General features: G+C 56.5%; 102 protein-coding genes, 7 tRNA genes and 3 pseudogenes (2 of these 112 only partly in view). 62 read left to right on the top strand and 50 right to left on the bottom strand.

What is annotated here, in order from left to right; all coding sequences use genetic code 11:
- The 7 genes in view from DFO52_RS06540 to iolB are tightly spaced (at most 48 nt apart) and all read left to right on the top strand, a layout consistent with a single transcriptional unit that may run on beyond the window.
- Window positions 1-686, top strand: partial view of a sugar ABC transporter substrate-binding protein gene (locus DFO52_RS06540; protein WP_023333011.1) — the 3' portion only. The gene continues 244 nt to the left of window position 1, outside the view; the window shows 686 of its 930 coding nt (coding positions 245-930); its start codon lies beyond the left edge, outside the window; the stop codon is at window positions 684-686.
- A 48-nt stretch (window positions 687-734) separates the two neighbouring features.
- Window positions 735-2282, top strand: coding sequence for a sugar ABC transporter ATP-binding protein (locus DFO52_RS06535; protein WP_047060733.1), 1548 nt, complete (start codon window positions 735-737; stop codon window positions 2280-2282).
- 11 nt (window positions 2283-2293) lie between these two features.
- Window positions 2294-3322 (top strand): ABC transporter permease, encoded by a 1029-nt coding sequence (locus tag DFO52_RS06530; RefSeq protein ID WP_028014045.1) that lies wholly within the window; start codon window positions 2294-2296, stop codon window positions 3320-3322.
- Between the two features lie 8 nt (window positions 3323-3330).
- Window positions 3331-4464 (top strand): Gfo/Idh/MocA family oxidoreductase, encoded by a 1134-nt coding sequence (locus tag DFO52_RS06525; RefSeq protein ID WP_133549768.1) that lies wholly within the window; start codon window positions 3331-3333, stop codon window positions 4462-4464.
- A gap of 12 nt (window positions 4465-4476) precedes the next feature.
- A complete protein-coding gene (gene iolC, locus DFO52_RS06520) occupies window positions 4477-6381 on the top strand; it encodes a 5-dehydro-2-deoxygluconokinase (protein WP_133549766.1) in 1905 nt (634 codons plus the stop codon).
- Window positions 6382-6392: 11 nt separating this feature from the next.
- The gene (gene iolE, locus DFO52_RS06515; RefSeq protein ID WP_047647087.1) at window positions 6393-7283 is read left to right on the top strand and encodes a myo-inosose-2 dehydratase; all 891 of its coding nucleotides are present in this window, start codon (window positions 6393-6395) and stop codon (window positions 7281-7283) included.
- Window positions 7284-7292: 9 nt separating this feature from the next.
- Window positions 7293-8117 carry a 5-deoxy-glucuronate isomerase gene (iolB, locus tag DFO52_RS06510; protein ID WP_133549764.1) on the top strand — a complete coding sequence of 275 codons (825 nt, stop codon included), beginning with the start codon at window positions 7293-7295 and terminating at the stop codon, window positions 8115-8117.
- Here iolB and DFO52_RS06505 read toward each other — a convergent pair.
- Window positions 8083-9297, bottom strand: a complete 1215-nt coding sequence (locus tag DFO52_RS06505; protein WP_133549762.1) for an MFS transporter — start codon at window positions 9295-9297, stop codon at window positions 8083-8085. The two genes, iolB and DFO52_RS06505, sit on opposite strands and share 35 nt — an antisense overlap.
- A gap of 112 nt (window positions 9298-9409) precedes the next feature.
- Between DFO52_RS06505 and DFO52_RS06500 the strand changes: the two genes are divergently transcribed.
- Complete coding sequence (locus DFO52_RS06500) at window positions 9410-9856, top strand: helix-turn-helix domain-containing protein (protein WP_208110468.1); 447 nt, start codon at window positions 9410-9412, stop codon at window positions 9854-9856.
- A 10-nt stretch (window positions 9857-9866) separates the two neighbouring features.
- Here DFO52_RS06500 and DFO52_RS06495 read toward each other — a convergent pair whose 3' ends face one another.
- From DFO52_RS06495 to DFO52_RS06485, 3 genes are read right to left on the bottom strand one after another with little or no spacing between them, the layout of a single operon-like run.
- A complete protein-coding gene (locus DFO52_RS06495; RefSeq protein WP_133549760.1) occupies window positions 9867-10610 on the bottom strand; it encodes an alpha/beta hydrolase in 744 nt (247 codons plus the stop codon).
- Between the two features lie 11 nt (window positions 10611-10621).
- Entirely contained in the window at window positions 10622-11089 is a 468-nt protein-coding gene (locus DFO52_RS06490) for a DUF6130 family protein (RefSeq protein WP_029739955.1), read from the bottom strand.
- A 50-nt stretch (window positions 11090-11139) separates the two neighbouring features.
- Window positions 11140-12369, bottom strand: a complete 1230-nt coding sequence (locus DFO52_RS06485) for an MFS transporter (RefSeq protein ID WP_133549758.1) — start codon at window positions 12367-12369, stop codon at window positions 11140-11142.
- A gap of 97 nt (window positions 12370-12466) precedes the next feature.
- Here DFO52_RS06485 and DFO52_RS06480 point away from each other — a divergent pair, with 97 nt between their 5' ends.
- Complete coding sequence (locus DFO52_RS06480) at window positions 12467-13357, top strand: LysR family transcriptional regulator (RefSeq protein ID WP_133549756.1); 891 nt, start codon at window positions 12467-12469, stop codon at window positions 13355-13357.
- Here DFO52_RS06480 and DFO52_RS06475 read toward each other — a convergent pair.
- Complete coding sequence (locus tag DFO52_RS06475; protein ID WP_023333002.1) at window positions 13354-13524, bottom strand: YfgG family protein; 171 nt, start codon at window positions 13522-13524, stop codon at window positions 13354-13356. The two genes, DFO52_RS06480 and DFO52_RS06475, sit on opposite strands and share 4 nt — an antisense overlap.
- 370 nt (window positions 13525-13894) lie before the next feature.
- Here DFO52_RS06475 and DFO52_RS06470 point away from each other — a divergent pair, with 370 nt between their 5' ends.
- Entirely contained in the window at window positions 13895-16135 is a 2241-nt protein-coding gene (locus DFO52_RS06470; protein ID WP_133549754.1) for an EAL domain-containing protein, read from the top strand.
- A gap of 4 nt (window positions 16136-16139) precedes the next feature.
- Here the strand turns inward: DFO52_RS06470 and ppx are convergent, their stop codons facing one another.
- From ppx to purM, 4 genes are all read right to left on the bottom strand, one after another.
- Entirely contained in the window at window positions 16140-17678 is a 1539-nt protein-coding gene (gene ppx, locus DFO52_RS06465; RefSeq protein WP_023308773.1) for an exopolyphosphatase, read from the bottom strand.
- Between the two features lie 3 nt (window positions 17679-17681).
- Window positions 17682-19742 carry a polyphosphate kinase 1 gene (gene ppk1 / locus DFO52_RS06460; protein ID WP_029739960.1) on the bottom strand — a complete coding sequence of 687 codons (2061 nt, stop codon included), beginning with the start codon at window positions 19740-19742 and terminating at the stop codon, window positions 17682-17684.
- 207 nt (window positions 19743-19949) lie between these two features.
- The gene (gene purN / locus DFO52_RS06455; protein ID WP_023308771.1) at window positions 19950-20591 is read right to left on the bottom strand and encodes a phosphoribosylglycinamide formyltransferase; all 642 of its coding nucleotides are present in this window, start codon (window positions 20589-20591) and stop codon (window positions 19950-19952) included.
- The gene (purM, locus tag DFO52_RS06450; protein ID WP_133549752.1) at window positions 20588-21625 is read right to left on the bottom strand and encodes a phosphoribosylformylglycinamidine cyclo-ligase; all 1038 of its coding nucleotides are present in this window, start codon (window positions 21623-21625) and stop codon (window positions 20588-20590) included. Before purM ends, purN begins: the two co-directional genes overlap by 4 nt.
- A 266-nt stretch (window positions 21626-21891) precedes the next feature.
- Here purM and DFO52_RS06445 point away from each other — a divergent pair, with 266 nt between their 5' ends.
- From DFO52_RS06445 to DFO52_RS06430, 4 genes are all read left to right on the top strand, one after another.
- Window positions 21892-23322 carry a 6-phospho-beta-glucosidase gene (locus tag DFO52_RS06445; RefSeq protein ID WP_126797078.1) on the top strand — a complete coding sequence of 477 codons (1431 nt, stop codon included), beginning with the start codon at window positions 21892-21894 and terminating at the stop codon, window positions 23320-23322.
- A 227-nt stretch (window positions 23323-23549) separates the two neighbouring features.
- Window positions 23550-24176, top strand: coding sequence for a uracil phosphoribosyltransferase (gene upp / locus DFO52_RS06440; RefSeq protein WP_023308769.1), 627 nt, complete (start codon window positions 23550-23552; stop codon window positions 24174-24176).
- Between the two features lie 83 nt (window positions 24177-24259).
- Window positions 24260-25549 (top strand): uracil permease, encoded by a 1290-nt coding sequence (gene uraA, locus DFO52_RS06435; protein WP_029739962.1) that lies wholly within the window; start codon window positions 24260-24262, stop codon window positions 25547-25549.
- Window positions 25550-25645: 96 nt separating this feature from the next.
- Window positions 25646-26347: a DnaA inactivator Hda gene (locus DFO52_RS06430; protein ID WP_211438414.1), complete on the top strand. Its 702-nt coding sequence runs from the start codon at window positions 25646-25648 to the stop codon at window positions 26345-26347.
- Between the two features lie 41 nt (window positions 26348-26388).
- Here the strand turns inward: DFO52_RS06430 and DFO52_RS06425 are convergent, their stop codons facing one another.
- The 3 genes from DFO52_RS06425 to celB are packed head-to-tail and all read right to left on the bottom strand — an operon-like array spanning window position 26389 to window position 30086.
- On the bottom strand, window positions 26389-27807 hold the full coding sequence (locus tag DFO52_RS06425) for a leucyl aminopeptidase family protein (protein WP_133549863.1): 1419 nt from the start codon (window positions 27805-27807) through the stop codon (window positions 26389-26391).
- Window positions 27807-28763, bottom strand: coding sequence for a N(4)-(beta-N-acetylglucosaminyl)-L-asparaginase (locus DFO52_RS06420; protein ID WP_133549750.1), 957 nt, complete (start codon window positions 28761-28763; stop codon window positions 27807-27809). The genes DFO52_RS06425 and DFO52_RS06420 overlap by 1 nt, the downstream gene beginning before the upstream one ends.
- Window positions 28764-28766: 3 nt before the next feature.
- A complete protein-coding gene (gene celB / locus DFO52_RS06415; protein WP_029739964.1) occupies window positions 28767-30086 on the bottom strand; it encodes a PTS cellobiose transporter subunit IIC in 1320 nt (439 codons plus the stop codon).
- 146 nt (window positions 30087-30232) lie between these two features.
- On the opposite strand from celB, the gene DFO52_RS06410 reads away from it, so the two are divergent.
- A complete protein-coding gene (locus tag DFO52_RS06410; protein WP_133549748.1) occupies window positions 30233-31057 on the top strand; it encodes a helix-turn-helix domain-containing protein in 825 nt (274 codons plus the stop codon).
- On the opposite strand, the gene arsC is transcribed toward DFO52_RS06410, so the two are convergent.
- On the bottom strand, window positions 31054-31410 hold the full coding sequence (gene arsC / locus DFO52_RS06405; protein WP_047647110.1) for an arsenate reductase (glutaredoxin): 357 nt from the start codon (window positions 31408-31410) through the stop codon (window positions 31054-31056). The two genes, DFO52_RS06410 and arsC, sit on opposite strands and share 4 nt — an antisense overlap.
- 18 nt (window positions 31411-31428) lie before the next feature.
- Window positions 31429-32892 (bottom strand): beta-barrel assembly-enhancing protease, encoded by a 1464-nt coding sequence (bepA, locus tag DFO52_RS06400; protein WP_029739967.1) that lies wholly within the window; start codon window positions 32890-32892, stop codon window positions 31429-31431.
- A gap of 221 nt (window positions 32893-33113) precedes the next feature.
- Here bepA and DFO52_RS06395 point away from each other — a divergent pair, with 221 nt between their 5' ends.
- Window positions 33114-34178 carry an AI-2E family transporter gene (locus DFO52_RS06395; protein ID WP_023308760.1) on the top strand — a complete coding sequence of 355 codons (1065 nt, stop codon included), beginning with the start codon at window positions 33114-33116 and terminating at the stop codon, window positions 34176-34178.
- Between the two features lie 96 nt (window positions 34179-34274).
- On the opposite strand, the gene bcp is transcribed toward DFO52_RS06395, so the two are convergent.
- Window positions 34275-34745, bottom strand: coding sequence for a thioredoxin-dependent thiol peroxidase (gene bcp / locus DFO52_RS06390; RefSeq protein ID WP_029739968.1), 471 nt, complete (start codon window positions 34743-34745; stop codon window positions 34275-34277).
- Window positions 34745-35314, bottom strand: a complete 570-nt coding sequence (locus DFO52_RS06385) for a glycine cleavage system transcriptional repressor (RefSeq protein ID WP_029739969.1) — start codon at window positions 35312-35314, stop codon at window positions 34745-34747. The genes bcp and DFO52_RS06385 overlap by 1 nt, the downstream gene beginning before the upstream one ends.
- Window positions 35315-35459: 145 nt before the next feature.
- On the opposite strand from DFO52_RS06385, the gene dapA reads away from it, so the two are divergent.
- From dapA to ypfH, 6 genes are all read left to right on the top strand, one after another.
- Window positions 35460-36338: a 4-hydroxy-tetrahydrodipicolinate synthase gene (gene dapA / locus DFO52_RS06380; RefSeq protein WP_023308757.1), complete on the top strand. Its 879-nt coding sequence runs from the start codon at window positions 35460-35462 to the stop codon at window positions 36336-36338.
- 16 nt (window positions 36339-36354) lie between these two features.
- The gene (gene bamC, locus DFO52_RS06375) at window positions 36355-37389 is read left to right on the top strand and encodes an outer membrane protein assembly factor BamC (protein ID WP_029739970.1); all 1035 of its coding nucleotides are present in this window, start codon (window positions 36355-36357) and stop codon (window positions 37387-37389) included.
- A gap of 109 nt (window positions 37390-37498) precedes the next feature.
- Window positions 37499-38212 carry a phosphoribosylaminoimidazolesuccinocarboxamide synthase gene (gene purC, locus DFO52_RS06370; protein WP_023332985.1) on the top strand — a complete coding sequence of 238 codons (714 nt, stop codon included), beginning with the start codon at window positions 37499-37501 and terminating at the stop codon, window positions 38210-38212.
- Between the two features lie 120 nt (window positions 38213-38332).
- Window positions 38333-39202, top strand: coding sequence for a neutral zinc metallopeptidase (locus tag DFO52_RS06365; RefSeq protein WP_032659348.1), 870 nt, complete (start codon window positions 38333-38335; stop codon window positions 39200-39202).
- Window positions 39202-41148, top strand: coding sequence for a GNAT family N-acetyltransferase (locus DFO52_RS06360; RefSeq protein WP_133549746.1), 1947 nt, complete (start codon window positions 39202-39204; stop codon window positions 41146-41148). The genes DFO52_RS06365 and DFO52_RS06360 overlap by 1 nt, the downstream gene beginning before the upstream one ends.
- A 73-nt stretch (window positions 41149-41221) precedes the next feature.
- Window positions 41222-41917 (top strand): esterase, encoded by a 696-nt coding sequence (ypfH, locus tag DFO52_RS06355; protein WP_047647114.1) that lies wholly within the window; start codon window positions 41222-41224, stop codon window positions 41915-41917.
- A gap of 38 nt (window positions 41918-41955) precedes the next feature.
- On the opposite strand, the gene DFO52_RS06350 is transcribed toward ypfH, so the two are convergent.
- From DFO52_RS06350 to DFO52_RS06340, 3 genes are read right to left on the bottom strand one after another with little or no spacing between them, the layout of a single operon-like run.
- Window positions 41956-42153 (bottom strand): hypothetical protein, encoded by a 198-nt coding sequence (locus tag DFO52_RS06350; RefSeq protein WP_023308751.1) that lies wholly within the window; start codon window positions 42151-42153, stop codon window positions 41956-41958.
- 24 nt (window positions 42154-42177) lie between these two features.
- A complete protein-coding gene (dapE, locus tag DFO52_RS06345; protein WP_029739974.1) occupies window positions 42178-43305 on the bottom strand; it encodes a succinyl-diaminopimelate desuccinylase in 1128 nt (375 codons plus the stop codon).
- Between the two features lie 10 nt (window positions 43306-43315).
- Window positions 43316-43666, bottom strand: coding sequence for an ArsC family reductase (locus DFO52_RS06340; protein ID WP_029739975.1), 351 nt, complete (start codon window positions 43664-43666; stop codon window positions 43316-43318).
- 387 nt (window positions 43667-44053) lie between these two features.
- Here DFO52_RS06340 and ypfM point away from each other — a divergent pair, with 387 nt between their 5' ends.
- The gene (ypfM, locus tag DFO52_RS06335) at window positions 44054-44113 is read left to right on the top strand and encodes a protein YpfM (protein ID WP_015572204.1); all 60 of its coding nucleotides are present in this window, start codon (window positions 44054-44056) and stop codon (window positions 44111-44113) included.
- A gap of 109 nt (window positions 44114-44222) precedes the next feature.
- Here ypfM and acrD read toward each other — a convergent pair whose 3' ends face one another.
- Complete coding sequence (acrD, locus tag DFO52_RS06330; protein ID WP_047647115.1) at window positions 44223-47336, bottom strand: multidrug efflux RND transporter permease AcrD; 3114 nt, start codon at window positions 47334-47336, stop codon at window positions 44223-44225.
- A gap of 142 nt (window positions 47337-47478) precedes the next feature.
- On the bottom strand, window positions 47479-49173 hold the full coding sequence (gene narQ / locus DFO52_RS06325; RefSeq protein ID WP_133549861.1) for a nitrate/nitrite two-component system sensor histidine kinase NarQ: 1695 nt from the start codon (window positions 49171-49173) through the stop codon (window positions 47479-47481).
- A 152-nt stretch (window positions 49174-49325) separates the two neighbouring features.
- On the opposite strand from narQ, the gene aegA reads away from it, so the two are divergent.
- The 3 genes from aegA (at window position 49326) to DFO52_RS06310 (ending at window position 53107) form a co-directional block, all read left to right on the top strand.
- The gene (gene aegA / locus DFO52_RS06320; RefSeq protein WP_133549744.1) at window positions 49326-51302 is read left to right on the top strand and encodes a formate-dependent uric acid utilization protein AegA; all 1977 of its coding nucleotides are present in this window, start codon (window positions 49326-49328) and stop codon (window positions 51300-51302) included.
- A gap of 66 nt (window positions 51303-51368) precedes the next feature.
- Window positions 51369-51962 carry a GDP-mannose pyrophosphatase NudK gene (gene nudK, locus DFO52_RS06315; RefSeq protein ID WP_029739979.1) on the top strand — a complete coding sequence of 198 codons (594 nt, stop codon included), beginning with the start codon at window positions 51369-51371 and terminating at the stop codon, window positions 51960-51962.
- 101 nt (window positions 51963-52063) lie between these two features.
- Window positions 52064-53107, top strand: coding sequence for a DUF1176 domain-containing protein (locus tag DFO52_RS06310; protein ID WP_133549742.1), 1044 nt, complete (start codon window positions 52064-52066; stop codon window positions 53105-53107).
- A 96-nt stretch (window positions 53108-53203) separates the two neighbouring features.
- Here the strand turns inward: DFO52_RS06310 and tkt are convergent, their stop codons facing one another.
- Window positions 53204-55192 carry a transketolase gene (gene tkt / locus DFO52_RS06305; RefSeq protein WP_032659325.1) on the bottom strand — a complete coding sequence of 663 codons (1989 nt, stop codon included), beginning with the start codon at window positions 55190-55192 and terminating at the stop codon, window positions 53204-53206.
- Between the two features lie 19 nt (window positions 55193-55211).
- The gene (tal, locus tag DFO52_RS06300; RefSeq protein WP_133549740.1) at window positions 55212-56162 is read right to left on the bottom strand and encodes a transaldolase; all 951 of its coding nucleotides are present in this window, start codon (window positions 56160-56162) and stop codon (window positions 55212-55214) included.
- A 289-nt stretch (window positions 56163-56451) separates the two neighbouring features.
- On the opposite strand from tal, the gene maeB reads away from it, so the two are divergent.
- Window positions 56452-58731 (top strand): NADP-dependent oxaloacetate-decarboxylating malate dehydrogenase, encoded by a 2280-nt coding sequence (gene maeB, locus DFO52_RS06295; protein ID WP_029739983.1) that lies wholly within the window; start codon window positions 56452-56454, stop codon window positions 58729-58731.
- Window positions 58732-58816: 85 nt separating this feature from the next.
- Here the strand turns inward: maeB and hemF are convergent, their stop codons facing one another.
- Entirely contained in the window at window positions 58817-59716 is a 900-nt protein-coding gene (hemF, locus tag DFO52_RS06290; RefSeq protein WP_029739984.1) for an oxygen-dependent coproporphyrinogen oxidase, read from the bottom strand.
- Window positions 59716-60591: an N-acetylmuramoyl-L-alanine amidase AmiA gene (gene amiA, locus DFO52_RS06285; RefSeq protein WP_023308739.1), complete on the bottom strand. Its 876-nt coding sequence runs from the start codon at window positions 60589-60591 to the stop codon at window positions 59716-59718. Before amiA ends, hemF begins: the two co-directional genes overlap by 1 nt.
- A 212-nt stretch (window positions 60592-60803) precedes the next feature.
- Between amiA and DFO52_RS06275 the strand changes: the two genes are divergently transcribed.
- From DFO52_RS06275 to pdxK, 10 genes are all read left to right on the top strand, one after another.
- Complete coding sequence (locus DFO52_RS06275; RefSeq protein WP_023308738.1) at window positions 60804-61229, top strand: GNAT family acetyltransferase; 426 nt, start codon at window positions 60804-60806, stop codon at window positions 61227-61229.
- Window positions 61216-61665 carry a DUF2919 domain-containing protein gene (locus tag DFO52_RS06270; protein WP_029739985.1) on the top strand — a complete coding sequence of 150 codons (450 nt, stop codon included), beginning with the start codon at window positions 61216-61218 and terminating at the stop codon, window positions 61663-61665. Before DFO52_RS06275 ends, DFO52_RS06270 begins: the two co-directional genes overlap by 14 nt.
- Before the next feature lie 63 nt (window positions 61666-61728).
- A complete protein-coding gene (locus DFO52_RS06265; protein ID WP_029739986.1) occupies window positions 61729-62304 on the top strand; it encodes an RpoE-regulated lipoprotein in 576 nt (191 codons plus the stop codon).
- A gap of 92 nt (window positions 62305-62396) precedes the next feature.
- Entirely contained in the window at window positions 62397-63296 is a 900-nt protein-coding gene (locus DFO52_RS06260) for a Dyp-type peroxidase (RefSeq protein WP_029739987.1), read from the top strand.
- A gap of 172 nt (window positions 63297-63468) precedes the next feature.
- Window positions 63469-64482 carry a sulfate ABC transporter substrate-binding protein gene (locus DFO52_RS06255; RefSeq protein WP_023308734.1) on the top strand — a complete coding sequence of 338 codons (1014 nt, stop codon included), beginning with the start codon at window positions 63469-63471 and terminating at the stop codon, window positions 64480-64482.
- Window positions 64482-65315 carry a sulfate/thiosulfate ABC transporter permease CysT gene (gene cysT, locus DFO52_RS06250; RefSeq protein ID WP_004123378.1) on the top strand — a complete coding sequence of 278 codons (834 nt, stop codon included), beginning with the start codon at window positions 64482-64484 and terminating at the stop codon, window positions 65313-65315. Before DFO52_RS06255 ends, cysT begins: the two co-directional genes overlap by 1 nt.
- On the top strand, window positions 65315-66190 hold the full coding sequence (cysW, locus tag DFO52_RS06245; RefSeq protein ID WP_023308733.1) for a sulfate/thiosulfate ABC transporter permease CysW: 876 nt from the start codon (window positions 65315-65317) through the stop codon (window positions 66188-66190). Before cysT ends, cysW begins: the two co-directional genes overlap by 1 nt.
- Complete coding sequence (gene cysA / locus DFO52_RS06240; protein ID WP_008501607.1) at window positions 66180-67274, top strand: sulfate/thiosulfate ABC transporter ATP-binding protein CysA; 1095 nt, start codon at window positions 66180-66182, stop codon at window positions 67272-67274. The genes cysW and cysA overlap by 11 nt, the downstream gene beginning before the upstream one ends.
- 118 nt (window positions 67275-67392) lie before the next feature.
- Window positions 67393-68304: a cysteine synthase CysM gene (gene cysM, locus DFO52_RS06235; RefSeq protein ID WP_029739989.1), complete on the top strand. Its 912-nt coding sequence runs from the start codon at window positions 67393-67395 to the stop codon at window positions 68302-68304.
- A 5-nt stretch (window positions 68305-68309) separates the two neighbouring features.
- The gene (gene pdxK, locus DFO52_RS06230) at window positions 68310-69146 is read left to right on the top strand and encodes a pyridoxine/pyridoxal/pyridoxamine kinase (protein ID WP_133549738.1); all 837 of its coding nucleotides are present in this window, start codon (window positions 68310-68312) and stop codon (window positions 69144-69146) included.
- 44 nt (window positions 69147-69190) lie between these two features.
- Here pdxK and crr read toward each other — a convergent pair whose 3' ends face one another.
- The 5 genes from crr to cysZ form a co-directional block, all read right to left on the bottom strand.
- A complete protein-coding gene (crr, locus tag DFO52_RS06225) occupies window positions 69191-69700 on the bottom strand; it encodes a PTS glucose transporter subunit IIA (protein ID WP_003861316.1) in 510 nt (169 codons plus the stop codon).
- A gap of 40 nt (window positions 69701-69740) precedes the next feature.
- Entirely contained in the window at window positions 69741-71468 is a 1728-nt protein-coding gene (gene ptsI / locus DFO52_RS06220) for a phosphoenolpyruvate-protein phosphotransferase PtsI (RefSeq protein ID WP_023332954.1), read from the bottom strand.
- Window positions 71469-71512: 44 nt separating this feature from the next.
- A complete protein-coding gene (gene ptsH, locus DFO52_RS06215) occupies window positions 71513-71770 on the bottom strand; it encodes a phosphocarrier protein Hpr (RefSeq protein WP_000487600.1) in 258 nt (85 codons plus the stop codon).
- A 317-nt stretch (window positions 71771-72087) separates the two neighbouring features.
- Complete coding sequence (gene cysK / locus DFO52_RS06200; protein ID WP_014884739.1) at window positions 72088-73059, bottom strand: cysteine synthase A; 972 nt, start codon at window positions 73057-73059, stop codon at window positions 72088-72090.
- A gap of 163 nt (window positions 73060-73222) precedes the next feature.
- Window positions 73223-73984, bottom strand: a complete 762-nt coding sequence (gene cysZ / locus DFO52_RS06195) for a sulfate transporter CysZ (protein WP_023308728.1) — start codon at window positions 73982-73984, stop codon at window positions 73223-73225.
- A 230-nt stretch (window positions 73985-74214) separates the two neighbouring features.
- Between cysZ and zipA the strand changes: the two genes are divergently transcribed.
- The 3 genes from zipA to DFO52_RS06180 all read left to right on the top strand — a co-directional run bounded on the left by zipA (window position 74215) and on the right by DFO52_RS06180 (window position 77500).
- Window positions 74215-75198 carry a cell division protein ZipA gene (gene zipA, locus DFO52_RS06190; protein WP_133549736.1) on the top strand — a complete coding sequence of 328 codons (984 nt, stop codon included), beginning with the start codon at window positions 74215-74217 and terminating at the stop codon, window positions 75196-75198.
- A gap of 69 nt (window positions 75199-75267) precedes the next feature.
- Window positions 75268-77283 (top strand): NAD-dependent DNA ligase LigA, encoded by a 2016-nt coding sequence (gene ligA, locus DFO52_RS06185; RefSeq protein ID WP_059347115.1) that lies wholly within the window; start codon window positions 75268-75270, stop codon window positions 77281-77283.
- A 1-nt stretch (window position 77284) separates the two neighbouring features.
- Window positions 77285-77500, top strand: coding sequence for a DUF3820 family protein (locus tag DFO52_RS06180; protein WP_003861328.1), 216 nt, complete (start codon window positions 77285-77287; stop codon window positions 77498-77500).
- Here the strand turns inward: DFO52_RS06180 and DFO52_RS06175 are convergent.
- A complete protein-coding gene (locus DFO52_RS06175; RefSeq protein ID WP_047647131.1) occupies window positions 77497-78492 on the bottom strand; it encodes a bile acid:sodium symporter family protein in 996 nt (331 codons plus the stop codon). The genes DFO52_RS06180 and DFO52_RS06175 overlap by 4 nt on opposite strands.
- 89 nt (window positions 78493-78581) lie before the next feature.
- On the opposite strand from DFO52_RS06175, the gene DFO52_RS06170 reads away from it, so the two are divergent.
- Entirely contained in the window at window positions 78582-79517 is a 936-nt protein-coding gene (locus tag DFO52_RS06170) for a LysR family transcriptional regulator (RefSeq protein ID WP_133549734.1), read from the top strand.
- On the opposite strand, the gene DFO52_RS06165 is transcribed toward DFO52_RS06170, so the two are convergent.
- The 5 genes from DFO52_RS06165 to DFO52_RS06145 all read right to left on the bottom strand — a co-directional run bounded on the left by DFO52_RS06165 (window position 79514) and on the right by DFO52_RS06145 (window position 80416).
- Window positions 79514-79852, bottom strand: a complete 339-nt coding sequence (locus DFO52_RS06165) for a FlxA-like family protein (protein ID WP_029740388.1) — start codon at window positions 79850-79852, stop codon at window positions 79514-79516. The genes DFO52_RS06170 and DFO52_RS06165 overlap by 4 nt on opposite strands.
- 186 nt (window positions 79853-80038) lie before the next feature.
- Window positions 80039-80114: transfer RNA gene (locus DFO52_RS06160), tRNA-Lys, on the bottom strand.
- 4 nt (window positions 80115-80118) lie between these two features.
- Window positions 80119-80194 (bottom strand) — tRNA-Val (locus DFO52_RS06155).
- A gap of 29 nt (window positions 80195-80223) precedes the next feature.
- Window positions 80224-80299 (bottom strand) — tRNA-Val (locus DFO52_RS06150).
- Between the two features lie 41 nt (window positions 80300-80340).
- A tRNA-Val gene (locus DFO52_RS06145) sits at window positions 80341-80416 on the bottom strand.
- Window positions 80417-80674: 258 nt separating this feature from the next.
- Between DFO52_RS06145 and gltX the strand changes: the two genes are divergently transcribed.
- Window positions 80675-82090: a glutamate--tRNA ligase gene (gene gltX / locus DFO52_RS06140; protein WP_029742100.1), complete on the top strand. Its 1416-nt coding sequence runs from the start codon at window positions 80675-80677 to the stop codon at window positions 82088-82090.
- A gap of 42 nt (window positions 82091-82132) precedes the next feature.
- On the opposite strand, the gene DFO52_RS06135 is transcribed toward gltX, so the two are convergent.
- Entirely contained in the window at window positions 82133-82525 is a 393-nt protein-coding gene (locus tag DFO52_RS06135) for a YfeC-like transcriptional regulator (RefSeq protein WP_133549732.1), read from the bottom strand.
- Window position 82526: 1 nt separating this feature from the next.
- Window positions 82527-82889 (bottom strand): YfeC-like transcriptional regulator, encoded by a 363-nt coding sequence (locus DFO52_RS06130; RefSeq protein WP_029742102.1) that lies wholly within the window; start codon window positions 82887-82889, stop codon window positions 82527-82529.
- Window positions 82890-83106: 217 nt separating this feature from the next.
- On the opposite strand from DFO52_RS06130, the gene DFO52_RS06125 reads away from it, so the two are divergent.
- From DFO52_RS06125 to DFO52_RS06115, 3 genes are all read left to right on the top strand, one after another.
- Window positions 83107-83182 (top strand) — tRNA-Ala (locus DFO52_RS06125).
- 41 nt (window positions 83183-83223) lie between these two features.
- Window positions 83224-83299 (top strand) — tRNA-Ala (locus DFO52_RS06120).
- Window positions 83300-83512: 213 nt separating this feature from the next.
- Entirely contained in the window at window positions 83513-85705 is a 2193-nt protein-coding gene (locus DFO52_RS06115) for an EAL domain-containing protein (protein WP_133549730.1), read from the top strand.
- A 43-nt stretch (window positions 85706-85748) separates the two neighbouring features.
- On the opposite strand, the gene DFO52_RS06110 is transcribed toward DFO52_RS06115, so the two are convergent.
- Complete coding sequence (locus tag DFO52_RS06110) at window positions 85749-86936, bottom strand: NupC/NupG family nucleoside CNT transporter (protein WP_008501591.1); 1188 nt, start codon at window positions 86934-86936, stop codon at window positions 85749-85751.
- A 348-nt stretch (window positions 86937-87284) separates the two neighbouring features.
- On the opposite strand from DFO52_RS06110, the gene DFO52_RS06105 reads away from it, so the two are divergent.
- Window positions 87285-88523: an Nramp family divalent metal transporter gene (locus DFO52_RS06105; RefSeq protein ID WP_133549728.1), complete on the top strand. Its 1239-nt coding sequence runs from the start codon at window positions 87285-87287 to the stop codon at window positions 88521-88523.
- A gap of 32 nt (window positions 88524-88555) precedes the next feature.
- Here the strand turns inward: DFO52_RS06105 and DFO52_RS06100 are convergent, their stop codons facing one another.
- Together DFO52_RS06100 and mgrA are read right to left on the bottom strand one after the other, a co-directional pair.
- Entirely contained in the window at window positions 88556-88912 is a 357-nt protein-coding gene (locus DFO52_RS06100) for a DUF2502 domain-containing protein (protein WP_121931865.1), read from the bottom strand.
- Between the two features lie 127 nt (window positions 88913-89039).
- Window positions 89040-90038, bottom strand: coding sequence for an L-glyceraldehyde 3-phosphate reductase (gene mgrA / locus DFO52_RS06095; protein ID WP_133549726.1), 999 nt, complete (start codon window positions 90036-90038; stop codon window positions 89040-89042).
- A gap of 185 nt (window positions 90039-90223) precedes the next feature.
- Here mgrA and ipdC point away from each other — a divergent pair, with 185 nt between their 5' ends.
- Window positions 90224-91882: an indolepyruvate decarboxylase gene (ipdC, locus tag DFO52_RS06090; RefSeq protein ID WP_059347113.1), complete on the top strand. Its 1659-nt coding sequence runs from the start codon at window positions 90224-90226 to the stop codon at window positions 91880-91882.
- Here the strand turns inward: ipdC and DFO52_RS06085 are convergent, their stop codons facing one another.
- The gene (locus tag DFO52_RS06085; RefSeq protein WP_029741361.1) at window positions 91883-93118 is read right to left on the bottom strand and encodes an ion channel protein; all 1236 of its coding nucleotides are present in this window, start codon (window positions 93116-93118) and stop codon (window positions 91883-91885) included.
- Window positions 93119-93323: 205 nt separating this feature from the next.
- Here DFO52_RS06085 and glk point away from each other — a divergent pair, with 205 nt between their 5' ends.
- Complete coding sequence (gene glk, locus DFO52_RS06080) at window positions 93324-94289, top strand: glucokinase (protein WP_023308713.1); 966 nt, start codon at window positions 93324-93326, stop codon at window positions 94287-94289.
- A gap of 35 nt (window positions 94290-94324) precedes the next feature.
- Here glk and DFO52_RS06075 read toward each other — a convergent pair whose 3' ends face one another.
- Together DFO52_RS06075 and DFO52_RS06070 are read right to left on the bottom strand one after the other, a co-directional pair.
- Window positions 94325-95050, bottom strand: coding sequence for a LytTR family DNA-binding domain-containing protein (locus tag DFO52_RS06075; protein WP_023308712.1), 726 nt, complete (start codon window positions 95048-95050; stop codon window positions 94325-94327).
- Between the two features lie 3 nt (window positions 95051-95053).
- Window positions 95054-96760 (bottom strand): annotated as a pseudogene (locus DFO52_RS06070) (sensor histidine kinase).
- A gap of 387 nt (window positions 96761-97147) precedes the next feature.
- On the opposite strand from DFO52_RS06070, the gene alaC reads away from it, so the two are divergent.
- The gene (gene alaC / locus DFO52_RS06065) at window positions 97148-98386 is read left to right on the top strand and encodes an alanine transaminase (protein ID WP_023308710.1); all 1239 of its coding nucleotides are present in this window, start codon (window positions 97148-97150) and stop codon (window positions 98384-98386) included.
- Window positions 98387-98438: 52 nt separating this feature from the next.
- On the opposite strand, the gene ypdK is transcribed toward alaC, so the two are convergent.
- On the bottom strand, window positions 98439-98510 hold the full coding sequence (ypdK, locus tag DFO52_RS06060) for a membrane protein YpdK (protein ID WP_099458937.1): 72 nt from the start codon (window positions 98508-98510) through the stop codon (window positions 98439-98441).
- A 358-nt stretch (window positions 98511-98868) separates the two neighbouring features.
- On the bottom strand, window positions 98869-99789 hold the full coding sequence (gene lpxP, locus DFO52_RS06055; RefSeq protein ID WP_029741363.1) for a kdo(2)-lipid IV(A) palmitoleoyltransferase: 921 nt from the start codon (window positions 99787-99789) through the stop codon (window positions 98869-98871).
- A 12-nt stretch (window positions 99790-99801) separates the two neighbouring features.
- Here lpxP and DFO52_RS23090 point away from each other — a divergent pair, with 12 nt between their 5' ends.
- The 7 genes and pseudogenes from DFO52_RS23090 to DFO52_RS06030 all read left to right on the top strand — a co-directional run bounded on the left by DFO52_RS23090 (window position 99802) and on the right by DFO52_RS06030 (window position 105424).
- The gene (locus DFO52_RS23090; RefSeq protein ID WP_162791110.1) at window positions 99802-99939 is read left to right on the top strand and encodes a hypothetical protein; all 138 of its coding nucleotides are present in this window, start codon (window positions 99802-99804) and stop codon (window positions 99937-99939) included.
- 632 nt (window positions 99940-100571) lie between these two features.
- Window positions 100572-100850: pseudogene (locus DFO52_RS23265) on the top strand (type VI secretion system contractile sheath small subunit); the annotation flags it as partial.
- A gap of 48 nt (window positions 100851-100898) precedes the next feature.
- A pseudogene (locus tag DFO52_RS06050) lies at window positions 100899-102338 on the top strand (AAA family ATPase); the annotation flags it as partial.
- A 184-nt stretch (window positions 102339-102522) separates the two neighbouring features.
- A complete protein-coding gene (gene tssJ / locus DFO52_RS06045; RefSeq protein ID WP_208110466.1) occupies window positions 102523-103059 on the top strand; it encodes a type VI secretion system lipoprotein TssJ in 537 nt (178 codons plus the stop codon).
- The gene (gene tssE / locus DFO52_RS06040) at window positions 103052-103504 is read left to right on the top strand and encodes a type VI secretion system baseplate subunit TssE (RefSeq protein ID WP_133549722.1); all 453 of its coding nucleotides are present in this window, start codon (window positions 103052-103054) and stop codon (window positions 103502-103504) included. Before tssJ ends, tssE begins: the two co-directional genes overlap by 8 nt.
- A 14-nt stretch (window positions 103505-103518) precedes the next feature.
- Window positions 103519-103989: a hypothetical protein gene (locus DFO52_RS06035; protein ID WP_133549720.1), complete on the top strand. Its 471-nt coding sequence runs from the start codon at window positions 103519-103521 to the stop codon at window positions 103987-103989.
- Window positions 103990-104092: 103 nt separating this feature from the next.
- Window positions 104093-105424 (top strand): VasL domain-containing protein, encoded by a 1332-nt coding sequence (locus DFO52_RS06030; RefSeq protein WP_133549718.1) that lies wholly within the window; start codon window positions 104093-104095, stop codon window positions 105422-105424.
- Between the two features lie 49 nt (window positions 105425-105473).
- On the opposite strand, the gene DFO52_RS06025 is transcribed toward DFO52_RS06030, so the two are convergent.
- Window positions 105474-105545 (bottom strand) — tRNA-Arg (locus DFO52_RS06025).
- Between the two features lie 75 nt (window positions 105546-105620).
- Window positions 105621-106550: a formate/nitrite transporter family protein gene (locus tag DFO52_RS06020; RefSeq protein WP_133549716.1), complete on the bottom strand. Its 930-nt coding sequence runs from the start codon at window positions 106548-106550 to the stop codon at window positions 105621-105623.
- A gap of 315 nt (window positions 106551-106865) precedes the next feature.
- On the opposite strand from DFO52_RS06020, the gene mlaA reads away from it, so the two are divergent.
- Window positions 106866-107618, top strand: a complete 753-nt coding sequence (gene mlaA, locus DFO52_RS06015) for a phospholipid-binding lipoprotein MlaA (RefSeq protein ID WP_133549714.1) — start codon at window positions 106866-106868, stop codon at window positions 107616-107618.
- A gap of 44 nt (window positions 107619-107662) precedes the next feature.
- Here mlaA and fadL read toward each other — a convergent pair whose 3' ends face one another.
- The gene (fadL, locus tag DFO52_RS06010; RefSeq protein ID WP_032659239.1) at window positions 107663-108985 is read right to left on the bottom strand and encodes a long-chain fatty acid transporter FadL; all 1323 of its coding nucleotides are present in this window, start codon (window positions 108983-108985) and stop codon (window positions 107663-107665) included.
- Window positions 108986-109357: 372 nt separating this feature from the next.
- Between fadL and DFO52_RS06005 the strand changes: the two genes are divergently transcribed.
- The 4 genes from DFO52_RS06005 to sixA all read left to right on the top strand — a co-directional run bounded on the left by DFO52_RS06005 (window position 109358) and on the right by sixA (window position 114072).
- The gene (locus DFO52_RS06005) at window positions 109358-109642 is read left to right on the top strand and encodes a YfcZ/YiiS family protein (protein WP_024907659.1); all 285 of its coding nucleotides are present in this window, start codon (window positions 109358-109360) and stop codon (window positions 109640-109642) included.
- 277 nt (window positions 109643-109919) lie between these two features.
- Complete coding sequence (gene fadI, locus DFO52_RS06000; RefSeq protein ID WP_087823068.1) at window positions 109920-111230, top strand: acetyl-CoA C-acyltransferase FadI; 1311 nt, start codon at window positions 109920-109922, stop codon at window positions 111228-111230.
- Window positions 111230-113377: a fatty acid oxidation complex subunit alpha FadJ gene (fadJ, locus tag DFO52_RS05995; RefSeq protein ID WP_133549712.1), complete on the top strand. Its 2148-nt coding sequence runs from the start codon at window positions 111230-111232 to the stop codon at window positions 113375-113377. Before fadI ends, fadJ begins: the two co-directional genes overlap by 1 nt.
- A 209-nt stretch (window positions 113378-113586) precedes the next feature.
- Complete coding sequence (sixA, locus tag DFO52_RS05990; protein WP_032659231.1) at window positions 113587-114072, top strand: phosphohistidine phosphatase SixA; 486 nt, start codon at window positions 113587-113589, stop codon at window positions 114070-114072.
- Window positions 114073-114118: 46 nt separating this feature from the next.
- On the opposite strand, the gene smrB is transcribed toward sixA, so the two are convergent.
- Entirely contained in the window at window positions 114119-114670 is a 552-nt protein-coding gene (gene smrB, locus DFO52_RS05985; protein ID WP_033146105.1) for an endonuclease SmrB, read from the bottom strand.
- A gap of 145 nt (window positions 114671-114815) precedes the next feature.
- Between smrB and prmB the strand changes: the two genes are divergently transcribed.
- Window positions 114816-115343, top strand: the 5' portion of a protein-coding gene (gene prmB / locus DFO52_RS05980; protein WP_008502612.1) for a 50S ribosomal protein L3 N(5)-glutamine methyltransferase. 405 nt of this gene lie beyond the right edge of the window; only the first 528 of its 933 coding nucleotides appear in the window; it begins with the start codon at window positions 114816-114818; its stop codon lies beyond the right edge, outside the window.

Raw genomic sequence — 115343 nt, 5'->3', positions numbered from 1 at the left:
TCGTCTCCCCGAACGACGTCAACGCGGTCTCCAGCGCGGTGGATGAAATTCAGGATGCGAAGCTGCCGATCGTCACTCTTGACCGCTCCGTCGACAGCCAGAAGAAAGTGCCGCACTTTGGCGCCAACAACTACAAGGGCGGCCAGGCGGTTGGCGACTTCGTTAAAACCAAATTCCCCAACGGCGCGGACATCATTCTCCTCACCGGTCAGCCGGGCTCCTCTTCCAATATTGAACGCACCAAAGGGATCCGCGACAGCCTGAAGGCGGGCGGGGATAAATACAAGATCGTCGCCGATCAGACCGGCAACTGGATGCGTTCTGAAGGGATGCGCATTGTTGAAAGCGTTCTGCCTTCGCTGCCGAAACGTCCGCAGGTGATCCTCTCCGCCAACGACGATATGGCGCTGGGCGCGATTGAAGCGCTGCAGAGCCAGGGCGTGAAGCCGGGCGAAATCCTCGTGACCGGGTTTGATGCGGTGCCGGAAGCGCTGGCCCGCGTGCGCGACGGCTGGCTGGCGGTAACGGCGGATCAGCGCCCGGGCTTTGCGGTGCAGACGGCGATGAGCCAGCTTGTTGCCAACGTGCGCGAGAAGAAAGCCATTACCGGGGCCGACTATCCGCCGACGCTGATCACCAAAGAGAACCTGCAGCAGGCTGAGCGTATCGGTGAGGCCGGTAACTAATATGTCCCGAGCCGCCTCTGGCGGCTCATCATGAGGAGGAGCAGACTGATGTCGCAACCCTTACTGAAAGTGACCGACCTGGCAAAAAGCTTTTCCGGCGTCTGGGCGCTGAGCAGCGCTCAGCTGACCGTCGGCAGCGGAGAAATTCACGCCCTGCTGGGGGAAAACGGGGCGGGAAAATCCACGTTGCTGAAGGCGCTCGCGGGCGCGCAGCCGCAAACGCGCGGGGATATCTGGTTCAACGGCGAAACGCTGCCGGTGGACGACTCCCCGGTGGCGCGCCAGAACAAGGGCATTATCACCATCTATCAGGAATTCAACCTGCTGCCCAACATGACCGTCGCGGAAAATATGTTTCTCGGCCGCGAGCCGCGCAGGCGTAACCTGATCGTCGACGAAAGGGCGGTCAACCAGGAGGCGCAGGTCATTCTCGATTACCTCCAGCTGAACGTTGCGCCGACCACGCCTGTCGCCCGCCTGAGCGTCGCCCAGCAGCAGATGGTGGAGATCGCACGGGCGCTGACCCTCAACGCCAGGTTAATCATTATGGACGAACCTTCCGCCGCGCTGAGCGACAGCGAGGTGGAAAGCCTGCACCGCGTGGTGCGGGAGCTTAAAAACCGCGGCGTGAGCATTATTTACGTTACCCATCGTTTGCACGAAGTTTTCCAGCTCTGCGATCGTTTTACCGTTTTCCAGGACGGCCGCTTCACCGGCACCGGCGCGGTGGCGGAGACCAACGTCGAACAGCTGATCCGCCTGATGGTCGGACGCGACGTGGCCTTTAACCGTCGCCCTGCCAGCGAAACGCATCATGAAGACAAACCCGTCCGCCTGGCGGTGAAGGGGCTGAGCCGCGAAAAGCCGCCGCTGGATCCGCACGGCATCGCCCTGCACGACATCAGCTTCCACGTCCACGCCGGGGAAGTCTTAGGCATTGCCGGCCTGGTGGGCGCGGGACGTACCGAAGTGGCCCGCTGCCTGTTTGGCGCAGATGCGTTTACCTCCGGGAGCTTTGAGCTGGACGGCGTGCCGTACCAGCCGCGCGACCCGCTATATGCCCTCGATCAGGGCGTGGCGCTGGTGCCGGAAGACCGCAAAAAAGAGGGGGCGGTGCTGGGGCTGTCGATTCGCGACAACCTGTCGCTCTCCTGCCTCTCCTCGCTGCTGCAGTGGCGCTGGTTCGTAAACACCCGAAAAGAGGACGATCTGATTGAGTCCTACCGCAAGGCGCTGCAGATCAAAATGGTCAACAGCGCGCAGGAGGTGCGCAAGCTCTCCGGCGGCAACCAGCAAAAGGTGATCCTCGCGCGCTGCATGGCGCTCAACCCGCGGGTGCTGATCGTCGATGAGCCGACGCGCGGCATCGACGTGGGGACCAAATCGGAAGTGCACCAGGTGCTGTTTGACATGGCGAAAAAGGGCGTGGCGGTGATCGTGATCTCCTCCGATCTCCCTGAAGTGATGGCGGTGTCTGACCGGATCATCACCCTCAGCGAAGGCCGGGTGACCGGCGAGATCCACGGTGACGACGCTAACGAAGAACGGCTGATGACGATGATGGCCATCAACCACAACGCCCTGAACGCGGCATAACGGAGTTTCTCATGACGCAGATGATTTCTAAAACGCAGGCCCCGGTAAAACGCGCCGGACGCATCGATCCCATCGCCTTCTTCGAGCGCTTCGGGGTGCTGATTTTCATGATCCTGCTGCTGATCTTCTTCCAGTCGCAGAACAGCAACTTTTTCTCTGAACGCAATATTTTCAACATCCTGACCGAAGTGTCCATCTACGGGATCATGGCCGTGGGGATGACCTTCGTCATTCTGACCGCCGGGATCGACCTCTCCGTGGGCTCCATTCTGGCGGTGTGCGCCATGACCGCGGCGTACGTGATCAAAGGTGACAACTTCACCACCGTCGACCCGAACGCCTGGGGCGGCATGAGCTGGCTGATCGGGCTGGGGATTTGTCTGGCCATGGGCACGGCGATTGGCTTCCTGCACGGCCTGGGCGTCACCCGCCTGCGCCTGCCGCCGTTCATCGTTACCCTCGGCGGCATGACCATCTGGCGCGGCCTGACGCTGGTGATTAACGACGGCGCGCCGATTGCCGGTTTCGACCCTGGCTACCGCTGGTGGGGACGCGGGGAGCTGCTCGGCATCTCCATTCCTATCTGGATCTTCGCCATCGTCGCCGTCGGCGGCTATCTGGCGCTGCATAAAACCCGCTGGGGCCGCTTCGTCTACGCCATCGGCGGCAACCCGGAGGCGGCGCGCCTGGCGGGGGTGAACGTCAAGCGCGTGCTGGTCAGCGTCTACGTGCTGATCGGCTGTTTGGCGGGGCTGGCGGGCTTCATCCTGAGCGCGCGTCTGGGGAGCGCCGAGGCGGTGGCCGGGATCTCATTTGAGCTGCGCGTCATCGCCTCGGTGGTGATCGGCGGCACCTCGCTGATGGGCGGCTACGGGCGCATCGGCGGCACCATTATCGGCTCCATCATCATGGGCATTCTGATTAACGGCCTGGTGCTGATGAACGTCTCGGCCTACTACCAGCAGATTATCACCGGATTAATTATCGTTCTGGCGGTGGCATTCGATACCTATGCCAAAAGCCGTCGCGGCGCACTGTGAGGATCACGATGAAAGAGGTTCGTATTGGATTAATTGGCACCGGGTATATCGGCAAGGCGCACGCTATCGCCTATGCCCAGGCCCCGACGGTGTTCAACCTGCGCGGCAGGCTGGTGCGCGAGATGGTGGCGGAAGTCACGCCGGAGCTGGCGGCAGAGCGCGCGCAGGCGTTTGGCTTCAACCGCTCAACCGGGGACTGGCGGGCGCTGGTGGCCGACCCGGCCATTGACGTGGTGGATATTTGCTCACCCAACCACCTGCATAAGGAGATGGCGCTGGAGGCGATCCGCCACGGCAAGCACGTCTACTCGGAGAAGCCGCTGGCGCTTAACGCCCACGACGCGCGCGAGATGGTCGACGCCGCGAAGCGGGCCGGGGTGAAAACGCTGGTGGGGTTCAACTACATGAAGAACCCGACGGCGCAACTGGCGAAGGAGATTATCGCCCGCGGCGAGATTGGCGAGGTGATCCACTTCTACGGCACCCACAACGAAGACTATATGGCCGACCCGCTGTCGCCCATTCACTGGCACTGCTTTAAAGAGACCGCCGGGCTGGGGGCGCTGGGCGACCTCGCGGCGCATATCGTCAATATGGCCCAGTACCTGGTGGGGGATATCGAGCAGGTCTGCGGCGACCTGAAGATCGTGGTCCCTGAACGCCCGGCGAAGGCCGGATCGTCAGAGATGATTGCCGTCGAAAACGAGGATCAGGCCCACGCGATGGTGCGTTTTGCGGGCGGGGCGCAGGGCGTGATTGAAACCTCCCGCGTTGCCTGCGGCCGCAAGATGGGACTCTCGTACGTCATCACCGGGACGAAAGGCGCCATCAGCTTCACCCAGGAGCGCATGGCTGAGCTGAAGCTTTATCTGCATGACGATCCGGTGAACCGTCAGGGGTTCCGCACGCTGCTCGTCGGCCCGGCGCACCCGGACTACGCCGCGTTCTGCATGGGCGCGGGCCACGGGATTGGCTTTAACGATCAAAAAACGGTGGAGGTGCGCGACCTGGTGGACGGGATTGCCGCCGACGCGCCGATGTGGCCGGACTTCGAAGAGGGCTGGAAGGTGTCGCGCGTACTGGACGCGATTGCGCTCTCGCACCGGGAAGGCCGCTGGCTGAACGTGAACGACATTGTCTGATGAGGTATCAACGTGGAAAAGCAGTTTGATGTGATATGCATGGGCCGCGTGGCGGTAGACCTCTACAGCCAGCAGATTGGTGCCCGTCTGGAGGACGCGTCGAGCTTCGCCAAATACCTCGGCGGGTCATCGGGTAACGTGGCGTACGGCACCGCGCGTCAGGGTTTACGCTCGTCGATGCTGGCGCGCGTCGGCGATGAACATATGGGCCGCTTCCTGAGGGAAGAACTCAACCAGGTGGGCTGCGATACCAGCCATCTGATTACCGATAAACAACGCCTTACGGCGCTGGTGCTGCTCGGCATTAAAGACCGGGACACCTTTCCACTGATTTTTTATCGCGATAACTGCGCGGATATGGCGATTACCGCCAGCGATGTGGACGAAAGCTACATTGCCTCCGCACGTTGTCTTGCCATCACCGGGACCCACCTTTCTCATCCGCAGACCCGCGAGGCGGTGCTGACGGCGCTGGGCTATGCCCGCCGTCACGGCGTACGCACGGTACTGGACATCGACTACCGTCCGGTGCTGTGGGGGCTGACCGCCTTAGGCGACGGCGAAACGCGCTTTATCGCCGCCGATAAGGTCACCCGCGAGCTGCAGGAGGTTCTGCACCTCTTCGACGTCATTGTCGGCACCGAGGAGGAGTTTCACATTGCGGGCGGCAGCACGGATACCCTCCAGGCGCTGGAGCAGGTGCGCGCCGTCAGTGACGCTGCGCTGGTCTGCAAACGCGGCGCGCTCGGCTGCTCGGTCTATATCGACGCCATTCCGTCCCGGCTGGACGACGGCCTGACGGTGACCGGCGTGCGCGTGGAGGTGCTGAACGTCCTCGGGGCGGGGGACGCGTTTATGTCCGGCCTGCTGCGCGGCTACCTGAACGACGAGGGCTGGGAGCAGGCGTGCCGCTACGCCAACGCCTGCGGCGCGCTGGTGGTCTCGCGCCACGGCTGCGCCCCGGCGATGCCGAGCAAAATCGAGCTGGATGACTATCTTTCCCGCGCTGCGAACGTGCCGCGCCCGGATCTCGACCCGCGTCTTAACCATCTCCACCGGGTGACCACGCGTCGCCGCGAATGGCCGGAGCTGTGCGTGATGGCCTTCGACCACCGCAGCCAGCTTGAGGATATGGCGATGCAGTGCGGAGCGTCGCTTAAGCGCATTCCGGCGCTGAAACAGCTGATCCTGCAGGCCAGCCGCGAGGCGGCGAGCCGCGCCGGGCTGGAGGGCAAAGCCGGTCTGCTGTGCGACGGCACCTTTGGTCAGGACGCGCTGAACGCGATCACCGGGGAAGGGTGGTGGATTGGCCGTCCCATCGAGCTGCCGGGCTCCCGGCCGCTGGAGATGGAGCACGGCAACATCGGCACCCAGCTTATCAGCTGGCCGCAGGAGCACGTGGTGAAGTGCCTGGTCTTCTTCCACCCTGAAGATGCCCACGGCCTGCGCCTGGAGCAGGAGCAGAAAATCGCCGAGGTGTACCACGCCTGCTGCCGGTCCGGGCACGAGCTGCTGCTGGAGGTGATCCTGCCCGCGACCATGCCGCGCAGCGACGAGCTCTACCTGCGCGCTATCTCCCGCTTCTACAACCTGGGTATTTACCCGGACTGGTGGAAGCTGCCGCCGCTCTCGGCCGACGGCTGGACGGCGCTGAGCGAGATTATCGAACGTCGGGACCCGCACTGCCGCGGGGTGGTGATCCTCGGCCTGGACGCTCCGGCGGAACAGCTGCGCGCCGACTTCAAAGCCGCAGCGGGGCAGGCGGTAGTAAAAGGCTTCGCCGTGGGGCGCACGCTGTTTGGCGATGCCTCCCGCGCGTGGCTGAAGCACGATATTGACGATGCGCAGCTGGTGGCGCGCATCCGGGACAACTACCTGCAGCTTATCGCCTGGTGGCGCGAGCGCGGACACGCATAATGGAGACGACAATGAGTGTGCAATTAGGCATTAACCCGCTGACGTGGACGAACGACGATCTGCCTTCTCTCGGCGCGGAGACGTCGCTGGAGACCTGTCTGAGCGAAGGGAAAGAGGCCGGTTTTGCCGGCTTCGAGCTGGGCAATAAATTCCCGCGCGAAGCGCGCCTGCTTGGCCCTATCCTGCAGCGCCACGACCTGCAGCTGGTCTCCGGCTGGTACTCCGGCCGCCTGCTGGAGCGCAGCGTGGAGGAGGAGATCGCCGCCGTGCAGTCGCATCTGACGCTGCTGCGCGAGCTGGGGGCGAAGGTGCTGGTCTTTGCGGAAGTGAGCGGCTGCATTCACGGCGAGCAGCAGACTCCGGTGCATCTGCGCCCGCGCTTCCCGCAGGAACGCTGGAAGGAGTACGGCGAGAAGCTCACCGAATTTGCCCGCTATACGCAGCAGCAGGGCGTGCAGATTGCCTACCATCACCATATGGGCACGGTCATTGAGTCCGCCGAGGACGTGGACAACCTGATGATCCACACCGGGGAGGCGGTCGGATTGCTGCTGGATACCGGCCATCTCACCTTTGCCGGGGCCGATCCGCTGGCGGTGGCGCAGCGCTGGGCGTCGCGCATCAACCACGTTCACTGTAAAGACGTGCGTGCCGACGTGCTGGCGGACGTGAAAAACCGCAAAACCAGCTTCCTCGATGCGGTGCTGAGCGGCGTGTTTACCGTGCCGGGCGACGGCTGCGTCGATTACCCGCCGATTATGCGGCTGCTGAAGGCCCAGGATTATCACGGCTGGCTGGTGGTCGAGGCGGAGCAGGATCCGGCGATTGCCCATCCCCTGACCTACGCCCGTCTGGGGTATAACAACCTGAGCCGCCTGGCGCGCGACGCCGGACTGATTTAAGGAGGGAACATGTCACGTCTGTTATCACGCTGGCAGCAGCCAAACGCGGAGGGGCGCACCCAGTCCGTCACGCCGGAAAGCGCGGGGTGGGGCTACGTCGGCTTTGAGGCGTATGAGCTGCAGGAGGGGCAGACGCTGACGCTGCCCGCCGTCAGCGAAGAGCGCTGCCTGGTGCTGGTGGCCGGGCGGGCCTCCATCCGCACGCCTTCCGCGCAGTTTAACGACATCGGCGAGCGGATGAGCCCGTTCGAGCGCATCAAGTCGTGGGCGGTTTACGTCGCCCCGCAGGAGACGGTGCAGGTGAAGGCGCTGACGAAGCTGGAGCTGGCGGTCTGCGCCGCGCCGGGCAAGGGCACGTATCCGACGCGGCTGATTGCGCCGCAGGATATCGACGGCGAGGCGCGCGGCAAAGGCAACAACCAGCGCTACGTGCACAACATTCTGCCGGAAGACAGGCCCGCCGACAGCCTGCTGGTGGTGGAGGTGTGGACCAGTGAGGGCTGCACCAGCTCGTACCCGAGCCACAAGCACGACACGGATAACCCGCCGCAGGAAACCTATCTGGAGGAGACTTACTACCATCGCCTGAACCCGGAGCAGGGGTTCTGCATGCAGCGCGTTTACACCGACGACAGAACGCTGGATGAGTGTATGGCGGTCTATAACCGTGACGTGGTGATGGTGCCGAAGGGCTACCACCCGGTCGCGACGATGGCCGGATATGACAGCTACTACCTCAACGTGATGGCGGGGCCGGTGCGCAAATGGATGTTCACCTGGGAAGAGGACCACGCGTGGATTAATCGGGATTATCCCGCGGACAGCGGTGGCTAGCGCGGGTTAGCCACCAGAACACCAGCGCCAGCAGGCTGACCGAGGCGCCAAGCAGGCAGACGCCCGGCCAGCCGGCACAGGCATACGTCATCGTTGTGCCGAGCGCGCCGAGCCCGCTGCCGACGGCATAAAACAGCATGTAAAGCCCGACCAGCCGGCTGTGCGCCTCGGGACGGGTGCGGAAAATCATGCTCTGATTAGTGACGTGCAGCGCCTGACCGCCCAAATCGAGCAGTATGATGCCGATAAGCAAGATCCCGAGTGAACGGTCCATCAGCGACAAGGGCCACCAGGCTAACAGTAAGATACTCAGCGCCGCCGCGCTGGTACGTTGGGCATATCCCCGATCGGCCCAGCGTCCTGCCCGGCCAGCCGCCAGCGCGCCCACCGCGCCAGCCAGTCCAAACGCGCCAATCGCTGTATGCGAAAAGTTAAACGGCGGTGCGCTCAGCGGCAGCACCAGCGCGCTCCAGAAAATGTTGAACGATGCAAACATCAGCAGCGCCAGCACGCCGCGTATCTGCAGCACTTTTTCCTGCCGCAGCAGCGTGAGCATTGAGCCAATCAGGCGCGGATAGCTCATCGTGGCAGTGACGGCTGGCAGGGCGGGGAGTCGCCACCACAGAGGTAACGCAATCATGAGCATGAGCGCGGCAGCACAAAGATAAACCCCGCGCCAGCCAGCGATATCGCTGATGCCACCGGCAAAGACGCGAGCGAGCAGCAAACCTATAAACACGCCGCCCTGTGCCGCGCCGACAACGCGTCCCTGTTCATGGGGCGACGCGGCGCTGGCTGCGTAGGCGATCAGCCCCTGCGTCATGGCCGTGCCCAACATACCGGTCGCAAGCATACCGATCAGCAGCGCTGAAGAGGACTGTGCCATGCTGACGGAAACCAGCGCCACCACCAGAGCAATCAGCTGTACTGCCATGAGTCGTCGACGATCCACTTTGTCACCCAGAGGAACGACAAGCAAAAGAGCCAGCGCGCAGCCAATTTGTGTCGCGGTCACCACGCCACCCACGGCCGCATGGCTGATGCCGAAATCGTTCGCCAGCGCGTCAAGCAAAGGCTGGGCGTAATAGACGTTTGCCACGCTTAGGCCGCTGGCGGTGGCGAACAGCCAGACCATGCTGCGCGGCATGTCGGCTGAAGGAAGAGCTGACGTCAGTGACATATTCAAAATCCTCGCCTGTGATAACCTGGTTTTAAAATGAAACTGGTTGAATGCTAGGCTAAGCAGTTTTAAAATGCAACTAGTTATAGGGTGGCCTTTGCGAGGAAAACAGGTGATGTCCCGAAATACGGTAAAAGAGGAATATTGTCCCGTTGCCCGCAGCGTTGACCTGCTCGGGGATCGCTGGTCGCTTCTTATTGTGCGTAATGCGTTTGACGGCATGACGCGCTTCGGGGATTTTCAGCGCAGCCTTGGGGTGGCGCGCAACATCCTTTCTGACCGGCTTCGCAAGCTGGTTGAGGCAGAAATCCTGACGTTACAGGGGGCATCGGACGGCACGGCTTATCAGGAATATGTTCTGACCGACAAAGGCGAACGTCTTTTCCCCGTGATCGTGGCGCTGCGTCAGTGGGGAGAGCAAAATCTGTTTGCGCAGGGCGAGCGTCACTCGCTGCTGGTTGACAGGCGGACGGGCAGGCCGGTTCCCTTTATGGCGCCAGCAGCGCATGACGGCACTGCGCTGCTGCCGGTGGATACGGAAGTGAAGAAGATCGAATGAGTCGCTCCGGTTAATTACTGCTTATCGCCTGCTCAATCGTCCGGGCAACGATCTGCGGCTGGCTCACCATCGACACGTGGCCTGCCGCCACCTCGGCGGTTTTCGCATGGATCGTCTTCGCCATCGCCCGTTCAAGATCGGGGTTGATCATTCGGTCATTTCTGCTGACCACATACCAGCTCGGTTTGTCATGCCACGCCGCGTGGGCGACCTTTTCACCAAACGCCTCGGCCTTAATCGGCCCCTGCGTGGCGGCAATCGTATCTTGAATGTCTGGCTTCACGTCAGGCGCGAAGTCCTTTCTGACGGCTCCTGTCGGCAGGTATAAATAGCCGTCCGCCGTTTTAGCAATGTCCGCGCTGCCCGGCGGGGCAGGGAAGCTTCCTGCCAGATCCGCCGTCGACTGACCGGAATCCGGCGCGAACGCCGCCACGTACACCAGCGATTTTACCCGCGCATCGTTGCCCGCCTCGCTAATTACGGTGCCGCCCCAGGAGTGGCCCACCAGCACCACGTCACCCTTGGCGCGGGCGATGGCCCGCCGCGTGGCCGCAACGTCATCCTTAAGCGAGGTGAGCGGGAGCTGGACGGCAATGACCTCGGCGTGCTGCTTCTGCAACAGGGTAATCACCTTATTCCAGCTGCTGCCGTCGGCAAACGCGCCGTGCACCAGCACGACGCTGGTTTTACTCTGCGCAAAGGCGCTGGCGGAAAGCGCCAGCAGGCCTGCCGTCACTACAGACAGTGCTTTCATCTTCAGACTCCTTAAAAATGGTGGACCGCCGCGTGGGGCGGGACGGTGAATTCAACGGTTTTGTGGTCGAGCGGCTTATGCGTCGGGTCGGCCAGAATAATGGTCACCTTGTGTTTACCGGCGGGCAGCCCCACCAGGATAACCGGCTCTCCGCTGGCGTCAGCCCAGTGCCACGGCGCGTCATCCACCACCACGTGAATGTGCCCGATGCGCGGCGTGACCTTGAGCGCTTCGGGGCCGAATACCGGCTCGATGCGAAGGTTTTCGGCACGGTACTGGATAAACACCGCGCCTTTGCTTAGCGGCCCGGCAAGCGGCGGATCGACTATCAGCCTGGCAGGCGGCTGCGGCTGCGCCAGCGGCGCAACGGCGGCGGGGCCGTTAACGTCCCCGGCGCTCAGGTTGTCCAGCGGTGTGGCCCGGGCATGGGCTACAGATGCCAGGACAAGCAGGGGGATAAGTGCATAACGACGGATCATGGGTTCTCTCCTCATCGGTTCTGAATGGCGACAGGGAAAGAAAACCATTTTTATGTATCGGAGATATTTGCCGGAGGCGGCGTTTTGTACCCCTTTGTCAGCGCAGGGGTCTGGATACAGTGCGATACACTTTGCCTGCCGGGACGGCGCACCATCGCTATCGCCAGCCCGGCAATCACCAGCGTCAGCCCGGTTGAAACCCACATTGCACCCGCGATCCCCAGCGTTTTATTCAGCCACGCATAGGCAAACGGTGAGGCTGCCGCCATCAGCTGGCCGGGGATCAGCAGCATGCCCGTGCGGCGGGCATAGCTTTCGGTGCTAAACAGTTCCAGCGGCAGGGTGGCTTTCACGATGGTGACCAGCCCGTTGATGGCGCCGTAGCCCAGCACAAACCCTGCTGCACACCACATAAACAGGGCGCTGCTCGTCCCCAGAAGAAAGCAGAGCGGCATGGCGAGCGCGGTAAAAAGGGTGAGTTTGAAGGGGGTTAAGCAGGCACCCGCGAGCACTTCCAGCGAGCGAGCGCCCGTCTGGCCGACTCCCCACAGCATGCCGATGGCGACCGGCAGGCCGAAGTGGGCAATAAACTCCGGCAGATGGGTGGACGTACCGTTAGAGACAAAGGTGATGAGGGCAATGAAGGCGGCATAAAGCCAGCCGTTACGCCGCTCGTTGTTCAGCGGCGGCGCGATGACCTTTGTCGTCACCGTCAGCCGCTGCCGGGGAAGCGTTCTTATCAGCGCCGCGCTCAGCAGGCCGAAGAGAGCATAGACGCGCAGCGCCTCCTGCCAGCTCATCACCTGAAGCAGGGCATCGCCCAGCGGCCAGAAGACAGCGGAGGCCAGCCCACCCGCCAGCGTGACGCGTGAGATTGTTCTTCGCGCCTGCTGCCCGTAGAGGTTCACCAGCGCGGCGAACAGCGCGTCGTACAGCGACAGGCGCATCCCGACGCCGGTGACCAGCCAGGCGCAGTACCAGCCAAAAAGCGTCTGGGTATAGGCCATCCCTGCGCAGCTTGCGGCGATCAGCAACGTTCCGCTCATCACCACCGTCTTACCGCCAAAGCGTGCCAGCAGGCGGGCGACAAACGGGGAAACCGCCGCCATGACCAGCATCGCCAGCGTCAGGCCGAGGTAAATCTGCGGTGATGACCATCCCCGGTCGGTTGAAATCGCCAGCGCAAAGGTGCCGGGCATATAAAACGAGATCCCCCAGTTGATGAGCTGATTACATCCCGCCGTGAGGGCGAGGCGGCGTGGCAGGGCGGGTGTTTCCATTGTTTTTCATTCCGTTATGCAGTTGTCCTGAGCATAACTCGCGCGCTATTGTGCTGGCAGGGCAGCAACCTTATGCGCGGTATAAGAGAAACTTTGAATGACATCGCTTAATCTGGGCTATCTCGCCACCTTCCGTCTGGTGATCCAGCGCGGCAGCTTTTCAGCGGCAGCGGATGTGCTGGGCATTTCCCAGCCCGCCGTCAGCCTGCAAATACGTCAGCTGGAGCAGTTTCTGCAAACGCGGCTGGTGGAGCGTACCGGACGAGGGATTAAGGCTACGGCTGCCGGTCAGGCGTTGCTGGCGCACGGGGAGCGTATTCAGCAGGCGGTGGATGACGCTATCCGGTCCGTGAGCGCATTCAGCCACGATGTGAGCGGCACTATTACGCTTGGCACGGGGGCAACGGCCTGCATCCATCTTCTGCCACCGCTGCTGGAGAAGCTGCGCCAGGACTATCCGCTCCTGAGCGTGGGGGTGACGACGGGCAACACCCTCGACATCGTAAGGGCCATCGAAGAGAACCGGCTCGATATGGGGCTGGTGACGCTGCCGGTGAGCGGCAGAGCGCTGGACGTCATGCCGGTGATGGACGAAGAGTTTGTTTTTATCGCGTCGCGGGAGCAGCAGGATGCTTTCAGGACGCTCACCCCGGAGGCGCTGCACGCTCAGCCGCTGATTGCCTTTGAATCAGGCAGCGGTACCCGGGCGCTGATCGATGGCTGGTTTGCGGCTAATGGATTAGCGATCGCACCGGTGATGCAGCTTGGCAGCATCGAGGCGATCAAACGCATGGTTCGCGCGGGGCTGGGCTACAGTATTGTGCCGCGAATGGCGGTCGAACAGGATGCCGATCGCGAAGGGCTATGCGTGATGTCGCTTACGCCCATGCTGCAGCGGCAGCTGGCGGTGGTAATGCGGCAGGATAAAATCCTCAGCAAAGGGATCGCGGCCATTATTCGGCTCGTGCAACATCCTGCGGCTGTTTAGCGATCGGCGGTGTCGACGGTCAGGCTGGATTGCTGCGACTGGGTTTTGTCCTGATGGTGGTACCAGGCGCCAATTGAAGAGTAAACGAAGCGGCCAAAGAAAAACAGGAAGCTGATGAGCAGTATGATGCGGGTCATTCGGGTATTAAATTGATGTCGTTTTCGCATACGCGTGACCTGACTCACTCTGTTTTTCCTGGATAAGCCCTTTTGGGCGACAAGGATATTAAGGCACAGCGGGAAGATGGGGTCAATTCTGATGTGTGTAAATAACCGTCAATGTTTACATTGATTAATGTTATTGAAATTAATTAATGCATTTACCATATTGATAATATGAAGAAAATAATTTCAAAAAAACGCCGCAAAAAGTTATTTGCGTAAAGTAGTTTGATTTAAGTCAACGGCTTCCCGGCCCTGATATTTAAAATCCTTCCTCCATACTGTTCGCCCCGCATGCCGCCGGGCGGCGCGTACGTCAGGTTGGATGCCTGTCTTTATTTTCCCTCTGGAGCGAAAGGGGTTTAACCGGGCATCTATGAACATTCTGGCTTTCCTGAAAAAAAATGAAAACCGCTGGTGGGCATTACCGCTTATTTTGCCTGTGGTTTTACTTCCCGTGCTGAGCGTCGCGAATACATTCACGCAGCTGGGCGACGGCATTGCGGCACTCTATTATTTACCCCTCTCATTTTTGCTTTCGCTGATGATGTTCTTTGGCCTGGAAGCGCTGCCCGGGATCGTATTGTCGCTGTTTATCCGCTATTACCCGTCGGTCGGGATGTTTGAAACCGTCGCGGGGATCCTCCATTTTGTCGTCCCTTTAGTGCTCAGCTGGGGAGGCTACCGGGTGTTTGCGCCCAGACGGAATATGACCGCGTACGGCGACGTGCGACTGATGGCGCAGCGCATCTTCTGGCAAGTCTTCTGCCCCGCGACGCTGTTTCTGGTGCTGTTTCAGTTTGCGGTGTATTTAGGCGTGTATGAGAGCCGTCAGAGCCTTGCAGGATTAAATCCCCTCAACATTCGCACGCTCATCAACTATCAGACGCTGCTGGTCAGCGGGCTGACGGGCGTACCGCTGAGCTATCTGCTGATCCGCCTGCTTCGACATCCGCGCTATATCAAAAGCCTTCTCTCGCAGATCCGTTCCGAGATAGACAAAAAGGTGACGATCGTTGAGTTGTTGCTGTGGGCTATCACGCTCGGCGGGCTGCTTTCGCTGCTGCTGATTCCGATGAATGAGAACAGCTCCATTTTCACCACCAACTACACTCTTTCCCTGCTGATGCCGGTGATGCTCTGGGGCGCGATGCGTTTTGGCTATAAGCTGATTTCGCTTATCTGGACGCCGATACTGCTGGTGTCTATTCACTATTTTTACCGCTATATCCCGGTAAATCCGGGGTATGACATTCAGCTGGCGATCACCTCTTCCAGTTACCTGGTCTTCTCCTTCGTGGTGATTTATATGTCGATGCTGGCAACACGGCAGCGCGCGGCGAACAAACGCTCCCGCAGGCTGGCGCTGCTCGACCCGGTCGTCCATATGCCTAACCTGCGGGCGCTGTCGCGCGATCTGGCGAAAAACCCGTGGTCGGCGCTCTGCCTGCTGCGCATTCCGGAGCTGGAAATTCTGGGCCGAAATTACGGCGTGTTGCTGAGGATTCAGTACAAGCAGCAGCTGGCGCAGTGGGTGAATGGCATTCTCCAGCCCAATGAGCTGGTGTATCACCTGACCGGGTATGACCTGGCGGTACGACTTAACGCGGAATCGCACCAGCAGCGGATTGAAGCCCTGGACGAGCATATCAAGCAGTTCCGCTTTGTCTGGGACGGCATGCCGCTGCAGCCGCAGGTGGGCGTGAGCTATTGCTATGTCCGGTCCCCGGTTAACCATCTTTATCTGGTGCTGGGCGAGCTGGGCGTGGTTGCCGACCTGTCGCTCTCCTCTAACCATCCGGAAAATCTTCAGCAGCGTGGGGCCGTCCATTTGCAGCGCAACCTGAAGGATAAAGTCGCGATGATGAGCCGCCTGCAAAAGGCGCTTGATAACGACGAATTCACCCTGCTGGTTCAACCCGTTCGCGGCCTGCGTGGCGATTGCTATCACGAAGTCCTGCTCCGGATGCCGGATGTAAACGGGCTATTGATCTCCCCCGACCAGTTCCTGCCCGTCGCGCAGGAGTTTGGTCTGTCTTCGCGGGTAGATTTGTGGGTGCTGGAGCACACCCTGCGCTTCCTCGCCGCGCATCGCGAAAGACTGCCCGGCCAGCGCTTTGCCATTAATCTGGCCCCGTCGACCGTGTGTCGGGTGCAGTTTCCGCTTGAGGTGAGTCGCCTGCTGGCGAAATACGCCATTGAGCCGTGGCAGCTGATCTTTGAAGTGACGGAGTGCAGCACCTTTTGCAATGCGGAGCAGGCGCTACACATCCTCCGGCAGCTGCAGAAAATGGGGGTACGTATTGCGATTGATGATTTTGGCACCGGCTATGCGAGCTATGCGCGGCTGAAAAGCGTGGACGCGGATATTCTCAAGATTGACGGCAGCTTTATTCGCAATATCGTCAACAACAGCCTGGATTATCAGATTGTGGCGTCTATCTGCCATCTGGCGCGCATGAAGAAAATGCTGGTGGTGGCGGAGTATGTCGAAAGCGAAGAGATACGTAGCGCGGTTCACGCGCTAGGCATCGATTATGTGCAGGGTTATCTGATTGGCAGACCGGCACCGCTTGAGTCACTGCTGGAGGCAGAGGCGTCCACCGCGGACGCCTGAGCCGTTACGCGGCGACGTCGGCGCTCTCTTCTTCAATTTTGAGCAGCCAGCCGGTGACCGCTTCCCAGTACTGCTGCTCTTTTTCCAGATCCAGCAGGACCAGCGCGTTCTGGCTAAACCAGTCGTGCGGGAAGCTCAGCGTCCAGTGATGGTCGTCTGTTTTCAGTTTTAACGTTGGGGGCGTCGTTGTCGCCTGACGCTGGTTATTGAGCAGCACGCCCAGACGCAGCAGCTGAATAAGCGGCAGGAACTGTTTTTTCTTGAACAGCGTAAAGCGCGGCAGGTCGTCGAGCTTGATGGCTTTGCGGTGATAACGCACCAGGGTCGCCATCATGGTTTGCTGCTCCTGGTTGAAGCCAGGCAGATCGCTGTTTTGCAGAATATAGGCCGAATGGCGGTGCATCCCGCTGTGGTTGATGTTCAGCCCCACCTCGTGCAGCATCGCGGCCCATTTCAACAGCGCGGCAAGCTGCGGGTGCGCGAGCTTCGGATTCTGCTCCTGCCACTGTTCGTACATCTGCACCGTGGTGTCCAGCACGCGCTTCGCCTGTTCACGGTCAATGTTGTACTGGTTGGCCAGGCTTTGCGCGGTGCGGCTGCGAATATCCTGATGGCGGAAACGGCCTTCCATCTCATACAGCACGCCTTCACGCAGCGCGCCGTCCGACAGACGCAGCTCTTTTATGGCGAGGGCATCAAACACGCCGCAGAGAATAGCCAGCCCCGGCACGAATACCGCTTTACGCTCGTCGGAAAGACCCGGCAGGCTTAAGGCGTCAAAACTTTTATGCTTCAGCACTTCTTCGGTCAGCAACGTCAGGCGTTCGGGCGTGATGAACCCGTCTTTTTCACCCATCGCCAGCAGCACTTCATGCGCCGCCTTGATGGTGCCCGACGCGCCCAGCGCCACGTTCCAGCCCTGAATACGGTACTGCCAGGCCAAATTTTCCAGCTTCTGGACAGCCGCCATACGCGCGCGCTGGAAGTTCTCGCGGGTGATGGTGCCGCCCGGGAAATACATCTGCGCGAAGCTGACGCAGCCCATACGGCGGCTTTCCACCAGGCGCGGCTCAAAGTCTTCGCCGATTACCAGCTCCGTTGAGCCACCGCCGATATCGATAACCAGCTTGCGCCCTTTTTCTGGCTGGGTGTGCTCAACGCCCATGAAAATCAGACGCGCTTCCTCGTTGCCGGAGATGATCTCAATCGGGTAGGGGATCACCTTTTCGGCCCGCTTGAGAAACTCCGGGGCGTTCAGGGCCTGGCGCAGTGTGTGGGTGCCCACGATGCACACGCTGGAGGGCGAGAAGCCCTGCAGGCGTTCAGCAAACAGCGACAGGCAGTTTAACCCGCGCTCCATCGCCTCTTCGCTGAGCATGCTGCGTTCATCAAGACCATCCGCCAGGTGTACGCGCTGCTTCAGACGACCGATGATCTGCAGCGCGCCATCCACCTCACGGGCGATGACCATGTGGAAACTGTTAGAGCCAAGGTCGACCGCGGCGAATTCCTGCGGGCGTGGGGTCTTATCATTTATCGGCATAGGTTAATCGGGTTGCTCGAGTGATTTGATATAGTCGTAAATCGCCAGTTGCGACCGCACTTTGCGGCGGTTGCCGCGCGGCACATAGCGGTTACTGAGTTCTTTGTCGATATAGCGTGCTTTCACGGTATCGCTGAACAGAATCTCGATGATGTCGAGGATCTGCTGCTTCAGACGCGGATCCAGCAGCGGTGCCGCGACTTCAATACGGTAGTCAATATTGCGCGTCATCCAGTCTGCCGAAGAGAGATAGACCTGTTTATCACCCGCATTATCAAAAATATAGATCCGATCGTGTTCCAGGTAACGGTCAACAATGCTGATTACGCGAATATTGTCGCTGATGCCTTCCAGTTCCGGGATCAGCGAGCACATGCCGCGGATTAGCAGGTTAACCGGCACGCCGGAGCTGGATGCCGCGTACAGCCTGTCCACCAGCCCTTTGTCGACCAGGTTGTTAAGCTTCAGCGTGATGCCGGACGACAGCCCTTTCTGGGCATTGGCGATCTCTTTATCGATCATATCGTACAGCAGGCGGCGCGAGTTCTGCGGTGAGACCAGCAGATAGTCAAAGCTCACCGGACGGTACGGGTTTTCGATAAAGTTAAAGACCCGGCGCACTTCGTTAGTGATGCGGGCGTCGGCGGTTAAGAGCGAGTAGTCGGTATAAATTCGCGCCGTTTTCTCGTTAAAGTTCCCGGTACCGATGTGGGCATAACGCACCACATCGTCGCCCTCTTTGCGGGAGATGAGGAACAGCTTGGCGTGAATTTTTAGCCCCGGCGCGGAGAAGATGACGTGCACACCGGCTTCCGTCAGACGGCGCGCCCAGTGAATGTTGGCCTCTTCGTCGAAGCGCGCCTGCAGCTCAACCACCACGGTGACTTTTTTGGCGTTGTGCGCCGCATGGATCATCGCGTCGATGATGCGGGAATCTTTTGCCACGCGGTAGATGTTGATTTTGATCGCCAGCACGCTCGGATCGAACGAGGCCTGACGCAGCAGTTCGAGCACGTGCTCAAACGTGTGATACGGATAGTAAAGCAGCACGTCGCGTTCGCGAATGGCGTCGAATCCGTTGCGGAATTTATCGAACCACAGATGGCGCAGGCGCGGCAGCGGCTTGTTCACCAGATTGGCTTTGCCGACGTTCGGGAAGCCAATAAAGTCTTTAAAGTTGTGGTAACGACCGCCCGGCACGATGGAGTCATAGCGCGAAATGGTCAGTTTATCGCGCAGCATCTCCACCATGGCGTCCGGCATATCGCGCTGATAGACAAAGCGCACCGGCTCGGCCGTCAGGCGCTGTTTTAGGCTGGAGGACATCAGTTCCATCAGGCTGGCTTCCATCTCGTGCACCAGGTCATATTCGGCGTCACGGGTCATCTTCATCGAATAGGCATTTAACGCATCGTAATCGAAGAAGCCTTTGAAGATGTCGTCCAGACAGTAGCGCAGGATGTTATCCAGCAGGATCATCGGCTTGCGTCTGCGCGGGGTTTCCGGCGGCAGGTTCACAAAGCGCGGCACCTTGTCGGACGGGATCTCCAGCAGCGCGTAACGGATGGAATCACCGCGAATAATTTCCACCGCCAGGTAGGTGTAGTCATCTTTCAGGAACTGTACCAGATCGGTTTCGCGGTTGATCAGAATCGGGGTAATGTGCTGGCGCAGGTAGTGTTTGAAGTAGTGGCGCAGCCAGTTTTGTTGGTTAACGGAAAGCTGGCGTTCGTTAATCAGGAAGATTTGATTGCGCGCCATCTCCAGCAGCAGTTCGTTATACAGGCCGTCAAATTCCTGATCGGCTTTCAGCACGCGGGACTGGATTTTGCCCAGCAGATGCCGCGAGTGCGAGTTTAAGCCCTGTTCTTCGCTGATGATGATGCGTCTTTTCAGCTCGGCAAAGCGAACCTTGTAGAACTCATCCAGGTTGTTGGAATAAATGCCCAAAAAACGCATGCGCTCGATCAGCGGGTTACTTTTGTCTGCCGCTTCCTGGAGTACACGTTCGTTAAATGCTAACCAGCTTAGCTCTTTCTCGATATATAACTTTTCCTGACCCATTACAGCTCACACTCCAGTTCAATCACAGGACGTGGTAAATCCGTCTCGTCCTTATTATGGCGAGCATTTCCACGATATGTCCAACAGTGCCAGAAAAGTATGACAGTTATTTTTTTTGTTGGGGATTTTAGAAGGTTGGAGAAGGGGATATCGGGTAATGCAATGTACAGGTCGGGTAAGCGCAGCAGCGCCACCCGACATAACAAACTACTCTTCCGCCGCATAACCCTGCGGGGGGAGCTTCACGCCGTCCAGCCAGGCTGCGCCGTCGCGCATCTCGAGACGCCCGTCGACAAACCAGCTGACCACCAGCGGGTAAATGGCGTGTTCCTGGGTCTGCACGCGTTCGGTCACGTCTTCTTCGCTGTCGCCGTCAAAGACCGGAACTTTCGCCTGCAGGATCACCGGGCCGCCGTCCAGCTCGTCGGTAACGAAATGCACGGAGGTACCGTGCTCCTCATCGCCGTTTTCCAGAACCTGACGATGGGTATGCAGGCCGGGATATTTTGGCAGCAGGGAAGGGTGGATATTCAGCAGACGACCAGCAAAGTGTTCGACGAAGGCCGGGCTCAGAATACGCATATAACCCGCCAGCACGACCACGTCCGGCGCGTAGGCATCAATCTCATGCACCAGCTCGCGGTCAAAGGCTTCACGCCCGGCGAACTGGCTGGCTTCCAGCGCGTGCGCGGGAATGTTCGCTTCCCGCGCGCGCTCAAGGCCGAACGCGTCGGCCTTGTTGCTGAAAACTGCCCGAATGGTGCCATTGATTTTCTTCTGTTTGCAGGCGTCTATGATGGCCTGCAAATTGCTTCCGTTGCCGGAAATGAGCACCACGATGTTTTTCATTCAATGACCACACGCTGTTCGGAATCGGAGGCTTTAATCGTACCGATTTTCCACGCGTTTTCACCTTTTTCAGTCAGCAGCTTAACCGCTTTATCCGCTTCGCTTGCCGGCAGGGCGATAACCATGCCCACGCCGCAGTTAAAGGTGCGGTACATTTCGTGAGAGCTCACGTTGCCCGCGGTCCGCAGCCAGTTAAACACGGCTGGCCACTGCCATGACGATTCGTCGATCACCGCCTGGGTGTTATCCGGCAGGACGCGCGGGATGTTTTCCCAGAAGCCGCCGCCGGTCAGGTGAGCGATAGCGTGAACGTCGACGTTCTCGATAAGCTCAAGCACGTTTTTCACGTAGATGCGGGTCGGCGCCAGCAGATGGTCAGCCAGCGGTTTACCGTCAAGCTCGGTCGTCAGCGGGTCACAGCCGCTCACTTCGAGGATTTTACGCACCAGGGAGTAGCCGTTGGAGTGCGGTCCGCTGGAAGCCAGCGCGATCAGCACATCGCCATCGGCCACTTTGCTGCCGTCGATAATTTCTGATTTTTCTACTACGCCGACGCAGAAGCCCGCGACGTCATAATCTTCGCCGTGATACATGCCCGGCATTTCCGCGGTTTCACCACCGACCAGCGCACAGCCGGACTGCAGGCAGCCTTCGGCGATACCGTTAATCACGCTGGCTGCGGTATCCACGTCCAGTTTGCCGGTCGCGTAGTAATCGAGGAAGAACAGCGGCTCTGCGCCCTGTACCACCAGGTCATTCACGCACATAGCGACCAGATCGATACCGATCGTGTCGTGACGTTTTAAATCCATCGCCAGGCGCAGTTTAGTGCCTACACCGTCGGTACCCGAGACCAGAACAGGTTCACGATATTTTTGCGGCAGCGCGCACAGTGCGCCGAATCCACCCAGACCACCCATCACTTCCGGGCGGCGGGTTTTTTTCACCACACCTTTGATTCGGTCAACCAGCGCATTACCTGCGTCAATATCAACACCGGCATCTTTGTAGCTGAGAGAAGTTTTGTTGGTCACGGCTTAAATCCCCACGCGATTGCATAGCTAGTAAGAAAAATCGGCGCAATTCTAACAGTCCAGGCAAACGTTTGCGAGCCTATTCTGGGCGTGGGGATCTTTTTTTCTGTGTGCCTCGTGAATGCAGCCAAACTTGACTCTGTTCACGAAAATGAAACCGGTTTCTGAGAACTGCTTGCAACAGCTATGCCCTTTGCACATCATCGAACTGAAACCGGTTTCTGTAATTGTTTTTGCAGAAAATAACGCAGAATGAGGGAAAGCGAATGTCAGGATTTAAAGCAGATTTTCTGTGGGGCGGGGCCGTTGCGGCGCACCAGCTGGAAGGCGGCTGGAAAGAGGGCGGCAAGGGCGTGAGCGTGGCCGATGTCATGACCGCGGGGGCGCACGGCGTGCCGCGTGAAATCACCAACGGCGTGCTGGAGGGGAAAAATTATCCTAACCATGAAGCCATTGATTTCTACCACCGCTATAAAGAAGACATCAAACTCTTTGCAGAGATGGGGTTCAAATGCTTCCGCACCTCTATTGCCTGGACGCGGATCTTCCCGAAAGGCGACGAGCTTGAGCCTAACGAGGCTGGCCTGAAATTCTATGACGATCTGTTCGACGAATGCCTGAAGTACGGTATCGAACCGGTTATCACTCTTTCTCACTTCGAGATGCCTTTCCATCTGGTCACCGAATACGGCGGCTGGCGCAACCGTAAGCTGATCGACTTCTTCGTTCGTTTTGCAAAAGTGGTGTTCCAGCGCTACCAGCATAAAGTGAAGTACTGGATGACCTTCAACGAGATCAACAACCAGGCTAACTTCCACGAAGACTTTGCGCCGTTCACGAACTCCGGGCTGAAGTACGCGCCGGGTGAAGACCGCGAGCCGGTGATGTTCCAGGCGGCGCACTATGAGCTGGTGGCCAGCGCCCTGGCGGTGAAGGCGGGGCGCGAGATTAACCCGTCGCTGCAGATTGGCTGCATGATTGCCATGTGTCCTATCTACCCGCTGACCTGCGCGCCGGACGATATGATGATGGCGATGAACGCCATGCATCGCCGCTACTGGTTCACCGACGTGCACGTGCGCGGCAGGTACCCGCAGCACCTGCTCAACTACTTCGAACGTCGTGGCTTCGCGCTGGATATAACCGAAGAGGATAAAGCCGCGCTGACGCAGGGCTGCGTGGACTACATCGGGTTCAGCTACTACATGTCCTTCGCCACCAAGGCGACGGCGGACAACCCGCAGCTGGACTACGACGAGAGCAAGAGCCTGGTCTCTAACCCGTACGTACAAAAATCCGACTGGGGCTGGCAGATTGACCCGGTGGGGCTTCGCTACTCCCTCAACTGGTTCTGGGATCACTACCAGCTGCCGCTGTTTATCGTTGAGAACGGCTTTGGCGCGATCGACGTGCAGGAGAGCGACGGCACGGTGAACGACCAGTACCGAATTGACTACCTGGCCGCCCACATTCGCGAGATGAAAAAAGCGGTAGTGGAGGATGGCGTAGACCTGATGGGCTACACCCCGTGGGGCTGTATCGACCTGGTGTCTGCCGGAACGGGCGAAATGAAAAAACGCTACGGCTTTATCTTTGTGGATAAAGACAATGAAGGGAACGGCACGCTGAACCGCAGTAAGAAGAAATCGTTCGACTGGTATAAGCAGGTGATTGCGAGCAACGGCGATAACCTGTAATTGTCGGGTGGCGCTAACGCTTACCCGACCTACAATACACGTAGGCCCGCCTAAGCGTAGCGCCACCGGGCAGAACCCCGCCCCCAAGCCGGAGTCTCACCTCCGGTTTTTTTGTCTCTAAATCACTTTGCTTGATATACGTCAAGCAACATGGGTATGGCCTAATCCGAAAAAAGCGGTATAATCCCGCGATTTTTTTGCGGACGCCACCTCAGAGGAGAAAGAGAATGAAGATTGTGGAAGTGAAACACCCACTCGTTAAACACAAGTTGGGCCTGATGCGTGAGCATGACATCAGCACGAAGCGTTTTCGCGAACTGGCATCTGAAGTCGGCAGCCTGCTGACCTACGAAGCGACCTCTGATCTGGAAACAGAAAAAGTCACCATCGAAGGCTGGAACGGCCCGGTGCAGGTTGAGCAGATCAAAGGTAAGAAAATTACCGTGGTGCCAATCCTGCGTGCTGGTCTCGGCATGATGGAAGGCGTGCTGGAGCACGTGCCAAGCGCGCGTATCAGCGTGGTGGGTATCTACCGTAACGAAGAAACCCTTGAGCCGGTTCCTTATTTCCAGAAGCTGGTCTCTAACATCGACGAGCGCATGGCGCTGGTGGTTGACCCAATGCTCGCGACCGGTGGCTCTATGATCGCTACCATCGACCTGCTGAAAAACGCGGGCTGTAACAGCATTAAGGTGCTGGTACTGGTAGCCGCTCCGGAAGGGATCGCGGCGCTGGAAAAAGCGCACCCGGATGTTGAGCTGTATACCGCCTCTATCGACCAGGGCCTGAACGAGCACGGGTACATCATCCCGGGGCTCGGCGATGCCGGCGATAAGATCTTTGGTACGAAATAATCGAATAACGATAAATAAGCCGACTTTGATAGTCGGCTTTTTTTTGAATAAAACACCAACAATACTACACAGAGGAAAACACTATGACGCGCCGTGCTATCGGGGTGAGTGAAAGACCGCCGCTTTTACAGACTATCCCGCTTAGTTTGCAGCACCTGTTCGCCATGTTTGGCGCAACCGTGCTGGTGCCAATCCTGTTCCACATTAACCCGGCCACCGTGCTGCTGTTCAACGGCATCGGTACGCTGCTGTACCTCTTTATCTGTAAAGGCAAAATCCCGGCGTATCTCGGTTCGAGCTTCGCCTTTATTTCGCCGGTGTTACTGCTGCTGCCGCTGGGTTATGAAGTCGCGCTGGGCGGCTTTATCATGTGTGGCGTCCTGTTCTGCGTGGTGTCCTTCATTGTGAAAAAAGCCGGTACCGGCTGGCTGGACGTGATGTTCCCGCCTGCGGCGATGGGCGCAATCGTTGCGGTCATCGGTCTGGAGCTGGCGGGCGTCGCGGCGAATATGGCCGGTCTGCTGCCTGCTGACGGCCAGTCACCGGATTCCAAAACCATTATCATCTCGCTGGTGACGCTGGGCGTAACGGTGTTTGGCTCCGTGCTGTTCCGCGGCTTCATGGCGATTATCCCGATCCTGATCGGCGTGCTGGCGGGCTATGCGCTCTCCTTCGCGATGGGCGTGGTGGACACCACCCCGATCGCTCAGGCGCACTGGTTCGCCCTGCCAACCTTCTATACGCCACGCTTTGAATGGTTTGCTATTTTCACCATTCTGCCTGCGGCGCTGGTGGTGATTGCGGAGCACGTCGGCCACCTGGTGGTGACGGCGAACATCGTTAAGCGCGATTTAATCCGCGACCCGGGCCTGCACCGCTCCATGTTTGCGAACGGTTTCTCCACCATCATCTCCGGTTTCTTTGGCTCCACGCCAAACACCACCTACGGTGAGAACATCGGCGTGATGGCAATTACCCGCGTCTACAGTACCTGGGTTATCGGCGGCGCGGCGATCATCGCCATTCTGCTCTCCTGCGTCGGCAAGCTGGCGGCAGCGATTCAGATCATTCCTGTACCGGTGATGGGCGGCGTTTCTCTGCTGCTGTACGGCGTGATCGGCGCTTCCGGTATTCGCGTGCTGATTGAATCCAAAGTGGATTACAGCAAGGCGCAGAACCTGATCCTGACCTCGGTGATCCTGATTATCGGCGTGAGCGGCGCGAAGGTGCACATCGGTGCGGCCGAGCTGAAGGGCATGGCGCTGGCGACCATCGTCGGCGTGGGCCTGAGCCTGATTTTCAAACTGATCTCAGTCATCCGCCCGGAAGAAGAAATTCTCGACGCGGACGACAGCGAAAAAGCGCCACATTGATCGAAAAGTCGGGCGAGGGATCGCCCGGTTCTCTCCTTGCAGGTTCCGTGTTAAACTCCATTCCGATTTTACGTAGGATCTCTGGTTGAGGTATTTCTGAACGGACCGGCACAGCTCTCTCTGCCACTCTATCTCCCTGACGACGAAACTTTCGCGAGTTTCTGGCCGGGTGATAACCCCTCTTTACTGGCTGCACTGCAAAACGTGCTGCGTCAGGATCACAGCGGATACATCTATATCTGGTCACGCGAAGGCGCGGGGCGCAGCCACCTGCTGCATGCCGCCTGCGCGGAGCTTTCGGCGCGCGGAGATGCGGTAGGCTATGTGCCGCTGGATAAACGTACCTGGTTCGTGCCTGAGGTGCTGGAGGGAATGGAACATCTCTCGCTGGTCTGCATCGATAATATCGAATGCGTGGCGGGGGATGAGCCGTGGGAAATGGCGATCTTTAACCTCTACAACCGCATTCTGGAATCAGGTAAAACCCGGCTGCTGATCACCGGCGATCGTCCTCCTCGCCAGCTCAATCTGGGGCTGCCGGATCTGGCGTCTCGTCTGGACTGGGGACAAATCTACAAGCTCCAGCCGCTGTCGGATGAAGATAAGCTTCAGGCGTTACAGCTGCGCGCAAAGCAGCGCGGGTTTGAGCTGCCGGAGGACGTGGGGCGCTTCCTGCTCAAGCGCCTGGACAGGGAAATGCGCACGCTGTTTGACACGCTCGATCAGCTCGATCGCGCCTCTATTACCGCCCAGCGCAAGCTGACCATTCCGTTTGTGAAAGATATTCTCAAGCTGTAGTTGTGCCGGGTGGCGGCTGCGCCTTACCCGGCCTACGAAAACTAGACATCCCCCAGCAAGTGCTCAACCAAAAGTGGAATCGGTCTTCCCGACGCCACGCTACGTCCGTTTTCTCGCCACAGCGCCGTACCGCTAATGTCCAGATGCGCCCACGGAATAGCTGGCGGGCAGAAGTGGTGCAGCAGCCACGCCGCCGAGGCGCTGATCGCCGCATTGTTGGTCGGCGTGTTGCACAAATCGGCGATAGCGCTGTCGGTCTGCTTTTTCAGCCGCGCGTCCAGCGGCAGGGACCACACTTCATCACCGCTCTGCTTACCCGCCAGCGTCAGCGCCGCGCGCAGCGGTTCATCCTGCGTCATTAATCCGCTCAATTCATATCCCAGCGCCTTCACGACCGCACCGGTTAAGGTCGCCATATCAATAATATAGCGCGCCTGCGGATGGCGCTGGCTGGCCCAGGCGATGGCGTCCGCCAGCACCAGTCGGCCTTCGGCATCGGTGTTGTTGATTTCAACCGTGGTGCCGTTGCAGGCCGTTGCTACCGTGCCGGGCTGCATGGCGTCCGGACCGATGGCATTTTCCGCCAGCGCCAGCACGCCCATGATGCGAACGGGAAGCCCCAGCTCTGCGACGGTCAGCATCAGGCCCAGCACGTTAGCCGCGCCGCACATGTCGTACTTCATGGTGTACATGCCCGCGCCTTCCTTCAGCCACAGGCCGCCGGTATCAAAGGTAATGCCTTTACCCACATAGCAGCGCACCGGGCCGTCGCTGGCACCATCATAATGGATCGCCAGCAGGCGCGGCGGACAGGTCGCCCCTTTGCCGACGGCGTGCAGCAGCCCCAGACCGTGCTCAACGATCTGCTTTTCATCCAGTGCTTCACACCGCAGGGCAGGAAAGGCGGCACACAGTTTTTGCGCCTCTTCCACTACAAACTCCGGCGTGCAGCGGTCGGACGGGGTATCCGCCAGACGTCGCGCCGCGACCATGCCGCGGGCGATGGCCTGCTGCTGGCGGAAAATAACCGCCAGTCGGTCCTGCTGTTCGGGAAAACAGAGCGCGGTGATGCGTTCAAGACGGACGCTGTCACAGGTTTTCTTTAACTGCAAATCGCTCAGCCTGTGCGCCTGATTAAAGAGAAAGCGCAGCACCTGCGCCAGCACCACATCGTCGATAACAGTAACGTCCAGTATCAGCTCGGGACTGACGGGCGAGGCCAGCAGCGGGCGCAGCGCCGTCAGTAATCCTTCGGTCAGGCTATCCTGCCAGAGCGCATCGGGCAGCAGGGTGATCCGGGCAAACGGGGCGCAGCCAAAGCGGGTGTCAGCGATGCTGGCAGACTCGCGCATTTCCGCGACCAGCGCCGTTTCGGGCAAATGCGTACAGGAGGCGGAGGCAATCAAATGGCTCTGCGGAGCCGCGTCAGAAAGCGCGGTGATAAACTGATACGTAATCATCATGACTCCTCAATCGGCGCGCGGATCCGCGCGGCGTAGGCCTGCATCCACTCATCGTCTACCGCGTGATAATGCGTTTTCTCCCGCAGGCGTTCGGTACGATAAACGGCGAGGGGCTGGCGAGCCGTCGCCACCACGAACGAGAAGGTTTTGATGTTGGTGGCGGCACCGAATTCGCCCCTGTTGTTCATGCACACTACGGAGAGATCGCCCGCGCGGCCAAAGCGCGACATCAGCTTGTCCTCCAGTTCGAATACCACCGAATCCGCCGCCTGCTGCGGGGTCATACCCTGCGCCATGCGGCGGACGATTTCGTAGCTGGTGCAGCCTTTCATCAGATCTTCACCGACGCCCGTGGCGGTGGCGGCACCGGTTTCGCTGTCGCAGTAAAAGCCGGAGCCAATAATGGGCGAATCCCCGAGTCGACCGCGCTTTTTCATGAACAGGCCGCTGGTGGAGGTGGCGACGCTCATCGAGCCCTGCTTATCGAGGCCGATAATGCCGACGGTGTCATGCCCGTCGTAAGGGCTTAAGCCCTTATCCAGCGTTTCGCGGCAGCGTTTGCGGTAGTGCTGCATGGCGCGGTCGGTGAGCATGGTTTTGTCGGCAAAGCCCTGGCTCAGCGCCCATTCCCGCGCGCCCTGGCCGACCAGCAGGCTGTTGTAGCGCTGGCGGCTTAACGCATGCGCCACGCGCACCGGGTTGGCGATATCCACCAGGTTGCCCACGGCGCCAAACGCCAGCGTATCGCCGTCCATGTAGGCGGCGTCCAGCTCCACCTCGCCATTTTCGGTGGGCAGCCCGCCGTAGCCGACGGATTTATAAAACGGAAAGTCTTCGACGGCGGCGACGGCATCAACTACTGCCGCGGAGACCGGTTTCCCCGCAGCCAGCGCCGACGCAGACTCCGTAACGCCTTCAAGCGCCATTCTCCAGGTCGCGATAATTCCCCACATGCTTTACTCCTGTTTTGCAAGGGTGGTGTCGGTTCGCGTAACGGTGGCCATTTCCGCCGCGCGGTACTGTTTGTCCACGATACGCATAAAAGGCAGATACAGCATGGCGCCAATCAGCAGGTTGATAAGCTGCATCACGCTGCCGCTCAGGTGCCCGGTGACGATAAAGCCGCTAATCACCGGCGGCAGCGTCCAGGGAATAAACACCCCGGTGGTGACGGCAACCGCGCCAATCTTCATCGCCGCATACTGCACGGTGACCAGCACCAGCGGTACCAGGTTGAACGGGATGAGCATGATCGGGTTCATGATCACCGGCAGGCCAAACAGGATCGGTTCGTTGATGTTAAACACCGACGCCCCGGCGCCGAGGCGCGCCACTTCACGCATGTTTTTGCTGCGGGCGAAAATCAGCATTGCAATGACCAGCGACAGCGTGGCCCCCGCGCCGCCCATCCAGATCATGTCAAAAAACTGTTCAGTAATAATGTGCGGCGGCGTCGTGCCTGCCTGAATCGCGGCGATGTTGTCGGTCTGGTTCTCCATCCACAGCGGGCGAATGATGCCGTTGATCATCGAGCCGGAGTTAATGCCCACTGACCACAGAATGGTGATGCTGAACACCGTCATCAGCGCGCCAAAGTAAGAGGTGCCGTAGTGGCGCACCGGCGTGGCAACCACTTCGTAAATAAACTGGTGGATGGTGTTGTAGTGGGTGTTTTCAAAAACGATGCGGATACCCAGCACCAGAATCATCACCAGCAGGGCCGGGATCAGCGCGGCGAACGACTCCTGCACCGCCGGAGGCACGCCGTCCGGCATTTTGATCACCAGTTTTTTGCGCTTGAGCCAGCAGAACAGCTCCGTCCACAGCAGGGAACCAATCATCGCCACGAATAGCCCTTTGCTGCCAATCCACTCCACCGGAATGACGGTGATACCGCCGTTTTCCGCCACTTTGATAAAGGGCGTCAGGATGAGAAAGGCAACCAGCGCCAGGATGCCGCAGGAGATGCGGTCTTCACCGTAGTGTTCCGCCAGGCGGAAGGCGACCAGGAAGCTGATGAACAGCGACATGGTGGAGAACACCGCGTTGAACGGGATTTCGATAATGGCGCTCCAGCTTTCACCAAAGGCCTGAGACATAAACTGCTGATAGGCTTGATTCGGGAACGACGAGATCACCAGCAGAATAGAGCCGACGATGATAAACGGCATGAATGACACGTAGGCGCCGCGAATGGCCCCAAGATGACGCTGCTGGGCCGTTTTGGCCGCCAGCGGCATCAGTTTTGCTTCAAGAAATCCCAGAACATTGTTCATTGTGAACTCCGTACAAGATTGAGGGGTGTTGTTTGTGTTATGTCTGGGGATTATCAGTGAAGCACGGCGAGCGAAAGGTGAAATCGGTCACAAAGCAATCGCTGGCGTAGTATAAATCTCATAAGATTGGTTCTAAGGATCCTGCGATGGAAATTAAACTGCATGCTAATGCCACCACGACGCCGCGCATCCGTCGCTATCTTCAGCAGTCAGACAAAAGCGACAGGGATCTGGCCGCTGAGCTGGGCATTTCGGTCACTACCGTCAGGCGCTGGCGCAACCGCGAGCAGGTTTCGGATAACCACACGACGCCAAAAGTGATACACAAAGCATTGAGACAGGAGCAGGTTACGCTGGTCAATGCCCTGCGGGATATCACGGGTGCCCCGCTGGACGAACTGCTGCAGATGGTCAATAACGGACTCGGGATCGCCGTCTCCCGCGCGACCCTGAACCGCTACCTCAAACCGGCTTCGGCTAAGCAGAAGGGCGCGACGTTGCAGGGGAAAAAGGCGCTGAAGGCAGGCATCGTGCCGCAAAAACTCCTGTTACATCATCAGCCTTTGTCGCTGCATATGGACGATGGCGGGGAACAGCATCTGCTCTGGGCGCGTGAACCCGTGAGCGGCTGGTGCTACGCCCGGCTGTACGCGGGCATTTCTCCGCAGCTGCTGGCCCACTGGGCGAACGACGCGCTGGAAGCCTGTCCGGCTGATATTCAATCTGTTGAGACTTTTGGTTTCGAGGTGAAGCTAAAGGAGCGCAATACCACCGTAACGGCGCATCCACGGCAATACCGCGCCGTTCAGGTTGATCTGCCGCTATGTGAAATCATCCCACGTATGAACAGTGAACCGGCAGGCGAGCTGTTGATCCAGCTGTGTGAATTTTACAACCGCGGAAAAGCGCAGAAAAAGCTGGGAGAGAGTACGCCGCAGGCCTTTCTGGAAGCGCTGCGGCATAAGGACTAGAGGATCTCGAGCACGTCTTCCGGCGGGCGACCAATGCGCGCCTGGCCGTTCGCCACCACAATCGGGCGCTCAATCAGCTTTGGATTTTCAACCATCGCCTGGAGCAGCTCAGCCTCGGTGAGGCGGCTGTCATCCAGGTTAAGCGACTTATAGAGATCTTCTTTCTGACGCATCAGCTCTCTTGCACTGCCCATTCCCAGCATGTGCAGCAGCTGGCGAAGGGTTTGCGCGTCAGGTGGGGTGTCAAGGTACAGCACCACCTCCGGCTCAACGCCGTTAGACTTTAGCAGGCTCAGGGTATCGCGGCTCTTGGAGCAGCGAGGGTTGTGATAGATTTTTACGGCGTCGGTCATGACGTGAATTCTCCTTTATTACATCTTCTCGTAAGGCTTAAAGCGCTGCTGCAGGGCGCGCAGCTGATCGATACGCGCGTCGTAACGGGCCTGCTGGAGGCTGCCGAGCTTGACCTGCGAGCTGGCGCTGCTGAGCGTGGAAATCGCCTGATCGAGGCGGCCCACCAGGGCAAAACCTTCGGCACGCGCCGCCAGTTCCTGATCGCGGTTGCCGAGCTGGGCTTCCGCCTGAGCGAGCAGATCCCAGCCGTTTTGATCGTCTTTATTGTTGAAGGTGTAGCGGTTCAGAATGGTTGCCGCTTCGCCAGGCTGACCGCCCTGTAAGTAAGCGTTCGCCAGGTTAAGCTGCAGCACCGGGTTGGTACGGACGTCTTTCGCCCCTTTCAGACGGTTGATCGCATCGGCCGTTTTCTTCTGCCCCAGATCGATATCCGTCGACAGATCGAGGTACCACGGGTTGTTCGGGTCGGCTGCCAGAAGCGGCTGCAGCGCTTTACGCGCCTCGTCGTATTTGCTGGCTTCCATCGCCTGGAGCGCCTGACCATACTGCGCGGCGTTTTTCTCACGCACGTTGCCTTTCGCCAGGGAATCCAGCAGGTCGCTGGTGAGCTGGTTACGCCCGGAGTTGTACATCCCAAGCGTTCTCACTTTCGCCATGTAGAAATCCTGTGATGACTGGACCACGACCGGACGCATCTGGTTGGCACGGTTACGCGCGTCCGACAGTCGGCTTTCAGGTAATGGGTGCGTCAGCAGAATTTCAGGCGGACGGGAAGAGTAACGCGCCTGATCGAGCAGTTTTTCCAGGAAGCTCGGCATGGCCTGCGGGTCAAAGCCCGAACGCTGCAGCACCTGAATCCCGATGCGGTCCGCTTCCTGTTCGTTTTGCTGGGTAAAGCTGATCATTCCCTGGCGCGTTCCCGCCAGCGTACCGGTCAGGGCCGCCATCCCGGCCTGCGGGCTGGCCATCGCCAGCAGAATAGAGCCCAGCGCGCCCACCCAGGTGAGGGGGGCGTTACGTTTCTGGTCTTCCATGGCGCGCGCCAGGTGGCGCTGGGTGACGTGCGAAATTTCGTGCGCCATTACCGAGGCCAGCTGGCTTTCGTTGTCAGAGTAACGGAATAACGCCGAATGCAGCACCACGTTACCGCCAAAGAAGGCGAAGGCGTTGATTTCGTCGTTATTAATTAAATAGAAGTGGAAGGGCGTTTTTACCGAGTCGGCGTGCGAAACCAGACGCATCCCCAGCCCGTTAATGTACTGTACCAGCAAAGGGTCGTTGATCAGCGGGGCGCTGCCGCGCAGCTGGCGAACATAGTAATCCCCCATTTGCATCTCTTGCCCAATAGAGAGCGTGCTTCCTGCTGTGGTGCCCATGTCCGGCAATGAATCGGACGAGTCAGCAAAAGCGGGCAACACCTGACCGACCGTCACCGCGGCAATCAGTGTTGCAACCAGTGTTTTTCTCAACTGCCTGAACATAACCACTGTCCTGTATGTTGGATGTGCTAATTTGACCGATGAACCGGCATAACGTTCATCTCTGCTGCTCTGCGAGTGTAGCCGTGTTACAGCATGAAGAAAATCCCATTCATCAGGCTTTTGCGGATTGCGATCGGGATACAAAAAGCGAAAGTCTTTTTTGTGACAGTTAGATACAATTCACCGTCTCACTCCCGCCATTCGATTCAGGGAAGGGTTGTATGCTCGAAATGTTAATGCAGTGGTACCGGCGTCGGTTCAGCGATCCGGAAGCCATTGCTTTGTTGGTTATTCTGGTTGCCGGGTTCGGCATTCTGTTCTTTTTCAGCGGTCTGCTCGCTCCCCTGCTGGTGGCGATTGTGCTGGCGTACCTGCTGGAGTGGCCAACGGTGCGCCTGGAACACATCGGCTGTTCCCGTCGCTGGGCGACCAGCATCGTACTGGTGCTGTTTGTCGGCATCCTGCTGTTGATGGCTTTTGTGGTGATGCCGGTCGCCTGGCAGCAGGGAATTAACCTGATCCGCGACATGCCCGGCATGTTGAACAAGCTGTCTGATTTCGCCGCCACGCTGCCGCGCCGTTACCCGGCCCTGATGGATGCCGGGATTATCGACGCGATGGCCGAAAATATGCGCGCCCGCATCATGACGATGGGCGATTCGGTGGTGAAGTACTCTCTGGCCTCGCTGGTAGGGCTGCTGACGCTGGCGGTTTACCTTGTGCTCGTGCCGCTGATGGTCTTCTTCCTGGTGAAAGATAAAGATCAGATGCTCAACGCCGTGCGCCGTATTCTGCCGCGCAACCGCGGGCTGGCAGGCCAGGTCTGGGAAGAGATGAACCAGCAGATCACCAACTACATTCGCGGCAAGGTGCTGGAGATGATTGTCGTGGGGGTAGCCACCTGGATTGGCTTCCTGATTTTCGGCCTGAACTATTCGCTGCTGCTGGCGGTGCTGGTGGGGCTGTCGGTCCTGATTCCGTACATCGGCGCGTTTGTGGTGACCATTCCGGTTGTTGGGGTCGCGCTGTTCCAGTTTGGGCTGGGGACAGAGTTCTGGAGCTGCTTTGCGGTGTACCTGATTATTCAGGGCCTGGACGGTAACCTGCTGGTGCCGGTGCTGTTCTCCGAAGCGGTGAACCTGCATCCGCTGGTGATTATCTTATCCGTGGTGATTTTCGGCGGGCTGTGGGGATTCTGGGGCGTGTTCTTTGCGATTCCGCTGGCGACGCTGATTAAAGCCGTGGTCCACGCGTGGCCGGATGTGCCGGCGGTGGAAGAGAAGTAGTTTTTGTGCGGCCTGATGCCCTCACTCCGACCCTCTCCCACGGGGAGAGGGGGAAAACATTAAAAACGGCAACCTGGGTTGCCGTTTTGCTGTTTATCAGGCGCTTGCTTTCAGCCAGTTCAACACCACGTCGTGGTGGTTGCTGGTTTTGAAGTCGTCAAACACATGTTCAACTTTACCGTCAGCGTCAATCAGGAAGCTGATGCGGTGAATACCGTCGTAGGTTTTACCCATAAACGTCTTCTCGCCCCAGACGCCGAACTGCTCGCATACCTGATGATCTTCATCAGAAAGCAGCGTGAAGTTCAGCAGCTCTTTTTCAGCAAATCGTGACAGCTTTTCTGGTTTATCCGTGCTGATACCCAGCACTTCCACGCCGACTTTTTTCAAGTCGTCCATGTTGTCGCGTAAGCCGCAGGCCTGTACGGTGCAGCCGGGGGTCATGGCTTTCGGGTAGAAATAGACCAGAACACGCTGTCCCTGGAAGTCGGTCAAATTTACTTGCTCGCCGTCTTGATCCGGTAAGCTAAATTTCGGTGCGATGTCACCGGCTTTCAGTGGGTTCATTACTCAACTCCATCCTGTTCGTGCTGCGAATAATTGACGACGCTTATACTGCCCTGCGCGTTTAATTCTGTACAGAGGGCTTTGAACGCTTGCTCGATATTTGACGCATCCTGTGAGGCAGGGCTGTGCGCGGTAATTTGAATAAACAGCACCGGAAGACCCTGGTCATCGCTTGTCTGCGTACGGGAAACCAGTTCGGCAATATTCATCTGGTGACTGTCAAAAAGCGCCGTGAAACGCTCAATCAGATGCGGAGAATCAGGCACTTCAACCTGTACCCAGACGGTAGAAGGCAGTGCCGGACGCGGACGCGCGGTGGTGCGCTTCATGACAATCAGCAAATCCAGTTCGGCCCCTTTCAGCGGCAGGGTCGATTCAATCAACGTAATGGCGTTCCATGTCCCGGAAAGCAACATAATAAATGTGAACTCTTCGCCAAGCATCGCCAGACGGCTGTCTTCGATATTACAGCCGCAGCTGCTTACGTGACGGGTGATGGTGTTCACGATACCCGGCCTGTCGGCACCCAGCGCAGTGATAACCAGGTAATGTTGTGATGAGGTTGTCAAACCTGTTCTTCCTTTGCATGGTTAAGTCTTCCTAAGGAAAGCATAAAAAAAACATGCATACAACCGCCTGAGAGCCTCAGGTCGCTTGCTTTTATTACAGTTCCAAACGTAACATTGAGGCTCTTGTTCGCACAGAGGATGGCTCATGTTCACGGGAAGTATTGTCGCGCTTGTTACACCGATGGATGAAAAAGGTAATGTCTGCCGGTCAAGCATGAAGAAGCTCATTGATTACCATGTCGCCAACGGAACCTCGGCGATCGTTTCGGTAGGGACTACCGGTGAATCCGCAACGCTGAGCCACGACGAGCACGGCGATGTGGTAATGCTGACCCTGGAACTGGCTGACGGACGTATTCCGGTCATCGCGGGGACAGGGGCTAATGCAACCGCAGAAGCTATCAGCCTGACCAAGCGTTTTAACGACAGCGGCATCGTTGGCTGTCTGACGGTGACCCCTTATTACAACCGTCCTACTCAGGAAGGTTTGTTCCAGCACTTCAAAGCCATCGCTGAACATACTGACTTGCCACAAATTCTGTATAATGTGCCGTCCCGTACCGGTTGCGATATGCTGCCGGAAACCGTTGGTCGTCTCTCGGAAGTAAAAAATATTATCGGTATTAAAGAGGCGACAGGGAACTTAAGCCGCGTTCATCAGATCAAAGAGCTGGTTTCAGACGACTTTATCCTGTTGAGTGGTGATGATGCGACCGCGCTGGACTTTATGCAGCTCGGTGGTCATGGCGTGATCTCCGTAACGGCAAACGTTGCGGCGCGCGATATGGCAGAAATGTGCAAACTGGCCGCAGCCGGTCACTTTGATGAAGCGCGTGTCATTAATCAGCGTCTGATGCCGCTGCACAATAAATTATTTGTCGAACCCAATCCGATCCCAGTGAAATGGGCATGTAAGGAGTTGGGACTTGTAGCATCCGACACGCTGCGTCTGCCAATGACACCGATTACCGACCACGGTCGTGACATCGTCAGGGCGGCGCTGAAGCATGCCGGTTTGCTGTAGAGTTTAGGGAGATTTGATGGCTTATTCAGTACAGAAGTCGCGCCTGGCGAAGGTTGCGAGTGTTTCGCTTGTTATGCTGCTCGCTGCCTGTAGTTCAGATTCGCGCTACAAGCGCCAGGTGAGCGGTGATGAATCCTATCTGGATGCGACCCCGCTTGCTGAACTTCACGCACCGGCTGGCATGATCCTGCCGATTCAGAACGGCGATTATAATATTCCCGTGACCAACGGCAGCGGCCTGGTCGGTAAAGCGCTTGATATTCGTCCGCCAGCACAGCCTCTGGCGCTGGTCAGCGGGGCGCGTACCCAGTTCACCGGTGATACGGCGTCTCTGATGGTTGAGAGCGCGCGCGGTAGCACGCTGTGGCCGCAGGTTGTCAGCGTCATTCAGTCGAAGAACTACACCATCGATAAACGCGATGACGCCAGCCAGACGTTAACCACCGACTGGGTCGAATGGAACCGTCTGGATGAAGACCAGCAGTACCGCGGTCGCTATCAAGTCTCCGTAAAACCACAGGGTTATCAGCAGGCGGTTAACGTTAAGCTGTTGAACCTGGAGCAGGCGGGTAAACCGGTTGCGGATGCCGCGTCCCTGCAGCGTTACAGCACCGAAATGCTGAACGTGATTGCCGCGGGTCTGGATAAGACCGCTACCGATGCTGCCAACGCCGCGCAGAGCCGCAACGGCGCGACTTTCGATGTACAAAGCGGTGCGGATGATACCGGCCTGCCAATGCTGGTGGTGCGTGCACCGTTTAACCAGACCTGGCTGCGTCTGCCAGCGGCGCTTGAAAAAGTGGGCATGAAAGTGACCGACAGCACGCGTTCAACCGGCAGCATGACGGCAACGTATAAGCCGCTCTCCGACAGCGCATGGCAGGAACTGGGCGCGAAAGATCCTCAGCTTGCCTCCGGTGACTACAAGATTCAGGTAGGCGACCTTGATAACCGCAGCAGTCTGCAGTTTATCGATCCTAAAGGTCACACGCTGACCCAGTCGCAGAACGATGCGCTGGTCGCTGTCTTCCAGGCAGCATTGAGCAAATAAATACGAGGGCTGGTGAATCCAGCCCTTTTTATTTTAGTGCTACGCAAACGTGTGCGTGGCATAATATCCCCAGTTTTGAACACAAATCATCACACCAGGAGTAATGAAGATGCAGAAGCAAGCTGAGTTGTATCGTGGCAAAGCGAAGACCGTATACAGCACGGAAAACCCGGATCTGTTGGTGCTCGAGTTCCGCAATGATACGTCAGCAGGGGATGGCGCACGCATTGAGCAGTTCGATCGTAAAGGCATGGTGAACAACAAGTTCAACCACTTCATTATGACCAAACTGGCCGAAGCGGGTATCCCGACCCAGATGGAAGCGTTGCTGTCCGATACGGAATGTCTGGTGAAAAAACTGGATATGGTTCCGGTTGAGTGCGTTATTCGTAACCGTGCGGCGGGCTCCCTGGTGAAGCGTCTCGGCATTGAAGAAGGTATCGAACTGAATCCACCGCTGTTCGACCTGTTCCTGAAAAACGATGCCATGCACGACCCGATGGTCAACGAATCCTACTGCGAAACCTTCGGCTGGGTGAGCAAAGAGAACCTGGCTCGTATGCAGGAGCTGACCTACAAAGCCAACGACGTGCTGAAAAAACTGTTTGATGACGCGGGCCTGATCCTCGTCGACTTCAAGCTGGAGTTTGGTCTGTTCAAAGGCGAAGTGGTGCTGGGCGATGAGTTCTCACCGGACGGTAGCCGCCTGTGGGATAAAGAAACCCTGGATAAAATGGACAAAGACCGTTTCCGTCAGAGCCTGGGTGGCCTGATTGAAGCGTACGAAGCGGTTGCTCACCGTTTAGGCGTTAAGCTCGACTAACTCCCTCACTTGCCAAAGGATGTTCCCATCCTTTGGCGTCTTACCCTTGTTTCCTATGGTAATCTTGCCGTTAACCGCCTACGATCATAGCTATTATAAATGGAATAGTTCGAGGTGGTTATGCGCTGGCAAGGGCGTCGTGAAAGTGACAATGTAGAAGACAGACGCAGTGATGGTGGCGGCGGTCCTTCAATGGGTGGGCCAGGCTTCCGGTTACCCAGCGGCAAGGGCGGTATCATCCTGCTGATTGTTGTTTTAGTCGCGGGTTACTACGGCGTTGACCTCACCGGGTTGATGACCGGTCAGCCGCTGCAGCAGCAGGAGCATTCTCAGCGCTCCATCAGCCCGAATGAAGATGAAGCGGCCAAATTTACCTCCGTTATTCTCGCTACAACAGAAGACACCTGGGGTCAGCTGTTCGAGAAGATGGGGCGTACCTACCAGCAGCCGAAGCTGGTTATGTACCGGGGGGCAACCCGCACCGGATGCGGCACCGGGCAATCTGTGATGGGGCCGTTCTACTGCCCGGCAGACGGCACCGTCTATATCGATCTCTCTTTTTACGATGACATGAAACGCAAGCTTGGCGCTGACGGTGATTTTGCCCAGGGCTATGTGATCGCGCATGAAGTCGGCCATCACGTGCAAAAGCTGCTGGGGATTGAGCCAAAAGTGCGCCAGCTCCAGCAAAATGCGTCTCAGGCGGAAGTGAACCGCCTTTCCGTTAAAATGGAGCTGCAGGCGGACTGCTTCGCGGGCGTCTGGGGCCACAGCATGCAGCAGCAGGGCGTCCTGGAATCCGGCGATCTTGAGGAGGCGTTAAATGCCGCTCAGGCTATCGGTGACGACCGTCTTCAGCAGCAGAGCCAGGGGCGCGTCGTGCCCGACAGCTTCACTCACGGTACCTCACAGCAGCGCTATAGCTGGTTTAAACGCGGCTTCGACAGCGGCGATCCGGCGCAGTGTAATACCTTCGGCAAAGCGATGTAATGCTGGAGTTTGAACAGCTGATAAGCGAGCTTGAGCGCACCGGCCATCGGCGGCTGGTGGTGCTCAGCGGCGAGGCGCAGTGGACGTTAACCCAAGCGCTTGCCCTGCGTGACGCCTTGCCCGGAGACTGGGTAAGGCTTGACGAACATCCTTCAAAAGCCATCAGCGGCCTGCTGGGACGCGAGTTCCGGCATGCCGTTTTTGACGCCAGCGCCGGGTTTGATGTCGCCGCGTTTGCCGCCCTGAGCGGAACGCTGAGCGCCGGAAGCCTTCTGGTGCTGCGGGTTCCGCCGCTCGACGCGTGGTCCGGGTTGCCAGACAGCGATTCACTGCGCTGGAGCGACGGCGCCGAAGCGATAGCCACGCCGCATTTTGTACACCATTTCTGCCGGACGATTGACGCCGATCCCGACGCGATTGTCTGGCATCAGGGCCGCGCGTTATCCCTTCCGCCTTTACCCGACGCGCCTGACTGGCAGCCTGCCAGCGGCGCACCGCAGCGCGAGCAGGCTGAGATCCTGGATGTGCTGCAGGGGATGGCGGAGGGCATCGCGGCCGTCACCGCCGCGCGCGGGCGCGGAAAATCAGCCCTGGCGGGCATGCTGCTGAACCGCATTGCGGGCAGCGCCGTGGTTACCGCGCCGTCGAAGGGGGCGACGGATATCATCGCCCGCTTCGCCGGAGAGCGTTTTCATTTTATGGCCCCGGACGCGCTGCTTGCGTCTTCACACCGGGCTGACTGGCTGATTGTCGATGAAGCCGCTGCGATCCCTGGTCCGCTGCTGGAAAAGCTAGTTGCCCGTTTCCCTCGCGTGCTGTTGACCACCACTGTGCAGGGATATGAAGGAACGGGCCGGGGATTCTTGCTTAAATTCTGCGGTCGGTTTGCCGGGCTGCAGCGCTACAGCCTATCTACACCGGTGCGCTGGGCGGCGGGCTGCCCGCTTGAGCGGGTTGTTGCCAGCGCGCTGCTGTTTGACGATACGCTGATTGACCGCCGCCCGGAGGGAGAGGTGCGTTTAACCTCCCTGACCCCGGAGGCCTGGGAACGCAGTCCGGCGCTTGCAGCGAGCGTATACGAGCTCCTCTGCGCGGCGCACTATCGTACCTCGCCGCTCGATTTACGCCGCATGATGGACGCGCCCGGGCAGCAGTTTGCCGTTGCCGAAACGGACCCGGATATCGCCGGGGCGCTCTGGCTGGTGGAGGAAGGCGGGCTCTCCCCTGAGCTTAGCCGCGCCGTATGGGCAGGGTACCGGCGTCCGCGCGGTAACCTGGTGGCGCAGTCTCTGGCGGCGCACGGCGGCTCTCCGCTGGCGGCGACGCTCAGAGGACGACGGGTGACCCGCATTGCCGTACATCCTCACCGTCAGCGGGAAGGGATTGGCCAGGCGCTTGTTCGCAGCGCCAGCGGCGAAGATTATCTGTCGGTGAGCTTTGGCTATACCGATGAGCTTTGGCGTTTCTGGCAGCAGTGTGGGTTTGTGCTGGTGCGGATGGGCAGCCATCGTGAAGCCAGCAGCGGCTGCTACACCGCGATGGCCTTGCTGCCGCAGAGTCAGGCAGGGCGTCAGCTGTGCGAGCAGGCGCAGCGGCGTCTGAAGCGCGATGCGCGGGTGTTATCAGCCTGGAACGGTGAAAAGATCCCCGTGGAAGACGGCTGGGAAGCTACCCTTAATCATGACGACTGGCTGGAGCTGGCGGGCTTTGCTTTTGCGCATCGGGCGTTTTCAACCTCGGTTGCCGCACTGACGCGGCTGTTGTTAACCGTGGACATGTCGCTTCCGGCCCTGCGTGGGAAAATGGAAGGGAAAGTGGAAGACGTCGGGCGAAAAGCGTTGCTGGCAACGTTGCGGAGTGAGACCGCGCAAGCGATTGAAAGTCTTGACTATCCGCGCTGCCAGCAGCTGAAAGAAGATATTTTGCAATGGCAATTTTTTCAATGACTTCTTCAGTAAAGTGGCATGGTCATTCACGTCCGGAGGCGTAGAATCCAGGTCATCTATTAAGGAGAACACCATGAAACACGACCATTTTGTTGTTCAAAGTCCTGACAAACCGGCTAAGCAGTTACTGCTTCTGTTTCATGGCGTAGGCGATAATGCCGTCAATATGGGTCAGATTGGCAGCTGGTTTGCGCCCGTTTTTCCGGAAGCATTGATTGTCAGCATCGGTGGCGTAGAGCCATGTGGTCCGAACGGACGCCAGTGGTTCTCTGTTCAGGGCGTGACGGAAGAGAATCGTCAGGCTCGCATCGACGCCATCATGCCCACCTTTATCGATATCGTCCGCTACTGGCAGCAGCAGAGCGGCGTGGGTGCAGACGCGACCGCGCTGATTGGTTTCTCGCAGGGGTCAATCATGTCTCTGGAAAGCGTTAAAGCGCAGCCGGCTCTGGTTTCACGCGTCATCGCGTTTAACGGCCGCTTTGCGACGTTACCGACCAGTGCGACCACGCAGACCACGATCCACCTGATCCACGGTGGTGAAGACCGCGTGATTGAGCTCTCGCATGCGGTTGCCGCCCAGGAAGCGCTGATTCGCGAAGGTGGGGATGTGACGCTGGATATCGTTGACGATCTGGGCCATGCGATTGACGACCGTAGCATGCAGTTCGCGCTCGATCGTTTGCGCTATACCGTACCGAAGCACTACTTTGATGAAGCGCTCAGCGGCGGTAAGCCGGATGATGATGATATTGTTGAGTTTATGTGAGGTTTCCCCCTCTCCCAGGGAGAGGGGAAACTTAACGATTACTTCTTCTGGTCCTTGTTCGGCCAGTCGTCGTCATCGTCCCACTTGTCGTTAAAATCACGGTGCGGGGGAAGATCCGGTTTGTTGGCGAGAAATTTTTTATGGTCAACGCGCTTAAGATCTTTAATCACGTTAAGCAATACGCCAACCAGAAAAACTAATACCAGAATCCACCAGTACTTTGAAAGCCAATCCATTCGCTATTCCTCTCAGAGCGTTCGTCAGGCGACGAGTTGCTCCATAATACGTTGATACATACGGGCCAGCAGTTGCAAATCTGCCGCATTGACACACTCATTGATTTTATGAATGGTTGCGTTCACTGGACCCAGTTCGACAACCTGGGCGCCCATACGGGCGATAAAGCGTCCGTCTGAGGTGCCACCCGTTGTCAGCAGCTGTGGCTTAATTTCATTATAGTGCTCGATGGCGTTCACTACCGCATCCACCAGCTTACCGCGCTGCGTCAGGAACGGCTGGCCGGAAAGCCACCACTCCACGGTGTAGCGCAGCTGATATTTTTCCAGCAGGGCGACGACGCGCGCCTTGATCATCTCGTCGGTCAGTTCGGTGCTGAAGCGGAAGTTAAACTGCACGAAGTAATCGCCCGGGATCACGTTGTTGCTGCCGGTCCCGGCCTTGACGTTCGCGATCTGCATGCTGGTCGGCGGGAAGAATTCGTTGCCTTTATCCCACTCGATGCCCACCAGCTCGCTCAGCATTGGCGCAGCGCGATGGACCGGATTATCGGCCAGATGCGGGTATGCAACGTGCCCCTGAACGCCGTGAATGGTCAGGTTACAGGTCAGCGAGCCACGGCGCCCGTTTTTGACCACATCACCCACCACTTCAGTACTGGACGGCTCACCGACCAGACAGTAGTCGAGACGCTCGTTACGCGCCATCAGCGCTTCAACGACCTTCACGGTGCCGTTATGGGCGCTGGCTTCTTCGTCGGAGGTGATTAAAAACGCCAGACGGTTTTTGTGGTTCGGATGCTGAGCCACAAAGCGCTCTGCCGCCACGACCATCGCCGCCAGAGAGCCTTTCATGTCTGCCGCGCCGCGACCAAACAGCATGCCGTCGCGGATGGTCGGTTCAAACGGCGGGTTAATCCAGCGATCCGCGTCACCGGCGGGAACGACGTCAGTATGCCCGGCAAAGGCCAGCGTTTCACCCTGGCCACGCCACGCCCAGAAGTTCTGGGTATCGCCAAAATCCATGCGTTCAACGGTGAAACCGATGGCACGCAGGCGCTCAATCATAAGTGCCTGACAACCTGCGTCGTCCGGGCTAAGGGAAGGACGGCGAATAAGCTGCTGAGTCAGCTCAATGACCGGGCATGACATAAACTACACCTCAACGAAAAAAGTCGGAATAAAGGGTTTCACTGAAACCCAGCAGCATAGGCTGCCCTGGCGCGCAGAGCAATGGGCGTTTGATAATTGCCGGCATCTCGAGCATCAGTTTTGCTGCGCTGTCGGCGTCGTTGATGCTGGCACGCAGAGATTCGTCCAGCTTACGCCAGGTGGTGCCGCGGGTGTTCAGCAGGGCTTCCCACCCCAGTTCGCCGATCGCGCTATGCAGAAATTCTGCATCAAGCCCGTCGGCACGGTAATCGTGGAAGCGGTACTCCACGCCGTTTGCTTCCAGCCAGCGGCGGGCTTTTTTGATGGTGTCGCAATTTTTAATGCCGTACATCACAACCATGGTGAATCCTTTTGACCTAATGATGATTAAATGTTCAGTAAATTCGAAGATATATCCTTAAGTGGAATATAACACATTCAGGAATCGTCTGGATTTACACTTCTTCTTAATTCAACTCACATCTGTACGCTGAATATTCTTTCACCCTTTAAGCATAGATGTCCATAAAGTTTAAATTTCGAATAAACTCAGCGGGTAAAATAAAATTCACCCGTTCGGAGGGTTATTTCAAAATATTGCTAGCCGTCACAAAAAATTGAGGCCTCTCCGTTCATATTTATCATAAATCCCCGCAGGACGTGGGGTACAATCACAGCAATTGGTTAAATAGTCTTCACAATGATGGTCCGTTTTTGTAGAATGCGCATAATAATAAGAGAGGTTGTTATGATTGAACGTGAACTGGGGAACTGGAAAGATTTTATCGAAGGCATGCTTCGTAAATGACATTCAGTAAGAATTGCAAGAGCACTAAAATAAGTAAAATAACCATAGTGTGAATTAATCACACAATAAAAAGGCGGCCGATAAAGCCGCCTTTTTTTATTTCAATCACTTACTCAGCGCGTTCCTTTAACGGGAAGCGGCGACGCACCAGCACAAAGAACAACGGCACGAAGTAAATGGCCAGTACGGTGGCCGAAATCATGCCGCCCATCACCCCCGTCCCGACGGCATGCTGGCTGCTGGAGCCTGCGCCCGTACTGGTTGCCATCGGCAGTACGCCAAAGACAAACGCCAGCGACGTCATCAGTATGGGACGTAAGCGCTGACGGCAGGCGTGCAGCGTGGCGGCCATCAGCTCGTGGCCTTTGGCATTCATCTCGTTGGCAAATTCAACGATCAGAATGGCGTTTTTCGCCGATAGGCCAATCACGGTGAGCAGACCCACCTGGAAGTAAACATCGTTCTCGAGGCCGCGCATCCAGGTCGCCAGCAGCGCACCGATAACCCCAAGCGGCACGACCAGCATGACGGAGAACGGGACTGACCAGCTTTCATACAGTGCGGCAAGGCAGAGGAAGACCACCAGCAGAGAGAGCGCGTAAAGTGCGGGAGCCTGTGCCCCGGAGAGACGCTCCTGGTAGGACATGGCCGTCCACTCCAGACCAAAACCGGCGGGCAGCTGCTGCACCAGTTTTTCCATGGTATCCATGGCGGTACCGGTACTGACGCCCGGCGCGGCTTCCCCGACGATTTCAACCGCAGAGTAGCCGTTATAGCGCTCCAGACGCGGCGAGCCGCTCTCCCAGTGCGAGGTGGCAAACGCGGAGAACGGCACCATGCCGCCAGCGTTATTCCTGACAAACCAGCGGTTAATATCATCCGGCAGCATGCGGAACGGCGCGGCGGACTGGACATACACTTTTTTCACGCGGCCGCGATCCATAAAGTCATTCACATAGCTCGAGCCCCACGCCGTTTGCAGGGTGTCGTTGATATCATTAATCGAGACGCCCAGCGCCTGCGCCTTACGCTGATCGATATCCACCTGCAGCTGCGGGCTGTCGTCAAGACCGTTATGGCGAACGCGGGTCAGGCCTGGATCGTTGCCCGCCAGCGCTAGCAGCTTATCGCGTGCCGCCATCAGCGCCGTGTGGCCCGCCCCGGCGTGATCCTGCAGCTCCATGTCAAACCCGGCGGAACTGCCCAGGCCGCTTATCGCCGGCGGGCTGCTGGCGAAGACGCGCGCCTCTTTAATATGCGCAAAGGCTTTGGTCGCGCGTTCAATGATGGCGAATGACGTTCCGGTTTTGGTATCGCGCTCGTCCCAGTCCTTCAGGCGGACGAACATGCGGGCGACGTTCTGCCCGTTTCCGCCCGGGCCAGAGCCCACGGTGGAGAAGACCGACACAACGTTATCTTTCTCTTTGGTGAAGAAGTACTGCTCCACTTTCTGGACCACTTTCAGCGTCTGCTGCTGCGTTGCGCCGCTCGGGAGCTGCACCGAGGTGGTGAACATTCCCCGGTCTTCCATAGGCAGGAACGAGGTGGGGAGATGCATAAACAGCCAGACCATGCCGCCCAGCAGCACAACGTAAATCATCATCCAGCGCAGGCTGCGATGGAGCACGCCACCAACGGCAGATTCATATCGCGCGGCATTGCGGTTGAACATCCGGTTAAACCAGCCGAAGAACCCTTTTTGCCCGTGCTGCTCCCCTTTGTGCAGCGGTTTCAGAATGGTGGCGCACAGCGCAGGGGTGAGGATCAGCGCCACCAGCACGGAGAGCACCATCGCCGAGACGATGGTTATTGAGAACTGACGGTAAATCGCGCCGGTGGTGCCGCCAAAGAAGGCCATCGGGATAAAGACGGCCGACAGCACCATCGCAATACCGACTAACGCCCCCTGAATTTGCCCCATGGATTTGCGCGTCGCCTGGCGCGGGGAGAGTCCTTCTTCGCTCATGATGCGCTCGACGTTTTCGACCACCACGATGGCATCATCCACCAGAAGGCCAATCGCCAGCACCATCGCAAACATCGTCAGGGTGTTAATGCTGTACCCGAACGCGTAAAGCACCGCAAAGGTCCCCAGCAGCACCACCGGCACGGCAATGGTTGGGATCAGCGTCGCGCGGAAGTTTTGCAGGAACAGGTACATCACCAGGAACACCAGCGCGATGGCTTCCAGCAGGGTTTTCACCACGTCCTCGATCGACGCTTTAACGAAGGAGGTCGTTTCATAGGCGACTTTGTACTCCAGCCCGTGCGGGAAATACTGGGAAAGCTCGTCCAGGCGGTCCAGCACCAGTTTCGCCGTGGCCATTTCGTTTGCGCCGGAGGCAAGCTTTATCCCCAGACCGGAGGCCTGATTGCCGTTAAAGCGGCTCAGGTAGTCGTATTTTTCCGCCCCCATTTCCACCGTGGCGACATCGCCCAGACGCACTTCCGACCCATCCTGATTCACGCGCAGGGTGATGTTGCGGAACTGGTCCGGCGTCTGCAGCAGGGATTGTGAATTGATGGTGGCGTTCAGGGCCTGCTTATCGACGGACGGCGTTCCCCCCAGCTGTCCCACCGCAATCTGGGCGTTCTGGGCCTTGATGGCATTCGTCACGTCGGTTGCCGTCATCTGGACGCTGTTCAGCTTGTTAGGATCGAGCCAGATGCGCATTGAGTATTGTGAGCCGTAGGCGTCGATATCGCCGACGCCGTTAATACGGCTGATGGGATCCTGAATATTACTGGCGACGTAGTCGGCAATGTCCTGCTTATCCATCGAGCCATCTGTCGAGACAAACGCGATGGTCAAAATGTTGGTATCACCGGTTTTACGCACGGTCACGCCCTGATTCTGCACCGCCTGGGGCAGCTTGCGCATGGCCGACTGCAGCTGGTTTTGCACCTGCTGCACCGCTTCGTCCGGGTCGGTGCCCGCCTTAAAGCTCAGGGTAACCGTCGCCTGACCCGTGGCGCTACTTTGCGAGGACATGTACATCAGGTTATCCAGACCCGTCATGTTCTGCTCGATAACCTGCGTCACGGTGTTTTCCAGCGTTTGTGCGGAAGCGCCGGGGTAGTTTGCTGTTACGCGCACGTTAGGCGGTGCCAGATCGGGGTATTGCTCAACAGGAAGTGAAGTAATCGCCAGGACACCTGTCAGACACAACAGGATGGCAAGCACCCAGGCAAAAATGGGGCGATCGATGAAAAAATTCGCCATGAAAGAGTGACCTCGTTTTGCTGCACGTCATTATTGTTTATTGCCCGCATAACTTTAGCGGTAAGGCCCAGGTCAAACGTGGAGAAATAAAGGAGATAATGTAAATTATCATGCGCTTTTTCCTGCGCGTCCTCCTTTACCGTTATTTACCCGTTAACGGCGCGGGCACCGGGAACGTCACGCTGACCAGCGTGCCGCCGTTTTGCGGCTGCGAGAAGTGCAGCATCCCGCCGAGCCGTTGCGCGCGTTCGCGCATAATGTTCAGGCCGTAATGTCCCGGCGGCTCGCTGGCTTCGCCAATCCCGATGCCGTTGTCACGAATGCTGACGCTGTGCGTACCGTCCGGTGCGGTCACGCAGCTTACGGTGATCTCGCTGGCCTGCGCATGCTTAATGGCGTTCAGCACGGCCTCACGCACGATCTGCAGCAAATGCACCTGCTTTTGCGCGTCCAGCGCCAGCGAGGAAAGACGGCAGTCGAGATGCAGCTTCGCCTGCGTCTGGCTCTGCAGGACGTCGAGGGACTCCTGCAGCGCTGCGGGTAAGTTCGCGTGGTTCAGCGTCAGGCGGAAGGTGGTGAGCAGCTCGCGAAGCTGCTGCCAGGCATTGTTCAGCTCGCGGGAGAAGTCGGTGATGATGGTCTGCGCCGGGATATTTTCCTCGGGCACGGCGCGTTTAAGCAGCGCAAGCTGAATGCGCAGATACGACAGCACCTGCGCCAGCGAATCGTGCAGCTCGCGGGCAATGGTGGCGCGCTCTTCCATCAGCAGCAGCTGCTGGTAATGTTTTTGCGCCTGGTTAAAGTACAGCCCGCGCCCGAGCATGGTTGCCACGCTTCTCATCAGCGGAAGGGGAACGCTGTCCGTCTCGCTTTGCCAGCGCAGCTCGCCATAAAGGGTGTCCTGCATCAGTACCGGCAGGTGCTGCAGAGGAATGCCATGTGACTCCGTCCCTTCAGACAGCCGCCAGTCGTCGCTGGTGCGCAGTTCGAGATAATTCATCTGCGTATAGTCATGGACAATCTGCAGGATATGCCGAAAGCAGTGGCTGTCTATCTGGCCGGTATTCAGAGCCTGAGAGCATTTGAACAGCATGTCGAGCTGCTGGTGGGCTTCATGCAAATGCCGCGTCTTTTCCGCGACCGAGGCTTCGAGCGAACGGTAGAGCGTAGCCAGCTCGGCGGACATGTGGTTGAAGGCGCGGGAGAGTTGGCCTAGCTCGTTCGGCAGGGCGGTATCCGGCGCCGGGGTTGTAAATTCGCCACGCTCAACCCGTTCGCTGGCCGCCACCAGATTGTTAAGTGGCAATACCACCTGGCGACGGATGCGTCGCAGGGTAAACAGCGTCAGCAGCAGGATCCCGAGAGCACCCGCCAGCGAGAGCAGGGTCACCGTCTGAATTTTATGTTCGGTGTAGTGCTGAAGGGCGAGCACAAAGGCATCAATGCGGCCGACAAAATCCTCAATGTGGGTTTGATACCACGCGCTGTCGCCACGGGCGATGTGCGCATCCATTTCCAGCCAGGCCACGTGGAGCTGCTGGTAGCGCGCTTTTACATCGTCCGGGACGTACCAGCGGTTTAGCTTCTGCAGGGCAGGCGCGTTCAGCGTCTGTTGCCAGCTGTCGCGATGCGCGGCAAGGGAAGGGCTGTTGCGCTGCATCTCGTAGCCCAGACGATAGCTCTGCATGCGCAGCGAACCCGCGATATTAATAGCTTCGGCGTCACGCTGGCTGCTGGCAAGCGTCAGCAGCGCGACGGTGCTGGTCAGCACCGATAAGGCAATTATCGAAAAGAAAGCCCAGGCAAGGCTTCCGGAAACGGGTCGTTTGACGGTCACAGAACGGCTCTCTGAATAAAATTGATCTGCTACAGGTTCACTGTAAATAATTCGGCATTCCGGGCATTTGAACATTGCCCGATCGCGCCGTGATGCGTAAATACCATATTCATACAAAGAATAAGGTTATTGAACCAAAAACAGGTGTGGTTATGAATCGTTTTATTATGGCTAACAGCCAGCAGTGCATCGGGTGTCGCGCCTGCGAAGTGGCCTGCGTGATGGCGCACAACGATGAGCAGCACGTCCTGAGCGAGCGCCATTTTCATCCCCGTATTACGGTCCTGCGAGCCGGCGAGAAGAGTAGCCCCGTCACCTGCCATCACTGTGAAAACGCGCCCTGCGCGCAAAGCTGCCCGAATGGCGCCATCAGCAAATGCGATGACAGCGTACAGGTGAATCAACAAAAATGCATCGGCTGTAAGGCCTGCGTGGTGGCCTGCCCGTTTGGCACGATGGAGATTATCGTCACCCCGCTCGACAGCGGCGGCGTGAAGGCCTCGGCGAATAAATGCGATCTCTGTCTGACGCGACCACACGGCCCGGCCTGTATCGAGAATTGCCCGGCAGGTGTTCTGTCACTGGCGACGCCTGCTGTCCTTGATACTCTGGCGAAATCGCGCCGACAGCGCACGGCCTGCCTGGAGGCGCAGCCCTGGCACGCGGAAGCCGTCAGAGAAGACGCTTCGCGCACCAAACTGCAGCAGATGCAAACAACCCCGCCGCGCGGCGAGCCCGATAAACTCGCTGCCGCAGAGCGCGTGAGCCATTTTAATGAAATTTACCTGCCGTTCCGGGACGGGCAGGCCGCCCGCGAGGCGTCGCGCTGCCTGAAATGCGGCGAGCACAGCATTTGCGAATGGACCTGCCCGCTGCATAACCACATCCCGCAGTGGATCGAGCGCCTCAACGCGGGGGACATCGTCGGCGCGGTCGAGCTTTCTCATCAGACCAACTGTTTACCTGAAATTACCGGCCGCGTCTGTCCGCAGGACCGATTATGCGAGGGAGCCTGCACAATACGTGAAGAGGCGGGATCCGTGACCATCGGTAACATCGAGCGCTATATCTCCGATCGGGCGCTGGCGATGGGCTGGCGGCCGGATATGTCCGCCGTCACGCCGACAGGTAAGCGTGTTGCGATCGTCGGCGCGGGGCCCGCCGGGCTGGCGTGCGCCGACGTGCTGGCGCGCAGCGGCGCGAGTGTGACGGTCTATGACCGGCATCCGGAAATTGGCGGATTGCTGACCTTTGGCATCCCGGCATTCAAGCTGGACAAATCGCTGCTCGCGCGGCGCAGAGAGATATTTACCGCGATGGGGATCCGCTTCGAGCTGAACTGCGAGGTGGGCCAGGACGTGTCGATGTCGCAGTTAAAGCACGATTACGACGCCCTGTTTATTGGCGTGGGAACCTACCGCTCGATGAAGGCAGGCATACCGCATGAAGACGCGCCGGGGGTCTATGACGCGCTGCCTTTCCTGGTGGGCAACACGCGGCACGTAATGGGGCTGGAGGCGACGGCCAGCGAGCCGTTCATCGACACCCAGGGTTTAAACGTGGTGGTGCTTGGCGGGGGGGATACCGCGATGGACTGCGTCCGCACCGCGTTACGCCACGGCGCGGCGAAGGTGACCTGCGCCTATCGTCGGGATGAGGCCAATATGCCGGGCTCGAAGAAAGAGGTGAAGAACGCCCGAGAAGAGGGCGCGGCGTTTGAATTTAACGTACAGCCGGTTGAGTTGACGCTGGATCCTGACGGAAAGGTCAACGGTATCCGGATGCTGCGTACCGAGCTCGGTGAACCGGACGCGCAGGGACGGCGTCGGCCCGTTCCGGTAGCGGGCAGCGAGTTCGTGATGGCGGCAGATGCGGTCATCATGGCGTTTGGTTTTAACCCGCACGCGATGCCGTGGCTGCAGGCGCAGGGTGTCGAAACGGATGACCGGGGGCGGATCGTTGCTTCGGTCGAGAGCCGCTACCGTTATCAGACGACTAACCCACAGATCTTCGCCGGGGGCGATGCGGTACGCGGTGCGGATCTGGTGGCGACCGCCATGGCGGAAGGGCGTCATGCGGCGCAGGGGATACTCGACTGGCTTGGGGTTAACGCGCCAAATCATCATTAAACCGGCGGGCGACAAAGCGGGATTCACGGCGTAGTATAGGACGACTCATTGTGTTGTGGAGCCCGTATGACCCTGAAAATTGACGTTATCAAAGACAAAATTCTCTCTGAAAACTACTTTGTCCTGCGTAACATCACCTATGACCTTACGCGTAACAACGGTGAGGTTATCCGCCACAAACGCGAGGTCTACGACCGCGGCAACGGGGCAACCATTCTGCTCTATAACCGTGAAAAGCAGAGCGTGGTGCTGATCCGTCAGTTCAGGGTGGCGACATGGGTTAATGGCAACCCTGACGGACGTTTGATTGAAACCTGCGCGGGCCTGCTCGATGATGATGAGCCGGAAGTTTGTATCCGCAAAGAGGCCGTGGAAGAAACCGGCTTCGAAGTGGGCGAGGTCAAAAAGGTCTTCGAGCTGTTTATGTCGCCGGGCGGCGTAACGGAAATTGTGCATTTCTTCATCGCGGAATACAGCGACGCGCAGCGCACTCACCGCGGCGGTGGCGTGGAGGATGAAGATATCGAAGTGCTGGAGCTTCCTTTTGCCCGGGCGCTGGAGATGATGCGTTCAGGCGAAATCAGGGATGGTAAAGCGGTGATATTACTGCAGTATTTACAGACAACCGGGCTGATGAACGCTGATTTCGAACGGAAGTAGCGTGTTTTTCGGGTATATCTGATAAATCCGATTGAGCAACCCCGGCGGGAACACGAAGATACTGCCCAGTTAAGCGTTTTCGTTCCGGGATTGTGTCATTCATGCGCTACAGCGTCTTTTTGTTTTACCTGTTTTGTGTGCTCCTCGCGCCGCAGGTGCGGGCAGCACCTGCCCAGCAAGCCTTCTCCGACTGGCAGGTAACCTGCAATAACCAGAATTTTTGCCTCGCACGCAATACCGGTGAACACCGTGGTCTGGTCATGACGCTCACCCGTAGTGCCGGGGCGAAAACGGACGCCACGCTGCGTATCGATCTCGGCGGTCTTGATGCGCCTTCGGTCAAAGAGCCAGAGATTGTCCCCCGGCTGCTGCTGGATAACGTTCCCCTGAAGCTGGACAAACAGCGCTGGCAGCTCACGTCCTGGCATCTTAAAACGGACGATGCGGCCACCATCACCGCCTTTCTGAAAAACATCCAGGAAGGGAAGGCCCTGACCCTGCGCGACGGTAAGCAGGTTATTTCACTGAGCGGTCTGAAAGCCGCGCTGCTGTTCATTGATGCGCAGCAAAAGCGCGTCGGCAGCGAAACCGCATGGATCAAGAAAGGTGACGATCCGCCGTTAAGCGTTCCGCCTGCTCCTGCCCTTAAAAAGGTGGCGGTCGTCAACCCGACCCCGACGCCGCTCTCTCACGCCGAACTGAACGACCTGCTGGACTATGGTACCGGGCGGATGAACGCAAGCCAGTGCTCGCTGGATCCTAACCGCCGGGAAGTGCGCGTCACCGCGTTAACCGATGACAAAGCGCTGCTGATCGTCAGCTGCGAGGCGGGGGCCTATAACACGGTCGATCTGGCGTGGCTGGTATCGCGTAAAAAACCGTTCACCGCACGCAGCGTCAGGCTGCGTCTGCCGTTTACGCCGTCAGGCGACGGGAGCGAAATGGAGTTGATGAACGCCAGCTTCGATGAAAAGACGCGCGAGCTGACAACGCTCGCGCTGGGGCGCGGTTTGGGTGATTGCGGGATCCAGACGCGCTGGCGTTTTGACGGCCAGCGTTTCCGCCTGGTGCGCTACGCTGAGGAGCCCAGCTGCGACAACTGGAACGGGCCAGATGCCTGGCCCACGCTGTGGATCACGCGGTAGTTTTAAGCCGGGTGGCGCTGTTGCTTACCCGGGCTACGGTTTGGCGGTTTTGTAGGCCGGGTAAGGCGTAGCCGCCACCCGGCAACGCAGACCGCACTAGATCACGCTCAGCGCCTTCTCCACCACGTTCTCAACGGTAAAGCCGAAGTACGGGAACAGCTTATCGGCAGGGGCGGATTCACCGTAGCCCCTCATGCCGACAATCGCCCCTTTGAGCCCGACATATTTGTACCAGTAGTCGGCAATACCGGCCTCCACCGCCACGCGAGCCGCGACGCTGGACGGCAGGACCGATTCCCGGTACGCCTCGTCCTGGGCGTCGAAAATGTCCGTTGAGGGCAGGGACACCACGCGCACCGCGTGGCCTTCGGCGGTCAGTTTCTCCGCCGCTTTCACCGTGATTTCCACCTCGGAACCGGTCGCAATCAGGATCACGTCCGGCTTGCCGCCGCTGTCCTTCAGGATGTAGCCGCCGCGGGCGATGTTTTTCACCTGCTCCGGGGTTCGCTCAATCTGCGCCAGGTTCTGGCGTGACAGAATCAGTGCCGTTGGTCCGTTGTGGCGTTCCACCGCCAGCTTCCAGCCCACCGCCGCTTCGACCTGATCGCACGGACGCCAGGTGCTGAAGTTGGGCGTCAGACGCAGGCTCGCCAGCTGTTCAACCGCCTGGTGCGTAGGCCCGTCTTCCCCGAGTCCGATGGAGTCATGGGTATAGACCATAATCTGCCGCGCCTTCATCAGCGCCGCCATGCGCGCCGCGTTGCGGGCGTATTCGACGAACATCAGGAAGGTAGCGGTGTACGGCACAAACCCGCCGTGATGGGCGATGCCGTTGGCAATGGCGGTCATACCAAACTCGCGCACGCCGTAGTGGATGTAGTTCCCGGCAATGTCCTCTTTCAGCGATTTTGAGCCCGACCAGATGGTCAGGTTGCTGGGCGCCAGATCCGCCGAGCCGCCGAGCAGTTCGGGCAGGAGAGGGCCGATTGCGTTCAGGGTATTTTGCGACGCCTTGCGGGTGGCGATCTTCGCCGGGTTGGACTGCAGGTTTTCAATCAGCGCCTGGGTTTTATCGTCCCAGTCCTCCGGCAGGCCGCCGCTCATGCGGCGGGAAAACTCGGCGGCGAGATCCGGGTGCGCTTTTTTGTAGGCGGCAAACTTCTCGTTCCAGGACTGCTGGGCCTTTTCACCCGCCTCACGGGCATCCCAGGCTCTGTAGATCTCTTTCGGGATCTCAAACGGTGGATGTTTCCACCCCAGCTTTTGCCGGGTCAGCGCGACTTCCTCCTCGCCCAGCGCCGCGCCGTGCGCCTCCTCTTTGCCCGCCTTGTTCGGCGAGCCGAAGCCGATGACCGTGCGGCAGATAATCAGGGACGGTTTATCCTTCACGCTCTGCGCTTCCTGAATCGCTTTTTTCACCGCTTCAGGGTCGTGGCCGTCGATCTCGTGCACCACGTGCCAGTGATAGGCTTCAAAGCGTTTTGCCGTGTCGTCGGTAAACCAGCCCTCGGTCTCCCCGTCGATGGAGATGCCGTTGTGATCGTAGAAGCCAATCAGCTTGCCGAGCCCCAGCGTGCCCGCCAGGGAGCAGACCTCATGGGAAATCCCCTCCATCAGGCAGCCGTCACCCATAAACACGTAGGTATAGTGGTCGACAATCTCGTGGTCCGGCTGGTTAAACTGCGCCGCCAGCGTGCGTTCGGCAATTGCCAGCCCAACCGCATTGGCCAGCCCCTGACCGAGTGGCCCGGTCGTCGTTTCCACGCCCGGCGTATAGCCAATCTCAGGGTGCCCCGGCGTTTTGGAGTGCAGCTGGCGGAAGTTTTTCAGCTCCTCAAGCGGCAGATCGTAGCCGGAAAGGTGCAGCAGGCTGTAGAGCAGCATTGAGGCGTGACCGTTGGAGAGAATAAAGCGGTCGCGATCGTACCAGGTGGGGTCATTGGGGTTGTGCTTCAGAAAGTCGTTCCACAGCACTTCGGCAATATCAGCCATGCCCATCGGCGCGCCGGGGTGGCCGGAATTGGCTTTTTGCACGGCATCCATGCTGAGGGCGCGAATGGCATTGGCTAGCTCTTTACGGGACATAGTTCACTCCGTGGCAAGGTTAAAGTTTGGCGGCGAGAAGATCTTCAAGTTTGCGCTGGTCGACGGCGAACTGGCGGATGCCGTCCGCCAGTTTTTCCACGGCCATGGCGTCCTGATTGTGCTCCCAGCGGAACTCCGCTTCGGTCATGGCTTTCGGTTTTGGCAGAACGGTGGAGGTCGGCACCAGCTTGCGGATCACCGTTTCTTCTTTGTCCTGTAGCTCCTGGAGCAGGTTAGGGGAGATGGTCAGACGGTCGCAGCCTGCCAGGGCGAGGATCTGCTGGGTACGGCGGAAGCTGGCCCCCATCACGATGGTTTCGTAGCGGTGCTGTTTGTAGTAGTCGTAGATATTACGGACCGATTTCACGCCCGGATCCTCATCCACTACGTACGGATCCATTGGCTGTTTCGCCTGATACCAATCGTAGATGCGCCCGACAAACGGCGAGACGAGGAACACGCCCGCTTCAGCGCAGGCGCGCGCCTGGGCAAACGAGAACAGTAGGGTCAGGTTGCAGTGGATGCCCTCTTTCTCCAGCACCTCTGCCGCGCGGATGCCTTCCCAGGTGGACGCCAGCTTGATCAGAATGCGTGATTTATCGATCCCCTGCTCCTCGTACAGTTCCACCAGGCGACGCGCCTTATTAATGCTCTTTTCTTTATCGAACGAGAGGCGGGCGTCGACTTCGGTCGAGACGCGGCCCGGGATGCTTTTAAGAATTTCCGCACCAAAATTAACCGCCAGCTTGTCGCTGGCTTCGGCGACCTGCTGCTCCTGCGTTTTTCCGCGCTGTTTACCGTAGGCAATGGCGTCATCAATCAGATGGCTAAAATGGGCAAGCCCTGCAGCTTTGAGCAGTAGCGAAGGGTTAGTGGTCGCGTCCTCCGGCTGATAGTGGCGAATCGACTCGATATCGCCGCTGTCTGCAACCACGGTGGTGAATTTTTTGATGCCGTCTAGCTGGTTCATAAATGATTACTCCTTGGAAATAAAAGAGTTAGATGAGTGCGTTAGTTCACACTTCTGGAAAAATCATGATGGACTTAACAAAAAAGCATAGCAGACGGGGGAGGCATTGCTTTTGAGACGGGTAACATGGCTGTTATAAATTGATAACAATTTTTAATGTGTGATGGTGAGAGTTTGGCTGCCTTCAAAGTTTAGGAGGCGGCCTGAGGCGATACTAGGCGGCACACCAGGGTGTGCATCAGGATCGCTTACGTCACCCTTTTGACTGATACGTGAAAGGAAAAATAAGATGGATGAGCAGTTGAAACAGAGTGCCCTCGATTTTCACGAGTTTCCTGTCCCGGGGAAAATCCAGGTCTCCCCAACCAAGCCGCTGGCAACCCAGCGCGATCTGGCGCTGGCCTATTCGCCGGGGGTGGCTGCACCGTGTCTGGAAATCGAAAAAGACCCGCTGGCGGCCTACAAATACACCGCGCGCGGCAACCTTGTCGCCGTGATCTCTAACGGCACGGCGGTGCTGGGGCTGGGCAACATCGGCGCGCTGGCCGGTAAGCCGGTGATGGAAGGGAAGGGGGTACTGTTCAAGAAATTCGCCGGTATCGACGTGTTCGACATCGAGGTGGATGAACTCGATCCAGACAAATTCATCAACGTGGTGGCCGCGCTGGAGCCGACCTTCGGCGGGATCAACCTGGAAGACATCAAAGCGCCGGAATGTTTCTATATCGAGCAGAAGCTGCGCGAGCGTATGAACATTCCCGTGTTCCACGATGACCAGCACGGCACCGCGATTATCAGCACCGCCGCGATTCTCAACGGCCTGCGCGTGGTAGAGAAAAATCTCTCCGACGTGCGCATGGTGGTCTCTGGCGCAGGCGCCGCGGCCATCGCCTGTATGAACCTGCTGGTGGCGCTGGGTATGCAGAAACACAACATTGTGGTCTGCGACTCCAAAGGCGTTATCTATAAAGACCGCGAGCCGAACATGGCGGAAACCAAAGCGGCGTACGCGGTCGACGACGACGGTAAACGCACCCTGGACGACGTGATTGACGGCGCGGATATCTTCCTCGGCTGCTCGGGTCCGAAAGTGCTGACCCAGGAGATGGTGAAGAAGATGGCGCGTGCGCCAATGATCCTGGCCCTGGCGAACCCTGAGCCCGAAATCCTGCCGCCGCTGGCGAAAGCGGTGCGTGAAGACGCCATCATCTGTACCGGCCGTTCGGACTACCCGAACCAGGTCAACAACGTGCTCTGCTTCCCGTTCATCTTCCGCGGCGCGCTGGACGTCGGCGCAACGGCGATCAACGAAGAGATGAAGCTTGCCGCCGTTCACGCCATCGCGGAGCTGGCGCACGCCGAGCAGAGCGAAGTGGTCGCGTCTGCGTACGGCGATCAGGATCTGAGCTTCGGACCGGACTACATCATTCCAAAACCGTTCGACCCGCGTCTGATTGTCAAAATTGCCCCAGCGGTGGCCAAAGCGGCGATGGACTCCGGCGTGGCGACGCGTCCGATCCAGGATTTCGACGCGTACGTCGATAAGCTCACCGAGTTTGTCTATAAAACGAACCTGTTCATGAAGCCGATCTTCTCCCAGGCGCGCGCCGACGCGAAGCGCGTGGTGCTGGCGGAAGGGGAAGAAGCGCGCGTGCTGCACGCTACCCAGGAGCTGATCACCTTAGGCCTGGCGAAACCGATCCTGATTGGTCGTCCGAGCGTGATTGAAATGCGTATCCAGAAGCTGGGCCTGCAGATTAAGCCGGGCGTCGACTTCGAGATCGTTAACAACGAATCCGATCCGCGCTTCAAAGAGTACTGGAGCGAATACTACGCGATCATGAAGCGCCGGGGGATCACCCAGGAGCAGGCGCAGAAAGCCGTCATCAGCAACACGACGGTGATCGGCGCGATCATGGTGCATCGCGGCGAGGCGGATGCGCTGATCTGCGGCACCATCGGCGATTACCACGAGCACTTTAGCGTGGTGCAGGAGATCTTCGGCTATCGCGACGGCGTCCATACCGCCGGGGCGATGAACGCGCTGCTGCTGCCAAGCGGCAACACCTTTATTGCGGATACCTACGTTAACGACGATCCGACCCCGGACGAGCTGGCGGAAATCACCGTGATGGCCGCCGAGACCGTGCGTCGCTTTGGCATCGAGCCGAAGGTGGCGCTGCTGTCGCACTCTAACTTTGGTTCGTCTAAATCCGCGGCGGCCTGCAAAATGCGTCAGACGCTGGAGCTGGTGCGCGAGCGTGCGCCGGAGCTGATGATTGACGGGGAAATGCACGGCGATGCCGCGCTGGTAGAGAGCATCCGTAACGAACGTATGCCGGACAGCCCGCTGAAGGGATCGGCGAATATACTGATTATGCCGAACGTGGAAGCGGCGCGTATCAGCTATAACCTGCTGCGCGTCTCCAGCTCTGAAGGGGTGACCGTAGGACCGGTACTGATGGGCGTGGCGAAACCGGTGCATGTGTTAACGCCGATTGCCTCCGTGCGTCGTATCGTGAACATGGTGGCGCTGGCGGTGGTTGAGGCGCAGACGCAGCCGCTGTAATTTTTACCCTCACCCTAACCCTCTCCCAAAGGGAGAGGGTTAATGCTCCCTTTCCCTTTGGGAGAGGGCCGGGGTGAGGGGAGGGTTACACCCAGTCCCGAACCTGAATAAACTCACGCAAGGCAGCCTCCGGGCTGCCTTCTTTTGGTTCGTAGCAGTACTCCCAGCGCACCAGCGGCGGCATCGACATCAGAATCGACTCCGTGCGCCCGCCGGTCTGCAGGCCGAACAGCGTCCCGCGATCCCACACCAGGTTGAACTCCACGTAGCGCCCGCGGCGGTAGAGCTGGAACTCACGCTCGCGTACGCCGTAGTCGGTATTTTTACGGCGCTCGACAATCGGCAGATAGGCGTCGGTATAGCCTTCGCCTACCGCACGCATAAAGCTGAACGCGGTATCAAAATCAGGCGTGTTGAGATCGTCAAAGAACAGCCCGCCGATGCCGCGCTGCTCGTCGCGGTGCTTCAGGTAAAAGTAGTCATCGCACCACTTTTTAAATTTCGGGTAGACGTCTTCGCCAAACGGCAGACAAAGGTCCCGTGCGGTGGTGTGCCAGTGCACGGCATCCTCTTCGAAGCCGTAGTAGGGCGTTAAATCGAAACCGCCGCCGAACCACCAGACCGGGTCGGCGCCCGGTTTTTCCGCAATGAAAAAGCGCACGTTGGCGTGGCTGGTGGGCACAAACGGGTTATGCGGGTGCACTACCAGCGAAACGCCCATCGCCTCGAAGCTGCGGCCCGCGAGTTCAGGACGATGTGCCGTCGCAGACGCGGGCATGGCGTCGCCGTGAACGTGGGAAAAATTCACGCCCGCCTGTTCGAAGATGCCGCCGTTTCGCAGCACCCGGCTGCGCCCGCCGCCCCCGGCCTCGCGCTGCCAGTTATCTTCCTGAAATTCACCGCCGTCTGCGGCAGCCAGTTTCTGGCAGATTTCATCCTGCAGCTGCAGCAGGAAGGTTTTGACCAGTTGAGCATCGGGTTTCATCAACGTTTCCTGGAGTGCGCTTTCTGGTTATCGAACCAGTTGAAGTAACTGATAATGCCGGAGGCGATGGCGTTGGCGATCTTCTGGCGAAACGCCGTGGTGCCGAGGAGCCGCTCTTCTTCCGGGTTGGTAATGAAGGACGTTTCCACCAGCACGGACGGGATGGACGGTGACTTCAGCACCACGAACGCCGCCTGCTCGGTGCCTTTGCTGTGCAGACGATGCACCGGCTTAATCTTCTTCAGAATATGCGAGCCGAGCGTCAGGCTGTTTTTGATCGTATCCGTCTGCACGAGGTCGAACAGCACCTGCTGTAGCAGGTGGTCTTTGTCAGTGGCTTTCTTCCCGGCGACTTCATCCGCCCGGTTTTCGCGGTCGGAGAGGTATTTTGCCATGGCGCTACTGGCGCCACGGTTGGAAAGCGCAAACACCGAGGCGCCGGCTGCGGAAGGGTTGGTAAAACCGTCGGCGTGAATCGACATAAACAGATCCGCACCGTGCTGGTGGGCGATCTCAACGCGGTCATACAGCGGAATAAAGGTGTCGCCAGAGCGCGTCAGACGGGCGTCAATGCCGTTGCTGCGTAAAATTGCGCGCACGTTTTTTGCAATTGCCAGCACGACGTGTTTTTCTTTCGACCCGTTTTTGCCGATAGCGCCGGTATCAATACCGCCGTGGCCCGGATCGAGCATCACCAGACGCTTCGCGCCCGGCTTTTTGGTTTTCGGTTTGCTGTGTCCGTTACTGGTTTTGAGCGTGCTCTCGTCTTTCGCCTGAGCCTGCTTTGCGATGCCCGTTAACGTTAAGGCCGCCAGCCCCGCTTTGAGAACCTGACGACGCGATGTGAGTGCTTTTAATGGTTTGAATGTGCTCATGCGGCCTGAATACTAAAAAATGGGGTCCTGGTGTTATATCGTATCGTGTTTCCCGTTACGACAGTCCATATTGAGAATTGTTTTACTTTTCATTTCAATACGTGACAAAGTGACATTATGCCAAATTTTGGCGAGATTTTCCCCGGTTATTGGCGAAAGGCGAGCTTCGCGCCATAATCACTGTTTTTAAACCCGAAAAGGCGGTTAATACCATGGAGATACGCGTTTTTCGCCAGGAAGATTTCGAAGAGGTGATCACCCTTTGGGAGCGCTGCGATCTGCTGCGTCCGTGGAACGATCCGGAAATGGATATCGAACGTAAGGTGAATCACGACGTCAGTCTGTTTCTGGTCGCGGAAGTCAACGGTGAGGTTGTGGGGACGGTAATGGGCGGTTACGACGGCCACCGCGGCTCGGCCTATTATCTGGGCGTCCACCCGGAATACCGTGGCCGCGGCATCGCCAATGCGCTGCTGAACCGGCTCGAGAAGAAGCTGATCGCCCGCGGCTGCCCGAAAATCCAGATCATGGTGCGGGAAGATAACGACGTGGTGCTGGGCATGTATGAGCGTCTGGGCTACGAGCATTCCGACGTGCTGAGTTTAGGAAAGCGTCTGATCGAAGATGAAGAGTACTGAGATCCACCCGGCAGACTATGACGCGCAGGGCCGCGTCAGGCTGCCCTTTTTATTCTGGTGCGTTCTGCTGCTCCAGGCCCGCACCTGGGTGCTGTTTGTAATGGCCGGAGCGTCGCGCGGGCAGGGCGATACGCTGCTGAATCTCTTCTATCCCGATCACGATGCATTCTGGATCGGATTACTGCCGGGCATTCCGGCCGTACTGGCTTTTTTGGTCAGCGGACGGCGGCATTTGATACCACGCTTTTGGCGCGCGCTTCGCTGGCTGCTGATCCTCGCCCAGGTTGCGCTGCTCTTCTGGCAGCCGGTACTCTGGTGGTACGGTGAACCGCTGACGGGCACCGGCGTTGCGCTGGTGGTTGCCGATATTGTGGCCCTGCTGTGGCTGCTGACCAACCCGCGTCTTCGCGCCTGTTTTGCGCATCAGGATGATTAATCCGGCACTTTTTGCCGATGTCGCACTCCAACAAGCGTTGATTTAACAAGAAAGGACGTTTCAATGAAATCGCTGCGTTTACTTTTATGCGCTCTCCCGCTGGCGTTGACCGGCTGTTCGACGCTCTCCTCCATTAACTGGTCCGCCGCGTATCCGTGGAACTGGTTTGGCTCATCAACGGAAGTGACCGAGCAGGGCGTGGGGAAAATTACCGCCGCGACGGCGCTGGATCAGAATGCTATTCAGGATGCGCTCAGCGGCGATTACCGCCTGCGCAGCGGCATGAAAACGGAGAATGGCAATATTGTTCGCTATTACGAAGCGCTGAAGGGCGACAAGCTGGCGCTGGTGATCAACGGTGACAAAGGCACGGTAAACCGAATTGCCGTTATGGATGAAGATATCCCGACGGCGAGCGGTGTAAAGGTGGGAACGCCGTTTAGCGAGCTTTATAAGCAGGCCTTTGGCAACTGCACCAGCGTGCCGTCTGACGACAAGGTCGCGGTGGAATGTAAGGCTGAAGGCAGCCAGCACATCAGCTATGTCTTCACCGGAACCTGGAGCGGTCCGGAAGGTCTGATGCCGTCTGACGACACGCTTAAGAGCTGGAAAGTGAGCAAAATACTCTGGAAGCAGTAATTTGCGCCTGAACAAACCGCCTCGCTGAAATCCGGGTATAATAGCCGCCATCAATGCCACGCTGACGTGGCATCTTTATTTCAGGAGGAGCGATGTCTCAGGTTCAGAGTGGCATTTTGCCAGAACATTGCCGCGCGGCGATTTGGATTGAAGCCAATGTTAAAGGGGACGTGGATGCCCTGCGTGCGGCCAGTAAAGCGTTTGTTGATAAGCTGGCGACCTTCCAGGCCAAATTCCCGGAAGCCCACCTCGGCGCCGTTGTTGCCTTTGGCAATAACGTCTGGCGTCAGCTGAGCGGTGGCGAAGGGGCGGAAGAGCTGAAAGACTTCATCCCTTACGGCAAAGGTCTGGCTCCGGCAACCCAGTACGACGTGCTGATCCACATTCTCTCCCTGCGTCACGACGTGAATTTCTCCGTTGCCCAGGCGGCAGTAGCGGCCTTTGGCGACAGCATTGAGGTACAGGAAGAGGTTCACGGCTTCCGCTGGGTGGAAGAGCGCGATCTGAGCGGCTTCGTCGACGGCACCGAAAACCCGGCGGGTGAAGAGACGCGTCGCGACGTGGCGGTGATTAAAGACGGCGTGGACGCGGGCGGCAGCTACGTGTTCGTGCAGCGCTGGGAGCACAACCTCAAGCAGCTTAACCGCATGAGCGTGCACGACCAGGAGATGATGATTGGTCGTACTAAAGAAGCCAACGAAGAGATCGACGGCGACGACCGCCCTGTGACCTCTCACCTGACCCGCGTTGACCTGAAAGAAGACGGTAAAGGGCTGAAGATTGTCCGCCAGAGCCTGCCGTACGGCACGGCAAGCGGCACGCACGGCCTTTACTTCTGCGCCTACTGCGCGCGCCTGCATAACATTGAGCAGCAGCTGCTGAGCATGTTCGGCGATACCGACGGCAAGCGCGACGCCATGCTGCGCTTCACCAAACCGGTGACCGGCGGCTACTACTTTGCGCCGTCCGTTGAGCGTCTGCTGGCGCTGTAATGTCCTTTCTCCCTCTCCCTGCGGGAGAGGGCTGGGGTGAGGGCATCAGGCCTCACCCTTATTCCCTTTTCTGCTTCTAAATCACCAAACGGTATATAAAACCGTTACTCCTTTCATCCCCGTTATAAATATTATGACTATAAGATAGTCATCACATTTATAAGGGTGCGCAATGGCCGTTACTGTACTGAAAAAAGGAACTCTGGCGCTGGCAGGTTTACTGCTGGTGGCACAGGCGCAGGCGACTGAACTGTTAAACAGTTCGTATGACGTCTCCCGCGAGCTGTTTGCCGCCCTTAATCCACCGTTCGAACAGCAGTGGGCAAAAGACAATAACGGCGACAAGCTGACCATCAAGCAGTCCCACGCCGGGTCGTCCAAGCAGGCGCTGGCGATTTTGCAGGGCCTGAAGGCGGATGTGGTGACCTACAACCAGGTGACTGACGTGCAGATCCTGCACGACAAAGGCAAGCTGATCCCAGCGGACTGGCAGAGCCGACTGCCGAACAATAGCTCACCGTTCTATTCCACCATGGGCTTCCTGGTGCGTAAGGGCAACCCGAAGAATATCCATGACTGGAGCGACCTGGTGCGTTCCGACGTGAAGCTGATTTTCCCGAACCCAAAAACCTCCGGTAACGCGCGTTATACCTATTTAGCGGCGTGGGGCGCGGCGGACAAGGCTGACGGTAACGATAAAGCCAAAACCGAGCAGTTCATGACCCAGTTCCTGAAAAACGTCGAAGTGTTTGATACCGGCGGCCGCGGGGCGACCACGACCTTCGCAGAACGCGGTCTCGGCGATGTGCTCATCAGCTTCGAATCGGAAGTGAATAACATCCGTAAACAGTACGAAGCGCAGGGCTTCGAGGTCGTTATCCCGAAAACCAACATCCTGGCCGAATTCCCGGTGGCGTGGGTGGATAAAAACGTGCAGGCAAACGGTACCGAGAAAGCGGCAAAAGCCTATCTCAACTACCTGTACAGCCCGCAGGCGCAGACCATCATTACCGATTACTACTACCGCGTGAACAACCCGGACGTAATGAACAAGCTGAAAGATAAGTTCCCGCAGACCGATTTGTTCCGCGTGGAAGATCATTTCGGCTCCTGGCCTGATGTGATGAAAACGCATTTTGCCAGCGGCGGTGAGTTAGACAAACTACTGGCGGCGGGGCATAAGTAATGTTTGCAGTTTCGACAAAACGCGTGCTGCCGGGCTTTACCTTAAGCCTCGGGACCAGCCTGCTGTTCGTCTGCCTGATCCTGCTGTTGCCGCTAAGCGCGCTGGTGATGCAGCTTGCTCAGATGAGCTGGGCGCAGTACTGGGACGTGGTCACCAACCCGCAGGTGGTGGCGGCCTATAAGGTGACGCTGCTGTCGGCGTTTGTCGCCTCCATTTTTAACGGCGTGTTTGGCCTGCTGATGGCGTGGATCTTAACCCGCTATCGCTTCCCGGGCCGCACGCTGCTTGACGCCCTGATGGATCTGCCGTTTGCGCTGCCGACGGCGGTGGCGGGCTTAACCCTCGCGTCGCTCTTCTCCGTGAACGGGCTGTACGGCGAGTGGCTGGCGAAATTTGACATTAAAGTGACCTACACCTGGCTCGGTATCGCGGTGGCGATGGCCTTTACCAGCATCCCGTTTGTGGTCCGTACCGTGCAGCCGGTGCTGGAAGAGTTGGGTCCGGAATACGAAGAAGCAGCGGAAACGCTGGGCGCCACGCGCTGGCAGAGCTTCCGCAAGGTGGTCCTGCCGGAGCTCTCTCCGGCGCTGATGGCGGGTGTTGCGCTGTCGTTTACCCGCAGCCTCGGTGAGTTCGGCGCGGTGATTTTTATCGCCGGGAACATCGCCTGGAAAACAGAAGTCACCTCGCTGATGATTTTCATCCGTTTGCAGGAGTTTGATTATCCGGCGGCGAGCGCAATTGCCTCGGTGATCCTGGCGGCCTCGCTGCTGCTGCTGTACTCGATTAACACTCTGCAAAGTCGCTTTGGTCGACGTGTGGTAGGTCACTGATGGCGGAAGTTACGCAATTGAAGCGATACGATGCACCCCGTATTAACTGGGGCAAATGGTTTCTGATTGGGGCGGGCGTGCTGGTTTCCGCCCTCATTCTCGTCGTGCCGACGGTATATATCTTCGTTCAGGCGTTCAGCAAGGGGCTGATGCCTGCGCTGGAAAACCTGGCGAACCCGGATATGCTGCATGCCATCTGGCTGACCGTGCTGATTGCGTTGATCACCGTGCCGGTGAACCTCGTGTTCGGGACCCTGTTGGCCTGGCTGGTGACCCGCTTTAACTTCCCGGGACGTCAGCTGCTGCTGACCCTTCTGGACATTCCTTTCGCCGTATCGCCGGTGGTGGCGGGTCTGGTGTACCTGCTCTTTTACGGCTCCAACGGTCCGTTGGGCGGCTGGCTGGATGAGCATAACCTGCAAATCATGTTCGCCTGGCCGGGCATGGTGCTGGTCACCATCTTCGTGACCTGTCCGTTTGTGGTGCGTGAGCTGGTGCCGGTGATGTTAAGCCAGGGGAGCAACGAAGACGAAGCGGCGGTGCTGCTGGGCGCGTCGGGCTGGCAGATGTTCCGTCGCGTGACGCTGCCGAATATCCGCTGGGCGCTGCTTTACGGCGTGGTGCTGACCAACGCCCGCGCGATCGGTGAGTTCGGTGCCGTTTCCGTCGTCTCCGGCTCCATCCGGGGTGAAACCCTGTCGCTGCCGCTACAGATTGAACTGCTGCAGCAGGACTACAACACCATCGGCTCGTTTACTGCCGCAGCGTTGCTGACGCTGATGGCCATTTTGACCCTGTTTTTGAAGAGTGTGGTGCAGTGGCGTTTAGAAAATCAGGAAAAACGTCAGCATCAGGAGGGAAATCATGAGCATTGAGATTGCCAATATTAAGAAGTCTTTTGGTCGCACCCAGGTGCTGAATGATATCTCGCTGGATATCCCTTCCGGACAAATGGTGGCGCTGCTGGGGCCGTCTGGCTCGGGTAAAACCACGCTGCTGCGTATCATCGCCGGGCTTGAGCATCAGACCAGCGGGCACATCCGCTTTCACGGCACCGACGTCAGCCGCCTGCACGCCCGCGATCGTAAAGTAGGATTTGTATTCCAGCATTACGCACTGTTCCGCCACATGACCGTGTTCGACAACATCGCGTTTGGCCTGACCGTGCTGCCGCGTCGCGAGCGCCCGGATGCGGCAACCATTAAGGCGAAAGTGACCAAACTGCTGGAGATGGTGCAGCTGGCTCACCTGGCGGACCGTTTCCCTGCCCAGCTGTCCGGCGGGCAGAAACAGCGCGTGGCGCTGGCGCGCGCGCTGGCCGTTGAGCCGCAAATTCTGCTGCTGGATGAACCCTTCGGCGCGCTGGATGCGCAGGTGCGTAAAGAGCTGCGCCGCTGGCTGCGCCAGCTGCATGAAGAGCTGAAATTCACCAGCGTCTTCGTGACCCACGATCAGGAAGAGGCGATGGAAGTTGCGGATCGCGTGGTGGTCATGAGCCAGGGCAACATTGAGCAGGTTGACGAGCCGGAGCAGCTCTGGCGTGAACCCGCGACCCGCTTCGTGCTGGAGTTTATGGGCGAGGTAAACCGTCTGCAGGGTACCATTCGCGGCGGTCAGTTCCACGTCGGCGCGCACCGCTGGCCGCTGGGCTATACCTCCGCGCATCAGGGGCCGGTCGATCTTTTCCTGCGTCCGTGGGAAGTGGACGTGAGCCGCCGAACCAGCCTGGATTCACCGCTGCCGGTGCAGGTGCTGGAAGCTAGCCCTAAAGGTCACTACACCCAATTGGTGGTACAGCCGCTGGGCTGGTATACCGAGCCGCTGACCGTTGTCATGCGCGACGACGTGCCGCCGCACCGGGGCGAGCGCCTGTTTGTTGGGCTGCAGCATGCCCGGATTTATCACGGGAAGGAGCGCATCGAGACGCGCGAGGATATTGCTCTGGCGGAGTCAGCCTGATAGGTTATTAGGATGTTTATCGCCCGGTGGCGCTGCGCTGACCGGGCCTACAGTTATCACTGCGTCTTGTAGGCCGGGATCGCTGCGCGCGCCCCGGCTTTTTTATTGAGTAAAAATCGTGAATACACTCGAACACACCATCGGCAACACTCCTCTGGTCAAGCTTCAGCGCATGGGGCCGAACAACGGCAGCGAAATCTGGGTCAAACTCGAAGGCAATAACCCGGCGGGGTCGGTGAAAGACCGCGCGGCGCTGTCGATGATTGTCCAGGCCGAAAAACGCGGAGAAATTAAGCCAGGCGACGTGCTGATTGAGGCCACCAGCGGCAACACCGGTATCGCCCTGGCGATGATTGCGGCTCTGAAAGGCTACCGCATGAAGCTGCTGATGCCGGACAACATGAGCCAGGAGCGCCGCGCCGCGATGCGTGCCTACGGAGCCGAGCTGATTCTGGTGACCAAAGAGCAGGGAATGGAAGGCGCGCGCGACCTGGCGTTAGAAATGGCCGAGCGCGGTGAGGGTAAACTGCTGGATCAGTTCAACAACCCGGACAACCCGTACGCGCACTACACCACCACCGGCCCGGAAATCTGGCAGCAAACCGACGGGCGTATCACCCATTTTGTCTCCAGCATGGGCACCACCGGCACCATTACCGGGGTATCGCGTTTTCTGCGCGAGCAGGAAAAAGCCGTCACCATCGTTGGCCTCCAGCCGGAAGAGGGGAGCAGCATTCCGGGCATTCGCCGCTGGCCGGCGGAGTATATGCCCGGCATCTTTAATGCGCAGCTGGTGGACCAGGTGCTGGATCTTCACCAGCGCGAGGCGGAAAATACCATGCGTGAGCTGGCCGTGCGCGAAGGTATCTTCTGCGGCGTCAGCTCGGGCGGCGCGGTAGCGGGTGCGATTCGGGTAGCGCAGGCAAACCCGGGTGCCGTAGTGGTGGCGATTATTTGCGATCGCGGCGATCGCTATCTGTCTACCGGTGTCTTTGGTGAAGAGAGTTATTCGCAGGGGGCGGGGATTTAAGCGTCATGGAGATGATTCTATTCCGGGATAACACCCGGGCGCAGCAAACCGATATTGTCGCCGTGCAGTCACAGGTGGTTTACGGCAGCGTGGGGAACAGCATTGCGGTACCGAATATTCGTACCCACAGGCTGAACGTTACCGCCGTGCCGACGGTACTGTTTAGCAACACGCCGCACTACGACACGTTTTATGGTGGAGTGATCCCCGACGAGTGGTTCAGCGGCTATCTTAAGGCGCTGGAAGAGCGCGAGATCCTGCGCGAGCTTAAAGCGGTCACCACCGGCTATATGGGCAGCGCCAGCCAGATCGTCCTGCTGGCTCAATGGCTGAAGGCGGTCAAAGCGCAGCATCCTGACCTGCTGGTGTTGGTCGACCCGGTTATCGGCGATATCGACAGCGGTATGTACGTTAAGCCTGAGATCCCGCAGGCGTATCGGGAACACCTGCTGCCGCTGGCGCAGGGGATTACGCCGAACGTCTATGAGCTGGAAGTGTTAAGCGGCAAACCGTGCCGTACGCCGGAAAGCGCCATCGCGGCGGCGCAGGGACTGCTCTCCGAGAGCCTGAAATGGGTGGCGATCACCAGCGCGCCGGTGGCCGATGACCCGGAAAACATCCACGTAGTGCTGGTGACGAATGAAGGCGTGACCGTCAGCGCACATCCGCGCGTAGAAACCGATCTGAAAGGGACGGGCGATCTGTTCTGTTCAGAGCTGGTGAGCGGAATTGTAGAGGGGAAAACCATTGCCGATGCTATTCGCATGGCCGGCGATCGGGTGACTGATGTGATGCTTTATACCCAGTCGAAAGGCTACGACGAGCTTATCCTCCCCGCATAAACAAAAATGGCGCCCGAAGGCGCCATTTTTCTGTGCGGCAAGAATTACTTCTTGATGCGGATAACCGGGGTTTCACCCACGGTGACGCTGCCAGACAGTTTGATCAGTTCTTTGATTTCGTCCATGTTGGAGATAACAACCGGCGTCAGGGTAGACTTGGCTTTTTCTTCCAGCAGTGGCAGATCGAATTCAATTACCGGGTCGCCAACTTTAACACGCTGGCCTTCTTCCGCGATACGTTTGAAGCCTTCGCCTTTCAGTTCAACGGTGTCGATACCGAAGTGAACGAACAGTTCGATACCGCTATCAGATTCGATAGAGAACGCATGGTTGGTTTCAAAAATTTTACCGATGGTGCCGTCAACTGGAGCAACCATTTTGTTGCCAGTTGGTTTGATAGCAATGCCATCACCAACGATTTTCTCAGCAAACACTACATCCGGCACGTCTTCGATGTTGACGATCTCGCCGGAGAGCGGAGCAACAATCTCAATAGTTCCGGAGTCTTTTTTATCATCAGAAACCAGAGATTTCAGTTTATCGAACAAACCCATGATCTTCTCCTAAGCAGTAAATTGGGCCGCATCTCGTGGATTAGCAGATTGTTTTTTCTTCAATGAACTTGTTAACCAGCGTCATTAACTCGTCCGTTGTCGGTTGAGCAAGAGCCTGCTCTGCTAATACCTTCGCATCTTCGAAGTTCGTGTTACGGATAATCTTCTTAATGCGCGGGATGGAAATGGCGCTCATAGAGAATTCGTCCAGACCCATACCCAGCAACAGAAGTGTAGCACGTTCGTCGCCTGCAAGCTCACCACACATGCCAGTCCATTTACCTTCTGCATGAGAAGCATCAATAACTTGCTTGATCAAGTTCAGTACGGACGGTGACATTGGCTGGTAGAGATGTGAAATCATATCATTACCACGGTCAACTGCCAGGGTGTACTGCGTTAAATCATTGGTGCCGATACTAAAGAAATCAACTTCTTTGGCTAAATGACGCGCAATGGTCGCCGCCGCAGGTGTTTCCACCATCACGCCGATCTCGATTGACTCGTCAAACGCTTTACCTTCGTCGCGCAGTTCCTGTTTGTAGATTTCGATCTCTTTCTTCAGTGCACGCACTTCTTCAACAGAGATGATCATCGGGAACATGATGCGCAGTTTACCGAAAGCAGAGGCACGCAGGATCGCGCGAACCTGGTCACGCAGGATCTCTTTACGATCCATCGCGATACGGATTGCACGCCAGCCCAGGAACGGGTTCTCTTCTTTCGGGAAGTTCATGTACGGCAGCTCTTTGTCGCCGCCGATGTCCATGGTACGGACGATAACCGCCTGAGAGCCACACGCTTCAGCCACGGCTTTATAAGCAGCAAACTGCTCTTCTTCCGTTGGCAGCGCGTCGCGGTCCATGAACAGGAATTCTGTACGATAGAGACCGACGCCTTCCGCACCGTTGCGCTCTGCGCCATCAACGTCGCGGACGGTACCGATGTTTGCGCACACTTCTACCTGATGACCGTCCAGGGTGATGGCTGGCAGGTCTTTCAGCTTAGCGAGTTCCGCTTTTTCAGTCGCAACCTGCTCCTGAACCGCGCGCAGTTTATCGATCTCTTCATTGGTTGGGTTGACGTAAACCAGATTGTTTACGGCATCCAGAATCAGATAGTCGCCGTTTTTCACCTGAGAGGTGACGCTACCGGTACCCACGATGGCAGGGAGTTCCAGAGAGCGCGCCATGATAGAGGTGTGGGAAGTACGGCCACCCGCGTCGGTGATGAAACCGAGGACCTTTTTCAGGTTCAGCTGTGCGGTTTCAGACGGGGTGAGGTCAGCGGCAACCAGGATAACTTCATCCTGAATCGCGCTCAGGTCGATGATGGCCAGACCCAGGATGTTGCGCAGCAGGCGCTTACCGATGTCACGTACGTCAGCCGCACGCTCTTTCAGGTATTCATCATCCAGTTCTTCCAGGGCAGTTGCCTGACCTTCGATAACTTCATGCGCAGCCGCGTCGGCCGTCATGCCTTTATCTTTAATCAGGGCTATGATTTCCTGCTCCAGCTCCTCATCTTCGAGCAGCATGATGTGCCCTTCGAAGATGGCTTCTTTTTCTTCACCGAAAGTTTCGCCAGCTTTAGTTTTGATTGCTTCCAGTTGCGCAGATGCCTTGGCACGACCGCTCAGAAAACGTTCAACTTCCTGATCAACCTTGTCGGCAGAAATTTTTTTCCGGTCGATGACGATCTCGTCTTCTTTCAGCAGCAGTGCTTTGCCGAAAGCGATACCCGGGGATGCTAAAATGCCTGAAATCATAACCCTACCTTACTTGTGACTGATATTTAAAAGAACCCGGAAACTTACTCGAGCTCAGCCATCAGTTTTACCAGATGCTCAACTGCTTTCTGCTCGTCTTCACCTTCTGCAGAGATGGTGACAACGGTGCCCTGAGTCAGGCCCAGAGTCTGCAGTTTGAACAGGCTTTTTGCGCTCGCGCTTTTGCCGTTGGAAGTCACAGTGATTTCAGAAGTGAAGCCTTTTGCTTCTTTAACAAACTGAGCAGCAGGGCGGGTGTGCAGACCGTTCGGAGCGGTAATGGTAACTTCTTGCTGGAACATTGTATTTCCCCAACTTATAGGTTTAGTGTTGTGGAACTAAAGTCTAGCCTGGCGACTGAACTTTAGCCTGTATTGTTAGCGCTGACGTTTCGATCGTCATTAAACATTATGCAGCGAAAGCAAGACTTGAACCAAATCATAAAATCGATTCAGCAAGGCTATTTCATTCACCGATTAATTTCACGCATCAAAATAATTGCTGGTTTAAATACCAGACCCAACGGGGTGAAGCAATGCCAGGAGGGGCAAAAGTTTGAAGCAGGCCACAAAAAAGCACCTGAAAAGGTGCTTTTTTACGCGTTATTAACATGCTGGCACTACTGTTGCAGTTCTTTTTCGGTAAACAGATCGGCAAACAGTGCGGTGCTCAAGTAACGCTCGCCCGAAGAAGGAAGGATAACCACAATATTCTTGTTGGTAAAGGCTTCATCTTCCTGAAGCTTGAGAGCTGCCGCAACGGCTGCACCGGAAGAGATACCCGCCAGAATGCCTTCTTCATCCATCAGGCGACGCGCGGTAGAAATGGCTTCTTCGTTAGTGATGGTCACCACTTTATCGATCAGCTTCAGATCCAGGTTGCCCGGAATGAAGCCTGCGCCAATACCCTGAATTTTATGCGGACCTGGTTTAAGCTCTTCGCCCGCCAGTGCCTGGGTGATAACCGGTGAGTCAGTTGGCTCAACGGCAACGGTGATCAGGTCTTTTTTACCCTTTGTGCCTTTAATATAGCGTGACACACCGGTCAGCGTACCGCCGGTACCTACGCCGGAGATAAAGACGTCAACCTGGCCGTCGGTATCTTCCCAGATTTCCGGACCGGTGGTCTTCTCGTGAATTTCCGGGTTAGCCGGGTTGCTGAACTGCTGCAGCAGCAGATATTTCGCCGGATCGCTGGCCACAATCTCTTCAGCTTTCTGAATGGCGCCCTTCATGCCCTTCGCGCCTTCGGTCAGCACCAGGTTCGCGCCCAGCGCTTTGAGCAGCTTACGACGCTCGATGCTCATGGTTTCTGGCATGGTCAGCGTCAGCTTGTAGCCACGCGCGGCAGCCACATAGGCCAGAGCGATACCGGTGTTCCCGCTGGTCGGTTCCACCAGCTCAACGCCAGGCTTCAGCACGCCACGTTTTTCAGCATCCCAAATCATGTTTGCACCGATACGGCATTTTACGCTGAAGCTCGGGTTACGTGATTCGACCTTCGCCAGAATGCGTCCATTACCGATACGGTTCAGTCGAACCAGGGGCGTATGACCGATAGTCAGCGAGTTGTCTTCATAAATCTTACTCATGGCCTGTCCTTAACTGTATGAAATTGGGATACCGACCCAGCATACCTGTTGAGCAGGTAGGGGGAAGTAAGGAATTCGCATATCTATATACTGCAAGGAAATAATGGGGATCAGTATGGAATAAGGGGCGGCATAAGCCACCCCTGCTTTACACATTTTTGCATTATTTCCATAACGCGTGCTTAGCACGGTAGCAGTCGACCCACATCGCCGTCGCGCCGCAGACGGCGACGGGCATGATGAACAGATTCAGGAAGGGAATCATGGTGAACAGGCTGGTCAGCGCGCCAAACTGCATATTGGCGACCTTCTGGCTGCGCAGGGCGGTGCGCATCTCTTTAAACGGCACCTTGTGATTATCGAACGGATAGTCGCAGTACTGGATGGCCAGCATCCAGGCGCTGAACAGGAACCACAGCACCGGCGCTACCGTCTGGCCAATGCCTGGCACAAAGTATAGGATAAGCAGCACAATCGCGCGGGGCAGGTACCAGGCAAACTTCTGCCACTCGCGCTTCATGATGCGTGGCAGGTCTTTCATGATCCCCAGCACGCCCGTGTCCGGAGGCGTCGCGCCGGTAAGCCGCGCTTCAAGCTGTTCCGCCAGCAGACCGTTAAACGGTGCGGCGATCCAGTTCGCAATCGTCGAGAAAAAATACCCAAATACCAGCAGCACGGAGATTACCGCCACCGGCCAGAGCAGGTAGTTAAGCCACTGCAGCCAGTCCGGCACGTAACTCATCAGCGACGGGATCCAGCTCTCCAGCTTTGTGAATAACCACCAGAACGCGCCGCCCATCAGAATAATGTTGATCAATAGCGGCAGAATGACGAAGCGTCGAATCCCCGGCAGGGAGACCAGTTTCCAGCCCTGAGAAAAATACCAGACGCCGCTGCGCGGGGGAGAAGAAGATGTTGAAACCATAGCCAGGCTGTACTCCTTTTTACACAACCAGTGGAATTGCCCGCCTATATTATCCACTTACGGAGCAATGACCAGTTCGGAAATGTTCGAAAAACCAGCAAAAAGCACGATTTCCTTCATCTTTATGCTGTGAATGCTCTGCACACACTTGCACTTGACGTAAACGGCAAATACTCTTAGTGAGTAAATGTTTGCCGTGGTGGCAAGGTGTTAGAACAACAGAGAATATAATGATGCAGGATTTGCGTCTGATATTAATCATTGTTGGCGCGATCGCCATAATCGCTTTACTGGTACATGGTTTCTGGACCAGCCGTAAAGAGCGTTCCTCGATGTTTCGCGATCGCCCACTGAAGCGCATGAAGTCCAGTCGTGACGACGATGACAGTGAAGATGACATCGACGGCAGCGATGACGACGGCGTGGGTGAAGTTCGTGTTCATCGGGTCAATACTGCGCCCGGCGCAGGCCATGGGGAGCATGAAGCGCCTCGTCCTTCGCAGCACCAGTATCAACCGCCGTATGCTTCTGCACAGCCGCGCCAGCCAGCGCCGCAGCCTGTGGAAGAGCCGGTGCGCCAGCCGCCGCAACAGCCTGTCTATCAGCAGCCTGCTGCGCCACAGCCGGTTCAACAGCAGCCGGTGCAGCAGCCCGTGCAGCAACAGCCTGCTCAGCCGGTACAACAACCGCAGCAGCCTGTTCACGCACAGCCTGCGCCTCAGCCTGCTCCGGCCCCGCACGTTGAGCCTGAGCCCGTTGTAGAGCCAGAGCTGGTTGTTGAAAAACCACAGCGTAAAGAAGCGGTGATCATCATGAACGTGGCCGCGCATCACGGCAGCCATCTCAACGGTGACGTGCTGCTCAACAGTATTCAACAGGCAGGATTCAAGTTTGGCGATATGAACATTTTCCATCGCCATCTGAGCCCTGACGGTAGCGGTCCGTCGCTGTTCAGCCTGGCCAACATGGTTAACCCTGGCACCTTTGATCCGGAAATGACCGGTGATTTCGTGACCCCGGGCGTCACTATCTTTATGCAGGTGCCTTCTTACGGCGACGAACTGCAAAACTTTAAGCTGATGCTGCAGTCCGCTCAGCACATCGCTGACGAAGTCGGCGGCGTGGTGCTCGACGATCAGCGTCGAATGATGACCCCGCAGAAGCTGCGCGAGTATCAGGACCGCATCCGCGAAGTTAAGGAAGCTAACGCGTAATCGTCGCGTTTACTTCAACTCCTCCTCAACCCCCGCCTGTCGGGGGTTTTTTCTCATTGATGGTGCGATATGGACTCAATCGAACAACAACTCACTGAACTGCGAACCACGCTTCGCCATCATGAATATCTCTATCATGTTATGGACGCGCCGGAAGTCCCGGATGCCGAATATGACCGCCTGATGCGCGAGCTGCGCGAATTAGAGGCGCAGCATCCGGAGCTTATCACGCCGGATTCACCCACCCAGCGCGTCGGCGCTGAGCCGCTGGGCGCTTTCAGCCAGGTGCGCCATGAGGTGCCGATGCTGTCGCTGGATAACGTCTTCGATGAAGAGAGCTTCCTCGCGTTTAACAAGCGCGTGCAGGATCGCCTGAAAAGCAGCGACTCCCTCACCTGGTGCTGCGAGCTCAAGCTGGATGGCCTGGCGGTCAGTCTTCTCTACGAAAACGGCGTGCTGGTGCGCGCCGCGACGCGTGGCGACGGCACGACGGGCGAAGACATCACCACCAACGTGCGTACCATCCGCGCGATCCCGCTGAAGTTGCAGGGTGACAACATTCCCGCGCGTCTGGAAGTGCGCGGCGAGGTGTTCCTGCCCCAGGCGGGCTTCGAGAAAATTAACGAAGAGGCGCGTCGCACCGGCGGGAAGGTGTTTGCTAACCCGCGTAACGCGGCGGCGGGCTCTCTGCGCCAGCTTGACCCGCGTATTACCGCGAAGCGACCGCTTACTTTCTTCTGCTACGGCGTCGGTATTCTTGAGGGCGGCGAGCTGCCGGACACGCACCTCGGGCGTCTGCTGCAGTTTAAAGCGTGGGGCCTGCCGGTGAGCAACCGCGTTCAGCTCTGCGACTCGCCGGAAGCGGTGCTGGCGTTCTATCACAAGGTGGAAGAGGACCGTCCGACGCTCGGGTTTGATATTGATGGCGTCGTCATCAAGGTGAATTCACTGGCGCTGCAGGAGCAGCTGGGCTTTGTGGCGCGCGCGCCGCGCTGGGCGGTGGCGTTTAAGTTCCCTGCTCAGGAGCAGATGACCTTCGTTCGCGACGTGGAGTTCCAGGTCGGCCGTACGGGGGCCATTACCCCGGTTGCCCGTCTCGAGCCCGTGCAGGTTGCGGGCGTGCTGGTAAGTAATGCCACGCTGCATAACGCCGATGAAATCGAACGTCTGGGCCTGCGTATTGGTGACAAAGTGGTGATTCGCCGCGCGGGCGACGTTATCCCGCAGGTGGTTAACGTTGTGGAGTCAGAGCGTCCTGCCGATACGCGCGAGATCGTCTTCCCGACCCATTGCCCGGTGTGCGGCTCCGACGTTGAGCGTGTGGAAGGTGAAGCGGTGGCGCGCTGTACGGGTGGCTTAATCTGTGGCGCGCAGCGTAAAGAGTCGCTGAAGCACTTCGTCTCCCGTCGGGCGATGGACGTCGACGGCATGGGCGACAAGATTATCGATCAGCTGGTTGAGAAAGAGTATGTCCATACGCCAGCGGATCTCTTCAGGCTGACGGCAGGTAAACTGACCGGTCTGGATCGCATGGGGCCAAAGTCAGCCCAGAATGTGGTTAACGCGCTGGAAGCCGCAAAAGAGACGACCTTTGCCCGCTTCCTGTACGCGCTGGGCATCCGTGAAGTGGGTGAGGCGACGGCGGCGGGCCTGGCGGCGTACTTTGGTACGCTGGAGGCGCTGGAAAAGGCTAGCATCGACGAGCTGCAGAAAGTCCCTGACGTTGGCATTGTGGTCGCCACGCACGTATTTAACTTCTTCGCCGAAGAGAGCAACCGTGAAGTCATCGGCAAGCTGCTGGAAGAGGGCATTAAGTGGCCCGCGCCGGTAGTGGTTAACGCCGAAGAGATCGACAGCCCGTTCGCCGGTAAAACGGTAGTCCTGACCGGCAGCCTGAGCCAGCTTTCACGCGACGATGCGAAAGCGCGCCTGGTGGCGCTGGGGGCCAAAGTGGCGGGCAGCGTGTCGAAGAAAACCGACCTGGTGATCGCCGGGGAAGCGGCGGGCTCGAAGCTGGCAAAAGCCCAGGAGCTCGGCATTGCTGTTATCGACGAAGCGGAAATGATGCGTCTGTTAGGAGAGTAACGTGGAGAAAGAACAGCTCGTTGAGATCGCCAATACGGAGATGCCGTTCGGTAAATACAAGGGCCGCAGGCTGATTGATTTGCCGGAGGAGTATCTGCTGTGGTTTGCCCGCAAGGATGAATTCCCGGCAGGGCGGCTGGGCGAGCTGATGGCTATCACGTTACTGATCAAAACCGAGGGGCTGACCCAGCTGGTTCAGCCCCTTAAACGTCCTTAAGCCTTCGCGGCGCGGGTCTCTTCCTGCGCCAGCTTTTCGGTCTGGCGCTTGTAGCGACGCGCCAGCACCGCGCAGACCATCAGCTGGATCTGGTGGAAAATCATCAGCGGAAGCACCATCATCCCAATCACCGAGGTCGGGAACAGAATGTTGGCCATCGGGATACCGTTCGCCAGGCTCTTTTTGGAACCGCAGAAGACAATGGTGATTTCATCCGCTTTGCTGAAGCCGCACCTGCGTGCCACAAAGACGTTTACCGCAATCACAATCGCCAGCAGTACGAGGCTGACCACCACGATAAATAGCAGCGAGCCTGCGCCTACCTTATGCCAGATCCCGTTCACGACCGCTTCGCTGAAGGCGGAATAGACCACCAGCAGAATCGACGACTGGTCGGTTTTTGAGATCCATTTCTTGTGCTTTGCCACGAACGCCCCGGTCCATGGACGGGATAAATGCCCCAGGACAAACGGGAGCAGCAGCTGCAGGCAGATTTTTCCAACCTGCTCAAGGTTACCTTCCGCACCGTGCATGTTCATCAGCAGGCCCACCAGCAGTGGGGAAACGAAAATCCCTAACAGGCTGGATGCCGATGCCGAGCAAACCGCGGCCGCAACGTTTCCTCCCGCGAGAGAGGTAAAGGCAATGGCGGACTGCACGGTAGCCGGAAGAATACAGAGATACAGGAAACCGGTGTAGAGCGCCGGGTCGACGTTAACCGGCGCCCACCAGGCAAACAGCACCCCGAGGATTGGGAACAGAATGAACGTGCTGCACATTACCCAGAGATGCAGCCGCCAGTGGCTACCGCCGGCAATAATGGCTTCGCGGGAGAGTTTTGCACCGTGCATAAAGAACAGCAGTGCGATGGCGGCCGTCGTCAGCCCTTCAAAGAACGGGACGAAAGCGCCACGGGCCGGGAAAAACGAGGCCAGTAAAACGGTAACCACCAGGGTAAGCGTGAACGGATCAAGAATACGAAATAGTTTCATAATGACTCCTGAAATCAGATGTCGCTATTGTGCTTTTTTCTATTTGAGAAATAAAATTGATTTATTGCATCCATTCATGAATGAAACAGATGAATTATTCCTTACGTCAGCTTCGTATTTTCGTCACCGTCGCTCACGCCCGCAGCTTTAGCCGGGCAGGGGAGACGATCGGCCTGAGCCAGTCGGCGGTCAGCCACAGCGTGAAAGAGCTGGAGAATCAGACCGGGGTGAAGTTGCTTGACCGCACCACGCGCGAAGTGGTGCTTACCGAAGCGGGGCAGCAGCTCGCCCTGCGTCTTGAACGATTGCTGGATGAGCTAAACAGCACGCTCAGAGACGTGGGGAGGCTGGGGCAGCAGCTTTCGGGGACCGTGCGCGTCGCGGCCAGTCAGACAATCTCTGCGCACCTTATCCCGCAGTGTATTGCCGAGGGCAGTCATCGCTACCCGGACATTGATTTTGTCCTGCATGACAGGCCGCAGCAGTGGGTGCTGGAGAGCATCCGCCAGGGCGATGTGGATTTTGGTATTGTTATCGATCCCGGTCAGGTGAGCGATCTGGCGTGCGAAAGCGTACTTTCTGAGCCCTTTTTGCTGCTCTGCCGTGACGACGACCCGCTGGCCAGGTTGCCGGAGGTCAGCTGGCAATCCCTGCAGGGCGCGAACCTGGTTTTACAGGATTATGCCTCGGGCAGCCGTCCGCTGATTGATTCCGCGCTGGTGAATCAGGGAGTAAAGGCAACTATCGTGCAGGAGATTGGCCACCCGGCGACGCTGTTTCCGATGGTAGAAGCCGGCATTGGCATCAGCGTCTTGCCCGCCCTGGCGCTTCCCCTGCCGCAGGGAAGCCGGCTGGCCGTCAGGCGATTAACGCCCGTTGTCGAGCGAAAGCTGATGCTGGTGCGGCGAAAAAATCGCTCACTCTCGGGGGCGGCGCAGGCTATCTGGGAAGTGGTGCGTATCCAGGCACAACGATTAACCGAAGCCCGCATACGCGACCCACTGTTTAACGCATCAGGAGATTAGATGTAGATATCAATCTGATTAGTGTCTGACGGGCTATTTACCCCTTCCACTTTGCCCAGCTTTTGATCCTGCTTCTTCTGGGCCTCTTCGGCCTGCTGGCGCTGCAGCGCGGCGAGCTGCGCCTGCAGCACTTTGATCTGGGTCTGAATAAGTTCCTGCTGCTTCTTCTTCTCATCGGTGCTGACAGGGCTGTTCGCCAGCTCTTTTAACTGTTGAGTCAGCTTTTTGATCTTGTCGAGAATGCGGGTGATTTGCGCAGAGATATCGTTACTGCTCGAAGTTCCACTCGCGCCGCTGGTTTGAATCTGTTGGGTTGAAGCCTGAATGGTCGTCATACTTTTTCCTCGCGTTATAAAACAGAGGTATCGGCACCGACGGGATTAGCTTGAGCAAAACTGCCATATCTGGCAGGGAGTTGCATCGATACACAATCAGTATTGATGGTGCGGTAAAGTTACTGGAAGCCGGAAGTAGACAAACTGCAGATAGCAAAAAGGCGCCTTTAGGGCGCCTTTCTACATTGGTGGGTCGTGCAGGATTCGAACCTGCGACCAATTGATTAAAAGTCAACTGCTCTACCAACTGAGCTAACGACCCGAAATGGTGGGCGATGACGGGCTCGAACCGCCGACCCCCTCCGTGTAAAGGAGATGCTCTACCAACTGAGCTAATCGCCCATTTCGGAACTGCTGCGATAAGGTGAGAATGGTGGGCGATGACGGGCTCGAACCGCCGACCCCCTCCGTGTAAAGGAGATGCTCTACCAACTGAGCTAATCGCCCAATCTCAATTCTTATCTACACTGCGAGTCTACCGAAGTAGATGGTGGGTGATGACGGGCTCGAACCGCCGACCCCCTCCGTGTAAAGGAGATGCTCTACCAACTGAGCTAATCACCCCCGCTGTGTGGAGTCGCATTATAGGGAGAGTTGAAAATGAGTCAACGCATTTTCTAAAGTTTTTATTCGTTCGTCGTAAAATTAAACAAAACGATCGCGAAACGGGCTGTGGCGCATGATTTCTAAACAAAAATCGCAAACTCGGTCACGATAAAGGGATCAACATTGAGGATTCCCCCCACAGTGATAGAATATTGCCCATCGTTTTTTCCCCAGAATTTGCCGATTGCCGGCATCTTTATAACGTAAGGCCATTTCATGAAAATCAAAACTCGCTTCGCGCCGAGCCCGACAGGCTATCTGCACGTCGGTGGTGCACGTACCGCTCTCTATTCCTGGCTTTTCGCACGCCACAACAAAGGTGAGTTCGTGCTGCGTATTGAAGACACCGATCTTGAGCGCTCCACGCCAGAAGCAATTGAAGCCATTATGGATGGGATGAACTGGCTGAATCTGGAATGGGATGAAGGTCCTTACTTCCAGACCAAACGCTTTGACCGCTATAACGCCGTCATTGATGAGATGCTGGTCGCGGGCACGGCGTATAAATGCTACTGCTCTAAAGAGCGTCTGGATGAACTGCGTGAAGCGCAGATGGCTAACGGTGAAAAGCCGCGTTATGACGGCCGCTGCCGCCACGACCATAGCGAGCATGCTGCTGATGAACCTTGCGTGGTGCGTTTTGCTAACCCGCAAGAGGGATCGGTGATCTTTGACGACCAGATCCGTGGCCCAATTGAATTCAGCAACCAGGAGCTGGACGATCTGATCATCCGTCGTACCGACGGTTCTCCAACCTACAACTTCTGCGTTGTGGTTGACGACTGGGATATGGAAATTACCCACGTTGTCCGTGGTGAAGACCATATCAACAATACGCCACGCCAGATTAACATCCTGAAAGCGCTGAACGCCCCTGTGCCTGTCTATGCGCACGTCTCCATGATCAACGGTGACGACGGGAAAAAACTGTCTAAACGTCACGGTGCGGTAAGCGTTATGCAGTATCGCGACGACGGCTATCTGCCGGAAGCGCTGCTGAACTATCTGGTGCGTCTGGGCTGGGCCCACGGTGACCAGGAGATCTTTAGCCGCGAAGAGATGATCGAACTGTTCTCTCTGAGCTCTGTAAGCAAATCAGCGAGCGCATTTAATACCGACAAGCTCCTGTGGCTGAACCATCACTATATCAATACCATGCAGCCTGAATATGTAGCGACGTATCTGCAGTGGCACATTGAGCAGGCAAAGATTGATACCCGCACTGGCCCTGAGCTGGCGGACCTGGTGAAACTCCTCGGCGAGCGCTGCAAAACGCTGAAAGAGATTGCCGAAAGCTGCCGCTACTTCTATGAAGAGTTTGATGAGTTCGACGCGGACGCCGCGAAGAAGCACCTCCGTCCGGTTGCGCGTCAGCCGCTGGAAGTGGTGCGTGACAAGCTGGCGGCCCTTACCGAGTGGACCGCTGAGAATGTGCATCACGCCATTCAGGCGACGGCAGACGAACTGGAAGTCGGTATGGGTAAAGTCGGCATGCCACTGCGCGTTGCGGTGACCGGGGCGGGTCAGTCTCCGGCGCTGGATGTGACGGTTCACGCGATCGGCAAGTCACGCAGCGTGGCGCGCATTAACAAGGCGCTGGACTTTATCGCTGAACGTGAAAATCAGCAGTAATTAGGCCTCAGATAAAAAACGGCAGGGTAACCTGCCGTTTTTTTATGCCTCTTTTTCCGTGAGACCGAGCCGCGTAAGAAAGCCGTGTATGCCTTCGCGTTTCAATAAGGCGTCCAGACGCCTCTGCTCTGGCTGAGTCATACTCTCCAGCGTCTCAATAATGCCCGGAGACAGGTTTGAAGAGGGTTCACTGTATGAAGCGGTGACCTCAGCGAGATGGTAAACCGCCTGACGGTTACGGATCGCCGGGAGGCTCATAATATGTTCCTTCACGCGCGCATCAATATGAATGAGCCGCGCGCGACCACCCTTCACGCCGTTCAGGGCTTCGGTTTTCCATCCCTGCTGACGTATCCAGCGATTAACCGTTTGTCTGGCAACGCCCAAACTCTCCGCCAGCTCTTCCGTGGTCATTTTACTGCGTAGTTTTTTCATATCAGTTCTGATCGCGAATCCCTAAACGTTGCAACAAGCCGGTAATCCCTTCCCGCATTAACAGCGATGTCATCTGCTTCTGCTCTTCCGGCGTCATTTCATTGGCCAGCGTCAGGAGCAGCGTGTGAAGCGAACTATCATGACTGACGCCTTCTGGCAGTTCGGACGTTTCACTTGCCCGACGTGCGCTGCGGATAAAGTCACGGACTTTTTCGTTCACATGTACCAGGCGAGCTTTCCCGCCCTGGACGCCTGGTTTTGGTGATGTAATCCAACCCTCTTTGCGTACCCATTTATTGATGGTCTGGCGGCTATAGCCAGTGAGGAGGGCTAACTCTTCTGGCGTCATTCGTTCCTTGATCATGCAATTTCCTGAATATCAGTGGGGTTAATTAACGGCTCATTTTATAGCACCGTTTTACGTGAAAACGTGACAGGCTTAACTCCTGGCTGCGAGCAGGCTCGCAAAGTGATTCATTTGCATGATTTTTCGGCGATTGAATGGCTGGGATTGATTTTGCCGTTGACACTCCGCGGCGGAATTCATATTATGCCGCCCGTCAACATGACAGCTTTACGATGGGGCTATAGCTCAGCTGGGAGAGCGCTTGCATGGCATGCAAGAGGTCAGCGGTTCGATCCCGCTTAGCTCCACCAAACTCTGAAGCCAACAGAGTGCGGTCAGTAAAGTAACATGTGGGGCTATAGCTCAGCTGGGAGAGCGCTTGCATGGCATGCAAGAGGTCAGCGGTTCGATCCCGCTTAGCTCCACCAAAATTGTAAACCCTCGTCAAAAGACGAGGGTTTTTTTTATGTGTTTGTAACACCCGCCACCCTATTTTGTTATCAAAAAGAAGGTATTTCTGTACCTCACCTCAATCGGCATCAATAAACCAGTCTAAAAATAGACTTGAACTTGATTCGCGCAATTAATAAACATATTATCCATCCGGTCAATAATTCTCTCGGAAAATAACGCCCTGGTTAATGAATAGAAAAACTTACAATAATGTAAAGATATTTATGATTGCCCTGGCTCTGTGCCTGATTTCGGTACCTGTCTCCCGTTATCTCTCTCCCCGCGCAATTGTTAATGGTCACGACGTTTATTTAGCATGGTTACCTTTAAGCGTAATGCTGGCGGTGATTCTGCTATTTGGGCGCAGGGCTATTCTTCCTATTTTGTTAGGTTTTACTGTCACTAATTTATTCTATGTGAATTTAGCACCGCTACAATATTCAGTATTACTGTTCTGTCAGACCTTTGCGTTGTTCGCGGCGTGCGGCCTTCTGCGTATCATGCTGGGTAAGCGTTGGCGTTACTGCATCCCTAACAAGCACATCGGATTACGGATATTCTGGCTCGGTTTTATGGTGCCGATAGGTATTAAGCTGTCGATGTATTTGGCCGGCTATTTGTTTGATTTTCCGGTGACAATTTCGACCTTTTTCGGCGAAGGGACGGTTATTTATAACGTTGTGGATATACAAAGCCTGATATGTGCGGCATTGATTTTTACCATGATGTTCTATTACCCGTTAAGAATGATAATTAATCCTCGTTATGCAATAAATTTCTGGCGACGAAGCGTGAAGTCCGTGTTTTTTCACAAGAATTCATTATATATTTTTGTCTGGCTGATGCTTTTAAGTTTCATTCTCGTCATTTTATGTGGTCCTTTTGAATCTCCCGTCATTGCGGGCTATTTGATGCCGCTGATTTTTATTCTTTTTACCTTAGCGATAAGCCGACTGACCTATGCGTTAATTTCTCTGCTGTGGGCTGTATCTGCACTCCTGCTGTTGACCTACAACTACAACTTCCTTAACGGGGTGGAATCGGGCCATTCGCTCTCTTTTATTCTGTCCGTGCTTATCTCGTTCGCGATCTGTCTGCTTTACATGTCGCGCATTTATCAGCGCAGCGAGTGGCTTAAGCGGGGCTGGCAGGGGAGGGCACTCACCGATCCGCTGACCGGATTGCCCAATATTCGTGCGCTGGAGGATTATCTTGAGATTCACCCTGATGCAAAAGTTAGCATTCTGCGTATGGATAACCTGGAATTTTTGAGCCGCCATTATGGGATCCTCATGCGGGTCCATTGCAAACGTACGATCGCAACGTCGCTGCAGCCTCTCCTGCAAAAAGATGAGACGCTCTTCCAGCTTCCCGGAAGCGAGCTTGTGCTGGTATTACTGGGCCCGGGAACCGCTGAGCGCCTCCAGCATATGGTTGATCGACTGAACAGCCGTAAGATTTTCTGGAACAACACCGGGCTGGATATTGAATTTGGCGCGTCCTGGGGAATGGTGGAAAACGGCGAAAAGTTGCACCACACGCTGGGGCAACTGAGCTGGCTGGCTGAGCAATCCTGCGGAACAACAAACAACGTGCTTGCGCTCACGAATAGCCTTGAGGCGGCATCAGGGCAGACGACAGAGCGAGTCCTGATGCTGGCGCGGATTAAGCATGCGCTGGAGGTGGGCCAGTTCCATTTATACGCGCAACCGATCCAGAAGGCGGACGGGAGCGGCTACTACGAAATTCTGGCGCGTATGGAGAGCGAGGGCGAGATCTTCACTCCTGACCGCTTTATTCCGTTGATTGCCCAGTTCAACCTCAGCCACCGGTTTGATATGTGCGTCATGGAGAAATTACTGCTGTGGCTGCGCGATCACCCTTCAACGCAGGCTGGCGCCCGTTTCTCCGTTAATCTGATGCCGCTCACGCTGATGCAAAAAGAGGTGGCGTCCGAGATTTGTGCGCTCTTTGAACGGTATGGCGTTGCGCCTCAGTCCGTCGTGATTGAGATTACCGAAGAGCAGGCCTTCTCAAATTCAGGCTGCAGCATCCACAATATTCAGCAGCTGCGGGATTACGGTTTCCGGATTGCCATAGATGATTTTGGTACCGGCTACGCCAACTACGAGCGCCTCAGACGCCTGCAGGCAGACATCATTAAAATTGACGGCTGCTTTATTAAAGACATTTGTACTGATGATATGGATGCGATGATCGTGCAGTCGATGTGTAATCTGGCGAAGACGAAATCGCTGTGCGTCGTAGCGGAATACGTCGAAACACCGGCGCAGCGGGAGATGCTGCTTCGTTTCGGCGTGGATTACCTGCAGGGCTACCTGATAGGCAAACCCAAACCGCTGGAAGAATTGCGGGCATAAAAAAACCGGGAGCCAGGCTCCCGGTTTTGTTTAACGCTAAACGTCAGAGTACCAGTGCTGCGATAGAAGCAGACAGAACGCTCACCAGCGTAGAGCCGTAAACCAGCTTCAGGCCAAAGCGAGAAACCACGTTGCCCTGTTCTTCGTTCAGACCTTTAATTGCGCCCGCGATAATCCCGATGGACGAGAAGTTCGCGAAGGAAACCAGGAACACGGACAGAATGCCTTCCGCGCGCGGAGAGAGCGTGCTGGCAATTTTCTGCAGATCCATCATCGCAACGAATTCGTTAGAAACCAGTTTGGTTGCCATGATACTGCCCACCTGCAGCGCTTCGTGAGCAGGAACACCCATCACCCATGCAACAGGGTAGAAGATGTAGCCCAGAATACCCTGGAAGGAGATACCCAGCACCGCAGCGAACAGAGCGTTCAGCGCAGAAATCAGCGCAATGAAGCCGATCAGCATGGCGGCAACGATAATCGCCACTTTGAAGCCCGCCAGAATGTACTCACCCAGCATTTCGAAGAAGCTTTGGCCTTCGTGCAGGTTTGACATCTGAATGTTCTCTTCGCTTGCGTCAACGCGGTACGGGTTGATCAGCGACAGAACGATAAAGGTGCTGAACATGTTCAGAACCAGCGCCGCAACAACATACTTTGGCTCCAGCATGGTCATATACGCGCCCACGATAGACATGGACACGGTAGACATTGCGGTTGCCGCCATGGTGTACATGCGGTTGCGGGACATTTTGCCGAGAATATCTTTATACGCGATGAAGTTCTCAGACTGACCGAGGATCAGGGAACTGACGGCGTTGAAGGATTCCAGCTTGCCCATGCCGTTCACTTTGGATAACAGGAAACCAATTCCACGAATAACGAACGGCAGAACGCGGATGTGCTGCAGAATACCGATCAGCGCGGAGATGAAGACGATAGGGCAGAGCACCTTCAGGAAGAAGAACGCCAGACCTTCGTCGTTCATTTTACCGAAGACAAAGTTGGTCCCTTCATTGGCGAATCCGAGCAGTTTTTCGAACATTTCGGAGAAGCCTTTTACGAAGCCGAGGCCTACGTTGGAGTTCAGGAAGAACCACGCAAGTAAAACTTCAATGACCAGCAGCTGGACAACATAACGGATACGAATTTTTTTGCGGTCTGTGCTGACCAGCAATGCAAGTGCAGTAACGACAACAAGTGCCAGGACAAAATGAAGGACGCGGTCCATATTTGCTCCAAATATGAGGCAGGTTTAATTTTCGTGCACATTCTATGTAACAAGCGAAAAGAAAACGAGATCGAGGACACACTATAGTTACATCCTGTGACGAGTCTCAAAAATAGTGATCCACAATACATTTTTGTTATGTTAGGTAAATGAGTGAAAAGTTAAGTTTGTGTGCTAGTCTTCACAAAAGCGCGCGCGATTTGAGTTTCTGTTAGATCGCCCCACTTACCCGCCCGTCTATCGTTCAAAACTATCAGAGAAATCACTGTAAACATCACAAATGATCTTGATAATCATTCTCATTTTGATAGCATTAAACATAGCAAAGGCTATATTTCAGAGGCAGAAATGACAAACAGTCGCGTAGAGGGTAGCAGTGGCAGAGCCGCGCGCAAGTTGCGGTTCGCATTAATGGGACCTGCGTTCATCGCTGCCATTGGCTATATCGATCCAGGTAACTTTGCGACCAATATTCAGGCCGGGGCCAGCTTCGGCTATAAGCTGCTGTGGGTGGTCGTCTGGGCTAACCTGATGGCGATGCTGATTCAGATGCTCTCCGCAAAGCTGGGGATTGCCACAGGTAAAAACCTGGCAGAGCAAATTCGCGACCATTATCCGCGTCCGGCCGTCTGGCTCTACTGGGTTCAGGCGGAAATCATCGCCATGGCCACTGATCTCGCTGAATTTATCGGCGCAGCGATCGGCTTTAAGCTGATTCTGGGCGTGTCGCTGTTGCAGGGGGCGGTACTGACCGGGATTGCCACTTTCCTGATCCTGATGCTGCAGCGTCGGGGTCAAAAGCCGCTGGAGAAGGTTATCGGCGGTCTGCTGCTGTTTGTCGCGGCGGCCTATATCGTCGAGCTGATTTTCTCACAGCCGAATCTGGTGCAGCTCGGGAAAGGAATGGCAATCCCAAGCCTGCCAACCTCGGAAGCGGTGTTCCTGGCCGCCGGGGTGTTGGGGGCGACCATCATGCCGCATGTGATTTACCTGCACTCCTCGCTGACTCAGCATCTGCACGGCGGGACGCGCAAAGAGCGTTACTCCGCCACCAAATGGGACGTGGCGATTGCCATGACCATCGCGGGGTTTGTAAATCTGGCGATGATGGCTACCGCTGCTGCCGCTTTCCACTTTAACGGCCACACCGGTATTGCCGATCTCGACCAGGCTTATCTTACGCTGGAGCCCTTACTGAGCCATGCTGCCGCCACGATATTTGGTCTCAGCCTGGTGGCTGCCGGTCTTTCTTCTACGGTGGTGGGCACGCTGGCAGGCCAGGTGGTGATGCAGGGGTTTGTCCGCTTCCATATTCCGCTGTGGGTTCGTCGCTCCGTCACCATGCTCCCGTCATTTATCGTGATCCTGATGGGGCTCGATCCTACGCGAATTCTGGTCATGAGCCAGGTGCTGCTGAGCTTTGGTATCGCGCTGGCGCTGGTGCCGCTGCTGATTTTTACCAGCAACAAAAACCTGATGGGCGAACTGGTCAACTCAACGCTGGTGAAACGGGCCGGATGGGCCATCGTGGTAGTGGTAGTGGCGCTGAACCTGTGGCTGCTGGTTGGCACCGCGTTGGGACTCTAAAAGAAAAAGGAGCCGGGAGGCTCCTTTTTGCATTAATGATGACCGTGGCCATGACCGTGGCCGCCGCGTCCTCTTCCGCCGCGATCCCAGCCGCCACGATGGTCGTCACGATCGTTCCATCCTTCACGGTAGCCGCGCTCATACGCGTTGTCTTTATACCAGCCGCGGTGTCTGCCGTTATCATGTTTCCACCAGCGGTCTCCGCGCCACTCATAGTGACGGTTCCAGTAGTCACGGTCGCGCCAGTAGCCACCGTCCCAGTATCTGCCGTAGTCGTCACGATCGCCAATTTGTAATTTTACTGATGGCAACAGGGTGATTTCGCCCGCATTGGCGATCAGCGGGGCTGAAGCCAGTAATACCGCTGCAAGAATCAGTGACCTGAACATACTCTTTCTCCTTCACGATCGGGGCCCTTGTGGGGCCTGTTAACGCAATATTACGAGTTGGTAAAGCCTCGTTTCATCGCCTCAACTCCGAATTGCGGAATGAGAGCACTTTTTGCTAAAAGTGATTTTAATTTGAGCTGTTCAGGATCGTATCAATACGGACCAGTTCTTCAGCAGAGAAATGGCGGTTTTGCAGCATCCCCACGGCGTCATCAATCTGAGCCGTTTTACTTGCCCCAATCAGCACTGACGTCACGTTCTCATGGCGTAATACCCAGGCCAGAGCCATCTGGGACAACTTCTGACCGCGCTCTTCCGCCATGGCGTTTAGCTTTCTTACCTTCTCCAGTTTCTCTTCGGTGATCTGGTCAGGGTTCAGGAACTGACTGGCGCTTGCCGCGCGTGAGTCTGCCGGAATGCCGTTGAGATAGCGGTTGGTCAATTGTCCACCGGCCAGCGGCGAGAAAGGAATGCAGCCGACCCCTTTTTCCTGCAGCACGTTCAGCAGTTCCTCTTCCGGCGCTCGTTCAAAAAGGGAGTATTTCGGCTGGTGGATCAGGCAGGGCGTACCCAGATCGTCAAGGATATCAATGGCCTTGCGGGCCAGTTCCGCAGGGTAGTTGGATAACCCGACATACAGGGCCTTTCCCTGGCGCACCGCATGGTCAAGCGCTTTCATGGTTTCCAGCAGCGGCGTTTGTGGGTCAGGACGGTGATGATAGAAGATATCCACATACTCCAGCCCCATGCGCTTCAGGCTTTGATCGAGGCTTGCCAGCAGATATTTGCGTGACCCCCAGTCGCCGTAAGGGCCTTCCCACATGGTATAACCTGCTTTGGTAGAGACGATCAGCTCGTTGCGCCAGGGCAGGAAATCCTCCTGCAAAATACGGCCGAAATTACGTTCGGCCGATCCCGGCGGCGGGCCATAGTTGTTGGCAAGGTCGAAATGCGTAATGCCCAGATCGAACGCGCGCTGTAAAAGTTGACGGCTGTTTTCGATAAGCGTGGTGTCGCCAAAGTTATGCCACAGCCCAAGCGAGATGGCGGGCAACCTGAGTCCGCTTTGCCCGCAGCGACGATACTCCATTGTCCGATAACGATTTTTGTCCGGCTGATAACCCATTCTCATGACCTCTGGCGCTAAAGAAAAAAATCAGTGTATGCGTTTACATTAACGTGAAAAAAAGCAGCATAGCGCAGCATTTTTTGTAAAGCATTCTTTCCATGCTCTTCTTATCGCCAATTCTGGACAGTCATCACGCTTATTTAATACTCAAGGTGAGGTCAACATTAGAAGGATACCTGTTCATGCGTACCCCATACTGCGTCGCCGATTACCTGCTGGACCGTCTTACAGATTGTGGAGCCGATCATCTGTTTGGCGTGCCGGGCGACTATAACCTGCAGTTTCTCGACCATGTGATAGACAGCCCGGATATCTGTTGGGTGGGCTGTGCCAACGAGTTAAACGCCTCCTATGCCGCGGACGGATACGCCCGATGTAAGGGCTTTGCCGCGCTGCTGACGACATTTGGTGTAGGAGAGTTAAGCGCCATGAACGGCATTGCGGGCAGCTACGCTGAGCACGTTCCGGTATTGCATATTGTAGGCGCGCCGGGTACGGCGTCACAGCAAAGAGGAGAGTTGCTGCACCATACGTTGGGCGACGGTGAGTTTCGTCATTTTTACCATATGAGCGAACCGATCACCGTTGCACAGGCGATTCTGACCGAACAAAACGCCTGTTACGAGATTGACCGGGTATTAACTACCATGCTCCGGGAGCGTCGCCCAGGCTATCTGATGTTGCCTGCGGATGTGGCAAAAAAAGCCGCCACGCCTCCTGTAAACGCTCTCACTTTCAGGCACACGCATGCCGATAGCGCCTGCCTGAAAGCGTTCCGGGACGCCGCTGAGAACAGGCTGGCCATGAGCAAGCGTACGGCGCTGCTGGCCGATTTCCTTGTCCTGCGCCATGGCCTGAAGCATGCCCTACAGAAATGGGTCAAGGACGTGCCGATGGCACACGCCACTATGCTGATGGGTAAAGGGATATTTGACGAACGTCACGCCGGGTTTTACGGCACGTATAGCGGTTCGGCAAGCGCCGGTGCCGTTAAAGAGGCGATTGAAGGGGCAGACACGGTACTGTGCATCGGGACGCGATTTACCGATACCCTGACCGCCGGCTTCACGCATCAGCTAACCCCGTCACAAACAATTGAAGTACAGCCTCATGCCTCACGCGTCGGTGACGTCTGGTTTACCGGCATCCCCATGCTTCAGGCGATCGAAACGCTGGTGGAGCTGTGTAAACAGCACGTGCACGATACGCCTGTACCATCGTCTCAAAGCGCGATGGCATATCCGCAGCCTGATGGCTCGCTGACGCAGGACAATTTCTGGAAAACGTTGCAGACGTTTATCCGCCCGGGAGACATCATCCTTGCGGATCAGGGCACCTCGGCCTTCGGCGCGATCGACCTCCGTCTTCCGGCTGATGTGAATTTTATCGTCCAGCCGCTGTGGGGATCGATCGGCTACACCCTGGCCGCAGCGTTTGGCGCGCAAACCGCCTGCCCAAACCGGCGCGTGATTGTGCTGACGGGGGATGGCGCGGCGCAGCTCACCATACAGGAGCTTGGCTCGATGCTGCGGGATAAACAACACCCGATCATTCTGGTCCTTAACAACGAAGGGTACACGGTGGAAAGAGCGATCCACGGGCCGGAACAGCGATATAACGATATTGCGCTATGGAACTGGACGCAAATCCCGCAGGCTCTGAGCCTTGATCCTCAGGCCCAGAGCTGGCGAGTCAGTGAAGCGGAGGAACTGGCGGACGTACTGGAAAAAGTCGCGCACCACGAGCGGCTCTCGCTGATTGAGGTGATGCTGCCGAAGGCCGATATCCCCCCGCTGCTGGGGGCGATTACTAAAGCGCTGGAAGCGCGCAATAGCGCCTGATTACTTGTCGTTTCGCCAGGCCATCATCATCGGTTTGCCCGCCAGCAGGAGCCAGGCGGGCAACATCACGATACAGAGCAGGGGGAAAAGCGTCGAATCGGGTACCACTACCGCCGCCATAAACAGGCTGAGCCAGGCGTCGCGTGTGACCACCAGAACCAGCCCCAGAATAGAGCAAGAGACGGTAATGGCCGCAGGCACCGCATCGACGTGTTCGTGCAGCATCAGCCCCAGCGCTACGCCGACAAAGACCACCGGGAAAATGCGTCCTCCGCGGAAACCGCAGGCTGCAGCCACCACCAGCGCGGCCAGCTTAATCAAGGCAAACAGCAGATAGTCGGAGACGCTAAACACCTGGCTGAAGGCCAGCTGCTGCATCTCATCCAGACCTTTGAACAACGTCACCGTCCCGCCGATTGCCCCTAAAATACCGAGGATCAAACCACCAGCCCCCAGAACTAACACCGGGTGTTTGAGTTTATGCATCAGCCGGTGCAGGCGAGGAAGACACCATACCGCCACCATTCCCAGCGCGATGGCGATCGCGACGACGATGGCGCCGCTGAAAATATCGGCTATCTGCATTTGGCCGTAGTGGGGGAGGGAGAGTGAGAAGTGGGGATGGAAAAACAGGCTGGTCGTCAGCGCGCCAGCGGCTGCTGCCATCAGCGGGGCAAACAGCTTATCCCACAGCGGGACGTCGTTATTGCTGCTGAGCGTCTGAGAAAAGATCAGTGCGGCAGCGACGGGCGTGCCGAAAAGCGCCCCGATGGTGCCTGCGGAGGCGAGGATGGTCCAGTCCAGCGCGCCGACGCGGGGCAAAATGCGTGAACCGAGGAAAACCGCCAGGCCAATATTCACCGCCATTATCGGATGCTCCGGCCCCAGGCTGACGCCGCCGGCCAGACCGATAATCAACGCAATGAGCAGCCCGGGCAGTGCCGAAGGGGGAACCGGGGCGCCAATCAGCGGTTCCTGCGCCGGATCGGGGCCGGCATGGCCGGGACTGAAACGGATCACCAGGCCTACCGCAATACCGGTCAACGTCAGCATCACAATGATCCAGGCAGGAGAATCAGCGCTGACCCCCAGTTTTGTCGGAAGCGCCGTCCATAACATGGCTTGCAGCACCGACGCGACTTTCATCACGACAATGAGCACCAGACTTGAGGCCACGCCAATAATTAGCGCCGGAATTGCCAGCAACAGCATGGTTCTGGCTCGCGGGTGGAGCATGATGATTTCCTTGTACAAAACGGTATTACGTTACTTTGCACATTAAGCTTTATGGCAATAGTGCAAAAGGTGCTGAAACGGTAAAGTTATTCTGTGACGAAGATCGATAATCCATGGGCATTCACCTTATGGCCGTTGTTGTTATCACGCCTTGAATTTACAGTGTCCCAAAGATTTATTCTGACTTTAGCGGAGCAGTAGAAGAATGACAAAGTATGCTTTGGTAGGTGATGTGGGCGGCACGAACGCGCGCCTCGCATTGTGCGATGTTAGTAGCGGTGAGATTTCCCGGGCGAAAACCTATTCCGGGCTGGATTATCCAAGCCTTGAAGCCGTTGTCCGCGTCTATCTGGAAGAGCATCAGGTGAGCGTTGAAGATGGCTGCATCGCGATAGCCTGCCCGATAACCGGCGACTGGGTCGCAATGACCAACCATACCTGGGCATTCTCCATCGCCGAGATGAAAAAAAACCTCGGTTTTTCGCACCTTGAAATCATCAATGACTTCACCGCGGTGTCTATGGCGATCCCGATGCTGAAGCCAGAGCATCTGATCCAGTTTGGCGGCGCTGAACCGGTCGAAGGCAAGCCGATTGCGGTTTACGGTGCCGGTACCGGCCTCGGCGTGTCGCATCTGGTGCATGTTGCTCAGCGCTGGGTAAGCCTGCCGGGTGAAGGCGGCCACGTAGACTTTGCGCCTAACAGCGAAGAAGAGGGCATTATCCTCGAAGAGTTACGCGCTGAGATCGGCCACGTCTCCGCGGAGCGCGTTCTTTCAGGTCCGGGACTGGTGAATCTGTACCGCGCGATTGTGAAATCAGACGGTCGTCTGCCGGAAAACCTGCAGCCAAAAGACGTCACCGAACGCGCGCTGGCGGACAGCTGCATTGACTGCCGTCGTGCCCTGTCGCTGTTTTGCGTGATCATGGGACGTTTCGGCGGCAACCTGGCGCTGACGCTGGGCACCTTCGGTGGGGTCTATATTGCGGGCGGGATCGTACCGCGCTTCCTCGACTTTTTTAAAGCCTCGGGCTTCCGCGGCGGGTTTGAAGATAAAGGGCGTTTCAGAAGCTACGTGCAGGACATTCCGGTTTATCTGATCGTGCATGACAATCCAGGACTGCTGGGTTCCGGGGCCCATCTGCGTCAGGTTCTCGGTCAAATCCTCTGACGCAGAGCCCTCTCCCGCAGGAGAGGGCGTTTTCTTTACAGGTGCATCAGCTGACGAAACTCTTTCACTTTGCTGCGGCTTACCGGCACCTGAAAATCCAGATCCTTCAGACGCAAAATGTAGGTGTTGTTAAACCACGGTTCGATCTCGCGGATCTTATTTAAATTCACGCAAAACGACCGGTGGCAGCGGAAAAAGTGGGCAGCCGGGAGCTTACTGCAGAATTCGGTAATGTTCATCGCCATCACGTACGATTCCCGTCGGGTATAGACAAACGTCATCTTTTCGTGCGCTTCGGCGTAGTAGATATCGTTGACCGGGGTCACGATGATGCGCTCGTCTTTGACCAGATTTATGGTGTCGTTTTCGCGTACCGTCGGGCTGGCGGGGGCGGTTTGCTGCTGCCAGGCGGCCTCCAGCTTTTGCAGCATGCTGACAATCCGCGACTCCTGATAAGGCTTAAGAATATAGTCAAACGCCTCCAGCTCGAAGGCCTCTACGGCGTGCTCTTTCCAGGCGGTAACGAACACAATAAACGGCTTATGGGCAAACTGATTGATGTTTTGCGCCAGCAATACGCCATCCAGCGACGGGATATTGATATCCAGGAAAATCGCATCGACCCGGTTATGCTGCAAAAATTTCAGCACGTCCAGACCATCATCAAATGTACCCACAATCTCCATCTGGCTGTGGGTTTTGATAAGCCAGGTGAGCTCCTGTTGAGCCAGGAATTCATCTTCTACGATGATAACTTTCATGGGTTACTCCACCTGGGGCAATAGTGATGTCGTCGTATGCGCGCGGGAGCGCTCATTCGGGACGTAAAAAGCAATTTCGGTACCCGGCTCAAGACGTTGAATATGCAGCCCGTCGCCGTAAAGCAGCTTGACCCGGTGGTGCACGTTCAGCAGACCGATTTTATTCCCCGGCATTTCGTTAGACTCCACGCGCTCAATGACTTTTGGATCAATCCCATGGCCGGTATCGCGCACGGCAATCCGCACCCGGTTGCCGCTTTCGGTGACGCTGATGGTGACGACGCCTTTGCCTTTACAGGGCTGAATACCGTGAACAATCGCGTTTTCGACCAGCGGCTGGATAAGCAGGCTCGGGATCACGCAGTTGACCTCTTCATCAATATCGTAAATGACCGTGAGCTTGTCGCCAAAGCGGGCCTGCTCAATCGCGATGTAGTCCTTGATCTGATAAAGCTATTTTTTGATGTCGATCTGCTCGTCATCTTTCAGCTCGATGTTGTAGCGCAGATAGCGCGACAGGTTAAAAATCAGCTGGCGCGCGGTGTCCGGATTAAGGCGAATGGACGAGGAGATAGCGTTCAGAGCGTTAAACAGGAAATGGGGATTAATTTTACTCTGCAGCGCGCGCAGTTCAGCCTTATTTGCCATCTCGCGCAGCTGTTCCGCCCGCGAAACCTCAAGCTGGGTGGAGATAATCTGCGACAGGCCGATGGCCATCTCCTGCAGCGTCGAGGTGATCTGATGCGCGTGGCAGTAATAAATTTTCAGCGTGCCCGTCACGACGCCTTTCTCCCACAGCGGGATCACCAGCATCGAGTGAATTTCCGGCGTTCGGTGGGCTTCATCATTGTTTTTAATAATGATTTTACCGTAGTTAATCGCTTGTCTGGTGGTTGGGCTTATGGTGTCATCGTTGTCGCGATAGTTGTGCTCCCCGACGCCAACGTAGGCCAGCACGTGGTCAATATTGGTGATGGCGACGGCGTCAGCGTGGATGTCGTGGCGGATAATTTCGCAGACCTGACGCAACGATTCCGCGTTAACGTGGCGGAAAAGCGGCAGCGTTTTGTTGGCGATATCCAGCGCCAGCTTGGCCTGACGGGCGGCACTGGCCTCTTTTTCCCCTTCAACGCTTTGCACCAGCAGCACGATAAAGCCGATGCACACGCTGCCCAGTATCATCGGAATACCGATTTTCGAAACGATATCCAGCCCCAGCGCGGTGGTGGGGGCCCAGACGACGACAAGGATCATGGTCAGCGTTTCGCACACCATGCCTGCGACGATCCCGGCGCGCCAGCGCTGTTTTTTCGGGATTTTGCGGCTGATCCAGCCGGAAAGCACCCCGGCGATAATGCTGGTGATAAAGCACGGCACCGCCGTTACGCCACCGATATCAATCAGGTAGCGGTGCGTCCCGGCAATCAGGCCGGTGATGACGCCCACCCACGGACCAAACAAAATCCCGCCGGACATGACGGCGATAATGCGCACGTTAACCAGCGAACCTTCTACCGGCACGCCGGACCAGGTGCTGAACAGGGCGAACAGCGAAAAAATGGCGGTAACGGCCAGCAGCTCTTTTGGCGAGTGGGCTGATTTGTGCAACAGCTCGCGAAACAGGCGAATGCGAATGAGGAAGAACAGGCAAATCAGCATTAATGCCGCGCGGTCAAAAACCGCCAGCAGCATAGTGAATATTTCGTGCACGAGTAGACCTGGGAAAACGGGAAAGAACCATGATAAAAAACCTGGCGCGTATTGACCAGCTATCCGTCAGGTTTATCAAATGAGGAAAAACCATAATTTTGAAAGGGGATTATATGGCGATGACCGAGGCGTCCTGTTTTTTTTCTTACCGGCGCATCGTCAGGTAACTGGCTTGATATCATTCTGTTAAATAACAGCTATCAGAAAGCCGATCCCGAAACAGGGGCTTCCGCTTTTAGGCGCAGCCGGGTTCCGGTTTTCAGGCGATCGCTTTTTTTTCATTTCCCTCTCGACAGCATGATTTTTTTCAGGTTATTTTCTAAACATGCCACATCGGTGGCAGCGTCGCTCGGACGGTCCGGGCGCTAACGTTAATCTGAGGAATCTATGGCTGAATTCAGTCCTGAACGCCGTTTTACGCGTATCGATCGTCTCCCCCCTTATGTTTTCAATATCACTGCTGAACTGAAAATGGCTGCGCGTCGGCGCGGCGAAGATATTATCGATTTCAGCATGGGTAACCCTGACGGCCCAACGCCACCACATATCGTTGAAAAGCTCTGCACGGTAGCACAGCGCCCGGATACGCACGGCTACTCAACCTCTCGTGGTATTCCCAGGTTACGTCGCGCGATCTCGCGCTGGTATCAGGATCGCTATCAGGTTGATATCGATCCGGAAAGTGAAGCGATTGTCACCATCGGCTCGAAAGAGGGGCTGGCACACCTGATGCTGGCTACGCTGGATCATGGCGATACGGTGCTGGTGCCTAATCCAAGCTACCCGATCCATATCTACGGCGCGGTGATTGCCGGTGCGCAGGTCCGTTCTGTGCCCCTGGTGGAAGGTGTCGATTTCTTTAACGAACTGGAACGTGCGATTCGCGAAAGCTATCCGAAACCCAAGATGATGATCCTCGGTTTCCCCTCGAACCCAACGGCGCAGTGCGTGGAACTCGATTTCTTCGAGAAAGTGGTAGCCCTGGCCAAGCGTTATGACGTGCTGGTGGTTCACGATTTAGCCTATGCTGATATCGTCTATGACGGCTGGAAAGCCCCGTCTATTATGCAGGTCCCGGGCGCGCGTGATGTGGCGGTAGAGTTCTTCACCCTGTCAAAAAGCTACAACATGGCGGGCTGGCGTATTGGCTTTATGGTGGGTAACAAAACGCTGGTGAGTGCCCTGGCGCGCATTAAGAGTTACCACGACTACGGTACCTTTACGCCGCTGCAGGTCGCGGCTATCGCTGCCCTGGAAGGCGATCAGCAATGCGTTCACGAGATTGCCGCCCAGTATAAGCGCCGCCGCGACGTGCTGGTAAAAGGGCTGCATGAAGCGGGCTGGATGGTGGAAATGCCGAAAGCGTCCATGTACGTCTGGGCGAAAATTCCGGAGCCGTATGCGGCGATGGGATCGCTGGAGTTTGCCAAAAAACTGCTGCAGGATGCGAAGGTGTGTGTGTCACCAGGCATTGGCTTTGGTGATTACGGCGACACGCATGTGCGTTTTGCCCTGATTGAAAACAGCGACCGTATCCGTCAGGCGGTGAGGGGCATCAAGAGCATGTTCCGGGCCGACGGTCTTCTCACCTCAAAGAGCGTCGCTGAACACCCCGCGTCGTCATGACATAAAAAAACAGGAGCCGATGGCTCCTGTTTTTTTGACAGCATGTTCTTCACTAGATCATCAGGGCAAAGGTTCCGGCCCAGACTAAAACAATCACCGAAATGCCCATAAAGAAATATTTCACGTTTCATCGCTCCGCGTATCTTGTGGTACGCATTTAAAAACAGAGTCCACCTGATTATAGAGAACTGAAATCCGGTCCAAACGGAAATGAGAATTTTCCCGTTACGCCGTCAACTCCAGCTCAGAATTCTGTGCTTTCCTGTTGCCAGACGGCGCTAATGTACGCTTAAAAATGAGGGGTGACAAGAGGGATTTTTTTAAATAATTTCCGTTACTTACGAGTGTCGTGGAACGGCGACAGTTTGATTTCGCTTCGCAATAAATTCACTTTGGGCGACGCATTGAAAAGACGCTTACTCAGCGGAAGGACAGGTGATTGAAAAGGTTAGTTTCTTAGCGAAACTAACCTTCATGAAGGGTTAAATATAGAGCGAGGTTTCGCCAAGAGGGCGGGTTTTGAAACGACGGTGCATCCACAGATACTGCTCTGGCGCGCGCATGATTTCAGTTTCGATGACTTTATTGATAAACGCTGCGGCTTCGCATTCGTTTTCCGGATAGTTAGCCATTTCAGGGGAGATGTGCAGACGATAACCTGACTTATCTGCTTTTCTCACCATCGTCACGGTCAGCATGGAGGCACCAGACAGACGTGAAATGACAAAAGTACCGTTAGTCGTCGCAACGTCTTTCACCGCAAAGAAAGGCGCAAAGCTGCTGCCTTTACGTCCATAATCCTGATCGGGGGCAAACCAGACGGCCTCTCCTTTCTTGAGAGCACCGACCATACCGCGCAGGTTATTACGGCTGATCATCGCCTTATTGGAGCGCATGCGGCCTCGCGTCTGCACCCATTCCATAAGCGCACTGTTGTGCGGTCTGTAGGTTGCCATCATTGGCTGGCAAAGCCCCATCACGCGGCCGCCCAGCTCCAGTGACATAAAGTGAACGCCGACGACCATCACGCCGCGTTTTTGCATCTGCGCGCGTTTAAGGTTATCCAGCCCTTCAACATCAAACCATTTGCGGACACGCTCATCCGGCCAGAACCAGGCCATGCCGGTTTCAAGCAGCGCCATGCCGATAGACTTGAAGTTTTCAGCGATGAGTTTCTCACGCTCTTCTGCATTGTACTGCGGGAAACAAAGCTCAATATTTTTACGCGCGATGGATTCACGACGTTTCAGGAAAACGCGGGAAGCGCTGCCCAGTTTCGACCCCAGCAAGCGCAGGACAGGGTACGGAAGTTGAACCAGCAGCCAGAGTACGCCAAGACCAAACCATGTAAACCAGTAACGCGGGTGTAAAAACGCACGTTGAAATTTGGATTGAGACAAAATAGTAGAACCTATGTGAAGCCTGTAAAGGTAGCGCAGAGTTTGCGATACGACGTGCCGATAAGACCGTTCTTCAAGGTGATGGTTGCAGACTTTACCGAACTTTACGGCGTTGCCTGGCCACTGCTGATTTGGGCGGGCGGCGTAATGTAGCACCGTTATACGATATGTGCTATTACTCGTTTTTGATTAAAAAAGCGGCGATTCGGAGGTGTTTGATTTTACACTGTATAAATTCCAGAAGTAAGAGCAGCCTTCATGCCTGAGGGGAGAACTGAAGCCTTTGCGTAAGCAGGAGTAGGCCGACAAAAGAGCAGCAGTGTTTATTTTCGGACCTGCATATGCGTTTTATTTTCCCTTCGAATAATAGATAAGAATTTTCTTTGTGAAAATTCTTATCTATTATTTATGCCATCAATCAATTCGTCGCTTATATTTATTCATTAACCTCTGCCTTTTATCTTCTCGCAATAACCTGTCGCTGTTCATTCGTCTTTTTTTGATATCATGTCGTGATATAAATCAAAACAAGATGGTTTTATTAGCATCTCTCTGTTTGCGATCCTTTTTACGATACAAATATTCGCTTCGCATGAAGAAAGCAGTGTCTTTTACTAAGGCAAATGGATAATTCGCAATAATGTCTTGGTGGAAAATTCTTAAGAAATTTCTCATTGCGGATAAATGATCTGTATATTTGATTTTACGTCGATCATTATTCTAATATTGCGCATCAAGAACCATACCGTGAAGTTGGCGTAGCAAAAACACAGAGGGATGATGAAATGGCTGACAGTTTTCAGAATGAGGTGCCTAAGGCACGTATAAACCTGAAGCTTGACCTGCATACGGGCGGGGCAAGCAAGAAAATGGAATTACCGTTGAAATTACTGGTTGCGGGTGATTTCAGTAATGGTCAGGAGTCTGCTCAAATATCTGAGCGTGAGAAGGTTAACATCACGAAAAATAATTTCGACAGCGTTCTTTCTGAATATTCCCCAAAACTTAATCTAACCGTTAAAAATACGCTGTCTGAGGATGGTGGTGAGGACTCTATTCAGCTGACTTTTCAGAGCATGAAAGATTTCACGCCAGAGCAGGTGGCTGCTCAGATACCTGTTCTGCTTTTTATTGATGAAGCGCATACCATCATTGGCGCAGGTAATCAGGCGGGTGGTGCAGATGCGGCCAATCTGCTGAAACCGGCACTGGCGCGTGGCGAACTGCGTACTATTGCGGCCACCACCTGGTCTGAATACAAACAATACTTCGAGCGTGACGCCGCCCTGGAACGTCGTTTCCAGATGGTAAAAGTGGATGAGCCTGACGATGACACAGCTTGCCTGATGCTTCGTGGCCTGAAATCCCGCTATGCCGAACACCACAATGTGCATATTACCGACGATGCGGTTCGTGCGGCAGTTACTCTTTCGCGTCGTTATCTGACCGGACGTCAGCTTCCTGATAAAGCGGTCGATCTGCTGGACACCGCTGCCGCCCGCGTGCGTATGAGTCTCGACACCGTACCGGAACAGCTAACCCGCCTTCGCGCGAGTATCGCTGCGCTCGACATGGAGAAGCAGGCGTTACTGGAAGATATCGCCATTGGCAATCAATGTCATGCCGAGCGTTTGTGCGAAATTGAGCAGGAAGAGGTGCGCCAGATAGTGACACTCGACGAACTGGAAACTCAGTACGGTCAGGAGATGAAACTCACCGAGCAGCTACGCGAAAGCCGTCAGGATATATCACGCCAGCGTGACACTCACAGGCTGCAACAGGAGCTTAACGAGATGCAGCGCAGCAACCCGCTGCTCTCCCTGGATGTGGATGTCCGCACCGTTGCCAACGTGATTGCCGACTGGACAGGCGTGCCGTTGTCATCACTGATGAAGGACGAGCAGACCGAACTACTGACTCTGGAAAATGAAATCGGTAAACGTGTGGTTGGGCAGGATGTGGCGCTTGAGGCCATCGCCCGGCGTCTGCGTGCGGCAAAAACGGGTCTCACGTCTGAGAACGGTCCGCAGGGCGTATTCCTGCTGGTAGGGCCGAGCGGTGTGGGGAAAACCGAAACCGCGCTTGCGCTGGCCGATGTCATGTACGGCGGCGAGAAGTCACTCATTACTATTAACCTTTCTGAATACCAGGAACCGCACACGGTTTCCCAGCTGAAAGGCTCGCCGCCGGGCTATGTGGGTTACGGTCAGGGCGGTATCCTCACCGAAGCTGTGCGCAAGCGTCCGTACAGCGTAGTGCTGCTGGATGAAGTGGAAAAAGCGCACCGTGACGTGATGAACCTCTTCTATCAGGTTTTCGACCGCGGATTTATGCGCGACGGAGAAGGACGCGAAATCGACTTCCGCAACACCGTCATCCTGATGACCTCTAACCTCGGAAGCGACTACCTGACGCAGCTGCTCGATGAAAAGCCGGATTCCACCGAAGGGGACCTGCATGAACTGCTGCGTCCAATACTGCGCGATCACTTCCAGCCGGCGCTGCTGGCCCGATTCCAGACCGTGATTTACCATCCTCTGGCGGAGGCGGCTAGCCTGCTGCCTGACGCGGCGATGAACATTAAGCCCGATGCAGGAGCTGGGCAGCTGGGCCGCACCGCAGTGATGCGGCCGCTGAATGCAGCGAACACCGTCACGCACTCCAAAACCATAACCATCAATCTTGGCCGCTATGAGCGGGTACAGGAAAATATTCACCGCAGGGAGACCGATGAAGATGGCGATTACCGCTGGTAAATTTCCTCTGGCTGCACTTGCCACTGGTATCACCTTGATGCTGGCTGGCTGTGGGCTGACTCAAAAAGTAACAGATGGCACCGTTGCCGTTACCAAATCGATTTTTTATAAGCAGATAAAGACCCTGCATCTGGATATTCGAGCCCGTGAGGCCGTTAACAGCAATGCTGGCGGCGTGGCACTGTCGACGGTGGTGCGCATCTACCAGCTTAAGGATCGCAAAACGTTCGACAGTACTGACTATCCGTCACTGTTTAAAGAGGACAGTCAGGTCATCAAAGCAGACCTGCTGGTGGAGAAAGATATCCTCCTGCAGCCGGGCGGGGCGGTCACGGTCGATATGCCAATGGAGGAAAATGCGCAGTACGTGGCGGTGGCCGGGATGTTTATGTCACCGGACCAGGAGAACAATACCTGGCGTGTGGTAATGAGTCGCGATGACCTTGATCCGGATAAGGCTCGCGTCATTGAGGCGGGGAACAACCAGCTGACCATGCAGGCGCTGAAAGATGAATGAGACGCCCCGTTCCTCGCTGTACGAGACGCTATTTGGCAATTTTACCGGTGGGTTCGATCTGCATCAGGTCAGTGAAGAAAACCAGGTCATCCTTTCGGTTCTGGACAACATGCAGCGCGTTCTCAACTGTCGCGCCGGCACGCTGGCGCATCTGCCTGATTACGGGCTGCCTGATATGACGAAAATCCTGCAGGGCATGCCGGGAACGGCTCATGAGCTCATGGGCACATTGTCTGCCGTCCTGCTCAAGTATGAACCGCGCCTGAAAAAGATAGACGTTGTTCTGCTGGAGCAGAACATTCCCGGCGAGCTGCGCTATGCCATTGACGCTGAACTTAAAGGGATTGGCCTGGTGCGCTACGGGACTGAGTTTATGCCCGAAGGACGGGTCCTGTTGCGGCATCTCAGGCAACAGCAGTATCTCGACACAACACCTCGTATATAAGGTCAGTTAACACCATGTCAGTAAAATCACAGTTCCTGAAGAAGTTGCAGGCGCAACAACCTTCACCCGTTCCCGCAGTTAGCAAGAGTCAGGCCGACATTGCAGAGTTTCGCATGCGAATGGCTCAGCTTCAGGATCAAATGGACGCGTGGCTGTCAGATACCGGACTGAATGCAGAGCCACTGACGGTATACGTTCCTGACCTGCTGGTGGAGGGCGGGGCTTTTGATATTTCCGGTATCGTCCTGCGTTATGGTAACCGGGCGGTTAAGTTTATGCCGATATTTCTGTATGGACAGGGAGTTGCAGGCTGTGTCGAAGTGACTGTTTTTTCCGGGTACAGCGTGATTTATCAAGGACGCCTGTTCATGCGGGTGGGGAGCGTAAATGACTGGATCTTTACTCCCCCTGATACATTACCTCAGTCAGGACAACTATTTGATGAAGGTGTTTTTTTCGGTCTGATTTTAGCGCTGCTGCCCTAGCAATAACATTCATTCCTTTATTAGTCATTGCGTTTTTACACGCAAAACTGCCTTACACACCAACTGACGAAATTAACCGACACGAATATGCAGGCCCTGCAGAATGACCACACATATAACGTTAAAAACCGGCGGCGACCCGCGTACGCTGCCAGATTATGCCGCCCTCCGCGATGAACTCAGTAAGCTTACACATCCTGCTCGCCCGGATGTGAACTGGCAATATGTCCAAAGACTCTGTCTCTCAATTTTTGAACAGAACGGTGTGGAGTTGCAGACATCAGCCTGGTACACCCTTGCCCGTACTCACCTGTCTGGATTAGCTGGCCTGAATGAAGGGCTGGCGATTCTGGAGGCCCTGATTAGCCGCCAGTGGGACACCTTATGGCCGAAGACACAACACGCTCGTATGGAAATCCTTAGCGGCCTTAGCCAGCGCCTGCAGCAGCGCATGCGTATGTTTCCATTCAACAGCAGCCATCTTAGTGAGCTTTATCGTGCTGAAGCGTTACTTACCAGCCTGAGCGCGGTGCTCCAGCGCCTTGAGCTTAAACACCTTAGCCAGCTCGATACGTTACGAACGTTGATACGTTCAAATGCTGAACGGCTGGAAAGCAGTAATGACACATCAGATTTGAATGTGAATATGAAGCCCGATAGCGAATCGCCTCTGGAGAAAGCCGAACCGATCGAAGAGGTGAAATGGGTATATGTTGTGCATCAGGAAAATCATCCGAATGGAGAGGATCGCACGACAGCCCCCGTACGTGTCAGACAGTGGAAGCCCTTTTTTGCCGGGATGTGTTCCACGCTGGTGGTTTGTATCGCTGTGGCGTGGGGATGGGTTTCTTTTTCCAGACCCGACCCCCTGGCGACTCAGGCTTTTGCCTCTCTGGCTCCGTTACCCGAAGTGCTCACGCCTGTGCAGCAAAACGCGCTAACACTGCGAGGTACTTTACCGTCCACGTTTATCACAGACACGCAGCAGCAGCTTGCCCGACTGGATAAACTGCCTCCTGACTGGAATCTTTCCTACAGCCTTCAGCTGTTAAAGCAGCTCCAGACATTATGGCCGGAGGAGGCGAAACCGCTCACAATGCAGTGGCAGCAAAAATTTAACGCGGCAGCATTACCTGTCGACGCAATGAACAGCTGGTATCAGGGAATGATGACGCTTCAACAACTGAGTCATCGGCTGAGTAGTCTGGACGAGCAAAAAGGAAAATACATCACGGTAAGCGAGCTTAAATCGGTGGTTTTTTCGACTATACAGTCATTTAACCAGACGATACCGGCTGAAGAACAACTCAGGCGCCTGTCACAGCATCCAGCAGGAGATGCGCTTCCTGAAGCAGAAAAGACTCAACTGGAGTTGCGTCTTAAACAGCTGGCAACGCGTTACGCTCAAATAAAACAGGATTCTTCTGCTCAGTGAATTCTGGCGGTGGACGAACGAATGTACTGGAAAAAGCGGGAGGGTAAAGTGTCCCCTGCAGGAATCGAACCTGCAACTAGCCCTTAGGAGGGGCTCGTTATATCCATTTAACTAAGGGGACGAGGCGGCACGAGTATAGCCTTATTTACACTTTGCGTTAAGCGCATCGCCGCCTGACTGCTCAAAGAGTCACCATTCAGGTCGATTTTTTTGTCGATTTATCATCATTTTCCCGTGCCTTAAGCTCAGCTTTGTGTTTGTTCGACATGTCGTTACGAATTTGGGCATGGCTTAACAGCGCGAAGATAAATGTTCCGCCGCAAATGTTTCCCGCCAGCGTCGGAAGGGCAAACGGCCAGAAAAAATCGCTCCAGTGAAGCGTACCGTTAAAGACCAGATAGAGGATTTCAACGGTACCGACCACAATATGCGTGGTGTCCGCCAGCGCAATTAGCCAGGTCATCAATATGATCACCACAATTTTGGCGCTTCCCGCTGAAGGAAACATCCAGACCATCGTGGCGATAATCCAGCCAGAGATGATGGCGTTTGAGAACATCTCGACTGGCGTGTTTTTCATTACGTCCATGCCGATTTTCACAAACGCATCCCGGGTGGGTTCATCAAAAATCGGCATATATTCAAACGCCCATGCCGCGATGCCCGTGCCGATGATATTACCCAGCAGGACCACGCTCCAGAGCCGCATCAATAAGCCGAAATTACCGAGTGTGGGGTTTTGCATCACCGGCAGAACGGCGGTCACCGTGTTTTCGGTAAACAGCTGCTGGCGGGCCATGATGACAATAATAAAGCCGAAGGTATAGCCGAGGTTTTCCAGTAAAAATCCACCGGGTACGCCTTCCAGCTGCACATGAAATATCCCTTTCGCAAGCAGAGATGCGCCCATTGATAGCCCGGCAGCGATGGCTGACCAGAAGAGGGCCATCGCGTCGCGCTCCATCTCTTTTTCACCATCCTGGCGTATATGCTCGTGGATGGCCATTGCGCGGGAGGGGAGGCGATCTTCATCAATTTCTATCTTCTCGCCGCGCGCTTTCTCCTCGCTTTCAATTTCAAGTTCCTCAGTGCTCTCGCCAATTTTTTCTTCGCCTACATCTTTCATATCTGCTCCCGGAGGTTGATCTTTCTGTTAAGCGTAGCGGCTTTTATCGGGATGCCTGTGGGGATGCTCTTAATTTGGCTGCAATGACAACAAAGGTGATACATCTCTTTCAAAGACATTATAAAATTGCCAGCGAAACGAATTCCTAAAGCCAGGCTATGCTGAGATCAGAGTCACGGTGATTACTGCCCGTAATTGTGCTCATAGACATCGGTAAACGTGCTGTTACAATCGCTTGCACGTTTACAGACGGAGCGTCAACGGCTCCGTTACGGATGGCAATCAACGATAGCCATACTGAACAGGGAGATATTTATGAAACTTCGGCTGTCGGCGCTTGCGCTTGGCGCGACGATGCTTGTGGGCTGCGCCAGCTCCGGTGAGCAAACGGGACGCTCCGATCCTCTCGAAGGATTTAACCGCTCAATGTATAGCTTCAACTACAACGTACTGGACCCGTATGTGGTTCGTCCGGTGGCAGTAGCATGGCGCGATTATGTTCCACAACCTGCTCGTAACGGGTTAAGTAACTTTACCAGCAACCTCGAAGAGCCTGCGGTAATGGTGAACTACTTCCTGCAGGGCGACCCGTATCAGGGGATGGTCCACTTTACCCGCTTCTTCCTGAACTCCATTCTGGGGATGGGTGGCTTTATTGATGTTGCAGGTATGGCTAACCCGAAACTGCAGCGTGAACAGCCGCACCGTTTCGGCAGCACGATGGGGCACTACGGCGTCGGGTATGGTCCGTACGTGCATTTACCGTTCTACGGTAGTTTCACCCTCCGTGATGATGGCGGCGATATGGTGGATACGCTGTATCCGGTCCTGTCATGGCTGACCTGGCCGCTGTCGGTAGGTAAATGGACGGTGGAGGGGATTGAAACCCGCGCGCAACTGCTCGACTCTGATGGCCTGCTGCGCCAGTCTTCTGACCCGTACATTATGGTGCGTGAAGCGTACTTCCAGAATCATGACTTTATTGCCAACGGCGGCAAGCTGAAGCCGGAAGAGAATCCAAACGCGAAGGCGATCGAAAACGAACTAAAAGACATCGATTCGGAATAAATAAAAAAGGTGAGCAATGCTCACCTTTTTTGATTCAAGCGTGATTAGAACGCGTAGTTGAAGTTCATGCCGTACAGCCAGGCCTTACCTTCGGAAGAAAACTCATACGGACCTTCCTTGAAGTTAACTTTTTGACCGTGCATATAAGAGATGCCCGCATCAATAGAGGCATCTTTGTTGAATGCATAGGTCGCACCTGCGCTCAGCCAGAAGCGGTCCTGATCCGGAATAGAGATAGAGCGTTTGTCTGCTGGTACCGGACTATCATCGAAGGCAATACCGGTACGGAATGTCCAGTTGTCATCCATATAGTAGGTTGTCCCCAGCGCGATGCGGTAAGCATCACGGAAGCTCTCATCTTTATAGAAGAGCGTGTCGCCGTTGCTGTTGGTCGCCTTCAGCTCCTGGAACTGGCTCCAGCTGGTATAGGTCAGGCTATAGTGAACTGCCCACTGTGGCGCCACTTTGTTATAACCAGACAATTCCCACATTTCTGGTAAGTGCAGGCTCAGAGAGCCGCCAGTTGTTTGGCCATTGGTCCCCATCGGAAGACCGAAGTTGCCGAGGATCTGGTTATAAGCAGAAGGGAGGCTGCTTTTGTAATCGCCATCAAAGTCGATTTTTACTTCGGAACGGTAGGTAAAGCCGTAACGGTTGTTTTTATCGAGTTCATAGAGGATACCGGCGTTCCAGCCAAAGCCCCATTCGTCGCCCTTCAGATAAGCAATCTGAGTGTCTGCCGGGATACCAGCCACACGCTGTGCCAGGGCTGGTGGAAGTGCGCCTGAGCCAGCGACGACTTTGCCCAGGTCGCCCGCGTAACGTTCGATCTTCGCTTTAGCATACACAGCGTCAAAGCCAACGCCGAAACTCCAGTGATTATCCAGACGGTAAGCACCGCTCAGGTTCAGGTTCAGGGTTTCCAGGTCGGTTTTACCGCCAAACGCCCCAGCTGCATAGTCGTTATTGAACTCGGTTGCTAAACCGTAGTTAGAGGTCACGGATGCGCCCCAGCCGAACTGGTCGTTAATCGGCGCCACGAAGTGCATGTTTGGAACCCATGCCGTTGGGGCAATGTTATCCGATTTCAGATCGGCACCTGTCGGAGAACGGCCCGAGATATCAACACCTGGATCGACAAAAATTGCACCGGCAGAGAAAGTCGGACGATCGAACATCATGATCAACGCGGGGTTACGACTCGCGTTACCCGCATCATCAGCAATAGCGCCTTCCCCGGAATACGCACGGCCAAGGCCAGAGGAAGAAAATTCGTTTAACTGAAAGCCCGCTGACCAGGCGGAAGTGGAGACGAGTGCCACTGCGACTGCCAGCGCAGTCTTGTTGAACAGGGTTTTCTGGCTCATGACCATAACCTCATTGAGTTATTTTTATTCAATAATTGTTACATACCGTAACAGGAGCGCGAAGTGTAGGGTCTGAGGTATGACAGACAAATCAGACCAGTGGCCAGAGTATAGGTCTGACCAGCCGGAATGTTGCAAGTTTGTTTATTAATATTTTCAAACATGTTTCGTGAAACGAGATCTGGTTGGCAAAATTGTGACCATCACGACTCACCCAAAAGGGTGGTTTTTGTTTTAGATCATTTTTTAGTGTGATATTGGTCACTTATCCCCTTTTGCGCCATTAACGGCTGGAGAGCGCCCGCGCCGGGGCGTAAAATAGCAGCATCGTGTTTATCTCGCGCGCTGCGCGAATACAGAGGAAATTGAGCTATGAGTAAATGCAGTGCTGATGAAACCCCGGTTTGCTGCTGTATGGATGTTGGGACCATCATGGACAACACCGATTGCACCGCCTCTTACAGCCGTGTATTCACCAACCGTGCCGAAGCGGAAGAGACCCTGACCGCGCTGAGCAAGCGTGCGCGTGACGTTGAATCCGATCCGTGTGAAATCAAGTCTACCTTTACCGAAGTGGAAGGCGGCGTGAAGCTGGACATCGACTTTGTCTTTGCCTGCGAAGCAGAAACGCTGATTTTCCAGCTGGGCCTGCGTTAATTTCTGCGGCCTGAAGCCCTCACTCCGACCCTCTCTCACGGAAGAGGGTGCAAACATTAAAAACGGTAACCTACGGGTTACCGTTTTGCTTTTACCTTGCGCACCCGGCAACAAACCGCACAAATGCCTCTGCTATGCAGGGACATTTTCTTTTTCTTCTCTGTGTTTTAGCTCGCACTTTTTCGTTTCCCCGATTGGCTGAATGTAAAAAAATGGTTAAGACTATTATCAGGTCAGACCACTTTATTTTTGCGAAAATTTTTTACAGGGGAGTGTTATGAGTCAGGCATTACCGCTTATTACCCGTCAGGGCGATCGCATTGCCATAGTCAGTGGATTGCGCACGCCATTTGCGCGTCAGGCAACGGCGTTTCATGGCATACCGGCCGTCGACCTGGGGAAAATGGTAGTGGGGGAAATGCTGGCTCGCAGCGAAATTCCGCCTGAGGTCATTGAACAGCTGGTATTTGGTCAGGTTGTGCAGATGCCTGAAGCCCCCAATATTGCGCGTGAAATCGTCCTCGGTACCGGGATGAACGTGCATACCGATGCCTACAGCGTCAGCCGCGCCTGCGCAACCAGCTTCCAGGCCGTGGCTAACGTCGCCGAAAGCCTGATGGCGGGCACGATTCGCGCCGGGATTGCGGGTGGGGCGGACTCCTCTTCGGTGCTGCCGATTGGGGTCAGTAAAAAACTGGCGCGCATCCTGGTGGATGCCAATAAAGCCCGCACGACGGGTCAGAAACTCAAACTCTTCTCACGTTTACGCCTGCGCGACCTCATGCCTGTACCACCTGCCGTCGCGGAATATTCCACCGGCCTGCGCATGGGCGATACCGCCGAGCAGATGGCTAAAACGTATGGCATCACCCGTGAACAGCAGGATGCTCTGGCGCATCGTTCGCACCAGCTCGCTGCGAAGGCCTGGTCGGAAGGCAAACTTGCCGACGAGGTGATGACGGCTTACATCCCGCCTTACCGTGAACCGCTCGCGGAAGATAACAATATTCGCGGCACCTCGACGCTGGCGGATTACGCAAAGCTGCGCCCGGCGTTTGACCGCAAGCACGGCACGGTGACGGCGGCGAACAGTACGCCGCTGACGGATGGCGCAGCCGCCGTGATCCTGATGACCGAATCCCGCGCGAAGGAGCTGGGCATCACTCCCCTGGGGTATCTACGCAGCTATGCCTTCACCGCCATTGATGTCTGGCAGGACATGCTGTTAGGTCCGGCGTGGTCCACGCCGCTGGCGCTGGAGCGCGCGGGGCTGACGCTGGCTGATTTAACCCTGATTGATATGCACGAGGCGTTTGCCGCGCAAACTCTGGCAAACGTTCAGCTGCTGGCAAGCGAGCGTTTCGCGCGCGATGTGCTGGGCCGCGCTCATGCCACTGGCGAAGTGGATCAGAGTAAATTCAACGTGCTGGGCGGCTCTATCGCCTATGGTCATCCATTTGCCGCCACGGGGGCAAGGATGATCACGCAAACATTACATGAACTTCGTCGCCGTGGCGGCGGGTTTGGCCTTGTTACCGCCTGTGCGGCGGGTGGCCTTGGCGCGGCAATGGTTCTGGAGGCTGAATAATGGATATGCCATCTGCATTTAATCTGACGGTTCGCCTCGATAACGTGGCCGTTATCACTATTGATGTGCCTGATGAAAAGATGAATACCCTGAAGGCCGAATTTGGTGTTCAGGTGCGCGCGATGCTAAAGCAGATCCGCGACAACAAAGCCATCCGTGGTCTGGTATTTATCTCTGCCAAGCCGGATAACTTTATCGCCGGGGCCGATATCAACATGATTGCCCGGGCGCAAAGCGCTCTGGAAGCCGAAGAGCTGGCGCGTCAGGGCCAGCAGGTGATGGCGGAGATTAACGGCCTGCCGATCCCGGTCATTGCCGCGATCCACGGCGCCTGTCTGGGCGGCGGGCTAGAGCTGGCGCTGGCCTGTCACAGCCGGATTTGTACTGACGATGCGAAAACCATTCTGGGTCTGCCGGAAGTGCAGCTGGGCCTGCTGCCAGGCTCCGGCGGAACGCAACGACTGCCGCGTCTGGTGGGCGTCAGCGCGGCGCTGGAGATGATCTTAACCGGTAAACAGCTGCGCGCCCGCCAGGCGCTGAAGGCCGGTCTGGTCGATGACGTCGTGCCTCACTCCATTTTGCTGGAGGCCGCGGTTGAGCTTGCGCTGAAAGGGCGTCAGGCAAGACGGCCTCTGCCGGTACGTGAGCGCGTGCTGGCCGGCCCGCTGGGGAGAACGCTCCTGTTCAGCATGGTGGGCAAAAAGACCGAACAAAAAACCAAAGGCAATTACCCGGCGGCAAAGCGGATCCTGGAAGTGATCGAAACCGGGCTGTCGCAGGGCAGCAGCAGCGGCTATGCCGCGGAGGCCAAAGCCTTTGGCGAACTGGCGATGACGCCGCAGTCACAGGCATTGCGCAGCATCTTCTTCGCCAGCACGGACGTGAAAAAAGATCCGGGCAGCGAGGCGCAGCCTGCGCCGCTGCGTGCCATTGGCGTACTGGGTGGGGGGCTCATGGGCGGCGGAATCTCTTTTGTTACCGCCAGCAAAGGCAAATTGCCTGTACGAATCAAAGACATTAATCCTAAGGGGATCAACCACGCGCTGCAGTACAGCTGGCAGAACCTTGATCAAAAGGTCAAGCGCCGCCATATCAAGGCAAGCGAGCGTGATAAAACCCTGGCGATGATCTCCGGTACGACGGATTACAGCGGTTTTGCGCACCGCGATCTGGTGATTGAAGCCGTGTTTGAAGATCTGGCGCTTAAGCAGCAGATGGTGGCAGACGTTGAGCAACATTGCGCCCCGCATACCATTTTTGCCTCCAATACGTCGTCATTGCCGATTGGCGATATCGCGGCGAAAGCCGCGCGTCCGGAGCAGGTGATTGGGCTGCACTTCTTTAGCCCGGTCGAAAAAATGCCGCTGGTGGAGGTGATTCCGCACGCGACAACCAGTCCGCAAACTGTTGCCACCGTGGTGAAGCTGGCGAAAAAACAGGGCAAAACCCCGATAGTGGTAGCGGACAAAGCTGGCTTCTACGTTAATCGCATTCTGGCTCCCTACATTAATGAAGCAATGCGGTTGCTGACGGAAGGCGAGAAAATCGAACATGTCGACGAGGCGCTGGTAAAGTTTGGTTTCCCCGTTGGCCCAATCCAACTTTTGGATGAGGTGGGAATAGACACCGGCACTAAAATTATACCAGTGCTGGAAGCAGCATATGGCGATCGTTTTAGCCCACCAGCAAACATTGTTTATGCGATTTTGAAGGACGATCGCAAAGGCAGAAAAAATGAACGCGGTTTCTATCTTTACGGCGCGAAAGGGCGTAAAAGCAAGAAACAGGTCGACCCTTCGGTATATGGACTCATTTCGACCACAGGTCAGGGAAAACTGTCCGCCGTTCAGTGCGCTGAGCGCTGCGTGATGATGATGCTCAATGAAGCGGCGCGCTGCTTTAATGAGCAGGTGATCAAGAGTGCACGCGATGGTGACATCGGCGCGGTATTTGGCATTGGTTTCCCGCCGTTCCTTGGCGGCCCGTTCCGTTACATGGATACGCTCGGCGCGGGTGAAGTGGTTGCTATCCTGCAACGTCTGGCTTCGCAATATGGTCCACGGTTTACACCGTGTGACGAATTATTGCAGATGGCGGAACGCGGCCAGACATTTTGGCCTGCAAGGGAAACTGTCCTCGTAAGCTGAGGTCAAAGAAGGGTAAATCCTGAAGTGAATGGACCTGTTCTGGCGATTTTGTAAACAGAGATTGACTATACTTACGCCATTGAGGTAAAAAACAGCGTTTCATTCACCGAATGGATCAGGCACAATGCCCGGCCATCGGGTTTTCTACCTCATAGCATTTATCGCGGGTAGTTAACGCCGGTGATTCTGGTTAACAAAAGCGGTGCAATATGCAAGTTTTTATCATGCGTCACGGCGACGCGGCACTCGATGCCGCCAGTGACTCAGTACGTCCTTTGACCGTCTGTGGCTGCGACGAATCTCGTCTGATGGCGACCTGGCTTAACGGTCAAAAAGTGGACATCGAACGCGTTCTGGTGAGTCCGTTCCTGCGTGCAGAACAGACGCTGGATGTGGTAGGGGAGTGTATGAACCTGCCGACCAGTGTGGATGTTCTCCCTGAACTCACCCCGTGTGGCGATGTAGGCCTTGTCAGCGCTTATCTTCAGGCGCTGTGCAATGAAGGTGTCGCTTCCGCGCTGGTCATTTCCCACCTGCCACTGGTTGGCTATCTGGTATCTGAGCTGTGTCCGGGCGAGACACCGCCGATGTTCACGACATCCGCCATTGCCAATGTTTCTCTCGACGAAACGGGCAAAGGTGTCTTCAACTGGCAAATGAGTCCGTGCAACCTGAAGATGGCAAAAGCGATCTGACGTGACGTGCGATATGGCGGGGCGCAATGTGCTTCCCGCCATTCTGTCAGGGCAACTCTGGCGGCTGCCACTCTTCCACTTCAATCAACACCAGCAACGCGGCATCTCCGCCGTACTCTTTCGGTGCCTGATGAAAAGCCATGACGTGTGGGTGCTGAGCCAGCCACAGCGGCGTCTGTTGCTTAAGGATATGTTTACCGTGGCCGTGCATCACGCAGGCGCAAAAAACATGTTCACGGCGACAGGCGGCGATCAACGCCCCCAGCTCCTGTTTCGCCTGCATCTGCGTTAAACCGTGCAGATCGAGAAACAGCTCCGGCGAATAATCTCCGCGGCGTAATTTTTTCAGCTCAAAATGGCTGACGTCTTCGCGTACGTACTTCACAGCCCCCTGCGTGTTGAGCAGCGGCTGAAATTCATCTGAAAAATAGTGGCTGTTATCGGCCTGCTCCTGCAGCAGGCGTTTGACCGGTACTTCGCTGATTTTTTTACGCAGCGGGCGATGGACGATGGTGTCCTGCGTGATTTTACGCGTCCCGGTCATCAGCTGACGGAAGAGCGCCTGATCCTCCTCGCTGAGCGATGTTTTCTTTTTCATTCGTCATTCTCATCTCGTATTTCCGACAGTGTACCCGACTAAACGCATTTTTTAACCTCAAGCGCGACGCGTCATTGCTGATTTATCGCCGTCTTCATGGCAAACTAGCCGCCGAAAATTATGCGAGCATGCCCTGGAGGAAAGAGTGGATAAAATATTTGTCGATGAAGCAGTAAACGAGCTGCATACCATACAGGACATGTTGCGCTGGTCGGTTAGCCGCTTCAGCGCCGCCAATATCTGGTACGGTCACGGTACCGATAACCCGTGGGATGAAGCCGTGCAGCTGGTGCTGCCGTCCCTCTACCTGCCGCTGGATATCCCGGAAGACATGCGCACCGCGCGCCTGACCTCCAGCGAAAAACACCGCATCGTTGAGCGCGTGATCCGCCGCGTGAACGAGCGCATTCCGGTCGCCTACCTGACCAACAAAGCCTGGTTCTGCGGCCACGAGTTCTATGTCGATGAACGCGTGCTGGTGCCGCGCTCACCGATTGGCGAGCTGATCAACAACCACTTTGAAGGTCTGATCGGCCATCAGCCGCAGCACATTCTGGATATGTGTACCGGCAGCGGCTGCATCGCGATTGCCTGCGCGTACGCCTTCCCGGAAGCGGAAGTGGACGCCGTCGATATCTCCACCGACGCGCTGGCCGTGACCGAACACAACATC

This window comes from Enterobacter sp. AG326 (assembly GCF_004362415.1).
In the GTDB taxonomy this organism is placed as follows: domain Bacteria; phylum Pseudomonadota; class Gammaproteobacteria; order Enterobacterales; family Enterobacteriaceae; genus Enterobacter; species Enterobacter asburiae.
The sequence above is the reverse complement of the archived record's forward strand: the minus strand, read 5'-3'. Positions and strand labels throughout refer to the sequence as shown.

Coding starts and splice junctions, on each gene's coding strand:
- DFO52_RS06535 (WP_047060733.1), top strand. CDS start 735: ATGTCGCAACCCTTACTGAAAGTGACCGACCTGGCAAAAAGCTTTTCC.
- DFO52_RS06530 (WP_028014045.1), top strand. CDS start 2,294: ATGACGCAGATGATTTCTAAAACGCAGGCCCCGGTAAAACGCGCCGGA.
- DFO52_RS06525 (WP_133549768.1), top strand. CDS start 3,331: ATGAAAGAGGTTCGTATTGGATTAATTGGCACCGGGTATATCGGCAAG.
- iolE (WP_047647087.1), top strand. CDS start 6,393: ATGAGTGTGCAATTAGGCATTAACCCGCTGACGTGGACGAACGACGAT.
- iolB (WP_133549764.1), top strand. CDS start 7,293: ATGTCACGTCTGTTATCACGCTGGCAGCAGCCAAACGCGGAGGGGCGC.
- DFO52_RS06505 (WP_133549762.1), bottom strand. CDS start 9,297: ATGTCACTGACGTCAGCTCTTCCTTCAGCCGACATGCCGCGCAGCATG.
- DFO52_RS06495 (WP_133549760.1), bottom strand. CDS start 10,610: ATGAAAGCACTGTCTGTAGTGACGGCAGGCCTGCTGGCGCTTTCCGCC.
- DFO52_RS06490 (WP_029739955.1), bottom strand. CDS start 11,089: ATGATCCGTCGTTATGCACTTATCCCCCTGCTTGTCCTGGCATCTGTA.
- DFO52_RS06485 (WP_133549758.1), bottom strand. CDS start 12,369: ATGGAAACACCCGCCCTGCCACGCCGCCTCGCCCTCACGGCGGGATGT.
- DFO52_RS06480 (WP_133549756.1), top strand. CDS start 12,467: ATGACATCGCTTAATCTGGGCTATCTCGCCACCTTCCGTCTGGTGATC.
- DFO52_RS06475 (WP_023333002.1), bottom strand. CDS start 13,524: ATGCGAAAACGACATCAATTTAATACCCGAATGACCCGCATCATACTG.
- DFO52_RS06470 (WP_133549754.1), top strand. CDS start 13,895: ATGAACATTCTGGCTTTCCTGAAAAAAAATGAAAACCGCTGGTGGGCA.
- ppx (WP_023308773.1), bottom strand. CDS start 17,678: ATGCCGATAAATGATAAGACCCCACGCCCGCAGGAATTCGCCGCGGTC.
- ppk1 (WP_029739960.1), bottom strand. CDS start 19,742: ATGGGTCAGGAAAAGTTATATATCGAGAAAGAGCTAAGCTGGTTAGCA.
- purN (WP_023308771.1), bottom strand. CDS start 20,591: ATGAAAAACATCGTGGTGCTCATTTCCGGCAACGGAAGCAATTTGCAG.
- DFO52_RS06445 (WP_126797078.1), top strand. CDS start 21,892: ATGTCAGGATTTAAAGCAGATTTTCTGTGGGGCGGGGCCGTTGCGGCG.
- upp (WP_023308769.1), top strand. CDS start 23,550: ATGAAGATTGTGGAAGTGAAACACCCACTCGTTAAACACAAGTTGGGC.
- uraA (WP_029739962.1), top strand. CDS start 24,260: ATGACGCGCCGTGCTATCGGGGTGAGTGAAAGACCGCCGCTTTTACAG.
- DFO52_RS06425 (WP_133549863.1), bottom strand. CDS start 27,807: ATGATTACGTATCAGTTTATCACCGCGCTTTCTGACGCGGCTCCGCAG.
- DFO52_RS06420 (WP_133549750.1), bottom strand. CDS start 28,763: ATGTGGGGAATTATCGCGACCTGGAGAATGGCGCTTGAAGGCGTTACG.
- celB (WP_029739964.1), bottom strand. CDS start 30,086: ATGAACAATGTTCTGGGATTTCTTGAAGCAAAACTGATGCCGCTGGCG.
- DFO52_RS06410 (WP_133549748.1), top strand. CDS start 30,233: ATGGAAATTAAACTGCATGCTAATGCCACCACGACGCCGCGCATCCGT.
- arsC (WP_047647110.1), bottom strand. CDS start 31,410: ATGACCGACGCCGTAAAAATCTATCACAACCCTCGCTGCTCCAAGAGC.
- bepA (WP_029739967.1), bottom strand. CDS start 32,892: ATGTTCAGGCAGTTGAGAAAAACACTGGTTGCAACACTGATTGCCGCG.
- DFO52_RS06395 (WP_023308760.1), top strand. CDS start 33,114: ATGCTCGAAATGTTAATGCAGTGGTACCGGCGTCGGTTCAGCGATCCG.
- bcp (WP_029739968.1), bottom strand. CDS start 34,745: ATGAACCCACTGAAAGCCGGTGACATCGCACCGAAATTTAGCTTACCG.
- dapA (WP_023308757.1), top strand. CDS start 35,460: ATGTTCACGGGAAGTATTGTCGCGCTTGTTACACCGATGGATGAAAAA.
- bamC (WP_029739970.1), top strand. CDS start 36,355: ATGGCTTATTCAGTACAGAAGTCGCGCCTGGCGAAGGTTGCGAGTGTT.
- purC (WP_023332985.1), top strand. CDS start 37,499: ATGCAGAAGCAAGCTGAGTTGTATCGTGGCAAAGCGAAGACCGTATAC.
- DFO52_RS06365 (WP_032659348.1), top strand. CDS start 38,333: ATGCGCTGGCAAGGGCGTCGTGAAAGTGACAATGTAGAAGACAGACGC.
- DFO52_RS06360 (WP_133549746.1), top strand. CDS start 39,202: ATGCTGGAGTTTGAACAGCTGATAAGCGAGCTTGAGCGCACCGGCCAT.
- ypfH (WP_047647114.1), top strand. CDS start 41,222: ATGAAACACGACCATTTTGTTGTTCAAAGTCCTGACAAACCGGCTAAG.
- DFO52_RS06350 (WP_023308751.1), bottom strand. CDS start 42,153: ATGGATTGGCTTTCAAAGTACTGGTGGATTCTGGTATTAGTTTTTCTG.
- dapE (WP_029739974.1), bottom strand. CDS start 43,305: ATGTCATGCCCGGTCATTGAGCTGACTCAGCAGCTTATTCGCCGTCCT.
- DFO52_RS06340 (WP_029739975.1), bottom strand. CDS start 43,666: ATGGTTGTGATGTACGGCATTAAAAATTGCGACACCATCAAAAAAGCC.
- acrD (WP_047647115.1), bottom strand. CDS start 47,336: ATGGCGAATTTTTTCATCGATCGCCCCATTTTTGCCTGGGTGCTTGCC.
- aegA (WP_133549744.1), top strand. CDS start 49,326: ATGAATCGTTTTATTATGGCTAACAGCCAGCAGTGCATCGGGTGTCGC.
- nudK (WP_029739979.1), top strand. CDS start 51,369: ATGACCCTGAAAATTGACGTTATCAAAGACAAAATTCTCTCTGAAAAC.
- DFO52_RS06310 (WP_133549742.1), top strand. CDS start 52,064: ATGCGCTACAGCGTCTTTTTGTTTTACCTGTTTTGTGTGCTCCTCGCG.
- tkt (WP_032659325.1), bottom strand. CDS start 55,192: ATGTCCCGTAAAGAGCTAGCCAATGCCATTCGCGCCCTCAGCATGGAT.
- tal (WP_133549740.1), bottom strand. CDS start 56,162: ATGAACCAGCTAGACGGCATCAAAAAATTCACCACCGTGGTTGCAGAC.
- maeB (WP_029739983.1), top strand. CDS start 56,452: ATGGATGAGCAGTTGAAACAGAGTGCCCTCGATTTTCACGAGTTTCCT.
- hemF (WP_029739984.1), bottom strand. CDS start 59,716: ATGAAACCCGATGCTCAACTGGTCAAAACCTTCCTGCTGCAGCTGCAG.
- amiA (WP_023308739.1), bottom strand. CDS start 60,591: ATGAGCACATTCAAACCATTAAAAGCACTCACATCGCGTCGTCAGGTT.
- DFO52_RS06275 (WP_023308738.1), top strand. CDS start 60,804: ATGGAGATACGCGTTTTTCGCCAGGAAGATTTCGAAGAGGTGATCACC.
- DFO52_RS06270 (WP_029739985.1), top strand. CDS start 61,216: ATGAAGAGTACTGAGATCCACCCGGCAGACTATGACGCGCAGGGCCGC.
- DFO52_RS06265 (WP_029739986.1), top strand. CDS start 61,729: ATGAAATCGCTGCGTTTACTTTTATGCGCTCTCCCGCTGGCGTTGACC.
- DFO52_RS06260 (WP_029739987.1), top strand. CDS start 62,397: ATGTCTCAGGTTCAGAGTGGCATTTTGCCAGAACATTGCCGCGCGGCG.
- DFO52_RS06255 (WP_023308734.1), top strand. CDS start 63,469: ATGGCCGTTACTGTACTGAAAAAAGGAACTCTGGCGCTGGCAGGTTTA.
- cysT (WP_004123378.1), top strand. CDS start 64,482: ATGTTTGCAGTTTCGACAAAACGCGTGCTGCCGGGCTTTACCTTAAGC.
- cysW (WP_023308733.1), top strand. CDS start 65,315: ATGGCGGAAGTTACGCAATTGAAGCGATACGATGCACCCCGTATTAAC.
- cysA (WP_008501607.1), top strand. CDS start 66,180: ATGAGCATTGAGATTGCCAATATTAAGAAGTCTTTTGGTCGCACCCAG.
- pdxK (WP_133549738.1), top strand. CDS start 68,310: ATGGAGATGATTCTATTCCGGGATAACACCCGGGCGCAGCAAACCGAT.
- crr (WP_003861316.1), bottom strand. CDS start 69,700: ATGGGTTTGTTCGATAAACTGAAATCTCTGGTTTCTGATGATAAAAAA.
- ptsI (WP_023332954.1), bottom strand. CDS start 71,468: ATGATTTCAGGCATTTTAGCATCCCCGGGTATCGCTTTCGGCAAAGCA.
- ptsH (WP_000487600.1), bottom strand. CDS start 71,770: ATGTTCCAGCAAGAAGTTACCATTACCGCTCCGAACGGTCTGCACACC.
- cysK (WP_014884739.1), bottom strand. CDS start 73,059: ATGAGTAAGATTTATGAAGACAACTCGCTGACTATCGGTCATACGCCC.
- cysZ (WP_023308728.1), bottom strand. CDS start 73,984: ATGGTTTCAACATCTTCTTCTCCCCCGCGCAGCGGCGTCTGGTATTTT.
- zipA (WP_133549736.1), top strand. CDS start 74,215: ATGATGCAGGATTTGCGTCTGATATTAATCATTGTTGGCGCGATCGCC.
- ligA (WP_059347115.1), top strand. CDS start 75,268: ATGGACTCAATCGAACAACAACTCACTGAACTGCGAACCACGCTTCGC.
- DFO52_RS06175 (WP_047647131.1), bottom strand. CDS start 78,492: ATGAAACTATTTCGTATTCTTGATCCGTTCACGCTTACCCTGGTGGTT.
- DFO52_RS06170 (WP_133549734.1), top strand. CDS start 78,582: ATGAATTATTCCTTACGTCAGCTTCGTATTTTCGTCACCGTCGCTCAC.
- DFO52_RS06165 (WP_029740388.1), bottom strand. CDS start 79,852: ATGACGACCATTCAGGCTTCAACCCAACAGATTCAAACCAGCGGCGCG.
- gltX (WP_029742100.1), top strand. CDS start 80,675: ATGAAAATCAAAACTCGCTTCGCGCCGAGCCCGACAGGCTATCTGCAC.
- DFO52_RS06135 (WP_133549732.1), bottom strand. CDS start 82,525: ATGAAAAAACTACGCAGTAAAATGACCACGGAAGAGCTGGCGGAGAGT.
- DFO52_RS06130 (WP_029742102.1), bottom strand. CDS start 82,889: ATGATCAAGGAACGAATGACGCCAGAAGAGTTAGCCCTCCTCACTGGC.
- DFO52_RS06115 (WP_133549730.1), top strand. CDS start 83,513: ATGAATAGAAAAACTTACAATAATGTAAAGATATTTATGATTGCCCTG.
- DFO52_RS06110 (WP_008501591.1), bottom strand. CDS start 86,936: ATGGACCGCGTCCTTCATTTTGTCCTGGCACTTGTTGTCGTTACTGCA.
- DFO52_RS06105 (WP_133549728.1), top strand. CDS start 87,285: ATGACAAACAGTCGCGTAGAGGGTAGCAGTGGCAGAGCCGCGCGCAAG.
- DFO52_RS06100 (WP_121931865.1), bottom strand. CDS start 88,912: ATGTTCAGGTCACTGATTCTTGCAGCGGTATTACTGGCTTCAGCCCCG.
- mgrA (WP_133549726.1), bottom strand. CDS start 90,038: ATGGGTTATCAGCCGGACAAAAATCGTTATCGGACAATGGAGTATCGT.
- ipdC (WP_059347113.1), top strand. CDS start 90,224: ATGCGTACCCCATACTGCGTCGCCGATTACCTGCTGGACCGTCTTACA.
- DFO52_RS06085 (WP_029741361.1), bottom strand. CDS start 93,118: ATGCTCCACCCGCGAGCCAGAACCATGCTGTTGCTGGCAATTCCGGCG.
- glk (WP_023308713.1), top strand. CDS start 93,324: ATGACAAAGTATGCTTTGGTAGGTGATGTGGGCGGCACGAACGCGCGC.
- DFO52_RS06075 (WP_023308712.1), bottom strand. CDS start 95,050: ATGAAAGTTATCATCGTAGAAGATGAATTCCTGGCTCAACAGGAGCTC.
- alaC (WP_023308710.1), top strand. CDS start 97,148: ATGGCTGAATTCAGTCCTGAACGCCGTTTTACGCGTATCGATCGTCTC.
- tssJ (WP_208110466.1), top strand. CDS start 102,523: ATGGCGATTACCGCTGGTAAATTTCCTCTGGCTGCACTTGCCACTGGT.
- tssE (WP_133549722.1), top strand. CDS start 103,052: ATGAATGAGACGCCCCGTTCCTCGCTGTACGAGACGCTATTTGGCAAT.
- DFO52_RS06035 (WP_133549720.1), top strand. CDS start 103,519: ATGTCAGTAAAATCACAGTTCCTGAAGAAGTTGCAGGCGCAACAACCT.
- DFO52_RS06030 (WP_133549718.1), top strand. CDS start 104,093: ATGACCACACATATAACGTTAAAAACCGGCGGCGACCCGCGTACGCTG.
- DFO52_RS06020 (WP_133549716.1), bottom strand. CDS start 106,550: ATGAAAGATGTAGGCGAAGAAAAAATTGGCGAGAGCACTGAGGAACTT.
- mlaA (WP_133549714.1), top strand. CDS start 106,866: ATGAAACTTCGGCTGTCGGCGCTTGCGCTTGGCGCGACGATGCTTGTG.
- fadL (WP_032659239.1), bottom strand. CDS start 108,985: ATGAGCCAGAAAACCCTGTTCAACAAGACTGCGCTGGCAGTCGCAGTG.
- DFO52_RS06005 (WP_024907659.1), top strand. CDS start 109,358: ATGAGTAAATGCAGTGCTGATGAAACCCCGGTTTGCTGCTGTATGGAT.
- fadI (WP_087823068.1), top strand. CDS start 109,920: ATGAGTCAGGCATTACCGCTTATTACCCGTCAGGGCGATCGCATTGCC.
- fadJ (WP_133549712.1), top strand. CDS start 111,230: ATGGATATGCCATCTGCATTTAATCTGACGGTTCGCCTCGATAACGTG.
- sixA (WP_032659231.1), top strand. CDS start 113,587: ATGCAAGTTTTTATCATGCGTCACGGCGACGCGGCACTCGATGCCGCC.
- smrB (WP_033146105.1), bottom strand. CDS start 114,670: ATGAAAAAGAAAACATCGCTCAGCGAGGAGGATCAGGCGCTCTTCCGT.